Raw genomic sequence first — 115,343 nt, forward strand, 5'->3', positions numbered from 1 at the left:
GATTCGCGCGTGCCCTGCCGCCCCCCCCACGATACTCCCACACCCCCCCCAGCTTCGGCCCCCTATGCAACAACACCCGGCGCCGCCCCCCCCCGGGGGGGGGGGGGGCGCCCCACGCCTCAAGAGCGCACCTCAGCAGATCACTTCAGGCCGAACGCCCTGGTGATCTCCTGGTCGATGCCCAGCCCGTCGGCCGCCTCGGCGTGTGCCTTCAGCGAAACGAAGGAGGCGCCCGCCTTCGGCGTCTTGAACCGGGCGGCCCAGGAACCGGCCGCGTCCTTGCGCAGCTGGACCGCTTCCCAGGTCTTGCCGTCGTCGTAGCTGACCGACAGCGAGGCCTCGGTGGCCTTCACCGCACCGTCCAGCCACTCCTGCGTCCCGGAGGTGAGACCGATCTCGGTCCACCTGCCGGCCTGGACGTCACCGGCGAGGTCGGTGTCGACCGCGTAGTCCAGCTGCAGCATCGGGATGTCGGCCTGGGACGGGCCGTTCTCGTCCATGGCGCCCGAGACGAAGTTCCACTCGGTGTGCGTGCGGGTGGAGGTCTTCCACATGTCGGCGTCCCGGGTGGAGTCGAGCACGAAGCGGTACGGCAACCTCTCGGGCGAGACGTCCCAGGCGAATCCGGCCCGGCCCTTGACCTTCTTGATCAGGGTGTCGCCCTGGTAGAAGGCGGTGGTGGTGGTGTCGTACTCGTCCTCCGGCATGGAGCCCGAGTGCCCCGCACCCGAGTCCGTCCACGGGGTGAGGTTGAACTGGATGTCGTTGTAGACGGACCGGAACGGACCCCAGTAGCCGGTGCCCAGACGCGGACGGGTGATCGGCGCGAACCATTGGGCGGGGTAGGTGCGGCCCGCCGTGTAGTCCAGCTCACCGCTGCGCATCTCCTGCGTGCTGCCCGATCCGGTGGTGTCGAGGGTCGAGTGGTTCTCGTACCAGAAGGAGGCGCCCGGGAGCGGGGTGACCCACTCGTCGCGGGTGCCGGGGAACTTCTCGTACTCCTCGAAGCCGACCCCCGGGCCGTAGTCCGGGATGTCGTAGCGGTAACCCCCGCCGAGCATGTCCTTGTGACCGTAGAAGGTGTTCTCCACCTTCGCCAGCTGACGGACCGACGGGGCGAACTCCAGCGAGCGGTCCGGGACGGCACCGTCGTGGCGGTCGACCAGGTCGTACACATAGCGGGCGAACCTGTGCTGAGTGATCGTCAGTTTCCGGCCGGCCTGCACGGCCTTGATCAGGTTCTCGCCCGCCAGACGCTGGACCGAGGCGACCGGGATGGCGCCCGTGGTCCCGTACGGGGTGTAGCCCTCCATCAGGACGCCGTCGCCGTCGTTGACGACGAACAGTGCCTCGGCGCCCGCGGCCACGGCGTTGGCGAGCCGGTCGGCGGGGGCGACCGCGTCGCTGCGGCGGATCACGACGGCCTTGCCCTTGACGTCCAGCCCCTGGTAGTCGGCCTCGGCACCGTTGCCCGCGAAGACACCGGCCGGCTTCTTCTCGCTGCTCTCGGCGACGGGCGAACCGACCTGTACGGTGACCGGCACGTCCCGGCCGTCGGCCGTCAGGTCGATCTGCTTCTCGCCCTGCCGCCAGCGGGTCAGGAAGGAGAAGCTGCCCTGCGTGACCTTCTCGGTGGGGCTCGCCCACAACTGGTCGTAGATCAACGGGATCTGGTACGCGTCGCGCTGGACCGTGCCGTCCGGTGCGGTGCGTGCCATGTCATATCGCAGCTGCCGGGTCTCGGTCTCCTTCGGGGTCCGCACACTGACCTTGTGGGCCTTGGACGCGTCGAGGGTGACCGTGGTCGCCTTGTCGAGGATGGTCTCGGGGGCGGCGAGGAAGGCCACGGCCTTCGAGTCGGCGCGGTCGCCGGCGACTTCGGCGGACGTCCACGCGGTGTAGTTGCCCGGCGGCAGCCGCAGCGTGGTCTTCCCGGACACCTGGACGAGCCCCAGGTCCGGGTCGCCGAGCGCGGCGAGGACGACCAACCCGTCCATCGGCTTGCCCGCGCGGTCACGGAGCCGGAGTGTCAGGTCGTACAGCTCCTGCTCCTTGTACAGGGCGAATCCGGTGTGTGCGACGGTGGTGCCCGCCGTGTCCGTGGCGATGACCTGACCGGAGAAGCGGGTGTCGTTCGCGACCTTCGACGGGTCCAGCGAGAGCACGGCCTCGGCGGTGGAACCGGCCGGGACGGTCAGCCGCTTCGTCGACAGGGTGTAGGCCTCGGCGTCCGTGTCCATGACCAGGTCGAGCGTGACGTCCTTCGCCCCGGTGTTGCGGTAGGTGATGGTCCGCCGGGCGACCGGGTCGGAAGCGGAGTGCGGCCACTGGTAGGAGGCGACCTCGACGGATCCGGTGGCCTCGATCGTGGTGTCGACCGCCGCCTTCACGTCGAGCCGGCCGGTTCCCTGCTCGTACGGGGTGTAGGTGTCGAGCCTCTTCGACGAGCTCATCAGCGCGTCCTTGATCCGCTGGCCGGACCAGTCGGGGTGACGCTGCTTCAGAATGGCGGCGGCGCCCGCGACGTGCGGGGTCGCCATCGACGTACCGGACATCGACCGGTACATGCCGTTCACGCCCGGGACCGACTGCGAGGCCGCGGCGTTGATGTCCACACCCGGTGCGGACAGGTCGGGCTTCAGACCGTAGGACCTGACGAGCGGGCCCATCGAGGAGAAGTCCGCGCGCTTGTCCTTCTTGTCGACGGCGGCGACGGTCAGGGCCTTCTGCGCCGAGCCGGGCGAGCCGATGGTGCCCGCGCCGTAGGAGTTGCCCGCGGCGATCACGAAGAGCGGCCCGCCGTCGGCGGAGAGTGCGTCGACGGCCTGGGACATCGGGTCGGAGCCGTCGTCCGGGATGCTGGAACCGAGGCTCATGGAGACGACGTCGGCACCTTCGGCCTTCGCCCACTCCATGGCCTCGATGATGCCGGAGTCCTCACCGGATCCGGAGTCGCCGAGCACCTTGCCGATGATCAGCCCGGCGCCCGGCGCCACGCCCTTGTTGACCCCCTCCGACGCGGCGCCCGAGCCCGCGATCGTGGAGGCGACATGCGTGCCGTGGCCGTTCTTGTCGACGACCTCCTCGCCCGGCACGAAGCTCTTGGTTTCGAGGATGCGGTCCTTGACGTCCGGGTGGGTGGCGTCGATGCCGGTGTCCAGCACGGCGACCTTGGAGCCCTTGCCGTCGTAGCCCTCGGCCCATGCCTGGGGGGCGTTGATCTGGGGAACGGAGTCCTTGAGCGCCGCTTCCACCCGGCCGTCGAGCCAGAGCCTGTCGATGCCGTTGTCCAGCGAACGGGCCGTGGAAGTACGGGTGATGTCGTTCCAGAAGGCCCGGACGGTGCCCTTGCCGGCCTTCAGCGCGGCACCGTGAATGCTGTCCAGGGTGCGGACCTTCTTGGCGCCGCGCGGGGCGGCGGGCAGTGAACGGCCCCGGCTCGCCGGGTAGGTGGCGATCACCGGGATGCCACCCGACCTCTTGTCGTCGTACCCCATCCGGGCGAGGGCCGAGACATTGAACAGCCGGCGGTCCAGCTTCCCCGCCGCGAGCAGGGAGCCGGCCTCGTCGGGCAGGACGTAGAGATCGTCGCCGGCCTGCTGGACGTGTACGCCGCCGACCGCTCCGTCGGGGCGGTCCACGGTGACGGTGTCCTGCTTGCCGACGCCGTCCGTGTAGTGCACGACATCGCCCGTGAGCAGGGTGATGTCGTACTCCTTGGCGGGGTCCACGAGGGGGGCGGCGGCCTGGTGACCGGGAGACCCGGGCCGGTCCGCGGAGGAGGCGGGGACCGAGGCGGAGGCGGAGCCCGCCACGGGAAGCAGCGCGCCGCTCACCAGAGCGACCGAAGTCGCTATGAGCAGAGCGCGGCGACCCGCACGAGCGGGTCTCGCCCGACCGGAAGCGGAGGAGGGTGTGAATGTCATGCCGCTGATCTACCGGCAAAAACACGGCTACGGTTGAGTTCGCACCTGGCGTGAAGCCGCCGTGGCGGCTACCCGCCCCGATCGGTCGTGGTTCATGGCACAGTTCAGGCCACTGACGTGATCACTCCGTTCGGCGGCCGGCCGGCCTCGTGGTGGATCGGGGTGTGTGCGCCCTTGAGCGGAACGCCGCTGCCGCCGCGCCGGTCGGCGACGATCTCGGCGGCGATCGACAGCGCGGTCTCCTCGGGGGTACGGGCGCCGAGGTCGAGGCCGATCGGCGAGTGCAGCCTGGCCAGTTCCAGTTCCGTGACGCCGACGTCGCGCAGCCGGTCGTTGCGCTCGAGGTGGGTGCGGCGCGAACCCATCGCTCCGACGTACGCCACCGGCAGTCTCAACGCCAGCTCCAGCAGCGGGACATCGAACTTGGCGTCATGGGTGAGGACGCACAGGACGGTGCGCGTGTCGACGTCGGTGGCCGCGAGATAGCGGTGCGGCCAGTCGACGACCAGTTCGTCGGCCTCGGGGAAGCGGGCCTTCGTGGCGAAGACGGGGCGGGCGTCGCACAAGGTGACGTGGTACCCGAGGAACTTTCCCGCCCGGACCAGCGCCGAGGCGAAGTCGATGGCCCCGAAGACGATCAACCGGGGCGGTGGGACGCTCGATTCGACGAGCAGGGTGAGCGGTTGCCCGCAGCGCGAACCGTCGGCACCGATGGTGACGGATCCGGTACGGCCGGCGTCCAGCATCGCGCGGGCATCGGCCGCCGCGGTGCGGTCCAGCTCCGGGTGCCCGCCGAGCCCTCCCTCGTACGCCCCGTCGGGACGGACGAGCAGGGGGCGGCCGAGGAGCTCGGCGGGCCCCTCGGTGACCCTGGCCACCGCAGCCGTCTCCCCCCGGGCGGCGGCGCCCAGAGCGGCGGCGAACACGGCCCGTGCGGGGTCGTCCGCACGGATCGGTGTCACCAGGATGTCGATGACGCCGCCGCAGGTCAGGCCGACCGCGAAGGCGTCCTCGTCGCTGTAGCCGAACTGCTCCCGCACGGTTGCGCCGTCGTCGAGGGCCTGCTCGCACAGCTCGTACACCGCGCCCTCCACACACCCGCCGGAGACCGATCCGATCGCCGTGCCGTCGCGGTCGACGGCGAGGGCGGCTCCCGGCTGCCGGGGCGCGCTCCCGCCGACCGCCACGACGGTGGCCACGGCGAAGTCTCGTCCCTGCTCGACCCACCGGTTGAGCTCTGCGGCGATGTCCAGCATCTGTCGGTCTCCTCAGCGGTTGTGTGAAGGGCTGGTGCGGCGCGTCAGTGGACGCCCAGCCACCCCTCGATCGGATGCAGTGCGAAGTACACGACGAAGATCACCGTCAGGCCCCACATGAAGGCCCCGATCTCCCGGGCCCTGCCCTGGGCGATCTTGATGGCGACCCAGGAGATGACGCCCGCGGCGACACCGGTGGTGATGGTGTAGGTGAAGGGCATCAGGACCACGGTCAGGAAGACCGGGATCGCGGTGGCGCGGTCGGCCCAGTCGACGTGCCGGGCGTTCATCATCATCATCGCTCCGATGACGACGAGCGCGGCGGACGCGACCTCCTGCGGGACGATCGCGGTCACCGGCGTGAAGAACAGGCAGGCCGCGAAGAACAGGCCCGTCACGGCCGAGGCGAGGCCGGTACGGGCGCCCTCGCCGACGCCGGTGGCCGACTCGACGAACACGGTCTGACCGGAGCCGCCCGCGATGCCGCCGATGGCTCCGCCGGCGCCGTCGATGAACAGGGCCTTGGACAGACCCGGCATGCGGCCCTTGTCGTCGGCGAGCTCGGCCTCGGTGCCGACGCCGATGATGGTGGCCATCGCGTCGAAGAACCCGGCGAGGACGAGCGTGAAGACGATCATTCCGACCGTCATGGCGCCGACCGAACCCCAGCCGCCGAACTCGACGTGTCCGAAGAGCGAGAAGTCGGGCGTCGAGACCGCGCTGCCATGCAGTGCGGGGGCGCCGTTGGCCCACTGCTCGGGGGCGATCACGTCGAGCGCGTTCAGGGTCGTCGCGACGATCGTGCCGCCGATGATGCCGATCAGGATCGCGCCGGGGGTGTTGCGCGCCTGCAGCATGAAGATCAGGAGCAGGGTGCCCGCGAAGAGCAGGACCGGCCAGCCGGCGAGTTCACCGGTGGGGCCCAGGGCGAGCGGCGTGGCCTTGCCGGTGTGCACGAAGCCGGACTTGTAGAGGCCGATCAGGGCGATGAAGAGGCCGATGCCCATCGTGATGCCGTGCTTGAGGGCGAGCGGGATCGCGTTCATGATCATCTCACGGAGACCCGTGACGACCAGAAGCATGATCACTACGCCGTACATCACACACATGCCCATGGCCTGCGGCCATGTCATCGCCGGGGCGACCTGCGAGGAGATCACACCGGAGACCGACAGGCCCGCGGCGAGGGCCAGCGGCACCTTGCCCACGAAGCCCATCAGGAGCGTGGTGAGCGCGGCGGCGAACGCCGTGGCGGTGATCAGGGCCTTCTGGCCGAGCGTGTCGCCCGCGACGTCCTTGCCGGACAGGATCAGCGGGTTGAGCAGAAGGATGTACGCCATGGCCATGAAGGTCGTGACGCCGCCGCGCACTTCGCGCGCGACGGTGGATCCTCGTTCGGATATGTGAAAGTACCGGTCGAGCCAAGATCTTCCGGCGGGAACGCGCGAGCCGTGGCCCGCTTCCTCCGCGGTGGTCTCGGACTCCACTGACTGCTGGGTCATGTTGCCTGACTCCCAAGGTTCACAGGGGCACCCGCGATGAAGAATCGAAATGCGGGATTTGGGATGACTGCGCTGGCGGCACGACCCGGGGGACGGCCCGAGGCGAACTGTTCATGCAGAGTGGAATGTGCGGGTACTGCGGTACTGCCCGGTGGAGCAACGGCCGCGAGCGGTGCGGCACTTGGGTTCTCCGGGCGGTGCGGGCGACGGAAGTGTGACGTTCCTGGGAGGCACGCACCGCCCGGAGGGTTCGGGTGGAGCCGTGACTCAGGTGCCCGTGAGGTGCTCGGGTCGTACCGGTGTCCTGTCGAGCTCCAGGCCCGTCGCGTTCCGGATCGCCGCGAGGACGGCCGGGGTCGACGACAGGGTGGGCGCCTCACCGATGCCACGGAGCCCGTACGGGGCGTGGTCGTCGGCGAGTTCGAGCACATCGACCGGGATGGTCGGCGTGTCGAGGATGGTGGGGAGCAGGTAGTCCGTGAAGGAGGGGTTGCGCACCTTCGCGGTCTTCGGGTCGACGACGATCTCCTCCATGACGGCGATACCCATTCCCTGGATGGTGCCGCCCTGGATCTGACCCACGACCGACAGCGGGTTGAGTGCCTTGCCGACGTCCTGGGCGCAGGCCAGTTCGATGACCTTGACCAGACCGAGTTCGGTGTCGACCTCGACGACCGCGCGGTGGGCGGCGAAGGAGTACTGGACGTGGCCGTTGCCCTGTCCGGTACGGAGGTCGAACGCCTCGGTGGGCCGGTGGCGCCACTCCAGCTCGATGTCGACCGCCTCGTCCTCCAGTACGTCGACCAGGTCGGCCAGCACCTCGCCGCCGTCGGTGACGACCTTGCCGCCCTCCAGGAGCAGTTCGGCGGTGGCCCACGCGGGGTGGTACGTACCGAACTTGCGGCGGCCGATCTCCAGAACCTTCTCGCGCACGGCCTCGCAGGAGTGCTTCACCGCGCCGCCGGTGACATACGTCTGCCGGGAGGCGGAGGTGGAGCCGGCCGAGCCGACCTGCGTGTCGGCCGGGTGGATGGTGACCTGGGCGACGCCGAGTTCGGTCCGGGCGATCTGGGCGTGGACGGTGACGCCGCCCTGCCCGACCTCGGCCATGGCGGTGTGCACGGTCGCGACGGGTTCGCCGCCGATGACCTCCATGCGCACGCGGGCGGTGGAGTAGTCGTCGAAGCCCTCGGAGAACCCGACGTTCTTCAGACCGACCGCGTAGCCGACGCCGCGTACGACGCCCTCGCCGTGAGTGGTGTTGGACAGTCCGCCGGGCAGGGCCCGTACGTCGGCCTGCTCACCGGCCACCTCCCACTGGCGCTCGGGCGGAAGCGGCATGGCCTTCACCCGGCGCAGCAGCTCGGCGACCGGGGCGGGCGAGTCGACGACCTGGCCGGTCGGCAGGAGGGTGCCCTGCTCCATGGCGTTGAGCTGCCTGAACTCGACCGGGTCCATGGAGAGTTCGGCGGCCAGCTTGTCCATCTGGGCCTCGTAGGCGAAGCACGCCTGGACCGCGCCGAAGCCGCGCATGGCGCCGCACGGCGGGTTGTTGGTGTAGAGCGCGATCGCCTCGATGTCGACGTCGTCGATGACGTACGGGCCGACGCTGAGCGAGGAGGCGTTGCCGACGACGGCCGGCGAGGCGGAAGCATATGCCCCGCCGTCCAGCACGATGCGGCATTTCATATGGGTCAGCTTGCCGTCGCGGGTCGCGCCGTGCTCGTACCAGAGCTTGGCAGGGTGCCGGTGCACATGCCCGAAGAAGGACTCGAACCGGTTGTAGACGATCTTGACCGGTTTGCCGGTGCGCAGGGCCAGCAGGCAGGCGTGGATCTGCATCGACAGGTCCTCGCGGCCGCCGAAGGCGCCGCCGACCCCGGAGAGCGTCATGCGGACCTTGTCCTCGGGCAGACCGAGGACGGGAGCGATCTGGCGCAGGTCGGAGTGGAGCCACTGGGTGGCGACGTACAGGTCGACGCCGCCGTCCTCGGCGGGCACGGCCAGACCGGACTCGGGGCCGAGGAAGGCCTGGTCCTGCATGCCGAAGACGTATTCGCCGCTGACCACGACATCGGCACGGGCCGCCGCCGCGTCCGCGTCGCCGCGCACGATGGGCTGGCGGTGGACGATGTTGGGGTGCGGTACGTGCCCCGCGTGGTGGTCGTGGCGGCCCTCGTGGACGAGGGGTGCGTCGGGTGCGAGGGCGGAGGCCTCGTCGGTGACGACGGGCAGCTCGCGGTAGTCGATCCTGATCTTCGCCGCGGCACGGCGGGCCGTCTCCGGGTGGTCGGCGGCGACGAGCGCCACCGGTTCGCCGTGGTGGCGGACCTTGCCGTGGGCGAGGACCGGGGTGTCCTGGATCTCCAGCCCGTAGTTCTTCACCGAGGTCGGCAGGTCGTCGTAGGTGAGTACGGCGTAGACGCCGGACATGGCGAGCGCTTCCGAGGTGTCGATGGAGACGATCTCGGCGTGCGCGACCGTGGAGCGCAGCGTGTGGCCCCAGAGCATGTCCTCGTGCCACATGTCGGAGGAGTACGCGAACTCCCCGGTGACCTTGAGGATGCCGTCGGGGCGCAGCGTGGACTCGCCGATGCCGCCCTTGGTGCGGGTGCCCTGGTTGATGCTGGTGGGGTTGCCGGTAACGCCCATCGTCAGACCGTTTCTTCCGCGCGGGCGGCCGCGAGGCGGACCGCGTCGAGGATCTTCTCGTAGCCGGTGCAGCGGCAGAGGTTGCCGGAGAGCGCCTCGCGGATGTCCGCGTCGGACGGCTCCGGGTTGCGTTCCAGCAGCTCGTCGGCGGCGACCAGCAGGCCGGGGGTGCAGAAGCCGCACTGGACGGCTCCGGCGTCGATGAACGCCTGCTGGATCGGCGAGAGCTCACCGATGTCCCGGCCCTCCTCGCCGGTCGGCTCGGCCTTCCACCGCTTCGCCTGGTCGAGCGCCGTGCCGCACGCGCCGGAGGCGCAGCCGCTGCCGGGGTGTTCCTGGGAACGGTGGGCGGCGAAGTCGGCGAGGCCCTCCACGGTGACGACCTCGCGGCCCTCCACCTGCCCCGCGGCGACCAGACAGGAGCAGACCGGGACACCGTCCAGGCGGACCGTGCACGATCCGCACTCGCCCTGCTCACAGGCGTTCTTCGAGCCGGGCAGGCCCATCCGCTCGCGCAGCACGTAGAGGAGGGACTCGCCCTCCCAGACGTCGTCCGCCTCGTGCCTGCGGCCGTTGACCGTGAAATTGACGCGCATGATCAGGCAGCTCCTTCGGTGCTGCGGCCGTTGCCGCGGTACGACTCCCAGGTCCAGCCGAGGGTGCGGCGGGCCATGATCCCCACCGCGTGCCGGCGATAGCTCGCGGTGCCGCGCACATCGTCGATCGGGTTGCAGGCACCGGCGGCGAGCGCGGCGAACTGCGAGGCGATGGACGGGGTGATGATCGTGCGGCTGTCCCAGAACCCGCCCTCTTCGAGCGCGGCGTTCAGGAACTCCTCGGCCTCCTTCGCCCGTACGGGTGTGGGGGCGGCCGAGCCGATGCCGGTGCGCACCGTGCGGGTCTCGGGGTGCAGGGCCAGGCCGAAGGCGCAGACGGCGATGACCATCGCGTTGCGGGTACCGACCTTGGAGTACTGCTGCGGCCCGTCGGCCTTCTTGATGTGCACGGCCCGGATCAGTTCGTCCGGGGCGAGGGCGTTGCGCTTGACGCCGGTGTAGAAGGCGTCGATCGGGATCATCCTCGTCCCGCGCACGGATTCGGCCTCGACCTCGGCGCCGGCTGCGAGCAGCGCCGGATGGGCGTCACCGGCGGGCGACGCGGTCCCCAGGTTGCCGCCGACACCGCCGCGGTTGCGGATCTGCGGCGAGGCGACGGTGTGCGAGGCGAGCGCGAGTCCGGGCAGCTCGGCGCGCAGGTGCTCCATGATCCGGCTGTACGGTACGGAGGCGCCGAGCCGTACGCTCTCCTGGCCCACCTCCCATTCGGACAGTTCTCCGATGCGGTTCAGGTCCAGGAGGTACTCGGGCCGCCGGTGGTCGAAGTTGATCTCGACCATCACATCGGTGCCACCCGCAATGGGCACAGCCGTGGGGTGCTCGGCCTTGGCGGCGAGCGCCTCCTCCCAGCTGGCGGGGCGAAGGAAGTCCATGAGTGGCTCTCTTCTTCTCAATCGGTCGTTCGCTGGGGCTGGGGACGGCCGGCCCTCGACTGGTCGTTCATGTGTTGTTAACGCGGTGTGGGGCCAAGTACACAAGCCGTGCTCCACCCGGTGCAGTCACCGAAACCATGAAGGAGTTGGCTGGCCCCTCTCTCCGTCTTGTAGATTCGAACGAATGGCGGGGATCAGTAACCTCACCGCAATACCCAGTTTTCACCCGCACCAACGAAAGAGATCGGCGGCGACGAGATGCGGCTGCGCGCACTGCTGGAGACCGACGCGCTGGGCCTGCGGCTGCTCGGCGGCGAGGACGAGCTGGACCGCTCCGTCCGTGGCGTGATGACCACCGACCTGCGGGATCCCAGCCGCTATCTGTCAGGCGGCGAGCTGGTCCTGACGGGTCTGGCCTGGCGCCGGGACGCGGCGGACTCGGAGCCGTTCGTACGCATCCTGGCAGGCGCGGGGGTCGCCGGGCTCGCGGCCGGCGAGGCGGAACTCGGTGACGTCCCCGACGATCTGGTGGAGGCCTGCGGGCGACACCGGCTGCCGCTCTTCGCCGTCCATGAGACCGTCGCGTTCGCAACGATCACCGAGCATGTGGTGCGCCAGGTGTCGGGCGAGCGTGCGGGTGATCTCGCCGCCGTGGTGGACCGTCACCGCAGGCTCATGACCTCGGGCCCGGCGGGCGGCGGCCCCGAGGTGGTGCTGGATCTCCTGGGCTCCGATCTCGACCTGCACGCCTGGGTGCTCTCCCCCACCGGGCGACAGATCGCGGGCGCCGGGAACGCACCGCTGGCCGGGCCGGTCGGCGCGGCGCTCGCCGGCCACCATCTGGCCGCCACCCGCAGCGGCCGCCGGGCCCCGCACCGCACCACGATCGACGGCTTCACGTATTCGCTCTTCCCGATCCGGAACACCGGGCGGGGCGCAGTGCCGGCCTCGCGGGATGTGCGCGAGTCGGTGCTCTCCGACTGGCTGCTCGCGGTCGAGGCGGACGCGAGCGACTGGCCGCCCGCCCGGCTGGACCTGCTCCAGGGCGTCACCCAGCTCATCGCGGTCGAACGGGACCGGCGCGACGCCGCCCGTACGGTACGCCGCAGGCTGGCCCAGGAAGTCCTGGAGCTGGTCCAGACGGGCGCGCCGCCGGCCGAGATCGCGGCCAGGCTGCGGGTCGCCGCTCCGGTACTGCTCCCCGGGCTCGGGGCGGCGCCGCACTGGCAGGTCGTGGTGGCACGCGTCGAGTGGGGCGACGCGGCGGGCTCCACCGCCGCGGGCGGCCAGGCCGGCTCCGGTACCGCCGTCGCGGGCGGACCGGTGGCCCAGGCGCTGCTGGAGGAGATCCTGGTCGACCCCGCGGTCACCGGCCCCGACTCCGCTGACCGGATCGCGGTCGCCCACACCGGCGACGAGGCCGTGGCACTCGTACCGCTGCCCGCCGTCACCGCACCCGCACCGGGCGGCGAGCCCGGTGCGGCCGCGTCCGGGACACCCGCCGAGGCCGACCCCTCGCTGCACGCCGGTGTGCTGCTCGCCGCCGTTCGCGAACCGCTCTCCGCGGGCCTCGCCGACGACGGGCGGCTGACACTGGGTGTCAGCGCGGCCGTGCATTCGCCCGAAGGACTGCGCGGCGCCCTGGAGGAGGCCCGGCACGCCCGCCGGGTCGCGGCGGCCCGGCCCGGCCGGGTCTGCGCGGCCGGGCACCACGAGCTGGCCTCGCACGTGCTGCTGCTGCCGTTCGTCCCCGACGACGTGCGCCGCGCGTTCACCGCACGGCTGCTCGACCCACTGCGCGACTACGACCGGCGCCACCGCGCGGAGCTGATCCCGACGCTGGAGACGTTCCTGGACTGCGACGGTTCCTGGACGCGCTGCGCCGCCCGGCTCCATCTGCACGTCAACACACTGCGCTACCGGGTGGGGCGGATCGAGCAGTTGACGGGGCGTGACCTTTCGCGCCTGGAGGACAAGCTCGATTTCTTCCTCGCCCTGCGCATGAGCTGACTTCCGGGCGCCACCACCCCCGCAGGCGGGTCGGTTCGTTTGTGAAATCTTTCACCTGACATTGACCCGACCCCTTGGCCCGGCGTGCCATTCCGTGCTGAGATGCGGCCAGACTCAACAGCTCGATGGCGCGCTCGGGGAGGGCAATGTGGCGCATACCGCCATGTCTGGTTCCGGAACGACAGCCGATGACGATCCGCCGCTCCAGACAGCGGTATGGCGGCTGCGGTCACGCGCCTGCTGGACGGACGCCGCCGCGCTGCTCGAACACGACGCCGCCACCGATCCTGCGGCGGCACTCCAGCGGACCGCGCTGCTCACCGAACGGTGCCTGTACACCGGGCAGGGCTGGACCGACGCCGAGGACGCCCTGCGCACCGCAGAGGCACTGGCCCATGACGACGCCGAACGCGGCGCGGCGGCCTGCGAACGCGGCCATCTGGCGTACGCGTCGACACTTCTGGGCGTCCGGGACCGGGCGGACGAGGCCAGCGTCGCCCTGAGCCGCGCCGCCGCCCTGCTCGCCCCGTCCGCGCCGGGCCGCCCGCTGCTGGACTTCCGCCGAGGTCTGATCGCGCAGAACATCGCCGACTCGCCACAGGCCGCGCGGGCCGCCTACCGCAGGGCCCACGCCGGTGCCACCGCCCAGGGGGACGCGCTGCTGCTCTCCTCGACCTGGCGCCATCTCGCCCTGCTCGCCCTGCGCGAGGGAGAACTGGCGGAGGCGCGTCACGGCTTCGCCGAATGCCTGCGGATAAGGGAGGAGCTGGGCTATCTGATCGGGACGGCTCCGGCCCTCATCGCCCTCGCGGACTCCGAGCCCGAGCCCGAGGCGGCGACCCGGCTCCGCGCCGAGGCGGGCCGGCTCTTCCGGCTGCTCGGGGGCGTACCCACCTGGCTGGCTCCGCACCTGGACCCGCCGCCCCCGGAGACGGCCGAAGCGAACTGAACCGGCGGCACCGCCCGCAGGAGGGGCGGGAGCTTTCCCGGCTCCTCCCCCGCACATCAGGTGAGATCCACGACCGGATCACCGGGCTTCCAGCCGGCGTCGCTCCACTCCGGAGTCGGGGACGGGCGGTCCGGGGCGGGCGGCGGATGGGGACCCCGGTCGGGGTTCTGCGGTACGGCGGGAGGACGGTCCCGTGATCCGCCGCTGTCCCGCCGCGGAGGCGGAACCGGCGATTTGGGCGGCGCGGACTTCCGCGGCGGTGGTACCACCACGGCGACCGGGTGCGAGGCGTCCGGGGCCGGCTCGGACGGCCTCGCGACGGGCGTGCGTGCCGGTGTCGCGACAGGAGTGCCCGTGGGCGTCCGCGACGGCGTCACGGACGGCTGTGCGGACGTGGCCACCGGGCTCTCGCCCGCCGGGACGGTCGCACCCCGGCCGGCCGCCTGCGAACAGCCGGCCGCGCCCAGCGCCACCGCCGCGACCAGCAGCCCGGACACCGGTCCCGACGCCCGGCTTCCCGCCATTCCCGCCCCCAAGAACGATCATGTGATCAGACGCGTAGCGTAACCCGTTCCCACGGCGGGGCCGACGGAGCCCGCGGCACCGTCCGGTTCAGCCCTCGGCGCCGGTGAAGTGTTCGCGTACGAGCGACTGCACGACGGCCAGGTCCTGGGCGATGAGCGCGTCGAGCAGGGCGGTGTGCTCGGCGGCGTCGGCCAGCAGATCGGCGCGGCGGGTGGCGGGGTTGTCCCCCAGCGGCCACTGGGAGCGGCGGTGCAGGTCGTCGGCGACCATCACCAACTGCTCGTTGCCGCAGAGGGCGAGGACGGCGCCGTGGAAGGCGCGGTCGGACTCGGCGTAGCCGGCCCGGTCGCCGACGGCGGCGGCCGCCACGGTGGCGTCGGCCAGCGGACGCAGGGCGCACCAACGGGCCGACGGCACGGTGCGGGCCAGCTGCAGCATGACGGGGACCTCGATCAGGGCCCGCACCTCCGCCAGCTCGGCCAGCTCGCGCGGGCCCCGCCGGGAGACACGGAAACCGCGGTTCGGCACCACCTCGACGGCACCCTCGATGGCCAGCTGCTGCATCGCCTCGCGCACCGGCGTCGCGGAGACCCCGAAGCGGGCGCCCAGGGCCGGAGCGGAGTAGACCTGTCCCGGGACCAGTTGACCGTCCACCAGTGCGGCGCGCAGGGCGTCCAGGATCTGACCGCGCACGGAGTGCCGCTGCACCGCCGGACGCGGGGCGGACGGTGGTTCGCCGTGCGTGTGTTCGCCGTGCGTGTGTTCGCCGCGCGCCTGCTCGGGCACCCTCACATCGGGCACCCGCACGGGCGAAGAGGCCGTCGCGGACGCGGCGGACGCGTACGGCGGCCGCGCCTGTTCACGCGCTCTGCCCTGCTCCACTCGGACCTCCCCGGCCTGCCGTGGGCGCGGCTCGCGTGCGCCATGCCCCTTGTGCACCATAGGCGGAGCAGACCGCAGTTCACACATCGATCCGTTCGGATAAGGTAAGGCTTACCTGCAAACGATCGCGATTCGGTGGTCCCTGCATGACACTCCCCGCCCTTCTTCCCGGTACCACCGCGTCCGCCGTGACGGGCGCCTACGCGCGCCTGACCGAGGTGTTCCCCGGCCTGCGCGCAGAGGTGCTGACGGACGACGAGGCCGCTCCCCGCGGCGTCGGCTGGGTGGGTGCTCACGAGCTCGCGGCGGGCGGCGCCGCGCTGGACGCCTTCCTCGCCCGGGACCACGCGCAGGTGCTGCGGGACTACGGGCAGCAGCCCCGCCCCGACGTGGTCGCCGGCTTCGGACTGCACCGGTACGCCTGGCCCGCCTGCCTGCTGGTGACGGTTCCGTGGTTCCTGCACCGGCGGGTTCCCCGGATCCCCGTCGAGGATGTGGCGTTCCAGCGGGCGCTGGGCCACCTCACGGTGCGCCTGAGGGAGTTCGCCTGCCTTCCCGACGATCCGGCGGCCGGACTGCCGGGCGCCCGGGTCGTTCCCGACGAGGCCGCGCTGCGGGCCGAGGTGCTGGCTTCGGTGGCCGAGCACATCGGCCCGGTGCTGGACGGCTTCGGTCCGCGGATGCGTCGTGGCAGGAGGGCCCTGTGGGGGATGGCGACGGACGAGATCGTCGAGGGCCTGTGGTACATCGCCCATCTGCTCGGGGAGGAGCGACGGGCGATGACCGAGTTGGAGGAGCTCCTGCCCGGCACCACCAAGCCGTACGTCGGCTCGGCGGGCTTCCGTGAACTGACCGGTCCGAACGGTGAATCGCTGCCCACCCGCGACCGGACGAGCTGCTGCCTCTTCTACACGCTGCGCCCCGAGGACACCTGCGTCACCTGCCCCCGCACCTGCGATGCGGACCGGATAAGGAAACTGACGCCCGCTCACTGATCCACACCCCTCGGACGGGTAGTAGTATTCGAACGCAGATCACTGGCCGCGTACGGATCTTCGATCAGATCCCGGTTATCCGTATGCCCTGCCAACCCAATGGCGTTCTCTTGCCCCGAAACCCCCTGAGCGTGGCGGGGTTTCGGCAATCATGGCGCCCGAAATGCCCTACGCGACGCAAGGGACCGCGCATGAGACTGACCGACATATCGCTGAATTGGCTGCTTCCGGGCGCCGTGCTGCTCGTGGGGGTCCTGGCGGCGGTGGCGGTGGTCGCACGCGGCAAGCGTGCCGCTGAAAATTCCGCTGCCGACGACAGCTGGGAACGCAGCGAGGAGCGTCGCAGACGCAAGGAGGCGCTGTACGCCACCGCCTCCTACGTCCTGCTGTTCTGCTGCGCGGCGGTCGCCGCCGCGCTCTCCTTCCACGGGCTCGTCGGTTTCGGCGAGCAGAACCTGGGCCTCTCCGGTGGCTGGGAGTATCTCGTTCCGTTCGGCCTGGACGGGGCCGCCATGTTCTGTTCCGTGCTCGCGGTGCGCGAGGCCAGCCACGGTGACGCGGCGCTCGGTTCTCGGCTGCTGGTGTGGCTCTTCGCCGGTGCGGCCGCCTGGTTCAACTGGGTGCACGCGCCGCGCGGCATCGACCACGCCGGCGCGCCGCAGTTCTTCGCGGGGATGTCGCTCTCGGCGGCCGTGCTCTTCGACCGGGCACTGAAGCAGACCCGCCGCGCCGCGCTGCGCGAGCAGGGCCTCGTACCCCGTCCACTGCCGCAGATCCGGATCGTACGGTGGCTGCGCGCTCCCCGGGAGACCTTCGGCGCCTGGTCGCTGATGCTGCTGGAGGGCGTGCGCACTCTGGACGAGGCGGTCGAGGAGGTACGTGAGGACCGTCGGGAGAAGGAGCAGAACCGTCTGCGCAGGAAGGACCAGGTCAAGCTGGACCGGGCCCGCATCAAGGCACTGAACCGGCAGAACCGGGCCTGGCGCCGGGTCGGCCGGGGTGGAACCCAGGTGGACGTCCAGGCCATCGCCCCCGCGGCGGGCGCCACGCAGTCCGTCGTGGAGCCTGCCCTATCCGAGCCGGGACAACTGCCCCTGCGCGCCCGGCCGTCCCTGCAGGCCGTGACCGGCCCGAGCTCCGGCGTCTCGGACCGCAACCCGAGTGATCCGATCACCGTCGACCTCACCGCCGAGGACGACACCCAGGCACTGCCCCGCCTCGATTCGCTGGAGCGGAAACTGAAGGACCTGGAGCAGCAGTTCGGCTGATCCGTCCACCGCACAAGGCCCTGAAGGTCCGGTTCCCCCGGGCTCTCAGGGCCTTTCGCTGTCCAGTTCGAACCAGACGACCTTGCCCAACGCCTGCGCTCCGACCCCCCAGGCATCCGCGAGACTCCGCACCAGGACCAGCCCTCGGCCGTGCGTACCGTCGTCGGCGTTCGGCACGTACGACGAGGACAGCCCGGACACGAAGTCACGCACCTCCACCCTCAGTCTGGCGGGCGCCACACTCACCGTGACGACCGCGCCGTGCCGCGTATGGATCAGGGCATTGGTCACCAGCTCGCTGAGCAGCAGTTCCGCCACCTCGGCCGACTCCGGCCGCCATCGGTAGCGCAGGAACTCCCGCAACGCGCCACGCACTTCGCCCACACCCGCCAGATCGGTGTGGGCCAGTCTGCGGTGCAGCCGGACCGACTGCCGTCCCTGCTCCCCCGGCTCGCGCGCCGTCCCGTCCACCACGAATTCGGCCTCGCCCCGACGCTCCATCGTCTCCCCCGTACGCACAGTGAATCCCCCTGATCGACGTCTTGTGTTCCCGCGCCCTCGTCCTGTCCTGGTGCCGCGCCCTGTTCTCTCGTCCCGTACTCGCGCCCTGTTGTCGCGCCTCTCTGCCGTCTCGCGCCTCCTCGTTCCTCCTCACCGAACGGCTGCAATGAACACTTCCATGGGGATGCATGCCCCATGGACCGGCCGCCACGCTTGTCGACTCATCAATAAATGAACACCACACCCGAGGGGACGGCGAGCGGTCGGACACATCGGCGTCACATTTCCTCCTCTCCGGTTAACTCCCAAAAAATTCACTGTGGTTGGCGTTGACGGCACCATGTCTACGCGCGTCATCATGGTGGCTATGCGAATCCCCCCACGGATCACCACGCTCGGCGGCTCTGCCGCCCTTCTGTCCGTTCTCCTCGTCGGCGGCCCGGTCGCCTCCCCGGCCACGGCCGCCACCACCTCGGTCGGCAGCATCTGTTACTCGGCGCTGCCGTCCCAGGCGCACGACACCCTCGACCTGATAGACGTCGGCGGGCCCTTCCCGTACTCGCAGGACGGTGCCGTCTTCCAGAACCGTGAAGGCGTCCTGCCCGGTCAAAGCACCGGCTACTACCACGAGTACACGGTCGTCACCCCTGGCTCCCCGACCCGCGGCGCCCGTCGGATCGTCACCGGCAAGAAGGTGCGGGAGGACTACTACACCAGCGACCACTACGCGACGTTCGACCTGATCGACCAGAGCTGCTGAAGGCTCAACCCTCCGAGCCGATCCGCGCCGTAGCCCCCCACCTGCGGCGCGGATCACGGACCGGCCGAAGCAGACGGGCTTGTACTCTCCACCCATGACCGTGACCTATGTGATCGACGGCTCCCGGGTCACCGGCCTGGAGCAGTTCTGGGAAGTGATCGGCGAGGCGGTGAACGGCCCCGGCGGTTACTTCGGCCGCAACTTCGACGCCCTCGCCGACTGCCTCGGTGGCGGGATGGGCACTCCGGACGACGGCGACTTCGTCTTCGAATGGCGGGAGCACGCCCTCTCCGCACAGGCCCTGGCACACGAGGAGACAGTGCGCTATCTGCGAGACAGCCTGAGCAGAGTGCACCCCACCAACAGGCCCTCGGTCCAGAAGCGACTGGACGACGCCCTGGCCGGACGGGGGCCGACGCTGTTCGACCTGATCGTGGAGATCCTGACGGATGAAACGGCACCCGGCACGCTCCGACTGTCGTGAGCCCCGGGCCGGGGCCGGCGGACGCACCCCGGGACGGTACCGGCCGACCGAGCGGGAACATCACTCGGCCGGCCGGCACCGTGGGGGTCGCGGGGATCAGAACTCGGTGGTGACCTTGACGCCGTCGAACTTCTCGTTGCCGTAGAGGCTGATGAAGTGGTATCCCGGCGCCGGGTTGTTGACGGTCAGGGTGTGCTCGTTGCCCGCCCCGACGGACTTGTCGGTGTTGACCTGGGTGGTCGCCCAGCCCTCCGAGCTGTAGTAGAGGTCGGCGTCACCCGTTCCGCCGGACGCGGTGATCTTCAGCTGGGTGATGCCGGCCGGGATGACTACGGCCAGGTAGGCGTAGTCGCCCTTGACGGCCTTCAGCTCGCTGCGCATGCAGTTCCGGCCCAGCAGCCTGGTGTCGGCGTCCTTGCACTCAGTGATCTCACCCGGCGGGTTGGTGGACCCGCTGCCGCAGGCGCCGGCCGCGCAGGCGGTCAGCCAGGTGTTCCAGTCGGTGTCGTAACGGCTGCCGATGGTCGACGTGAGCAGGGTGCGGGCGCCGTCCCAGTCGCCCTTGCGGTAGAGACCGAGCAGGGTGTCGACGTCCGAGCGGTGGGATTCGAGCATGTAACGGACTGCCAGGTAGCCCCAGTTGTACACACGGGTCTGGTCGGCGTTGGCGTAGGTGGTGTCGAACAGGGTGCCCAGGGTGTAGGTGTGGTTCGCGGCCTGGGAGATGGCGGCCTCGTAGGCGAGCTTGCGGTACGAGTAGGAGACGAACTCCGCGAAGCCCTCGACCCACCAGACGGTCGGCGTGGTCATTCCGGCCTCGAAATCGCCGTACATGTTGAAGCGGCCGTCGAGGTAGTGCGTGTACTCGTGGTTGAGGTTCCAGATCTGGAAGTCGGGGCGGGCCCACTCGGCCTCGTAGGCGATGAACCGGGGCTGGTTGCCCTCGGCCTTGGGGTCGCCCTCCAGGTACATGCCGCCGTTGTTGGTGTCGATGCCGAAGATCACTCCGGCGTAGGTCTGGTAGTCGGTGCTGGAGTCGAAGACCACGACCTCGATGGTCTTGTTGTTATCGTCGGCGACCGGGCCGTTGTCCCGGGCCACCTCGTGGAAGTAGGCGTCCTGGTTGCGCAGGCTGGTGCAGCTGGTCTCGAGCTCCTGCGCGGCCATGTCCTGCGCCCGGATGGTGATGCTGTCGCTACAGGTGTGCTTCACCGGCAGGACGACCTTCTCGAGACGCTCCGCGAGGTTGCAGGCGCCGTACTCCGCGCAGTTGTCCTTGTCGTAGGCGTCGACCATCTTGGCCAGGTTGACCCAGAGCGGGGCGGTGGGGCCGTCGATGGAGCTCTTGCCCATCAGGTCGACCGCGAGCGGGCTCGCCTTGGCGCGCAGCGAGTCCTCCTTGAGGAAGCGGCCGAGCTCAAGTCCGGCGTTGGAGGCCAGGAACGACTGCTTGGTGCCCAGCAGGTCGAGATGGTTCGCGGCGAAGTCGTGCAGGGAGTTCAGCACACTGGAATCGGCCTCGACGGCGCTGATGAACTCGGGCACCTGGTGACCGCGGAACATGACCGTGTACACGCTGTTCACGGCGTTGAGCATGTACCAGGAGCTGTTGTACGACTCGTCGTAGTCGGCCAGCATCCGCTTGACGATGTTCAGGTAGCGTGCGTTCTCCTCGGCGCTGTCGACCAGGATGATCGCCTCGGACAGGCTCTCGCCGTTGGCGTCGGTGACGTCGAAGGCGTGCGAGGAGCCGAAGAAGCCGTCGAGCGCCCCCTGGATGGCCGTGCGTAGGCGCGGCCCGTACTCTCCGACGGTGTCGGGGTCGTAGTACTGCACGTAGTAGCCGGCCCGGAGGAAGAGGATCAGCTGAGGCATGCCGGTGGTGCCGTCACCGGGGTAGGAGGCCGACGCGTCGCGCATGGCGTCGGCGATGGTGACCATCTGGTCCTCGCGGAAGGCGTGGTAGCCGTCCTGGCCCTGGAGACGGAACAGCGTGTTGACGCAGTCGGTGGTCGCCGCCTTGACCTTCTCGACCAGGGCGCCTCCGGTGTTGTTGGTGAAGTCGGTGACATTGCACTCGGCCGCGGCCTTGCCGGACTTCTTGGCGCGAGCCTGCTTCTCGGCCTTCATCGAGGGTGCCAGGTGGCTCGGAAGCGCGGTGGCCGGGTCGTCGTAGTCCCGCTTGAGCGCGTCCTTGGACGCGGACTGCGGCGGCTGGTCGGCGGCCTTGAGCGGCTTGCGTTCGACGTGAGCGGCATCGTCGGCGGGTGCCGTCAGCGCCTCGGCGGTGGGGCCGCCAGGGTCCTCGGTCCGGGGTTCCGCCCGTTCCCGAGCGGCGTCCGAGGAGTGGGGGGTCGCGGCCGACGCGACGGGGCGTTGCTCGACGGCCCGGCTCGGTGCCGTGAACAGGCCCACGCTCAGGCATGCAGCCAGAACCGCAGTGGACAGTCCGGTTATTTTCTGTCGAACCCTCAGGTTCTTCACTTGCCGCCTCCCAGCGGAGTGGTGACCACGCAACATCGCGCGGCTGTGGGGGAATGCGCGGGGGCGGGTCCGGGTCGGGTCCTGGTACGCACGATGGCATGGACACGACCTCATCCCCTTTGCGCGCTGTACAATGGCACATGTCACATGTCCTTCGGAAGACCTCTCGCGCACATTCATCTCCGCGACAACTCACCGTCACGGCAATCGGGTTGAGACCCGACCCACGCGCACGACAGCCACCGCCGGTTCGCTGAGCACCCACCCGCTGTCCGGACCGGCACCGATGTCCCGAGCGGGAGCCCGCGCTCGCACCCGAGCCCGAACCACGAGCCCGACCCCCGACAGAGCCCTGAGGAGCAATGCCCGTGCCTCATTCGCCCTCCGCCCCCCGCGCCGGCAGCCACGACCTCCCGGTGTCGCCCGCACTGGACGCCTTCATGAGTAAGGGCTGGGCGGACACCCCGCTGTCGGCCGACATCCGCGTCCCGTCGTACGACGTCACACCCGCCCGCCGCGCCCGGCTCGCCGCCCGCTTCCCCGGCGAACGTCTGGTCGTCCCGGCGGGCACGCTCGCGGTCCGCTCCAACGACACCGACCACCGCTTCCGCCCACACACCGGCTACGCCTGGCTCACCGGCCTCACCGGCGAGGACCAGGCCGGCCATGTCCTCGTCCTGGAACCCGACGGCGACGAGCGCCACGAAGCGGTGCTGTATCTGCGGCCGAGGTCACCGCGCACCGGGCAGGAGTTCTACCGGGACCGCAGATACGGGGAGTTCTGGGTCGGCCGCAGACCCGACCTGACGGAGGCCGCCCGGATGACCGGCATCCGCTGCGCGCACCTGGACGCCTGGGAGAAACTGCTGACCGGCCCGCAGCCACCGGTACGGGTGCTGGGCGGGGTGGACCGGTCCGTCGACGAACTCCTGCGTTCCCGCGGTTCGTTCCCGGCGGGACGGGCGGCTCCGGCCGGGCTGGAGGCGGTGCTCAGCGAGCTCCGGCTCGTCAAGGATCCTTGGGAGATCGATCAGTTGCAGCAAGCAGTCGATGCGACGGTGACCGGCTTCGAGGACGTGGTGCGCAGCCTTCCGCAAGCGCTGCGACACCCGAGAGGAGAACGCTGGATCGAGGGCGTCTTCGATCTGCGGGCCCGGCTGGAGGGGAACGGTCCCGGTTACTCCACGATCGCCGCGGCCGGTGCGCACGCCTGCGTCCTGCACTGGATCCGCAATGACGGGCCGCTGGAGCGCGACCAATTGCTTCTCCTGGACGCCGGGGTGGAGACCGATTCGCTCTACACGGCCGACATCACCCGCACCCTGCCGTTGTCCGGCCGCTACTCCCCCGTACAGCGCGACGTCCACGAACTGGTGCTGGCCGCCCAGGAGGCCGGCATCGCCGCCCTGCGCCCCGGGGCACGATTCCGTGACTTCCATCTGGCCGCCATGCGGGTCATCGCCGAAGGGCTGCACGAATGGGGCGTACTGCCGATGTCCGCCGATGAGGCACTCGACAGCGGCAACGGCCTCTACCGCCGGTACACGCTCTGCAGCAGCGGCCACATGCTCGGTATGGACCTTCACGACTGCGCCCACGCACGGGCAGGCAGCTATCTGGACGGGCGCCTGGAAGCCGGCCAGGTACTGACCGTGGAACCCGGGCTCTATTTTCAGCCCGACGACGAGACCCTGCCCCCATCACTGCGCGGTATCGGTGTGCGGATCGAAGACGACCTCGTGATGACGGCCGACGGCGCCCGGCTCATGTCGTCCGCGCTGCCGCGCGCCGCCGACGGAATCGAGGAGTGGATGGGCTCCCTGCTCGACGGTTGAGCCGGGCGGCTCCCGCCTCGGCCGCCCCTGCGCATGGGGCGGCCGAGGAGGGCGGAGAGACCCGGGTGGCCCCTGAGCCGGTCGGACGGTTCAGACCTCGGCGACCGGCATCGACACCCTGCTGATCCGGATGCCGCCCTCGCCGGCATCCCCCTCCTCCTCGGCCCAGAGCGATCTGACATGTGACATGTGGGTCAGCATGCAGGTCTCGGCACGCTGGGCGTCACCCGCGATCATGAGGTCGAGCAGTTGGACGTGCTCCTCGGCCGATACGGTCAACTGCCCCGTCGCGGCCAGCCGGTTGAGCCCGAAGAGGCGCGATCGTTTGCGCAGGCTGCTGACCTCCTCCACCAGTCGGCGGTTGCCGGCCAGCCCGAGCAGTTCGAGATGGAAGCGACGGTCCGCCTCCAGGTAGCCGATGATGTCGTGGTCGGTGGCCGCGTCGACGATCGCCAGGGCGAGCGGCCGTAGCGCCTTCAGCTCCCTCGTCTTGCCCATTTTGGCGATGCGGCCGACGGTGGGTACCTCGATCATGGCGCGGAGTTCGGTGAAGTCGTCCAGGTCCTGTTCGGTCAACTCGGTGATCCGGAAGCCCTTGTTGCGGACGGCTTCGACCAGGCCCTCACGCGCCAGGTCGAGCATGGCCTCGCGCACCGGGGTGGCGGACACCCCGAACTCGGCGGCGAGGGCGGGAGCGGAGTAGATCATGCCCGGACGGAGGTCCCCGGCGATCAGGGCCGCCCTGAGGGCGTTCGCCACTCTGTCGCGCAAGTGCTCTTGCGCCGAGATGGCGTTGAGCGTCGTCAGGCGGGCCATATGTGTTCCTCCAGCGCCGTACGGGCCCCTCAGAATACAATGTCACGTTTCCGCTCGGGCCCGCCGTTCCCGGCCTGTGGACAACTCGGTCAGCGCGGCTGCCTCCCGTGCACAGCAGCGGCGACTGCGAGGTCTTCCCAGCCCATGCCGACGCTCTTGAAGAACCGGGGGCCCGCGAACCCGACCGGTCGTCGTCCGCCGAGGCCGCCTCCGGTCACCAGCTCGGCGAGGTTGGCGTCGATGTCCTCGGCGCCGAAGGCTCCTTCCGCCATCGGGATCAGCAGGTCCCCCGCCTCCGCCAGGGCTGCCGCCCTCGATTCGACGATCACGGCGGAGCGTGACACCAGAGCGGTGTCGACCTCCCTGGCATCCGGGGTGTGCGAGCCGACCGCGACGACCGTCGCCCCGTCCGGCACGAGAGTGCCGTCGAAGAGCGGGGCCGCGGACGTGGTGCAGCAGAGCACCAGATCGGCCGTGGGCACCTCCGCCGCCCCGTGCGCCCCGCCCGCCCGGGCGTCCACACCGAGTCGGCGGGCATGCTCGACCAGTGCGGCGACGCGTTGCGGGGCACGGCCGATCACGGAGACCCGTTCGACCTGCCGTTCGGCAAGCAACGCGGCAAGGTGACCGTACGCCTGGGGCCCGGTTCCGAAGAGCACCGCGTGACGCAGCACCGGCTCGGTGAGATGCCGGATCGCGAGTGCGGACACGGCCGGTGTGCGCAGCGTGGTGAGCGCGGCACCGTCGAGCAGGGCGATCGGCAGCAGGGTGGAACCGTCGAGCAGCAGATAGCTTCCGGTGATCCGGGGCAGGTCGCGCGCCGGGTTGCCGGGAGCGACTCCGGCGATCTTCACCCCGGTCAGCTGCCGCGTGCTGGCAGGCATGATCAGCAGTTCACCGCCGGGCACGGTGACATGGTGCCGGGCCGGGGACGTCTCCGGATCGAATCCCCCGCTCAGCGCCGCCTCCAGGGCGTTCACGGCTCCGGTCGCTCCCAGGGCCTCGATGTCGTCGGCGCCGAGCAGGGGCAGTTTCACAGCAGGAATCCTTCTGGGAACGGATCGGACGGGTTCAGGAAGAATTGTGCGGTACCGGTGATCCAGGCGCGGCCCGTGACCGTCGGCACGACCGCCGGCAGACCGCCCACGGTGGTCTCTTCGACCAGACGCCCGGTGAACGAGGTTCCGATGAACGACTCGTTCACAAAGTCGCGGTCCAGAGGAAGTTCACCGCGTGCGTGCAACTGCGCCATGCGTGCCGAGGTACCTGTTCCGCAGGGCGACCGGTCGAACCAGCCGGGGTGGATCGCCATCGCGTGCCGGGAGTGCCGTGCGTCCGAACCGGGTGCGATGAACTGCACGTGCTTGAGGCCGTGAATCCCGGGGTCCTCCGGATGGACGGGCCGATCAGCGGCGTTGACCGCGTCCATCAGGGCGAGTCCGGCCGACAGGATGTCGTCCTTGCGCGCCCGTTCGAAAGGAAGCCCGAGGTCGGAGAGCTGAACCATCGCGTAGAAGTTGCCGCCGTAGGCGAGGTCGTACCGCACCGTTCCGTGGCCGGGTACGTCGACCGTCAGGTCGAGACCGACGCTGAACGCGGGCACATTGGTCAGGGTGACGGCCGTCGCCGCGCCGTCCCGCACATGCACGTCGACGCTGACGAGTCCGGCCGGGGTGTCCAGCCGGACGGTCGTGACGGGTTCGGTGACCTCGACCATGCCGGTCTCCACCAGAACGGTCGCGACCCCGATGGTTCCGTGACCGCACATCGGCAGAAAGCCGGAGACCTCTATGTAGAGGACGCCGAAGTCCGCGTCGGGCCTGGTGGGCGGCTGAAGGATCGCGCCGCTCATGGCTGCGTGACCGCGCGGTTCGTACATGAGCAGGGTGCGCACGGCGTCCCGGTGCTCCTGGAAGTATCTGCGCCGTTCGGCCATCGTGGCGCCGGGAATGGTGCCGATGCCGCCGGTGATGACGCGGGTGGGCATGCCCTCGGTGTGTGAATCGACCGCATGGAAGATGTGACGTGTCTGCAAGGCTCCCCCTGGTTCGTCACGACGAAAACGATGAACGAGAAGTACGCGGAGTACGCGGAGTACGCGGAGTACGCGAAGTACGCGGAGAGAACGGGGCCGCGACGAGCCGTGGCCCGACCCGGGCACACGGAACGGGGCCGGGGCAGGTGGCGGCCCGACGTACGCGTACGGAACAGCGGTCAGGCGGTCACCCGAGGCCTGCGGCCAGTGCCTTCTCCGTCGCGGCACGTACGGCGGCCGCGTCGTGGTCGGGCAGGGGAAGGCGCGGCGGGCGGGTGCGCCCACCGTGTCGTCCGGCGACATCCATGGACTCCTTGATGGCCTGCACGAACTCCGGCTTCGAGTCCCATCGGAGCAGGGGGTGCAGTTCCCGGTACAGCGGCAGCGCTGTTGCCATGTCACCCGTCACAGCGGCGCGGTACAGCTCGACGCAGCAGGACGGCAGCATGTTCGGGCAGCCCGCGATCCAGCCGACGGCGCCGGCGAGTGCCAGTTCCAGCAGGACGTCGTCGGCACCCACGAGCAGATCGAGACCGGGCGCCTGTTCGGCGATCTCGTACGCTCGTCGGACGTCACCGCTGAACTCCTTGACCGCCACGACGCTGCCGTCCTGGTGGAGCGCGGCGAGCAGGCCGGGGGTCAGATCCACCTTGGTGTCGTAGGGGTTGTTGTACGCCACGACCGGAACCCCGACCCGGGCGACCTCCGTGTAGTGGGCGCGGACCGCCGCGTCCTCGCAGCGGTAGCCGTTGGGGGGCAGGAGCAGCACGGAACCGGCGCCCGCCTCCGCGGCCTGTTCCGCCCAGCGCCGTGACTCAGCGCTGCCGTAGGCGGAGACGCCCGGCATGACGCGGCTGCCGTCGCCCGCCGCCTCGACGGCTGTCCGGACCACCTGCTCGCGTTCGCCGTCGGTCAGGGTCTGGTACTCCCCCAGCGACCCGTTGGGCACCACACCGTCGCAACCCGCGGCGATGAGCTGTTGGACGTGCTCGGCATAGGCGTCGTAGTCGATCGTGCAGTCGTCGCGCAGGGTGAGCGGGGTGGCGACCATGACGCCGTGCCAGGGTCGGGTGCGCAGGTGTGCGTTCGTGTGCATCGTGTCTCCTTGAAAGGTGTGACATGTCACGGTGTGATGGATGAGCGGACAGCGGTCGGCGGCGCGCGATGCCGGGGAGCTGCAGGGTCGTGCCGGCGGTACCGGCACAGTCGAGGTGGCCGCGGGCCTACCCTGCGTCGGCCAGGTCGGCGAGTGCGGACAGCTTCACGGGACAGGCCAGGGGGCGCCGGTCGGGGCCATCCGGCTCTTCACCGGTGCCCCGTCCGGTGCCGTGCGCAGCGGCGAGTTCTCGGACGGCGAATCCGCAGGTCCGGCCCTGGCACCAGCCCATTCCGGCACGGGTGAGCAGTTTCACGGTCCTGGCGTCACCGGCCCCGAGCTCCTCGCAAGCGGTACGGATCCGGCCTGCCGTGACCTCTTCGCAACGGCAGACCTCCGTGTCGTCGGCCAGCCACTCGCTCCAGCCCTCGCCCGGCCGGTGCACGGCGCCCATCAGCGCGGCGAAGGCACGCAGGCGCCTGCGGGACCGGCGCAGGGCGATCGCCCTGCGCGCCGCTTCCCTCCGCACCCCGCCCCGTACCTCGCGAACGATCGACAGTGCTGCCAGCTCTCCTTCGCACAGGGCGAGTTCCACGCCTCCGGTGCCACCGGTCTCGCCGGCCGCCCAGACCCCCGGCACGGTGGTCCTGAGCTGTTCGTCGAGAGCGACCGCATGCGTACCGTCGGCGCAGACGCGCGTACTGCAGCCCAGTGTCACGGCGAGTTCCAGCTGAGGAACGAGCCCGTGTCCCACGGCGAGCACGTCGCAGGGGATCTCGCGTCCGGTCCCCGGAACGGGACTCCAACGGCGGTTCACCCGGCTGACGGTCACCGCCTCCACCCGTGTGTCGCCGTGCACTTCGGTGACCGCCCGGTGCGTCAGGACCCGGACTCCCGCGCGAGCCAGGGCCGTACCGTACCGGACTCCTTCCGCCGCCTTGCCGGGGTTGGCGGCCAGCACGAGGGGGGCACGCGCGTAGGCCCCGTAACCGGACGCCTCGATCAGTGCCGGAACGCGCGCACCGGCACGCGTCAGCGACAGTGCGACGGCCTGAAGAAGCGGTCCGCTCCCCGCGACCACGATCCGGCGGCCCGGCAGCGTCAGGCCGGACTTGAGCATGGCCTGGGCACCGGCCGCACCGACCACGCCCGGAAGTGTCCATCGGGAAAAGGGGAGTTGGCGTTCATGGGTGCCCGTCGCCAGCAGCAGCCGACGCCCCGTGACGGCATGGCGGCGCTCACCCTCGGCTCCGGTGACGGCATGCAGGATCCAGTCGCCGTCACGCGCTCGTTCGACCGACCACACCTGGTGGCCGGCGAGATGCCTGATCGCGCCTGCTCCGCGGTGCGCCGCGAGCCTCGCGGAGAGTCCGGCGAAGACGGACCAGCCGTGGTGGAGGGCTTCGGGTCGAGTGGCGCCGAGCCCGTCGGCCGGGCTGCGGTAATACTGTCCGCCGGGCGTGTCGGCCGCGTCCAGCAGAAGCACGTCGACGCCGTGGTCGGCCGCCGTGACGGCTGCGGCCAGGCCGGCCGGACCCGCACCCACCACAACGAGTTCGGCACGGTCCGCGTCCCGTGGCCGGCGTTCATCCGTCGATCGAGGCATGGCCGTCGCCCTCCTGCGTGGTGATGGCGTCGCCGGGACGGGCGGGAAGCAGGCATGCGCGCCGGTTGGGGCTGCCGTTGACGGTGGCCAGACAGTCGTAGCAGGCACCGATACCGCAGAAGGCCCCCCTCGGCCGACCGTGGACCCGGGTGGTGCGCCAGGTCAGGATGCCCGCCGACCACAGTGCGGCTGCGATGCTCTGGCCCGGCAGTCCCCGGATCGGGCGTCCGTCGAAGGTCAGCTGGAATTCCGGTTCGGGCTCGGCCCCGACGAGTTCGGCGGGGGTACGCGCTCGGGTGCGTCTCACAGGGTCCTCTCCTGGGGCAGAACGCTTTCTCTTCCTCGGGCACACGGGGTTTCCTCGGGCACACACTGGGCTTCCCCCTGCACCAGAAGCTCTCCTCCGCGCCGCGCGGGTGCTCGCGCAGGACGCGACGCCTCCTCCCGGAGCATCCGCGCCGTCCTTACCGTCATGTGACATGGCATGCGGTGTCGAACCGGTCGGGCGCGAACGGACCGAGATCGAGCACGGACCGACGACCGTGGATCGCGTCGGCGATCAGCCGACCGGTCGCGGGGGCCAGACCTATCCCGGCTCCTTCGTGGCCGCAGGCGTGGAAGAGGCCGGGCACCCTGGAATCCGGGCCGATCGCGGGCAGGTGATCGGGCAGATAGGGCCGGAACCCGTGGTAGGCGCGCAGGACCCGAACGTCCGCCAGTACCGGGAACAGGGCGGCGGCCTGCGCGGCCAGCCGGGCGACCACCGGCACGGACAAGGTCCGGTCGAAGCCGACCCGCTCGCGGCTGGCGCCGATCAGGACCGGCCCCGAGGGCGTCCCCTCCACCACGGGCGAGGTCTGCAGCGCAGCGGACCCGCTCGACACATCGGCCACGTACTCCGCCGCATAGACCTTGTGCCGGATCAGCCGGGGCAACGGCTCGGTGACGAGCACGAACCCCCTGCGCGGCAGGACCGGCAGGTCCACCCCGGCCAGCGCGGCGAGCTCACCGCCCCAGGTGCCCGCCGCGTTGACGACGACGGAGGCGATCAGTTCGCCGTGCGCGGTGCGCACCCCCCGCACCGCCCCGTCCCGGCCCCGGAGTATCCCGACGACCTCCTGCCCCGGGCAGAGGCGCGCCCCGGCCCGAACGGCCGCTCGCAGCAACTCGGCCGTGGCCAGAGCGGGTTGGACCTGGGCGTCCTGTGGATAGTGGCAGCCTCCGGCAAGGTTCGGTGCGAGGTGGGGCTCGACATCGCGGAGCCGGTCGGATGTGACGTGGTACGCCTCGACCCCCGCTCCCCGTTGTCCGTCCGCCGTCGCCGACAGAGTGGCCAGGGAGTCCTCGGACGCCGCCACGACCAGACCGCCCTTGAGTTCGTACTCGATCCGCGGCGGCAGGTCCTGTGCCAATCGGCCCCACAACGCCGCGGAGAGCAGGGCCAGTTCGAGTTCGGGTCCGGGCACTTTGTCGGAGACCAGGAGGTTGCCCTCCCCGGCTCCGGTGGTGCCTCCGGCGACCGGCCCGCGGTCGACGACGGCTACGGACAGTCCGGACCGGGAGGCGTAGTAGGCGCAGGCGGCGCCGACCACTCCGGCCCCGACGATGACGACATCCAGGGGCTGTCTCATGAGCACGGCAGTAATATGTCACATTGTTTGCGGGGCGCCAAGGGTGTGTGCGGGGGCAGTTGATCAGCCGTCACCCTGTCGGCGCGCTCGCACGGGTGCCGGCTCGGCCTCCGGGGAAGTGGAGCCATGGACACCCCGAGGCACCGATCCCGAGGAGCCGTGATGCACGACGACCGCGCCCAGGTGGAGGACCGGCTCGAGCGGGCCCTGCACCAGTTCATCCGCCCCGCCCAGTACCCGGACCGGACCCCGCTCGCGCTTTCCGTGCGGCACATTCCCGGTGAGCCCGTGCCGGTGGATCAGGCGCTGGCGGGAACGTTCGAACCGTTCAGCACCGGCACGGAGTGGGGGGAGCCGTGGTCCACCAGCTGGTTCCGGTTGGAGGGAAACGTGCCCCTGGAATGGGCGGGGCGCCGTGTGGAGGTCGTCGTCGACCCGGGCTTCTCCGGCCAAGGGCCCGGATTCCAGGCCGAGGGGATGCTGTACGACGCGGCCGGGGTCCCGCTCAAGGGTGTCCATCCGCGCAACCGGCATCTGACGGTCGCGTCCCCGGCGATGGGCGGGGAACCGGTCTCACTGCTGCTGGAGGCCGCGGCCAACCCGTCGGTGCTGGAGCACGGCTTCGTGCCGACGCCGCTCGGGGACGTGACGACGGCGGGCGACCGACCCCTGTACCGGTTCACCTCCGCGGACCTCGCCGTGCTCGACGAGGAGGTCTGGCATCTCGTGCTGGACATCGAGGTGCTCACCGAGCTGATGCGGGAGCTTCCCGTGGACCGTTCGAGGCGGCACGAGATCCTGCGGGCACTCGAACGCATGCTTGACGCAGTGGATCTGCACGACGTGACGGGCACGGCGCCGGCCGGCCGGGCGGAACTGGCCGGGACACTGTCCCGTCCGGCGGCAGCCGGCGCGCACCGGATCACGGCCGTCGGTCATGCGCACATCGACTCGGCCTGGCTGTGGCCGCTGCGCGAGACGGTGCGCAAGGCATCGCGCACCTTCGCCAATGTCACCGCCTTGACCCAGGACTATCCGGAGCTCGTCTTCGCCGCGTCGCAGGCCCAGCAGTACGCATGGGTGAAGGAGCATCAGCCGCACATCTGGGAGCGCGTCAAGCAGGCCGTGGCAGAAGGCCGGTGGATGCCCGTCGGATCGATGTGGGTGGAGTCCGACGCGAACATGCCGGGCGGCGAGGCGCTGGCCCGGCAGCTCGTGCACGGCAAGCGGTTCTTCGAGCAGGAGCTGGGGGTGGATACCGAGGAGATCTGGCTGCCGGACTCGTTCGGCTGCACCGGCGCGTTCCCTCAGCTGGCACGACTGGCGGGGGTGAAGTGGTTCCTGACCCAGAAACTGTCCTGGAACCAGAGCAATGAAATGCCACATCACACCTTCTGGTGGGAGGGCATCGACGGGACCAGGGTCTTCACCCACTTTCCGCCCGTGGACACCTACAACGCCCAGCTCCATGGCCGCGAACTCGCCCACGCCGAGAGGAATTTCGCGGAGAAGGGCCTCGCGACCCGCTCCCTCGTGCCGTTCGGCTGGGGCGACGGCGGGGGCGGACCCACGCGCGAGATGCTGGAGAAGGCGCGCAGGCTCAGGGATCTGGAGGGCTCGCCCCGGGTCGGGATCGAGAGCCCGTCGGCGTTCTTCGCGACGGCCGAGGCGGAGTACGGGGCTCACGCACCGGTCTGGTCGGGCGAGCTGTATCTGGAGCTGCACCGGGGCACGTACACCACTCAGGCCAAGACCAAGCAAGGCAACCGACGCAGCGAACACCTCCTGCGTGAGGCCGAGTTGTGGGCGACGGCGGCGACGCTGCGTTCACCCGGCCACCGCTACCCGTACGAGACGCTGGACCGGCTGTGGAAGACGGTGCTGCTCCATCAGTTCCATGACATCCTGCCCGGCTCGTCGATCGCCTGGGTGCACCGCGAGGCGCGTGAGACGTATGAAGCGGTACGGAGGGAACTGGCCGACGTGGTGGCGGACGCGGTGGGGGCACTGGGTGGGCCAAGGGGCCCGGTGGCGCTCAACACCTCTCCGTATCAGCGCAGCCAGGTGATGGAGCTGGACGCGGAGGCGAGTGCGTTGCTGCCGTCGGGCGCCTGCGCACAGCCGCTGGGCGATGGACGCACAGCGGTGCTGGCGCAGGCCCCCGGCCTGGGCGCGGGCCGGCTGGACGGCTCGGCGGTCCCCGAACACGCGGTCACGGCGACCCGGTACACGGGCGGGTCTGCGACCGAGCGAGCGGACGATCCCACGAGATCCGGACCCGGGAGCGGGCCGACGACCGAAACGGCACAGCAACCGACGAACGGGCCGGCGGACGAGCCGTTGGACCGTCCAGCCGATGGGGCGGCGGAGGAGCCGGAGCACGAACCGGCGGGCCGGGGCTTCGTGCTCGACAACGGACTGCTCCGTGTCGTCGTCGACGGCGACGGACTGATCGCCGGCGTGCGCGATCTCGGTGCGGGGCGGGACGTGCTCATCCCCGGCCATCGGGCGAACCTCCTCCAGCTGCACCCGGATCACCCCAGTCACTGGGACGCGTGGGACATCGACCGGCACTACCGCCGCACCCACACCGACCTCACCGAGGCCGACTCCGTCGAGCTCGTCGAGGAGGGGCCGTTGCGGGCCGCCGTCCGCGTGACGCGGTCGTTCGGGGCCTCGCACCTCGTGCAGGAGATCCGGCTGACCGCGGGCAGCCGTCGGATCGACATCGAGACGGAGGTGGACTGGCAGGAGTCCGAGAAGGTCCTCAAGGCGTCGTTCCCGCTCGATGTGCATGCCGAACGGTCCACGGCCGAGATCCAGTTCGGGCACATCCACCGGCCCACGCACGAAAACACCAGCTGGGACGCGGCCCGCTTCGAGATCTGCGCCCATCGCTGGCTCCGGGTCGCCGAGCCGGGATACGGCATCGCCCTGCTCAACGACTCGACGTACGGGCACGACGTGACCCGGACCCCGCACGTCGCGGGCCTCGGCACGACCGTACGGCTGACGCTGCTCCGGGCCCCGCACAGTCCCGACCCGGGGACCGACATCGCCAGGCACCGGTTCGGATACGCACTGGCCCCGGGCAGCGAGGTCACGGATGCGGTGCGGGAGGGTCTGGCCTTCAATCTGCCCTTGCGAGCCGCGGTGGCGCCGGTCCTGCCGTCACTGATCAGCACCGGGCATCCGGCGGTCACGGTGGAGTCGGTGAAGCTCGCCGAGGACCGCAGCGGCGACGTCGTCGTGCGGCTGTACGAGTCGGCGGGAGGGCGCGCCGGCACGACGATGCGGGTCGGGTTCCCCGTCGTTCGGGCCCGGATCACGGACCTGCTGGAACGGCCGCTGCACGAGGCCGACACCGATGAGCACGGTGTCGTACTGTCGCTGCGGCCGTTCCAGATCCTGACGGTGCGGCTGACCCCTGCGTGACATGTGACATCCCGGCCCTCGTATCCCCTCCCGACCTGCGGGGTCGTTCATCAGAGGCGGGGCACGTTCCGCAGGTTGGAGCGGGCCATCTGGACCATCCGGCCCACTCCCCCGTCCAGCACGATCTTGCTGGCGGAGAGTGCGAAGCCGGTCACCATCTCCGCACTGATCTTCGGCGGGATGGAGAGCGCGTTGGGATCCGTGACGACGTCGACGAGTGCCGGGCCCTTGTGCTTGAAGGCGTCCTTGAGGGCGCCTTCGAGCTGCTTGGGCTTCTCCACCCGCACGCCGTACGCCCCGGCGGCTCGGGCGATCGCCGCGAAGTCAGGGTTCTTGTTGGTCGTACCGAACGAGGGCAGGCCGGCGACCAGCATCTCCAACTCGACCATGCTCAGGGAGGAGTTGTTGAACAGCACGACTTTCACCGGAAGGTCGTACTGCACCAGGGTGAGGAAGTCCCCCATCAGCATGGTGAATCCACCGTCGCCGGACATCGACACCACCTGCCGGTTCCGGTCGATGAACTGGGCACCGATGGCCTGCGGCAGGGCGTTGGCCATCGAGCCATGACTGAACGAACCGATGACGCGGCGCTTGCCGTTGGGTGAGAGATAGCGCGCGGCCCACACGTTGCACATGCCGGTGTCGACGGTGAACACGGCGTCCTCGTCGGCCAGGTCGTCCAGCACCGAGGCGACGTACTCCGGATGGATCGGGATGTGCTTCTCGACCTTGCGGGTGTACGCCTTGACGACGCCCTCCAGCGCGTCGGCGTGCTTCTTCAGCATCCGGTCGAGGAATTTGCGGTCGGTCTTGGCCTGCACCCGCGGGGTGAGGCAGCGCAGGGTCTCGCGGACATCTCCCCAGACCGCCAGATCCAGCTTGGAGCGGCGGCCGAGGTGCTCGGGGCGCACATCGACCTGGACGATCTTCACATCGTTGGGGAGGAAGGCGTTGTAGGGGAAGTCGGTGCCGAGCAGGATGAGGAGATCGCACTCGTTCGTCGCCTCGTAGGCGGCGCCGTAGCCGAGCAGTCCGCTCATTCCGACGTCGTACGGGTTGTCGTACTGGATCCACTCCTTGCCGCGCAGTGCGTGCCCGACCGGAGCCTTCACCCGCTCGGCGAACTCCATCACCTCGGCGTGGGCGCCCGCGGTGCCGCTGCCGCAGAACAATGTCACACGCTTCGCCCCGTCGACCATCCGGCAGAGCTTCTCGATCTCCTCGTCCCCGGGCCGTACCGTCGGCCGCGAGGTGACCAGGGCGTGCTCGATCGACTTCTCCGGGGCAGGCTGCGATGCGATGTCACCCGGCATGGTGACGACGCTGACCCCGCCTCGTCCGATCGCGTGCTGAATGGCGGTCTGGAGCAGCCGGGGCATCTGCTGCGGGTTGGAGATCATCTCGTTGTAGTGGCTGCACTCCTGGAAGAGCAGCTCCGGATGGGTCTCCTGGAAGTAGCCGAGACCGATTTCGCTCGAAGGAATATGCGAGGCGAGGGCGAGGACCGGTGCCATGGAGCGGTGCGCGTCGTAGAGGCCGTTGATGAGGTGCAGATTTCCGGGGCCGCAGGATCCGGCACAGGCCGCCAGAGAGCCGGTGATCTGGGCCTCGGCCCCGGCGGCGAACGCGGCGGTCTCCTCGTGCCTGACCTGGATCCAGTCGATGGCCGAGTTGCGGCGGATGGCGTCGACGACCGGGTTGAGGCTGTCGCCGACGACGCCGTACATACGCTTGACGCCCGCCCGGACGAGGATGTCGACGAACTGCTCCGACACGTTCTGCTTGGCCATGGGTGCGTGCCCTTTCCGCGCTTCGGCTTCCGGATTCCGCATCCATCAACCCATGGCGCGGGCGGTTACGCCTCCCAGACGCCGACACTCGTACGGTCGTCGGAGTACCCCTTCACCCTGATCCGGGTGTCCGCGAGGTAGGTCACGAGCCCGGGCGCCAGGTCGTCGCTCCAGCGTTCGGCGAGCTCCCGGGCCAGCGCGGGCTCCCCTCGCAGCGGCTCGGCGAGTCCGGTGCTGCACAGCAACAGCGTGTCGCCCGGCCGGGCCACCGAGGCCCGGAACCGGAACGGTTCCACTGTCGACGGCAGCGGGCTCTGCGCGTACGAGGACGGGTGTGCGGTGGTCCCGGGATCCAGGGTGGGGACCTCACTGCCGGGATCACCGCCGCGGACACCCCCTGGGCCGCTCCCGGAACCGCTCCGTGGGCCGCTTGCAGAAGGAGCGGGGCCGAATCCGACCATGTCTTCAGTGGTGACGCCTCCGGCACCACCGGTGTCCGGAATCTCCGGTTCGAGGTCCTGCCAGACCCCGTCGCGCAGCCGGAAGAGCCCACCGGCGCCGACACCGAAGAAGATCCTGGTACGGCAGTCGGGATCGGCCGGGAGCAGGAGGCAGCGCAGATCCGCCGTGTACTCACGCGGTTCGAGCCCGAGCTCGGCCGCACGAGCGCGCAGTTTCCCGTATCCACGGTCGGTGAGACGGTGCAGGCCGGACTTGAGGGCGTCGCGGCGGCCCGCCCCTATGTCCTCGGAGAGCCTGGAATGACTACGGCCCACAGCACCGACGATCCAGCGGCAGGCATCGGCCGCCGCCAGATGTGCCCGCCCGGTGGCCCGGGCCCCGGTGGCGACGGCGATCAGGACGAGCGCGTTCCTCTCGGTGCCGAAGCGCACGGTGAGCAGTGCGTCGCGGCGGGGGTCGCCCCGGAACCGTGCGGAGTCCCCGCGCACGGAGGCGGCGCGCAAGGTGTACGTCCCGTAGCGGGCGCCGTCGAGCACGGTGTCGGCGGTGATCCCGTCCAGCTCCTGGGGGACGGTGGCGGGCAGTGTGGTGGGCTCGGCGTCATAGGTCGGCGGCCGGTCACCCACATGGCCGACCACGGGGCGCGGGGCGGGCGCCGGTTCGTGGTCGGCGGCGGTCGGGGCCGGGGGGCCGACGAGAGCGTGCGGCTCGGCGGACGTACGCGGCCGCGTCCGTGCGGCCGGGGGCGTCTGCGGCTCCTCGACCGCCGCGCCGATCCTTCCGTGCCCGCCCGAACCCACCGCGCCCGACGCCGAGTCGAAGCGGTCGTCGAGGCTGTCGCCCGCGTCGCTCGCCCCGGTGTCCCGTGCGGTCTCGTCGTACAGCCTGCGCCACCAGTCGTCCTCATGGGCGGCGGGTGTCTCCCCCTGCTGACTCATGCCCCTATTGTCGACCGCACGGCCCGTACGAAAACGGGACATCCGGAAAATGTGGCCATGCGAAAGGTCCGCCGGGCGGCCCCACCCCCCACGGGAAGGACGCCCGGCGGACCGCTCAGGGCGTGATCAACGCACGGCGTAGGCGTCGTTCACGGTCTGGACGACGGAGTTGCCGTTGGCGTCCGTCAGTTCGGTCTTCAGGGTGACCGGCTTGCCGGCAGCGCCCGCGTGGTTCACGGTCGCGGTCCAGTGGCCGTTGCGCTGCGCGGTGGTGGCCTCGGTCCAGGTCTTGCCGCCGTCGTACGAGTACGAGACCTTGGCCGCGACCAGCTCGCCGGGCGTGTAGCCGGCGTGCCCGGTGGCGCTCAGGCCGATCGTCTGACCGTCCTTCGCCGCAAGGGTCTTGATCCCGTCGGTCTCCAGGTCATAGCCCGGGAAGAGCATGGGAATGCCCTGGGAGTAGACGTTCTCGTCCCGCTTCGAGCGGAACTTCCAGGTGGTCTCGGTCTGGGTGGACCGCTTCCACACGGCAGCGGGCTGGCCGAACTTCGCGGTGGTCATGGTGAGTTCGTACGCCGCGTCCCCGGCCGGAACGGTGAACACCCCGGACGGCCATCCGGACTCGCCCAGCACTTCACCGCCGCTGGTCAGCCGCATGCTGCCGATGTCCCCGAAGGAGCCCTGGAGGCCCTCGTGCTCGGTGTCGCTCCAGAAGCCGGGGGCGACACCGATCAGGTTGTCCTGGCGTTCGCCGGCGAGCACGGCCTTGCCCTGGGCGTCGCGCGGAGCGGTCGGGGCCGGGATGCCCCGGTACCAGTTCTCCGTACGCGTGGAGCCTGCCGTGTACGTACGGGGCTGGTCGACCATGTACTCGCCCCAGGGGAAGCTGGAGGAGAGGTACCGCTGCCAGGCGGTGTCGCCGGCCGAGTAGTACTCGGTGCGCTTACCGGGGACGGCGACGGTGTCGAAGCCGCCGGAGTAGCTTCCGCCGTAGGGCCGGGTGAAGATCATCGTGTCGACGTAGTCGGCCGCGACGCCCATCGCCTCGTACTGGGCGGTGGACTTGCCGAGCTTGCTGTCACGGACCTTGTAGGTGCGGTCCGAGGTGACCGGGCCGCTCTCGGGGAAGGCGAGGTTGTAGACGAACGGGCTGGCGGCGGTGGCCTTCCAGCTCAGTTTCACCGTGCCCCGGGCCAGTGCGGCCTTCAGTGCGTCGGCCTCACCCGACTCGATGCCGAGCGTGGGCAGCGGCCCGGAGCCGTAGCCGACGGACGGCTGCCACGGGCCCGCGGACGGGCGGTGGGCGATGATCGCCTTTGCGCCGGCGGCCTTGGCGTTCCGTGCCGGGGTCAGCAGGGAGCCGTCGTCGGCGACCGCGACCAGGGCGATCTTGCCCTGGACATCGGCGGCCTTCAGCTCGTCGGGGGTGCCGGTGCCCGCGTCGACGAGTGCGGCCTCGCCCGTGCCGTCGAGACCGACGGAGCCGGTGTCGGCCACCACCGGGTGCAGTTCGGTGCCGCCGACGACCGACAACTTCTCGACCCGGGGGGCGTACGCGCGCCAGAAGCTGGCGAACTCGAAGTCGCCGTCGCTCGCCCTGCCCTGCACGTCGGCCAGGTAGTTCTTGACGACGGGTCCGCCGGTGACGGAGCCGGAGTGCAGCCAGACGCCGTCCCAGCTGCGGCCGAAGGAGAGCGTCGTGGAGCGGTTCTCGGACGCGCGGTCCTCCGTCCTCACCTGCAGGCGATGGGCCTTGCGGGCGTCCAGCACCAGGGTGGTGTCCTTGGTGACGTCCAGCTGCGGCCTGGCGAGGTAGCCCACGGACTCGGCCATCCTGCCGGTGGCGTCCTCGGTGTCCGGCGAGATGATGAAGCTGGAGACGAAGTACGCGCCGGGGCGCACCTGATAGACCTGATCGGTGGCGCCGTCGTTGAAGCGGCGCTCACCGCTGGCGGTGTCGGTGCCGATGATGTCCAGCGAGGAGGAGCCTGCGGCGGGCTTGCCGGTGCGGTCGATCAGCTTGACGCGCAGGGTGACCGTCTCGGCGCCGACGTACAGCGAGAACGGGGTGGAGACCTTGACGCCGTCGGCGCCCGTGGCCAGCACTCGCCCGGTGACATCACCGTACTGCGCGGCCTTCAGCTTCGCGGTCGGGTCGATCTGCAGCGGGACCGCGACGGTGGCTCCGGCCGGGACGGTGACGGTGCTCGCGTCGAGTTTCGCGACCGAGGAGCGGACGGCCGAGCCGTCGTTGCCGGTGACGCCCTGGACCTTCAGCGACAGTTTCACCGGCTTGGAGCCGGAGTTGGTGTACGGGACGTCGACCGTCGTGCGGTCGCTCTTGTCCTGCGGCCAGTCGAACGTACCGCCCTGGACGGCGGGGGCGCCGACGACGGTGGTGTCGATGGCGGCCTTCACGTCGAGGCGGCCGCCACCGGTCTCACGCACGTCGCCCGGGATGTCGCTCTTCGCGGACGACACGAGGGCCGCCTTGATCTGCTGGGCCGTCCAGTCGGGGTGACGCTGCTTCACGATGGCGGCGGCACCCGCGACATGCGGGGTGGCCATCGACGTACCGGACATCGTCCGGTAGGCGTAGACCCCGCGACCGCCCGCCGCGGCGGCCGAGATGGCGACGCCGGGGGCGGCGATCTCGGGCTTGAGGGTGTGCGCTCCGATCGCGGGTCCGCGGCTGGAGAACTGGGCCGTGGTGTCGTCGCGGTCGACGGCGCCGACCGTCAGCACGCTGGGGGCGCAGCCGGGCGAGGAGACGGTGTTCAGCGTCGGGCCGGAGTTTCCGGCCGCGATCACGAACAAGGTGTTCTTGCTCCGGGCGAGTTCTTCGGCGGCGACGCTCATCGGGTCGGTGCAGTCGGTCGGCGTCTGGCTGCCGAGACTCATGGAGACGACGTCGGCCTTCTGGTCGACGGCCCACTGCATGCCCGCGATGATCCAGGACTCGGCGCCGGAGCCGCTGTCGTTGAGGACCTTGCCCGCGAGCAGGTCGGCGCCGGGGGCGACGCCCTTCTTCCTGCCGTCGCTGGCCGCGCCGGAGCCGCCCACGGTGGAGATGGTGTGGGTGCCGTGGCCCTGGCGGTCGTCGGTGGTGTCGGAGTCGGTGAAGTTCTCCGAGGCGGCGATCCGGCCCTTGAGGTCGGGGTGTTCGGCGTCGACACCGGTGTCGAGGACGGCGACCTTGGTGCCCTTGCCGTCGTATCCGGCGGCCCAGGCGAGGTCGGCGCCGATCTGCTTGGTGGACCGGTCGAGGGTGGCCTGGACCTTGCGGTCGAGCCAGAGCTTCTTCAGCCCGGAGGCGGAGCGGGAACGGGTGTTGGTGACGTCCGACCAGAAGTCGGCGGCCTTCGCCTTGTCCGCCTTGAGCGCGACGCCGTCGATGGCGTCGAGCGCGAGTCCGCGCTTGGCGCCGCGCGGGGTGGCGGGCGCGGAGCGCGCCAGGTCCTTGCCGTAGACGGCGATCAGCGGCAGCGACTTCGTGCTCGCGTCGTCGTAGCCCTGCCGGATCAGTCCGGTGACGTTGAAGAGTTCCTCGTCGACCGTGCCCGCGGCCAGCGCGTCGACGGCCGTGTCGGGGTAGACGTAGAGGTCCTTGCCGCTCTGCCGGGTCTGTACGAGGGGGACGGTGCCGTCCTCGCGCGGCAGCGCGGTGACCGCCGCGGTCCCCGAACCGTCCCCGCGCACCAGGATCTTGTCGCCGGTGACGAGGGTGACGGTGACCGGCTCGCCCTCCTTGGCGGCGGCGGCCGCACTGCCGGTCAGTGGTCTCTTCGCGGTCGTGTCGTCCTGCGGCGCTGCCGCGGACGGTGCGATCGCGGTGACGGCCAGGACGGCGGCGGTGGCCGCTCCCAGTGCCGTACGCGATATCGGACGCATCGCTCTCCCCAAGTGAATCCGGAACCAAGTTGCGCAAACCGCAATCTTCCGGAGGTTGTTGGTACTGCGGTGGCGCCACATTGGCAGAGCGACGGGCGGTAAAGGGATGATGTACACGGCGGGTTTACGCCGTGGCCGCTTTCCGCCACGTCCGGGCACCCGACGACGTCGACACGGTGCGGAATCAACGCGTCCGGGAGGAGTTCGGAATGTTGGGAGCCATAGGTCTCGACGAGATGCAGGAGTCGGCGTACCGCGCGCTCGTGGCGGTGGGAGCCGCGGAGGTCTCCGATCTCGCGCACCGGCTGGCCCTTCCCGAATCGGACACCGAACGGGCGTTGCGCCGGCTGGAACAGCACGGGCTGGCCGCCCAGTCCTCGTCCCGCACGGGCCGTTGGGTGGCGGCTCCGCCGGGGGTCGCGCTGGGAGCTCTGCTCACCCAGCAGCGTCACGAGCTGGAGCAGGCGGAGCTGGCGGCGGCACTGCTCGCCGAGGAGTACCGGGCCGAGGCCACCGATTCGGCGGTGCACGATCTGGTCGAGGTGGTCACGGGCGCGAGCGCGGTGGCGCACCGCTTCCACCAGTTGCAGTTGGGTGCGACGAGCGAGGTCTGCGCCCTGGTCACCGGGAAGCCGATCGCGGTGAGCGGGATGGAGAACGAGTCCGAGGAGCAGGCCGCCACGCGCGGGGTGTCGTTCCGGGTGGTGGTCGAGCGCGAGGTCCTCTCGCTGCCGTCCGGGATCCTGGAGTTGTCCGCCGCGCTGAGCCGCGACGAGCAGTGCCGGGTCGTCGACCGGGTCCCGACCAAACTGGTGATCGCCGACACCGCCCTGGCGATGGTGCCGCTGACCGGGCGGGGCGCCGAGCCCGCAGCGCTGGTGGTGCACGCCTCCGGGTTGCTGGAGTCGCTGATGGGGCTCTTCGAGGCGGTGTGGCGCGAGGCCATGCCGCTCAGGCTCGGCGAGAGCGGACGGCTGGAGGAGGAGTCCAACGGGCCGGATCCGACGGACCTGGAGATCCTGTCGCTGCTGCTGGCCGGACTGACGGACGCGAGCGTGGCGAAGCAGCTGGAACTCGGACTGCGGACCGTACAGCGGCGGGTGAAGGGTCTGATGGAACTGACCGGGGTGTCGACACGGCTGCAACTGGGCTGGCACGCTTACGAAAGGGGCTGGGTGTCCCGGACGCCACGCGCCTGAGCGGCACCGCGCCGGATGCCCCGGCGCGGCGCCCCCTCGCACCGGCACGGAGCCGCGCCGATGCCTCCTGCCCGGAGCGCACGCTGACGGGCAGGACCGGCCCGACTCCGGCAGGCTGGTGAGATGGGTGTGTGGCAACTCCTCGCCGTCGGCCTGGTCATGTTCCTCGGCCTGGTCGGCGTGCTGGTGCCGGGGGTGCCGGGGCAGGCGATCGTCTGGGCCGCCGTGCTGTGGTGGGCACTGACCGATGTGACTCCGGTGGCCTGGGGCGTGCTGATCGGCGCCACCGCCCTGCTGCTGCTGAACCAGGCGCTGAAGCCCTTGCTGCCGCCGCGCCGCCCCCATGAGTCGGGGGCACCGCGCAGGACGCTGGTGCTCGGCGGGATCGGCGGGATCGTGGGCTTCTTCGTGGTGCCGGTGGTGGGCGGGATCGCCGGATACGTGGGTGTGATCTACGGGGCGGAGCGGATGCGGCTCGGCAGTCACGGGGCGGGATGGGCGTCGGTCCGCTCGGTGATGCGGGCGACCGGCTGGTCCGTGCTCGTCGAGCTCTTCGCGTGCCTGCTGGTGACGGGGGCGTGGCTGGGCGCGGTGGTCTGGGGCTGACCCGCTCCGTCCTCAGGGACATCCAGGTGGACACTGTCCAGATAGAGGGAAACACATCGGATCTCTCCTGTTCTATTGACGCATGGATGCCCCATGCCTACCTTCCCTGAAGGAATAGCTCGGATGAATTGATGTGCCTGCGTACGAGTCGCCAGGAGACGCCTTGCCCACAGCACCGGACCCTTCCCGCCCGTCCCGGAACGAAGCCCTCGCCCCTTCCCGAAGAAGTGTTCTCGCCACCGGCACCGCGATCGGCGGCGCGCTCGTGGTGGGCGGTGCGGCCGTCCCCGCCCAGGCCGCGCCGACCGTCACCGCCCCGGCCCCTGTCACCGTGCACTCCCCCGACGACGCCTGGCGCACGGTCCTGGACGATGCCGACCTGCTCTGGCAGAAGCTGCCGAAGACCTGGTACGAGGGCCCGTACCTGGGCAACGGCCGTCTCGGCTCCGGCATCTACGCCGAGCCCGGTGCCACCACCACGGCCATCCGCTTCAACGTCCAGCACTCCGAGGTCCAGGACCACCGCCCCGAGTTCGGCTCCCTCTTCGGCCTCGCCCGCCTCCCGATCGGCCACTTCACGCTGGAACCGGTCGGCACCATCACGGACATCGAGTGGTGGATGCGGCTGCGCACCGCCGAACTCGAAGGCACGATCACCACGACCGCGGGCACCCTGAAGCTCCGGGCCTTCGTCCACTCCACCAGCGATCTGCTCGCCGTGGAGGTGTACCCGAGCACGGGCGAGCAGGACTTCCGCTGGGTGTTCCACCCGGCCGACGCGATCAGCCCGCGCGCCGCCTTCAAGCCCCTCCCGGACGGTTACACCGGCAACCCGCCCGCGGCGACCGAGCAGCACGGCGCGATCACCGCGGCCGTCCAGCCGCTGCTCGCGGGCGGTCAGCACGTCACCGCGTGGCGGGAACGCACCCGGGGCACGAGCCGTACCCTCTACGCCACCGTCACGCACTCCCACCCGAGGACGACGGCCCGTGACCGCGCGCTGCGTACCGTCAAGACCGCCTCGGCACTCCCGTACGGTCGACTGGCCGCACCCCATCGCACCTGGTGGGACCGGTTCTACCGGAAGAGCTTCCTGTCCCTGCCCGATGCCCGGCTGCAGCGCTTCTACTGGATCCAGCTGTACAAGACGGCTTCGGCGGCCCGCAAGGACGCGCCCGTGATGGCGACCTCCGGCCCCTGGCTGGAGCCCACGCCCTGGCCGAACACCTGGTGGAACCTCAACGTCCAGCTGGAGTACTGGCTGATCCACGGCTCCAACCACCTGGAACTGGACGCCGTCACCCGCGCCCTCGGCGAGTTCCGGGACCAGCTCTCCCGTGAGGTCGCCGCCCCCTATCGGGCCGACTCGGCCGGCATCCCCCGGACCACCGACCCCCACCTGGTCAACGGCGCGTCGGTCACCGACGGCGGCTACGGCGTCGGCATCCCCGGCCAGGACCCGCCCACCCCCGAGGTCGGCAATCTGACCTGGGCGCTGCACAACGTGTGGCTCTCCTACCGCCACACCATGGACGAGTCGATCCTGCGCGACACGCTCTTCCCGCTGCTGCGCAAGGCCGTCAACTACTACCTGCACTTCCTGACGCCGGGACCTGACGGCAGACTGCATCTCCCGGCCACGTTCTCCCCCGAGTACGGGGTCAACGCCCCCGACTGCAACTACGACCTGATGCTGCTGCGCTGGGGCTGCCGCACCCTGCTCGACTCGGCGGAGCAACTGGGCGTCCGCGACCCGTTGACCGCCCGCTGGCAGGAGGTGCTGGCCAGGCTCGCGCCCTACCCTGTCGACGCCAACGGGTTCATGATCGGCGCAGGGGTTCCGTTCGCCCAGTCGCACCGCCACTACTCGCACATGCTCGCGGTGTACCCGCTGTACGAGCTGACGGGTGCGACGCCCGACGAACGCACGCTGATCGAGAAGTCCCTCGCCCACTGGGTGGGCTTCGAGGGCGCCCTGCAGGGCTACACGTTCACCGGGGCCGCGTCGATGTCCGCACTGCTCGGCAAGGGCGAGGACGCGCTGAAGTATCTCGGCCAGCTGATGAGCCGCTTCATCCAGGCGAACACCATGTACAAGGAGTCCGGCCCGGTCATCGAGACCCCGCTCTCGGCGGCCCAGTCGCTGCACGACATGGTCTGCCAGTCATGGGGCGGCACGATCAGGGTCTTCCCGGCCCTGCCCGCCGCCTGGCGGGAGATGACCGTCCATGACTTCCGTACCCAGGGCGCGTTCCTGCTCAGTGCGGTACGTGAAGAGGGCCGGACCCGCTGGATACGGCTGACCAGCGAGGCGGGCGCGCCCTGCGTCGTACGCCATGGCATCGAGGGCCCGATCGAGATCCGGGACCGGCACGGACGCCCGCTGCGCCACGAGGAGTCGGCCGACGCAACGGTGCGCATCCACCTCGGCAAGGGCGACACCGCGCTGATCACGGCCCGGGGCGATCGCCCGGACCTGACCATCCGCCCGGTCGCGGCGAACGAGCCCGCGCCACGCTGGGGCCTGCCGGGCTGAGCCCCGGCCCGGGAGCCCGGCACCTCCCCGGGCTCCCGGCCTCGCGAGCAGATCTCAGCGGCCCAGGTGGCGCACGGCGTACGAGCGCCAGGGCCGCCACCGCTCCGACTCCGGCCTCCCCTCCGGATCCACGTCGGGGTCACCGAGCGCCCGCATCCTGATGAGCGCTGCTGCGACCGGACCGATCCCCAGCCGCAGCAGCGCCTGCTCGGCCTCCTCGCGGTCCGCGCCCGCGTCGAGCCGTACGTCCCCGTCGGCGAGCGCGGCCACCAGTGCCCGCAGCACCGGCTCGTCCACCGCGCCGGCCAGCGCCCCGGGCTCGGGGAACACATGCGTGAGCCCGCCGCAGGGGATGTCGAGGACCTTCCCGTACATCTCGACCAGCCGCTCCGCCCCGGCCCTGCCCGCCAGCGTCCGTACGGCGAACTCCTCGGGGTCCGCGGCTCCCGGTGAGCGCAGCCCGGGGCGGGCGGCGACGCCCGGTGCGAGTGCCGGATCGGCGGCGAGCCGCTCGTCGACCGCGCAGGGGTCGGCGTCCAGGTCGAAGAGCCGCCGCAGCCGCTGCACGGCCGTCGTCAGATCACGCAGGTCCGTGAGGTGGATCCGGGCTTCCAGCCAGGACCCGGCGGACCGCTCGTCCACGGCCGCGATGCCGGTGCCGTAGGGCAGCCGCAGAGTGCGCCGGTAGGTTCGGACCCCGGGCTCCCCGCTGACCTCCTCGATCCGGGCGAGCGCCTCATCGGCCAGGAGATCGAAGACCTCGCGGGCGGCGTACGGCCGCCGGTGGGCGAGCCGCAGCGGGATCCCGGTGGTGCGGGCCTCCCGTACCCCGGTTCCCAGCCCCGTTCCGGCCTCGGTCCGCAGCGCGCTCGGCGTGCGGGCGTAGATCTGCCGGATCGTGTCGTTGAACTGCCGCACACTGGCGAAGCCGGACGCGAAGGCGATCTCGGTCACGGGCAGCCCGGTCGTCTGGAGCAGGACCCGCGCGGTGTGGGCCCGCTGGGCGCGGGCGAGCGCGACGGGTCCGGCACCCAGCTCCGCGTTGAGCTGCCGCTGCACCTGACGTGAGCTGTATCCGAGCCGGTGGGCGAGACCGGGCACCCCCTCCCGGTCGACCACGCCGTCGCCGATCATCCGCATGGCGCGGCCGACGACATCGGCCCGCACGTTCCAGTCGGCCGAACCGGGCACGGCATCCGGTCGGCAGCGCCTGCACGCCCGGAAGCCGTTGCCCTGGGCGGCGGCCGCGGTCGGGAAGAAGCGAACGTTCTTCCGCTTGGGGGTGACGGCTGGGCAGCTCGGCCGGCAGTAGATGCCGGTCGTTTCGACGGCGAAGAAGAACTCCCCGTCGAAACGGGCGTCGCGGCTGCTCACCGCCTCGTATCTGGTGCGTTCGTCCATCACACCGTCCAGTGTGCGGCACCCCCGGGTGGCGAACTGGCGGCTTTCGGACATCGACCGGGCGGTTGCGCCCTACCGGACCCGGCCCCGCTTCGCGTCCATGGCAGCACGGCCCTCGGCCCCCTTGCGCTTCCATTCACGCAGCATCTCGGATCGCACCCGGGCATCCGTCTTGGCGACGATGCGCTGGTTCTCGCGGAGCAGCTTGCGGAAGCTGTCGAGGCGCCGCTCGGGCAGCGAACCGTCCTCGATCGCGGCGAGCACCGCGCAGCCGGGCTCCGACCGGTGGCCGCAGTCGTGGAACCTGCACTGCTCGGCCAGCTCCTCGATCTCGGAGAAGACCTGGCCGACGCCGGTCTCCGCGTCCCAGAGGCCTACCCCGCGCAGGCCGGGGGTGTCGATCAGCACGCCTCCGGACGGCAGCACCAGCAGATTGCGGGTCGTGGTGGTGTGCCGGCCCTTGCCGTCGACATCACGGGCGGCCTGCACCTCCATCACGTCGCGGCCGAGCAGAGTGTTGGCGAGGGTCGACTTGCCCGCGCCGGACGCCCCGAGCAGCACGCTCGTACCACCCGAGACGATGGCGGCGAACACGTCGAGCCCCTCCCCCGAGGCGGAGCTGACGGGCAGCACCTGCACCCCGGGGGCGATGGCCTCGATGTCCTGGACGAGGTACGACAGCGTGGCCGTGTCCGGCACCAGATCGGCCTTGGTCAGCACCACGATCGGCTGGGCGGCGCCGTCGGCGGCGGACGTCCCGTCCCGCAGCAGCGCGTCGCCGCCGGCACTGGACATGGCGAGTGCGAGGAAGCGCTCCACCCGCCCGAGGTCCAGTTCCACGGCGAGCGAGACACAGATGGCGATGTGGTCGACGTTGGTGGCGAGCACCTGACCTTCGGAGCGCTGCGACGAGGTCGAGCGGACGAAGGCCGTACGCCGCGGCAGCAGCGTCCGCACGAACCGCGGATCACCGTCGGGATCGACGGCGACCCAGTCACCCGTGCACACGATCCGCATCGGATCGCGCGGAACGACGAACGCGGTGTCGGCACGGAGCGTGCCGTGCGCGGTGACGACATCGCACTGGCCGCGATCCACCCGCACCACGCGTCCGGGCAGCAGCCCCTGTTCGGCGTACGGGGCGAACACGGCGGCCCAGTCGTCGTCCCAGCCGTACGGGGACAGCGGATGCGACGCGGAGAGGCCCTGAAGAGAGGAGGAGAAGGACGGAGAGGACCAGGAGGTCGGGAAAGACAAGGGAAACCCTTCAATGGGTGGCCCCGGCAACGCGCATTCGAGCGCGCAAAGTTGAGTGAAGGTCAGCCGACGGCCACAGGGGTGGGAACGATGCTCTTCTGGTTGTGGGCAGCGCCCATCGCAACGACAGTCATCAATGTCCTCACCTCCTGGTTCACGCGCAGGTCGACACCGGTCGACAGCTCCTGTCCGTCGTCCGGAACGAGTCACACCTTAGCCCCCGGCCATCAGGCGACGTCAACACATTTGTTTCACGGCGCCCTCGGGCCGCAGCGAGGAGAGCGCCTCGGCCCAGCTCTCCGAGATATCCGTAGATCTCCCTCGATCAGGTGATACACATGCACAATGACCGGTACCAGGCCGTTAGGGTGCCGAGCATGACCTCACCCCAGACCGCCACCGGCACGTTCACACAAGCCCAGTTGGGCACGATCACACTGATCGGGTGGAGCGGCCGACACCCCGATGGCGGCCCCGACGTCGCCTTCCTGCTCGTCTACTCGCTGGGCGACGGGACGGACGGCCCGGCCGCCGGTGAGGCGGCCATGCGCGTGGCCCTGGACCGCAGCGGGCTGCCGGTCGGCGTCGGTCCGGTGTACGCGGCCGAGACCCCCGGTCTTCCCGTGAAGCTGCTCGTCCAGGCCGGCCAGGCGGTCCTGACACTGCCTCACTTCACCGCCCAGTACCCGGCGCCGCCCGAGTGGCTGGCCGCGGCCGAGGCACGGGGCGAGGTGAACGCGATGTTCGCCACCCGCCCCTGGCCGCAGGGCACGCCCGGCCGAGCGGTCGGTGAGGAACTGCTGCGGTCGTTCGCAGCCGACCAAGAGGTCATCACGACCTCCGCGCACTGCGTCCTTCCGGTACGCGGCCTGGGCTGAGCCGCCACCCGCACATGGCGATGCCCACCGCCCCCCGTGGAGCGGTGGGCATCGCCATGTGCGGGCCCCGGGCGCCGCGCCCCCGACACCACCCGGCCGTACCGCACGCCGGAGCGCGGTGATCACGGAGGCCGTCCGACCGCGATCACCGCACTCGACCGGATGTCAGTGGTTGCCGATTCCGTTGCCCGAGAGCACCGGGATGTCGTCGACGAGGTGCGACAGCGCCTCGTCGCCCTTGGCCTGGGTGGAGTTGTCGGCGCACTGCTGGTTCTGCGGCGAGTGCAGGACGTTGACGTCCTGGACCGCGACCGGCACGAGCAGACCGACCAGAGAACCGGCGTTGGCCTTGAGCGGAACGCCCACGCAGGCCTTGTTCAGCGTGCCCTGGACGAGCTGGACCTGCGGGCTGCCGGCGCCGCTGGTCACACTGTTGCCGAACGAGTCCACGACGTCGTTGCCATTGACCGACGTGGTGCCCTCGTCGTTGCCGACCGCCATGGCCGCGGGGGCCACGGCGGCGGACAGACCGACCAGGGACACGGCCACTGCCGCGCCGGCCATCATCTTCTTCATCACGCGTCACCTTTCGGAGCGTCCCGTTGTGGAACGTACTGATCAACCCGCCACCGGGGCGCGAGTTCCGCAGCACCACCCAAACGGGTTCGGTCCGGCGTGAGTTCGACACCCCCTTCTCACCCGTCGACGGCTTCTTCGGAGGTACGGGCGGCGGGGACACGGCTCCCCGCACAGGGGCGGCCCGGCCGTGCTGAAGGGCTCTGCTCCGGGCCGCCGTGGGCCGCCTGCCATTCGGCGAGCAGTCGGTCGTAGATGGGTGTGGCGTCCTGTGCGGGCCGTTGCCGGCCGCGGGGCCGCTGGCTGTCGTACTGGTCCATGCAGGGCCCCTACCCGGTGCGTCGGCATCGCCCGCCGTCACTACGGCAACCGGCCCAGTGCGCCCGCCCCTTCGAGGGGCCGACGGCATCCCGGACGCACGACGTGGGGCCGGCGCATCCGGGCCGCCGAAGAACGGCTGCCTCGTGTATGTGCCGACCCCACGTCGTATCACGCACTGCGGGCAGGCGGGCCGAATGCCGCGCGTCGCGCCGTCCTCGGCAGGTCCGAGCAGTCGACGCCGAGCGGCCGGAGCCGGACGGTCCTCAGTTGTTGCCGGTGCCGTTGCCGGACAGGACCGGAATGCCGCTCAGGATGTGCGACAGGGCCTCGTCACCCTTGGCCTGGGTGGAGTTTTCCGTGCACTGCTGGTTCTGCGGCGAGGCCAGCACGTTGATGTCCTGGACCGAGACCGGAACGGCACCGAGGACCGAACCGACGTTGGCCTTGGCCGGCAGGGCGACGCAGGGCTTGTTGAGCGAGCCCTGGATGAGCGCGAACTGCGGGCTCCAGTCACCGTGGGTGGCGGAGTTGCCGTACGACTGGACGGCTTCGTTGCCGTTGTACGACGTCGTACCACCGTCGTTGCCGACGGCCATGGCCTGCGGGGCGATCGCGGCGGAGACACCGACGATCGAAGCAGCGACGGCTGCCGAGGCCATAATCTTCTTGATCATGAAATAGCCCTTCTGGTTCTTCTTCTGCTCGCCTGTCCGGAGCGCGCTGATCAACTCACGGCGACAGGAATGGTTGTGCCAATTCACTCGAACGATTCTTCTACCGGCAGACGGTTTGCCGAATGTCCGGCGCCGGAGGAATTCCCATACTCCCCGGACGAGCCGGGAGCACCGTGGCGCGACGGATCAACCGCCGAGCGGCAGGCTGCCCATCAGCGGGGCCGCCCCCTCGGCCGCACCGGTGGCCTGACCGGCCAGTTCGGTGACGCCGCCCTTCTTCTGCATCGCGTCGGCGGCGCCGCCGACCGAGTCGACGACCGGGTCGACAGCCTGCGGCGCGCTTTCCACCACCTGGTTGATGCCGCCGTTGAGGCTGAAATCGGGGGCCGTGGCGGTGGTAACGGCGAAGGCGGGAGCAGCCGTTCCGAGCGCGACCACGGAACCGGCAACGAGCGCAGCGGACTTCGCGTACTTCACTTTCAGGATCCCTTCTGCAGCGGCATACGTTTCGGTCGCTATTCCGCGCCGCACCAGCCTTCTTTGGCTGTGACTTCTGCCGCTTCCACCTTGGGTAACGATGTGGTTGCGACACGGCAACTGGACGGGATCGCAATTTCTCGGCGGAAACTCGAACGATCGCAGAAAACGGGGAAGGCCCCGGATCGCATCGGATGCGTTCCGGGGCCTTCGGGGTCGAGCGTTCGGCGCGACCGGCCAGAGATCAGGTGTTGGCGCAGTTGCTGCCGAACGCGGGGTTCAGCAGGCCGATGACGGAGATCGTGTTGCCGCAGACGTTCAGCGGAATGTGGACCGGGACCTGGACATTGTTTCCGGACAGAACGCCCGGGGAGTTGGTGACGCTGCTCTCGGCGCCGGAGTCGGCGAACGCGGGCGCGGCGGCACCCATCGCCATCAGGGTTCCGGCGGCGATGGCGGCAACCTTGGTGTACTTCACTTTGATCCCTTTCTTTGACGGAGTCCGGAGCGGCCACGTCTTTCGTGCCGCACGAGCGCGGTCCTGATCGCTCGTAGCTCCGCCGCTGCAATTCGTAACGATTTAAAACCGTAGGCGAAACCCTCCGAGAAGAAAATTCTCGAAAAACCGCCCGAATGACGCAACATCGATCGCTCGCCGCCATGGACGAGATCACCGGAGAATCCGATACGTCCACAGCGGGAAACGACAGCAGCGGGCCCGGGCCGCGCGGAGGAGGAACGCCGACGGCCCGGGCCTGTCACTGCGGCTGGATCAGCTGTTGCCGGTACCGTTGCCGGAGAGCACCGGGATGTTGCTCAGAATGTGCGAGAGCGGCTCGTCACCCTTGGCCTGGGTGGAGTTCTCCGTGCACTGCTGGTTCTGCGGCGAGGCCAGCACGTTGACGTCCTGGACCGCGACCGGGACCAGGCCGACGAGCGAGCCGGCGTTGACCTTGGCCGGCAGGCCGATGCAGGGCTTGTTCAGGCTGCCCTGGACCAGGCCGAACTGCGGGCTGCCGTCACCGTGGGTCTCGGCGTTGCCGAAGGACTGCGAGGCTCCGTTGCCGTTGACCGAGGTCGTACCGCCGTCGTCGCCGATCGCCATGGCCTGCGTCGCGCCCAGGCCGAGGATGGAGGCGGCCACAGCACCCGTGGCCAGAACCTTCTTGATCACGATTAACCCTTCTCGTACTCGATGCCCCGTAGTACCGGAGCCCCCTGCCCAACTCGCGACCGGACGTTTGGTTCTCTCCTTTCACTCGAATGCCGAGATCGCGCGGACAACAGTGCGAAGTGGCGTCACGGCTGCCGCTCGAGCATGCGCGTGCCGAAGAATTGTGAGAGCGTCAACGACTCGCTCGTCATGCCGAGCCGGAGACCCGAAATGCGGAGCCCGGCAATCGGGTTGGACATATGTGCGTAGCCCGTCCGAGTGATCACAAGACTTCCACGAATTACGCGTTTCTTCGACAACATCTCCTCGTTATGGGTGTCACCGGGCGGGTGGCTCGGGCTCGGGGTGACGCCCCGGCACGAGCCCCATTGCCCGGTGAATGAACTGCGAGCGATCCGCTCGCGCGAGGTGTCCTAAGAAAGGGCAATCAATGCGAAAAGCCTTGAGTAAGAGCGTGCTGGTGATGGCCGCGGCGTCAGGCATCCTGACCACGGCCGGCGGATACGCGTTCGCGGACGCCTCCGCCGATGGCGCCGCCGTCGGTTCGCCAGGCGTCGGCTCGGGCAACGCCGTTCAGGTGCCGGTGCACGTTCCGGTCAACCTGTGCGGCAACACGGTGAATGTGATCGGGCTGCTCAATCCCGCGTTCGGCAACAAGTGCGAGAACCAGTCCGGCAGCGCGAACGGCGGTCGGGGCCAGGGGGCGAGCGCCGAGGGCACCGCGACCGACTCTCCCGGTGTGCTGTCCGGCAACCTCGTCCAGGTTCCCGTGGACGTGCCGGTCAACGCGTGCGGCAACTCCGTCGATGTCGTCGGAGCGCTGAACCCCGCCTTCGGCAACGGGTGCGAGAACGCGAGCGGGCCGGGCACCGAGCCGCCGGTGGTCACGCCTCCGGTCACCCCCCCGGTCACACCCCCGGTCGTGACGCCCCCGGTCACACCCCCCGTGGTCACGCCTCCGGTCACACCCCCGGTCGTGACGCCCCCGGTCACACCGCCGGTCGTCACACCGCCGGTCGTCACACCTCCGGTCACACCGCCGGTCGTCACCCCGCCGGTCACGCCCCCGGTGGTCACGCCGCCGGTCACGCCCGTCACCGATGAGACGCGGACCGGCAATGAGCCCACGCCCACCTCCGGGGGTACGGTCACCGCGCAGCTGGCGCACACGGGTGCCGACACCAACCTGGGTCTGGCAGGCGGGGCGAGCGCCGCGATGGTGCTCGGCGGAGCCCTGCTGCTCCGCCGCACCCGCGCCCGCGCCACGCAGAACTGAGGCACGCGCGCCCGGCGTGATCCGGCCGAGAGGCCCTGCGCAGCGGGCGGAAACAGACAGGTGCGTGGGTACAGCCGGGGCTGTACCCACGCACCCTTGTGCGTTCTTCGGAACCTTTCAGACCCGGGAGAGCCCCGCGCGGTCGAGGCAGGCGGCGATCGTGGCGGTCTCGGCGGCGTCCAGTGGGCGCATCGGCGGGCTCATCACGTGGGTGGCGATGATTCCGCGCAGCATGAGAGCCGTCTTGAACGCGCCGAGGCCCGCGGCGGTGGCCGAGGCCGTGCCGGGACGGGCGGCGCGGACGATGTCGAAGAGCGCGACGAGGCGGTCCTGCTCGGCCGCGGCAGCGGCCCAGTCACCCCGTGCCGAGGCCTCGTGGAGACGTACGTATCCGTGCGGGTCCACATTGCCGAGCCCGGGGACGGAGCCGTCGGCCCCGGCGAGCATCATCGCGTCCACGACCAGTTCGTGCCCGGTGAGCACGGAGAACTCCGGCAGCTCGCGGGCGCCGATGATCAGGCGCCGGAACGAGGCGTCGTCGCCGCTGGAGTCCTTCACACCGGCCAGCACACCGTCCGCGGCCAGTGGCAGCAGCAGTTCGGGGTCGAGTTTGCTGTGGACGCAGACCGGCACGTCGTACGCGAGGAGCGGCACGTCGAGCGAGGCGGCGACGTCCCGGAAGTGACGGTCGATCTCGGTGTGGTGCGTGCGTGTGTAGAAGGGGGCGGTGACGACGACGGCGTCGGCACCGAGCGCCTCGGCGGCGCGGGCCCGCTCGATCGCCCGGTCGGTGGTGGTCTCGATCGCCCCGACGAGGACCGGGACCCGGCCGGCGCAGGCGGCCGTGACGACCTCGATGACCTCGTCCTGCCGACCGGGAGTCAGATAGGCGGTCTCGCCGGAGCTGCCGAGGGCGAACAGACCGCTGACGCCTCCGTCGAGCAGATGCTCCACGACCCTCTCCAAGGAGGGCCGATCGATCTCGCCGTCCGCGGTGAGCGGGGTGACGACGGGCGGGATCACTCCGCAATAGCGGGGTGTGCGGACGGTCATGCGGTGCTCCTTGCGGATGGTGCGGGCGGCCGGTCCCCGGTGGGGTCGGCCTGGCTACGGGGGTGGACGCAGTGCCAGCGGTGTTCCCCCGGTCCGAAGGACTCCGTGGGGAAGACCGTGGCGCAGGCGTCGTCCGCCTTCCAGCAGCGGGTGCGGAACGGGCAGCCGGACGGCGGGTTGGTGGCCGAGGGGACCGGGCCGGTGAGCACGATCCGTTCGGTGGTCTCCAGCAGGCTGGGGGTGGCCGACAGCAACGCCTCGGTGTACGGGTGCACGGGGGCGCCCGCGACATCGGACGCCCGCCCCTCCTCGACGATCCGGCCGAGGTAGAGCACGGCGAGGCGGTCGGCGAGGTAGCGCACGGTCTGGATGTCGTGCGAGATGAACACCATGCCGAGGCCCAGGCGTTCGCGGAGGTCGACGAGGAGGTTGAGGACCTGGGCGCGGACGGAGACGTCCAGGGCGGACGTCGGTTCGTCGGCGACGATCAGTTCCGGTTCGAGGGCCAGGGCACGGGCGATGGCGACGCGCTGGCGCTGCCCGCCGGAGAGCTGTCCGGGCAGCGCGGCGAGCGTGTGGCCGGGCAGGCCGACCAGGTCGAGGAGTTCCTCGACGCGTGCCTCACGCGCGTCCCGGCTGCCCCGCCGGTGCACGTCGAGGGGGTCGCGCAGGATCTGGCGGACCGTGAGCCGGGGGTTGAGGGCGGTGGACGGGTCCTGGAAGACGACGCCGACGGCGGAGCCGAACTCGTCGCGGCGCTGTGCGGCGGACATCGCCCACAGGTCGCGGCCGTGAAAGCGGACCTCGCCCTCGGTGGGCTTCTGGAGACCGGTCAGCACCCGGGCGAGAGTGGACTTGCCGCAGCCGGACTCACCGACGAGGCCGACGATCTCGCCGCGCTCGACCTCCAGGGTGGCGTCGGTGAGGGCGTGCACCGCATCACGACGGAGGATTCCGCCGCTGCGTGCCTTGTGGCGTACGTGGACGCCGTCGAGCCTGATCACAGGGCGCTCCCTTCCAGCTGTGCGGCCTTCGCCGGGTGGTGGCAGGCGAAGCCGTGGTCCTTCGCGGCACCGCGTGCGGTGAGTTCGGGTGCGGTGGTGCGGCACGGTTCGGTGGCCGCGGCGCAGCGCGAGGCGAACCGGCAGCCGGTGCCGAAGCCCTGCGGTGCGGGGACGATGCCGCGGATCTGGTGCAGCCGGTCCGCGCCCGCCTCCAGGGAGACGACCGATCCCAGCAGACCCCGGCTGTAGTGGTGGGCGGGGTCGGTGAGCACGGAACGGGTGGCGCCGATCTCGGCGAGACGCCCCGCGTACATCACGGCGACACGGTGCGCGAGGTCGCCGACGAGCGCGAGATCGTGCGAGACGAGGACCATGGCGAAGCCGAGTTCGTCGCGCAGTTCGACGAGGAGTTCCACGACCTGGGCCTGGACGGTGACGTCGAGGGCGGTGGTCGGTTCGTCAGCTATGAGCAGGCGGGGGTTGCGGGAGAGCGCCATGGCGATCAGGACGCGCTGGCGCTGCCCGCCGGAGAGCTCATGGGGGTAGCTGCGCAAGGTGCGTTCGGGTGCCAGACCGACGAGTTCGAGGAGTTCGGCGGGGGACTTGGTACCGCCGCGCGAGGTGAGCTGCCGTAGCTGGGTACCGACGAGGACCGAGGGGTTGAGCGAGGAGAGCGCGTCCTGGTAGACCATCGCGATCTCCGGGCCCATCAGGGCACGGCGTTCCTTCGGGGAGAGCTTGAGCAGGTCCCGGCCCCGGTACAGGATCTCGCCGCTGACCTCGGCGTTGCGGGCGAGCAGGCCCATGACGGCGAGGCTGGTGATGGACTTGCCGCAGCCGGACTCGCCGACCAGGCCGAGGGTCTCGCCCTCGTGGACGGTGAAGTTCAGCGAGTCGACGACGGGGACCGGGCCGTAGCGGTCGGGGAAGCGGATCGCCAGGTCCCGTACGACGAGCAGCTCGGCGGCGTCCTTCCGTACCGGGTTGATGGACGGCTCGGTGGCGTTGACGCGGTCCGCGAGCTCGGTGAGGGCGGCGTCGATGTCCACGGCGGAGGTGGCCTCGACCGGGTCGGGTGCGGGGTTCGTGGCGGGGTCGACGGCCGCCTTGGCGCTCTTGGGCGCGGCGGAGGCATCGGTGAGGCCCTCGGAGAGGATGTTGAGCGCCAGTACGGTGATCAGCAGAGCGAGACCGGGGAAGAAGGTGGCCCACCAGCCGCCGGCCAGGAGGATCTGCCGACCGTAGGCGAGGACGCTGCCCCAGCTCGGGTCGGGGTCCTGCACCCCGGCGCCGATGAAGGAGAGGCTGGCCTCGAAGATGATCGCCTCGGCGACCATGACGGTCGCGAACACCATGACCGGGGCCATGCAGTTGACGGCGACGTGGCGGAGCACGATGTAGCCGCGTCGGGCACCGATGACCTTCTCGGCGGCGACGTAGTCCTCGCCGTACTGGGACAGCACGTTGGCGCGGACCACGCGCGCCAACGAGGGGGTGTAGACGAAGGCGATGGTGAAGATGATCACCGGGATGCTGGTTCCGAAGACCGCGACGAGGACGGCGGCCAATGCGATCGGCGGGAACGACATCACCACGTCGAGCGTGCGCATGACGGACTCGTCACCGAGCCTGCGCGAGGTGGCGGCGAGCGAGCCGAGCAGGGCGCCTGCGACGAGGGCGCAGGCGGTCGCGCCGAGGCCGATGATCAGCGAGTAGCGCGCGCCGTGCACGACCCGGGCGAAGACGTCCCGGCCGGCCCGGTCGGTGCCGAACCAGTGGGCCCCGCCGGGGGCCTGGACCGGGGTGCCGGTGGTCAGTGGGTTCTGGGTGAACCACGGGGCGAGGACGGCGCCGAGGACGACGACGATCAGTACGCCGAGGGCGATGCGGGAGGTGACCGGGAGGGCGCGGAACGCGATGCCCGGTCGGGACAGTTTGTTGGCCAGACGGCCGGTGGCGAACATGTCACACCGTCCTGATGCGCGGGTTGACCAGCAGATAGAGCAGGTCGACGATGACGTTGACCACCAGGAAGGCGATGGCGATGGTCAGTACGGTGCCCTGGACCAGGGCGACGTCGCCCCCGGTGACACCTTCGAGGATGAGTTTGCCCATGCCGGGCAGGTCGAAGATCGCTTCGATGACGACCGCGCCGCTGAGCATGTATCCGACCTTGATGCCGAGCACGGTCAGCGGAGTGACGAGCGCGTTGCGCAGCACCGAGCGGATCACCAGCAGCGGCGGCAGGCCGTTGCCGCGGGCCGTACGGACGTAGTCGCGGTCGAGTTCGGCGACCATCGAGGTCCGTACGAGTCGGGCGAGGGAGGCGGAGACCGGGAGCGCGAGCGAGATCGCGGGCAGCGCCATGGTGGTGAGCCAGCCGCCGACCGAGTCGGCGGGGTTGGTGTATCCACCGGTCGGGAAGATCCGGGTGTTCAGTGCGAACTGCTGGATGAGCAGCACGCCGAGCCAGAACGACGGGATGGCGACCCCGGCCATGGAGAGCACCCGGAACAGCTGGTCGGGCCAGCGGTCCCGGTACATGGCGCCGACCACACCGAACAGGACGGCCAGGACCACCGCGAGGACCAGCCCGAGGAGGGTCAGCTGGAGCGTGAGCGGAAAGGCGGCCGTGATCCGGTCGAGTACGGGCTGGCTCGGCGGGACGGTCGTCCCGAGGTCGAAGTGGAGCAGCTGACCGAGGAAGTGGAAGTAGCGGACCGGGAGCGGGTCGTCGAGACCGTTGGCCTCGGCGAACGCCGCACGGGCCTCAGGGGTGGCGCTCTCCCCGAGCGCGTTGAAGGCCGGGTCGACCGGCGAGAACTGCAGCACCACGAAGACGAGCAGCGCGATGCCGAGGATCATCACCGGCATCATCGCGACGCGGCGCAGCGCGAGCCGGAGAAAAGCAACCATCGTCGGGTTCCTTGCGGTTGGGCGGGCTGACGGTCCGGGACACCTGAGGCGAGGAGATGTCCCGGACCGGACGATCGGGCGCCGGGGCGGGGGCCGAAGCCGGGGCAGCAGCCGGTCAGGCGCGGCTGACGTCCAGGAAGGACAGGCCCGTGGTGGGCAGCGGCTTGAAACCGGGCAAGGCCTTCTCGTTCCAGGCCGTGGGCAGCTTGCGGTGGAGGACCGGGTAGAGCGCGGCCTCGTCGGCGACCAGGTCGGTGACCTCGCCCCACAGCTCCTTGCGCTTCGCCTCGTCGGCGGCCCGGGCGGCCTTGTCGAGGGTCTGCCTGACCTTCTTGTACGCCTCGGACTTGCCCCAGCCGTAACGGCTTTCGGGCCAGAAGCCGTAGTAGAACCAGCGCAGCAGGAGGTCGGCGTCGTTGCCGAAGACGGACGGGTCGCCGGGGGCGACCAGCACCTCGAAGGCGCCCTTGTCGATCTTGGCGTACTGGGCCGGGGACTGGGCGATGTCGAGGGTGACCTTGACGCCCGCCGCCTCCCAGCTCTCCTTCAGCAGCGGGGCGATGTCCTTGACCCATCCGGTGTCGGTGGTGAGGACGGTGAAGGAGAGGTTCTTGGCGCCCGCGTCGGCGAGCAGTTGCTTCGCCTTGGCCACGTCGTGCGTGTAGACCGTGGCGGCCTTGTGGTAGTCGGGATGGGTGGCGGGGACGTATCCGGTGGCCGGGGCGGCGTTGCCGACCATGGCGGTGGAGATGATCTTCTCGGTGTCCAGCGCGTAGTGCAGCGCCTGGCGCACGCGCTTGTCGGCGAACCGCTTGTCGGCGGTGTTGAACATCAGGAAGAGCAGGCCGAAGGACTGCACGGACTCGGTCTTCGAGGAGCCTGCGAGGCGCTTGACGTCGATGTAGGGGACGTCCTCGATGGCCTGGACCCGTCCGGACTCCATGGCACTGACCCGTGCCGACTGGTCCGACATCAGGCGCCAGATCATCTTCTTGGCCTTGGCCGGGTGGGCGCCGTTGTACTTGTCGTACGCCTCGAAGACGATCTTGTCCTCCCGGGTCGCCTCGACGAACCTGTACGGCCCCGAACCGACCGGCTTGGCGTCGAAGGCCTTGGGGTCGGGCTCGACGATCTTCTTCGGGACGATCCGGGCCACGGCTATGCGGGACGGGAAGAGCGCGAAGGGGTACTTGAGCTTGAACTCGACCGTGCCGGCGTCGACGGCCTTCACCGTGTCGATGAAGGGCACGAACTGCGCCATGAGCGAGGCGTTCTTCGGGTCCAGGATGCGCTCGAAGCTGAACACCACGTCGTCGGCGGTGACGGCCGACCCGTCGTGGAAGGTCGCGCCCTTGCGGAGCGTGGCCCGGTAGGTGGTGGCGTTGATCTTCTTCGGCATCTCGGTGGCGAGCGCGGGGCGGGCCACGAGCGTTGCGGGATCGAGATCCACGAGGCCTTCGAAGATGTGCATGTTGGCGGCGTACGGAGTCGCGCCCGAGGTGATCATCGGGTCGAAGCCGGTCGACAGGGGGTACGAGAGACCGGCCTCGATGAGGCCGTTGCCACTGCCCTTGCCCGCCGCGCCTTCGGCGGTCGATGACGGTCCGCCACAGGCGGAAAGGCTCGCCGTGATGGCGGCCGCCGCACCGACGGCGCTGGTGTAACGCAGGAAGGTGCGGCGCTCGACACCGGCTGGTCTCAGCTCGGGCACGGGTCCTCCAGGAACGTGGAACGTAGGGGTGGGAACAGGCGTGGGAACGCAGGGATCACGGGGATCAGGAAGCCAAAGCATCAGACGTCAGATGTCTGATGCCTTGATAGCGTGGGAACGTAGCTTGACAATCGAGAGGGGTCAAGAGGTGGGGAGTTCACATATGTCCGGTACGAGGCCCGGCCGGCAGCTGCTTCGGCAGGAAGTCGTCGAGGGCATCAAGCGCTACATCCTCGAGAAGCGACTCCGCCCCGGAGATCCGCTGCCCACCGAGCCGGCCCTGTGCGAGGCCCTCGGCGCCAGCCGCTCCAGCGTCCGCGAGGCGGTCAAGATCCTCAACGCGCTGGACATCGTGGAGGTGAGGCACGGACACGGCACGTACGTGGGCAGGCTGAGCCTGTCCGCACTGGTGGAGAGCCTGACCTTCCGCGGCCTGCTCTCCCCCGACGACGACTTCCAGGTGATGGCCGACCTCGTCGACGTGCGTGAGCTCTTCGAGCGCGGGATGGCCGACCGGATCGTCTCGCTGCTCAGCCCGGAGCAGCTCGACGCACTGGACGGACTGGTCGCCACCATGCGCGAGACCGGCGCGCAGGACGGGCACGGCTTCGTGGAGGCGGACCGGGCCTTCCACGCCCTGCTCGTCGCCCCGCTCGGCAATGACCTCATCGGCCAGCTCTCGATGGCGTTCTGGGACGTGTACACGATCGTCGCGCCCCACCTCGACGGATTCACGCACGCCGACGAGATGGCGACGATCGCGGCGCATCAGAACATCGTGGACGCCGCGCGGGCCGGGGACATCGGCGGCTTCCTCAAGGCACTCGGTGAGCACTACGCCCCGGTCAGACGCCGGATCTCGGAAGCCCGCGCCCGCGACAACACCTCCGACTGACCCGACCGCCGCTCCTCCCGGAGCGCCGCGACTCCAGGGCCCCACCGGGGCGGATCCGGGCGGGGTGGGGCCCTTGACGGTTGCCGCGAGGGCTGCCTAGGGTCCGTGTGCCGATAGGACATCTGACGTCTTCTGTCTCGATGTCCAGCGTTCAGCACCGCGGTTGCACCCCAGGAGGGCACCTCCATGCCGTTGACGGACCTCTCACTCGCCGACTGCCTCGGCTACCGGCCCGAACTGCCTGTTCCGGCGGGTTTCGACGCCTTCTGGTCGAGCACCCTGGGCGCGACACCCGCGGTCGACGGAACCGGTCCGGCGGGACAGCCGGTGTTCGCACCCGTCGATACCGGGCTCGCCCGGATCCGTACGTACGATGTGACACTGCCCGGCTTCGCCGGACGACCGGTCCATGGCTGGCTGCACCTGCCCGCCGGATCCACCGGCCCGCTCGGCTGCGTCGTCGAGTTCCTCGGCTACGGTCGCGGACGCGGCTTCGCCCACGAGAACCTGCTCTGGGTGTCCGCCGGATACGCGCATCTGATCATGGACACCCGCGGTCAGGGCTGGTCGGCCGCGTCCGGCTCCACCGCCGATACGGACGCCGGAGCGGCAGGCACCGTACCCGGCTTCGTCACCCGCGGCATCGAGAGCCCCGAAACGTACTACTACCGGCGGGTGTTCACCGACGCGGTGCGTTGCGTCGAGGCGATGCGCGCCCACCCCGAGGTCGATCCCGACCGGATCGTCGTCACCGGGGTCAGCCAGGGCGGCGGCATCGCCCTGGCCGTGTCGGGTCTTGTGCCGGGGCTGGCCGGGGTGATGCCGGATGTGCCGTTCCTCTGCAACTTCCGGCGGGCCGCGGAGATTTCGGGCCGGCCGCCGTACACCGAGATCGCCGAGTATCTGAAGCTCCACCGCGATCGCGCCGGGACGGTGTTCACCACCCTGGCGCACTTCGATGCCGCACTGCTCGCCACCCGTGCCACCGCTCCCGCACTGTTCTCGATCGCGATGATGGACGAGATCTGCCCGCCTTCCACCTGCTTCACCGCCTACAACCACTACGCGGGAGCGAAGGACGTCCGGGTCTACGAGTTCAACGGGCACGAGGGCGGCGCGGCACATCACCAGCGGGAGCAACTGGCTTGGGTGCAAGCCCTGTTCGCAGACCCGTCGTCGGGGCGGGTCCGTCACTCCTGACCGGAGGTTCTTCCGTGCGCAGACGATCCATGCTCCTCGCCGCCGGGGCGGCGGCCCTGGGCACCCAGCTCGGCAGCCGGGCCTTCGCCACCGCGCGCAGCGGCCCGCTCCTGGACCACGACACCCCGGTGGACCTGGACGGCAGCGAGTACGTCGACCTGTCGAACCGGATCGGTGCACTCGCCCCGCTCACCACGGGGACCATCGTCGTCACCTTCCGCACCACCAGCTACAACGAGGCGATGACGCTGATCAGCGCCTCGGACCCGACCGTCCCCTCCTCCAACATCACGCTCAACCTGTCGGGCGGCGCCCTGCAGTTCTCCGTGCGCGACCGGGGCGCCGTGCTCATCAATGTCATGACCAGGACACGGTACGACGACGGTCTGCGCCACACCGTCGCCGTCACCGTCGACGCCTCCGGCACCCGGCTCCACGCCGGCGGGCGGACGGTGTTCGAGACGGCCCAGCACTCCTTCTTCGGCCATGCCTCCGGGCTGAGCGCACTCGCCCTCGGACGCAATCTCGACAGCGACCACCCCGGTGGCGAGTGGTTCTGCACCGGCACGATCGAACGGGCCGCGGTCTGGGACCGGGTGCTCGACGAGTCCGAGCTGATCGCGCAGAGCCCCCGCCCCGACCTCGCCGACCTGGGCCGGATCTCCACGATCCTCAACAGCGACACGCCCGCCACCTGGGTCGTCACCGGCGACAGCATCACCCACGGCGCCCTGCACACCAACGGCCGGCGCAGCTATCCGGAGCACTGGACGGAGCGGGTCCGCTGGGAACTGGGCAAGCCGAAGAACCGGGACTTCGTGATCGACTCCGGCGTGAGCGGCGCCACCGGCGCCGAACTCGTCGCCCGGTTCGGCGAACGGGTCACCGCGTTCTCCCCGAAGGTCGTCTCGATCATGATCGGTACGAACGACGTCGCGACGGCCGGCCTCGGCCCGGAGGTCTACCGGGCGAACCTCGTCTCGCTGGTGCGCTCGGTGCGCGCGCTGCCCGGCGCACCCGTTCCGGTGCTCCAGTCGCCGAACCCCGTCGACCCCGCGAAGTGGCCCGGCAGAGTGGGTCTTTCGCGGTACGCGCAGGTCATGGGCGAGGTCGCGGCGCAGGAGAGCGTCGTGTTCGTCGACCACCACACCGACTGGCTCGGCGGCAACGGCGGTCAGGTCCCGCTCTCCCTGCTCAATGACGGACTCCACCCGAACGAGCGGGGCCACCACCGCCTCGCCCTGAAAATGATCAAAGATCTGCGGGTCTTCGACATCGGCAGCCGGGTCTGCTCGCTGCGCGTCCCGTAGCGCGACACCGGCTGTTCCCCGCGCCCCGCCCGGCGGGCCCTTCCCCGCTCCGCGGGGTGTTCCACCGAGTCCCCGCCCTTCCGAGAAGCACCACTCCTTCCGAGAAGAGAGATCGTCCATGCAGCGAAAAGTCTCCGTCGCCCTGCTCAGCGCCGCCCTGCTGGTGGCCACCGCGGCCGGCACCGCCCACGGCGCGGCGCCCGCCCCCGGTGAACTGACCTTCCAGGACCTGACCGTCGACGGGGTGGGCTCGCCCCACTACCGCATCCCGGCGCTCACCACCTCGACGAAGGGCACGGTCCTCGCGGCCTACGACGCCCGCCCCACCCTCGGCGACCTGCCGAGCAACATCTCCGTCGTGCTGCGCCGCAGCACCGACGGCGGTGCGACCTGGCAGCCGCAGCAGGTGGTCCGCAAGGATGCCGCGCCCCAGGGCTACGGCGACCCCAGCCTGCTCGTCGACCGCATCACCGGCCGGATCTTCCTCTTCTACGCCGCCTCGGTGAACCAGGGCTTCTTCGGCTCCGGCACCGGCAACGACGAGAACGACCCGAACATCATCCAGGCCGACTACAGCTACTCCGACGACGACGGGCTGACGTGGACCCATCGCCGTATCACCAAGCAGATCAAGAACCCTGCCTGGGCGGGCATGTTCGCGGCCTCCGGCGAGGGCATCCAGGTGCGGCAGGGCGCGTACAGGGGCCGGCTCATCCAGCAGTACGCCGTCCGTGTCGACGGCGCCAACTACGCGGCCAGCGCGTACAGCGACGACCACGGCGAGACCTGGAAGATGGGCAACCCGGTCGGTCCCGGGGGCGACGAGAACAAGACCGTCGAACTGTCCGACGGCAGGATCATGCTCAACAACCGTTCCAAGCCGTACCGGACGATCGCCTACTCCACCGACGGCGGCGTCAACTACACCCCCTTCACCCAGGACACCCGGCTGACCGACCCGGCCAACAACGCGTCGGTGATCCGGTACAACGCCGATGCCCCCGCGTCGAACCCGCAGTCGTCGTGGCTGCTGTTCAGCAACACGGAGGACGCCTCGGCACGGCGCAACCTCACGGTGAAGATGTCCTGCGACAACGGCAGGACCTGGCCGATCAGGAAGGTCGTCGACCCGGGCTCAGCGGCCTACTCGACGCTCACCCGGCTCCCCGACGGTCGCCTCGGCCTGCTCTACGAGCGCGCCGACTACACGCACATCACGTACGCCTCGTTCGATCTGAAGTGGCTGGGCGGCACCTGTGCGGACATCACGATCACCCCGCCCACGCCCCTGAAGGCGGGCACGGACACGACGGTGACGGTCCGTGTCGTCAACCGGATGGACGTGCGGCGCGGGGCGGGCACCGTCGATCTGACCGTGCCGTCCGGCTGGACGACGAAGCAGACGACCGTACCCGCCCTGAACCCGGGCCAGGGCGCGAACATCAAGGTTCCGGTCACTGTGGCGGCCGGAGCCGCCGGCAGCGCCGCCCTCACCGCGACCTATCGCACGGGCGGGCTCCAGGCGTCGGGCGGCGCGACGGCGACCGTGACCCCGTAAGGCCCGAATCGCCCTCGGGCGTTCAGCGGGCGGACCGCGTGGACGCCGCCGCGGCGGCGGTCAGCTCGGCCATGTCCACGACCCGGTCGGCGGCGTCCGCCACGGCCGGGTCGTGCGTGGCCACGACCGTGACGCAGTGGTCCTGCCGGGTGCGCTCGGCGAGCAGTTCGGCCAGCTCGCCGGCCTGCGAGCGGTCGACGGCCGCCGTCGGTTCGTCGACCAGCAGCAGTTTCGGGGAGAGGAAGAGCGCACGGGCCAGTGCGACGCGCTGGCGTTCGCCACCGGAGAGCTGTTCGGGACGGTGGCGCAGTCGGTGGCCGAGGCCCACCCCGGTCAACGCCTCCTCGGCGCGGGAGCGGTGTGCGCGGGGGCGTTCGCCACTGATGTAGGCGGCGGCCAGGAGCTGTTCGACGGCCGCCAGACCGGAGAGCAGATTGCCGCTCTGGAACATGTAGCCGATGCGTTCCCGGCGCACCTTGGCACGCTGGGCGTCGGAGAGCACGGCGAGGTCCTCACCATCCAGCAGGACCTGCCCGGCGGTGGGCCGCAGCAGTGCGCCCGCGACGGCGAGCAGGGTGGACTTGCCGGAGCCCGACGGGCCGACGAGGGCGGTCATCCGCCCCGGTTCGAAGGTGACATCGAGGCCGTCGAAGACGGTCGTACGGGCATCCGCACGGCCGAACGCGACGGTGACGCCGTTCAGTTCGAGGCTCATCGGTTGGCTCCCAGCATGGTCAGCGGGTCGGCTCGGGTGACCCGGCGCAGAGTCAGGGCGGTGCCCGCGAGGCCGACGGCCGCGACGGTGCACATGGTGGCGGCGAGGGTGGCGGCGGGCAGGCTGAACGGCACCTGCTCACCGACCAGCAACCCGACCGCGCCGGCCAGGACGGCGCCCGCGGCGGTGCCGAGGACGACGACGAGGGCCGCCTGGAGCACGGTGTGGGCGAGCAGCCGACGGCGTGAGGCACCCAGCGCACGCAGCAGGGCGAGTTCGGGCTGGCGCTGCACGGTCCACACGGCGAAGAAGGCGCCGACCACCAGAGGTGCGATCAGGTAGAGGAACACCTGGATCGAGTTCATGGTGACGCGTTCGCCGGTGTAGCCGGGCGCGGCCTCGTACGCCTTCTCCTTCGTGAGGGTCGTGGTGGAGTGCCGCGCGTCGAGTTCGGCGGTCGAGACCCTGGCCGGGGTACGCAGGGCCAGGGCGCTGAACTGGTCGGGGATGGCGGCGGCGGACGAGGCCGGCGCGCCCGGAGTGCTGAAGCGGATGCGCTGCCACGTCTTCAACGGCACGTAGGCGGCGGCCACATGGCCGTAGCTGGAGCGTTCGGTCGCTCCGACGACGTGCAGCCTGATGCCGAGCCGGTCGATGACCAGTACGTCTCCGACGCGTACGCCCTCGTCGGCGAGCTTGGCCGACATCACGAGGCTGTCCGCCGCCGCGTGTGCGAGGCCGTGGCCCCGGGTGACGGCGGGGCTGAGGAAGGAGTCGGGCTCGACGCCGAAGGCGGCGAGATCGACCTCGGTGCCCCGGTTCGTCGTACCGCGGGTGATGGAGACGCCCAGCGGGGTCGCGTCGGTGTTCGCGTCCTTGCGCCAGGCGGCGGCCGTCCTTTCGTCGAGGAGACTGCGGGCGAACTGGTCGGACCGGGCGTCGGACGAGAACACCAGCTGCGAGGCCGGAAGCCGGCGCAGCGCGGAGACGGTGTCGTCGCCGAGGCCGGTGGTGAAGCCGGAGACGATGCCCACGAGTGCGGCGACCAGCACCACGACGGATCCCATGAGCAGGAAGCGCCCTCGGGCGGCGCGCAGCTCCAGCAGAGCGAGGAACACAGCGGTTCCCTTCGATGGATGTTAGGGACGATGTGTCGCCAACATAGATGATGGGGACGCGGCGTCGCCAAGTGGGGGTCGAAAGAGCGCCGGGGCTTCTAGACTGGGCCCGTGCCCAGGATCAGAGCCGCCACGGTCGTCGAGCACCACGCCCAGCAGCGGCTGGCCCTGGTGCGGGCGGCGCGCGAACTGCTGGAGGGCGGGGACGCCGAGGACGTGACCTTCACGGCGGTCGCCAGGGCCACCGGCCTGGCCCGCAACAGCCTGTACAAGTACTTTCCCGGCCGTCCCGAACTGCTCGCCGCCGTCGTCGAGGACGCGATGCCGCGCTGGACGGACGCCATCCGGGCCGGAATGTCCGCAGCCGGTACGCCCGAGGAGAAGATCGCCGCGTATGTGTCGTCCCAGCTGGAGCTGGTGCGCAGCGGTGAGCACCGGATCGCCCAGGCGCTGGCCGGGGTCCGGGACGCGACGGTGGTGCGGGAGAGCGCGGTACGGGCCCACCGGGAGCTGCTCACCCCACTGATCGACGCGCTCACCGACCTGGGCGAGGAGGATCCACGGCGCACGGCGCTGCTGCTGCAGGGGATCGTCAACGCCGCCACGACGGCGATCGAGTCGGGCGACGACCATGCGGCGGTGGCGGAGCGGGCGGTGCGGATGGCGGTCACCGCGATCACGGGGACCGCCGCGGGGCGGTGAGGGGGCGACCTCGGATCACACTCCCCCGGCCACCCGGCGACGTACGGCCCCGGCCCGACGCCGGCCTCAGGAGGACGGGGCCCGACGACCGGCGGTCCGGGGCGGGACGACGTACGGCCAACGGACTTCCACAGGTCCCGGGCGACCGGCGACCGGTCCCCGGTCACCCGTCCCGGCCGCCCGTCACCGGCCGGCCGCCGGCTCCAGGCGAGCGCGGATGCCGTCGAAGTGGGTACGCATGGCACGCACCGCACGTTCCCCGTCGGCCGCCGCGACCGCCGCGACGATCTCCCGGTGCTGGGCGCAGGTGGCGGCAGGGTCCTGATGGCCGTCGTCGAGGTCTTCGCGGACCCGGTCCATGGCCGCCCAGAAGGCGTCCAGCACCTCACTGAGCAGATGGTTGTCGAGCGAGGCGTAGAGCGCGAGATGAAAGGCGCGGTCGGTGTCGCGCGCCACCCGGCCGCCGCCACGGGCCTCCTCCTCCATCCGCGCGACCAGGCCACGCAGCACTTCGAGGTCCTCGTCGGGGACACCGGCCGAGACGGACCCGACCAGGCCGGCCTCCAGGGCCTCCCGCACCTTCATCAGCTCGTAGAGGCCCGGTTCGCCCTGCCGGTGACGAACGGCGGCACGGAAGGCGAGCCCCTCGGCGAAGGGTGACAGCGAGAGCGAGCCGACGAAGGTGCCGGAGCCTCGGCGGATCTCCACGACGTTGACGGCCTGGAGCGCCTTGAGGGCTTCGCGCACCGACACCCGCCCGACGCCGAAGAGCTCCATCAGCTCCGCCTCGGTGGGCAGGGCGTCGCCGGGGGCGAGTCTGCGCTCCAGGATCAGCTCCTTGAGCCGGCGCTCTATGTCCTGAGCCATGGTGGGGCGGACCACAACGTCCTCCTGAGGTGCGATTGCCCCTTGACCGGTCGCAGGAGCATCTGTTTAAGGTGAGGCCAGACATAGGACATCTTACGTCTCATGTCTCGATCCGTGTCGCCGCCCCCGGCCACGGATCGGCGTCTCGACCATGCTGGAGAGCCCTCACATGTCTCTGACCGCACCGCTGCACGGCGTCGTCCCGCCGGTCTGCACCCCGCTCGACTCGCAGGGGGAGGTGGACACCTCGTCCCTCGCCCGGCTCGTCGAGCATCTCGTCGCCGGCGGGGTGCACGGGCTGTTCGCGCTCGGCTCCACCAGCGAGGTCGCCTACCTCACCGACGAGCAGCGCTCCACAGCGCTGGAGACCGTGGTCAACGTGGCCGACGGCAGGGTTCCGGTGCTCGCCGGTGTCATCGACACCACCACCCCGCGCGTCGTCGAGCACGCCAGGTCCGCCGCGGAACTGGGCGCGGACGCCCTGGTCGCGACCGCACCCTTCTACACCCGCACCCACGGCAAGGAGATCGCCCAGCACTTCCGGCGGCTGCGCGCGGCGGTCGATCTGCCGCTGTTCGCGTACGACATCCCGGTCGCCGTGCACAGCAAGCTCTCCGCCGCGCTCGTGCGCGAGCTCGCCGAGGACGGCACGCTGGCCGGCCTCAAGGACAGCAGCGGCGACGAGGGCGGACTGCGCCGGCTGCTCGTCGAACTGGGCGGACGGGACGGGCGCAAGGAGGGCCCGGCACCGCGATTCAGCGTGCTCACCGGCTCCGAGCTCACCGTGGACGCCGCCCTGCTGGCCGGCGTCGACGGTGTCGTACCGGGCATCGGCAACGTCGATCCGGCCGGCTATGTGCGGCTCTACGACGCCGCGCGGGCCGGGAACTGGGCACTCGCCGCGAAGGAGCAGGAGCGGCTCGTCGAGCTGTTCGGGATGGTCGACGTCGGGCCGGAGGCGGACATGGGCCGCAGTTCCTCGGCGCTCGGCTCGTTCAAGGCGGCGCTCCACCTGCTCGGCATCATCGAGTGCGGCGACACCGCCTTCCCCCAGATCCGGCTGAACGCCGAGTCGGTCGGTCTGGTCGCCCAGCGCCTGCGCGCCGCCGGTCTGCCGCCGGTCCGATGAGTTCCGCCACCTCGTCCGGCGGCACCGGCGCCCCCGTGATCGGCCTCGACCTGGGCGGCACGAAGATCGCCGCCGCGCTCTTCGGCGCGGACGGCGCGGTGCTGGCCCGGCACACCCGGCCCACCCCGGCCCTGGAGGGCGCGACCGCCGTACTGGACGCGCTCGCCGCGGCCGCCGCCGCCGTCGATCCGGGACGGCTGGCAACGGCGCTCGGGATCGCGGCGGCCGGGGTCGTCGATCCCCGTACCGGCATGGTCACCAGTGCCACCGATTCCATCCGCGGCTGGGCAGGCACCGCGCTGGGCGCGGGCCTCGCGGACCGTACCGGGCTCCTGGTGGCCTGCGACAACGACGTACGCGCCACCGCCGGACCCGAACTCGCGGCGCTGCGGGCGCACCGGACGGGGCACGGGTCGTCGGGCACGACCGGACCGGACGGGCCGGATCGCCCGGAGCCCCGCGCGGACGGAGCGGACCGCACGGGGACTGCCGCGCCCGGAGCGGGCCGCAGGTCTCCCGGTACGGACGGGCCGGACCGCGTCGCATCGGGCCCGGGCGATCCGGGCCACGGGTCGCTGCTCTTCGTGGCGGTCGGTACGGGAGTGGGCGGTGCGATCGCCGTCGACGGACGCATGCTGCACGGTGCCGCCGGGATCGCCGGGCACCTGGGCCATCTGCCCAGCCCCGAGGCGGCCGGACTGCCCTGCACCTGCGGCGCCACCGGGCATCTGGAGGTCATCGCCTCCGGGCCCGGCATCGTCGCCCACTACGAGCGGCTGGCCGGTGCTCCGGCGGACCGGCTCGAAACCGTCGCCGCCCGTGCCGTGCGGGGAGACGCCGCCGCCATCCGCGCCATCACCGTCGGCGCGGCCGCCACCGGCCATGTGCTCGGCGGACTCGCCAACGCGCTGGGGCCCGACCGGGTCGTCGTCGGCGGCGGTGTGCCGCGGATCGGCCCGCTGTACGGGGACGCCCTGACCGCCGCCTTCGCCGCGGAGCTGATGCCGCCGCTGCGCGGGCTGACACCCGAGGCGCCGCTGTTCGGCGCCGACGCGGCCGTGCTCGGCGCCGCCGCCCTGACCACCACTCTTCCCCTCCACCACCCAGGAGCCGCTCGATGACAGCACAGGAACTGGCCGCTTCCCTCCAGGGCAGGCTGATCGTTTCCTGCCAGGCGCCCCCCGGCGACCCGATGCGGGAGACCGGCACCCTCGTCCGACTCGCCCGGTCGGCCGTCGCGGGTGGCGGTGCGGCGATCCGCGCCAACGAACCGGCCGTCGTCGCCGCGATCGTCGAGGCCGTCGACCTGCCGGTCATCGGTCTGTGGAAGGACGGTGACGTGGGCGTCTACATCACCCCGACCGTCCGGCACGCCCTGGCGATCGTCGAGGCGGGTGCGGCCGTCGTCGCCGCGGACGCCACCGACCGACCGCGCCCCGACGGCTCGTCCTTCGCCGAGCTGGTCACGGCCGTCCACGAGGCCGGCGCCCTGGTCATGGCCGATGTCTCCACGCTCGCCGAGGGCATCGCGGCAGCCGGGCAGGGCGCGGACTTCGTCTCCACCACGCTCTCCGGCTACGTCCCCGGCACACCACAACAGACCGGTCCCGACCTCGAACTGGTCGCCGCGCTCAGCGCCGCGATCGACGTCCCCGTCGTCGCCGAAGGCCGTATCAACACGCCCGACGAAGCCGCCGCAGCCCTGGCACGCGGCGCCCACAGCGTCGTCGTCGGCACCGCCATCACCGCCCCCACCGCCCTGACCGCCCGCTTCGTCGCGGGCATCGCCCGGCGCTGACCTGTCCCCACCACGCGGGCCGGCCGCTCAACGGCGAGCGCCGTCCCGCATCCTGGAGTCACCGTGCAGACCACATCACCTCCGACGCTCCCCTGGTACCGCGAAGTGAGCGGCGCCCAGTGGAAGTCGTTCTTCGCCGCCTGGATCGGCTACGTCCTCGACGGCTTCGACTTCGTGCTGATCACGCTCGTGCTCACCGAGATCAGTGACGACTTCGGCCTGAGCACGGTGCAGGCCGCAAGCCTGATCTCCGGCGCGTTCATCACCCGCTGGCTGGGCGGTGCGCTGCTCGGCGCAGTGGGCGACCGGTACGGCCGCAAGCTCTCCATGATCCTGAGCATCCTGCTGTACTCGCTCGGCACCTTCGCCTGCGGATTCGCCTGGAACTACCAGAGTCTGTTCGCGGCCCGGCTCGCCATCGGCATGGGCATGGCCGGCGAGTACAGTGCCAGCGCCACGTACGTGATGGAGAGCTGGCCCGCGCGGCTCCGCAGCCGGGCCAGCGGATTCCTGATCTCCGGTTTCTCGGTCGGCTCGGTGCTCGCCGCACAGGTCTACAAGTGGGTCGTCCCGTCGCTCGGCTGGCGGTGGATGTTCTATCTGGGCCTGATACCGATCGCCATCGCGCTGTGGATGCGGCGCGCGCTGCCGGAGGCCGAGGAGTGGACCCAGACCGTGGCGGAGAAGGGGGCCAAGCCCAATCCGTTCCGGCCGCTGTTCGTGACCCGTGTCCGGGCCACGGTCAACACGGTGCTGATCGTCGTCGCCACCGTCTCGCTCTTTCTGGTCTTCACCCCCGGCGGTGCCGGCATGGTTCCGGTGCTCTCGGTGGTCGCCGGACTCGCGCTCGCCGCGTTCGCCGTACAGCTCGGCGGCAAACGGGGCTGGGTGCTGTATCTGTCGATGATCGTGACGCTGTTCTTCGCGTTCCTGTACTCGTGGCCGATCCAGGCGCTGCTGCCCACGTATCTGAAGACCGAACTCGGCTACTCCACCGGCCAGGTCACCGATGTGCTGTACTTCGCGGGCTTCGGCACCATGGTCGGCTGCTGGACCGCGGGCTTCCTCGGCGACCGGATCGGTGCGAAGAAGGCGTACGCGCTGACGCTGCTGGCCTCGCTGGCCTTCGTCTATCCGGTCTTCGCCGTGCACGACAACCTGCTGCTGCTCGGCATCCTGCTCTTCCTGCTCCAGGCGACCAGTTTCGGCATCTCCGGGCTGCTGCCCCGGTACATCGGCGGGCACTTCCCGACCGCGAGCCGGGGTGCTGCGCTCGGCTTCACGTACAACGTGGGAGCACTGGGTGGCGCCGTGGCCCCGGTCCTGGGTGCGCATCTGGCGTCCGGGATGGACCTGGGACAGGCGCTGGCCGTGCTCACGTTCGCCGGCACGGTGATCGTGGTGCTGCTGGTCGGGTTCGATGTGCCGGCCCGGCTCAACCGGCTGACCGACCCGGAGGCGGAGCGGGACCACCTCGCGGTACCGCCGGAGGCGGAGCGGGGCGCGAGCGCGCGGACCGACGTCGGCTGAGGCACGCCGCGCCCCTCGCCGCCGGTGCCGGACGCACCCCCCGCCTCGGGCCTCAGGAACGGAAGTGCGTCAACGTCTGCGCCACGCACACCGGCCGCGCGGACCCTGCATCGCGTCGGCAGGGGGACGCCCTGCGTCCCCCTGCCGACGGCACACCTCAGGCGACGATGCGTTCGAAGATCGCGGCAAGGCCCTGCCCGCCGCCGATGCACATGGTCTCCAGTCCGTACCGGGCCTCGCGGCGATGCAGTTCACGGGTGAGCGTGGCAAGGATGCGGGCGCCGGTGGCACCGACCGGATGGCCGAGGGAGACGCCGGAGCCGTTGACGTTGATGCGCTGCTCGTGGTCGATGTCACCGAGACCCAACTCGCGCGTACAGGCGATCACTTGGGCGGCGAATGCCTCGTTGAGCTCGATCAGGTCGAGGTCGGCGAGGGTGAGTCCGGCGCGGTCGAGGGCGGCCCGGGTGGCCGGGACGGGACCCATGCCCATGGTCGCCGCGGGTACCCCGGCGCGGGCGAAGGAGACCAGTCGGACCAGCGGGTGGAGGCCGAGCCGCTCGGCGGTGGCCGCGCTGGTCACCAGGCAGGCGGCGGCCGCGTCGTTCTGCCCGCTGGCGTTGCCGGCGGTGACGGTCGCCCCGGGATCCGACTTCGCCATGATCGGGCGCAGCGCGGCGAGTTGCTCGGCGGTGGTGTCGGGGCGCGGGTGCTCGTCCGCGGTCACGACGGTCTCGCCCTTGCGGGTCCGTACGGTGACGGGGACGATCTCCGCGTCGTACCGCCCCTCGGCGGCGGCCCGGCCGGCGCGCTGCTGCGAGCGCAGTGCGAGCGCGTCCTGGTCGGCGCGGCCGATGCCGTGGGCACGGCGTACGTTCTCGGCGGTCTCGATCATCCCGCCGGGCACGGGGTGGTTGACGCCGCCCGCGGTCACCCGGCCCCTTGCCAGCGCGTCGTGGAGCTGGAGGCCGGGACCCTTGATGCCCCAGCGTCCTTCGTGCGTGTAGTACGGGGCCGCGCTCATCACGTCGACGCCGCCCGCGATGACGACATCGCTGAAGCCCGCCCGGATCTGCATCGCGGCGTCGAGGACGGCCTGGAGGCCGGAGCCGCAACGGCGGTCGATCTGGGAGCCGGTGACGGTCTCGGGCAACCCTGCGTCGAGGGCCGCGACCCGGCCGATGGCCGGGGCCTCGGCGGACGGGTAGGAGTGCCCGAGGACGACCTCGTCGACCGCGGCCGGGTCGATCCCGGTGCGGGCGACCACCTCGGCGATGACGCGAGCCGCGAGCGCGGCCGGGGTCTGCTGGGCGAACACTCCGCCGAAGCGGCCGATGGGGGTGCGCAGCGGTTCACAGATGACGACATCGAGCTGCTGGTCGGGCACGGCGTGACCTTTCGGTGGTGAGGGGCGTGTCTTCGCCCTTTCCGTGACGCGGGGGGGGTGTGCCGCCGACCCTCGCACCCGGCGACCGAGTCGGTCCCGTATCCGGTTCGCCCCGGTTCGAGAGGCGGCGCGTCTCCGTGGCGGCTCGCGGCGGATCGGCGGTCCGACGCGTCCACCGGACCCGTCGGCGTGGGGGCCTCCCACTGCCCGGTCCGCCGGCTCGACGACGGCTGGGGGGCCGTCTGCGGCCGTTCGGCGGCCCGCCCGAGGTGCAGCTCCTCCGCCACGGCGACGAAGGCGGACAGATGACGCAATTCCATGTCCGCCCCTTCGGTCACCGGTCCCATCGTCCGGATTCATCAATGAGACGTCCGGATCGGACCCTAATTCGATGTCGGACAGCAATCAATGGCCGCCGGCCGGGTGGGGGCGACGCGCGTACCTCGGAACGGGCACCGCCGACGTCACCCGGGTCGTCACCGAACCGGGCATCCCGGCCCGTGCGGGCATCGGCCGGCGGCTGAGGCAGGTCGCCGTCCACCCGGGCGTCACCGTCGAACAGGTGCAGGCGGCCACCGGCCGGGACCTGGAAGCGGCCGACGCCGTCGGGACCGTACCGCCGCCGACCGCGGCCGAACTGCGGCCGCTGCGCGAGGACGTGGACCCGGACCGCGTCTATCTTCGCTGGGACGGATCACATGTCACACCCGAGAGGACCGCAACCGCCATGCGTATCAGGATCGTCGGCGCCGGGGCCATGGGCCGCGGCATCGCCCAGTGGGCGGCGACCGCCGGACACACCGTCGAGCTGTGCGACGTACGGACAAAGGCGGTGACGGCCGCCGTGGACTTCGTACGGTCCATGCTCGACCGGGCCGTGCAGAAGGGCCGGATGTCCGCCGAGGACTCCGCAGCCGCCCTGGAGCGGCTGATCCCGCTGGACGACCCGTGGGCGGCGGGCCCGGACGTGGAACTGGTCGTCGAGGCCGTGCGGGAGGACCTCGACACCAAGACGGAGGTCTTCGGCCGGCTGGAACGGGCCCTGCCCGCCACGGCCGTCTTCGCGACCAACACCTCCTCCCTGTCGGTCACCCGGATCGCCGCGACGTTGAAGGACCCGACGCGCCTGGCCGGACTGCACTTCTTCAATCCGGTGCCGCTGATGAGGATCGTCGAGGTGGTGCCCGGCGCGGCCACCCGTCCGGAGATCCCGCCGGTCCTCACCGCCCTCGTCGAGAGCTGTGGCCACCGAGCGGTCACGGTCGCCGACACCCCCGGCTTCCTGGTCAACCACGCGGGCCGCGGCCTGGTGACCGAGGCCCTCGCACTCCTGGAGGAGACGGTCTGCGACCCGGCGGACATCGACCGGATCGCCCGCGAGGTGCTCGGGCTGCGGATGGGCCCGTTCGAACTGATGGACCTCACGGGTCTGGACGTGACCGCCACGGTGATCGATTCGATCTGGACGGGGTTCCGGTACGCGGACCGGCTCCGCCCCTCCTACCTCACCCCGAACCGGGTGGCCGCCGGGCTGCACGGCCGCAAGACCGGGCGCGGCTGGTACGAGCACGGCCCCGAGGCACCCGGCCCGGCCCCGGAGCCGCCCGTCACGGGCAACGCGGACCGGCCGGTGTTCGTCCACGGCGCCGCACCGCAGGACCAGGACGCGACCGCGCTGCGCGCGGCGCTGACCGCGGCGGGCGCCGTCATCGAAACCGGCGCGGAGCCGTCCGCCGACGCCCTCGTACTCGTTCCGGTCTGGGGCGCCACGGTGGCCTCCGCGGTCGCCGCGCACCGGCTGCCCGCGGGGCGCACCTTCGGCGTGGACCCGCTGCCCGCGGCCGGCCGGCGCCGGGTGCTGGCCGTGACCCCGGCAGCGGACCCGTCCGCCGCGCGTGACGCCCGCGCCGTGCTGGCCCGCGCCACGGACGGCGAGGCCGCGTACGCGGTCTCGGTGGTGCGGGACACGGCGGGCTCGGTCGCTCAGCGGCTCCTCGCCTCGATCGTGTCGGTCGCGGCATCGATCGCGGAGCGCTCCATCGCCACCCCTGCCGACATCGACCTGGCCGTGACGGCCGGGCTCGGCTACCCCGTCGGCCCGCTGGCCTGGGGCGACCGGATCGGCGGCGAACGGATGCTGGAGCTGCACCGGGCACTGCACCGCACGACGGGCGACCCACGTCACCGCCCGAGCCGCTGGGTGACCGAACGCGCCCAGCTCGGTCTGGCGCTGACCGACCCTGGCGCATCGCCCGCCGACTGCACGGCGAGCACCCCCTCGCAGTGACGGCGGGGCGGTGCCGCCCGCCACGACGCGGGTCGGTTCCGCCCCGCCACTGCGGCGGGCGGGCCCGTCGGGGATCACGGTCCCGGCGGGCCCGCCCGCGCACCGCCCACGCCGGCGAAGGCCCCCGGCTCCCGCACCCCCGGACGTCCTGCGGCCGCGCGGTCCACCGCCCGTGTCCGTTTCCTACAAGACTCGTGACGGTGGCCGTCCTACGGTCGGAGCATGACTCCACGTATGGACGCGATCGCCATCGTCACCGCGGATCTGGCCGCATCGCTCACCTTCTACCGACGGCTCGGACTCGACATCCCCGCCGACGCGGAATCCGCGCCTCATGTCGAAGTGACGCTCCCGGGCGGACAGCGTCTGCTGTGGGACACCGAGGAGGTCATCCGCTCGTTCGATCCCCGGTGGTCCCCGTCGCACGGCGGGGAACGCCTCTCGCTCGCCTTCCTCTGCGACAGCCCGGCGGAGGTGGACGCGGTGTACGACGACCTGACCGGCGCCGGGTACCGAGGACATCTGAAGCCGTGGGACGCGGTGTGGGGGCAGCGCTACGCGACGGTCCTCGACCCGGACGGCTGCGCGGTGTCGCTGTTCGCCGCGAACGGCTGAGCCCGGCGCCCGTCCGGCCGCCTCACGAGGACGCCAGGTGGGCGGACAGGGTGGTCCCGGCCAGGTCGCGCATCTCCCGTGCGAGATGGGCCTGGTCGGTGCAGCCCGCCGCGACCGCGGCCTCGGCGTAGGGCGTTCCGGACCGGGCGAGGGCGAGCGCACGCTGCAGCCGCAGGATCCGGCCGAGCGTCTTGGGCCCGTAGCCGAAGGCCGTGAGTGACCGACGGTGCAGCTGACGGGCGCCGAGGCCCACCGTCCGCGCGATGTCGGCGACGGACCGGCCGTCGCCGAGCTGCGTGGCCACGAACCGCATCAGCGGGTCCGGCGGAGCCGTGTCGACCGCTCGTCGCAGGGCGATGGCCTCCAGCCCGGCGGTGGGGTCGGGGTCTTCCGCGAGGCGTTCGGTGAGCTCCCGGACGGATGCGCCCGGCCACAGGTCCGCGAGATCGACCCGGCGGTCGCGCAGTTCGTGCGCCGGCACACCGAGCAGCGCGGGGGCCGTACCGGGGGCGAAACGGATTCCGGTGTACCGCCCGCCGGTCCCGACGGCCGCCGTCGCGGCACGGGTGTCGGGTCCCGCGACGAGCAGCCGCCCGTCGATCCAGAGCAGGTCCATGCAGCCGTCCGGCAGCACCGCATGGGCCGATCCGTCCGGCACGCTCAGTGTCCACAGGGTCGCGCCGTCGAACCTCGACGCCCGTTCCTCGTACCTGTCGCCCATGCCTCACACGCTAATCCCGTCGGCGGACGGCATCGGCGTCCCGGGGGCATGAGGGCACCGATGCGGTTCACCGCCGACAGCGGCCCGACGGTCACGGTCGAGGTCGACGGCCATGCGCCGGGCGCGCATCCGGTCGCCCCGGGCTACGAGAACACCCCGGCCGGAGCCCGGCGTACGTTCGACAGCGCACGCACCGGGATCCGTTCGGCGGCCGAATCCGTCCTGGTCCCCCGGCGCGACGACGGCACCGACCGCTCCCGCGACTCCGGCGTTCCCCGCCGTGCCCACGCCCGCACCCCCGGGGATCGCGCCGCCCACGATCCCGGCTGCGGCACCCTCACCGACCGCACCACTCGCGTCCGCCGACCGGTCGGCGGACGTCCTCACCCGCCGGACGGGCCGTCCGGCCGGTCCGGCCGGTCCGGCTCCTTGTCGCGGCTCGGCTGCAGCCTGGACTTCACGTCGTCCGGCGGCAGGAATCTCGACCAGCGTTCCGGGAACTCGGACGGCATGTAGGGGCTGCCGCCGTCGTCGTCCTCCCCGTCGTCCAGGTCGCCGTCCTGGTTCTCCGCCTGCGTCCGGGCCACGAACTCCGCGGCCTGGGCCGCCCGCACCCGGTCGTTGGCCGCGCGCGCGGCGGCCGTCGCGAGTGAGGGCCACACCCGGTCGATGGCGGCATTGACCGCCGCTCCCACCAGCACCGCGAACGCGGAGATACCGATCCACAGCAGGACGGCGATCGGCGCGGCCAACGAGCCGTAGATCGTGGGCCCCTCGACCGTACTGGTGAGGTAGATCCGCAGCAGGAAACTGCCGAGCACCCACATCGCGAGCGCCACCAGCGCCCCCGGCACGTCCTCGATCCACGGCGAACGGACCGGCACGGACACGTGGTAGAGCGTCGTCAGGAACGCGATCGACAGCAATATCACCAGCGGCCAGTACAGCACGCTTATGAGCTCGGTGCCCCAGGGGATGAACTCCACGACCCTGTCCGGGCCGACCACGAGCAGCGGCAGCACGACGGCGCCGAGCAGCAGCGCGACGACGTACAGCAGGAAGGAGAGCAGCCGCGTCTTGACGATGCCGCGCTGGCCGTCGAGGCCGTACATCACCGTGATCGTGTCGATGAAGACGTTGACGGCGCGGGAGCCGGACCAGAGCGCGATCGCGAAGCCGATCGAGATGACATCGGGCCGCGCACCGGTGGTGACGTCCGCGAGGAGCGGTTTGGCGAAGTCGTTCACGCCCCGCTCGCTGAGCACCGTCTGCGCGGCGTTGAGGATGTTGCGCTCGATGGAGGCGACCGTGGTGGTGTTGGTCCACTCGTCGACGTAACCGAGCAGCCCGATCAGACCGAGCAGCAGCGGCGGCAGGGACAGCAGGGTGAAGAACGCCGCCTCGGCGGCGAGTCCCAGAATGCGGTACTCCATGCACGAGTTGATGGTGTCCTTGAGCAACTGCCAGACCATCTGCCGCTTGGATACGTTGCGGTAGAGGACTCGGGCGCGGTGGAGCCGCCCCGGTGGCCGCTCGGGTGTTTCATTTGCTGCCTGCACGTCCTTACCGTATCGGCATGGCAGCCACCACCCACACAGTGTCCAACCAGGTACCGCCGCTGAACGGCTACGACGTCTTCTCCGCCGACCTCGCGCTCACCGAGGCCGTGCAACGTCACATGCCACCCGAACTTCTGGCCACGGCGCGGGTCGAGCTCGGCGAGCTGGGCAGGGCCGCCGGCTCCGCGCAGGCGCAGGAGTGGGGGGCGCAGGCGAACGGGAATCCGCCCGTGCTGCGCTCCCACGACCGGTACGGCAACCGCATCGACGAGGTGGAGTTCCATCCGGCCTGGCACCGGCTCCTGGGTCATGCGGTCTCCGCGGGTCTGACCGACGCCTGGGGCAGGCGGGCCGGTCATGTGCGGCGGGCGGCCGGCTTCCTGGTGTGGACGCAGGCGGAGGCGGGACACGGCTGTCCGTTGTCGATGACGCACGCGGCGGTGCCCGCGCTGCGGACCGATCCGGCACTGGCCGCCGAGTGGGAACCGCTGCTGACCTCGACGGTGTACGAGCAGGAGCTGCGGCCCGCCGCGCAGAAGGCCGGTGTGCTCTTCGGGATGGGCATGACGGAGAAGCAGGGCGGCACGGACGTGCGGTCCAACACGACGCGGGCCGAACCGCTGGCGGCCCCGGGCGAGTACCTGCTCACCGGCCACAAGTGGTTCTGTTCGGCCCCGATGTCCGACGGCTTCCTGGTCCTCGCGCAGGCGCCGGAGGGTCTGACGTGCTTCCTGCTGCCCCGGGTGCTGCCCGACGGCACCCGCAACACGTTCGCGATCCAGCGGCTGAAGGACAAGCTGGGCAACCGGTCCAATGCGTCGAGCGAGGTCGAGTTCGACGGGACGTGGGCGCGCCGGGTCGGCGACGAGGGGCGGGGGGTGCACACCATCATCGAGATGGTGGCGGCGACACGGCTGGACTGCGTGGTCGGTTCGGCGGCGCTGATGCGACAGGCGGTGGCACAGGCGATCCACCACTGCACCTACCGCAGCGCCTTCGGCGGGGTGCTGATCGACAAGCCGCTGATGCGCAATGTGCTGGCCGATCTGGCGCTGGAGTCGGAGGCCGCGACAGTGCTGGCACTGCGGCTGGCGGCCGCGTACGACGACGGTTCGGAGAGCGAGCGGGCCTTCCTGCGGATCGCGGTGCCCGCCGCCAAGTACTGGGTGACGAAGCGGTGCACACCGATGGTGGCCGAGGCGCTGGAGTGTCTCGGCGGCAATGGTTACGTCGAGGAGTCCGGAATGCCCCGGCTGCTGCGCGAGGCACCGCTCAACTCGATCTGGGAGGGCTCGGGGAACGTACAGGCCCTGGATGTGCTGCGGGCACTGCAGCGCGAGCCGTCGGCGCTGAACGCGTTCCTCCAGGAGGTCGGCAGGGCGCGAGGTGCCGATCACCGGCTGGACGGGGCGATCAAGGACATGCTGACGGAACTGGCGGATCTCAGCGGGATCGAGGCGCGGGCCCGTCGGCTGGTCGAGCGGATGGCTCTCGTGCTGCAGGGCTCGCTGCTGGTGCGCTGGGCGCCGCCGGAGGTGGCCGACGCGTTCTGCGCGTCACGGCTGGGCGGGGACCGGGGCGCGGCGTTCGGGACGTTGCCGCACAGTCTCGATCTGGCCTCGGTCGTCGAACGGGCCCGGCCCGTCGAGCGATAGCCCCTTCCGCCCGGCTCGGGCCGGTCCCGGGGAGCGGGGCGCGCCCGGTGCGAGTCGAACGAGCGTCCCTGAGGCGGACGTGCAGCAACGGAGGGTGGTGCTGCGCCGACACGGCACCACCCTCCATGCTGTGCACACCGCAGAGGGAGCACAGGCCCCGCCGCACGGTGTTCCGCCACTCTCGTACGGACCCGCACCCGCTCGCCAGAGTTGCAAAGGGTTGCAACCATTGTGCGGAGTGCGCAGTATCGGTCCCCTCACAGCGGGCAGGATGGGCCCGCGGGCCGTCGAGCCGGCCCTGGCATCTGGGGGGAATGAGCGTGGAGACAAGCCCTGCCGTGGTGGCGCGGTCGGCCGTGCCCCAGTCCGTCGAGGCCCTGCGCGTGATCCACCGGGCCAGGGAGGCCAGGCTCTCCGGCGGGCGTACTCCGGCCGCTCCGCGGGCGGAGATCGGCGCCTCCTGGGACCGGGTGCTGCGCAGCGGTGTCGATCCGGACCAGTCCACCGACAGCGTGCTGCTGGAGATGGACGAGATCGAGCGCCGGCGCCGGGCGTCGGCGCTCGGCGAGGTGATGCCGCTGCTGAACGAGAGCCTGGTCTCCCTCGCGGACGCCGCCCAGCAGATCGTGGTGGTCACCGATGTGGAGGGCCGGGTGCTGTGGCGCCAGGGCAATACCGGGGTGCTGCGCCGGGCGGACGACATCTGTCTGGCGGAGGGCGCGGCCTGGGCCGAGGCGAGCATGGGGACGAACGCGATCGGTACGGCGCTCGTCTCGCGCACACCGGTCCAGGTCCATTCGTCGGAGCACTTCGTGCGGAGTCTGCACAGCTGGACGTGTGCGGCGTCCCCGGTACGTGATCCGCGGGACAACCGGCTGATCGGCGTCGTCGACCTCAGCGGTGCGGCGTCCACCTTCCATCCGGCCTCGCTCGCCCTGGTCGGTTCGGTCGCCCGGCTCGCCGAGAGCGAGATCAGGAACCGTCATCTGCAGGCGATCGACCGGCTGCGATCGGTGGCGGCGCCGTTGCTGTGCAGGCTGGGCGGCCGGGCCCTGGCGGTGGACACCCACGGCTGGCTCGCCGGGGTCACCGGGATGCCGCCGGTCGACCGCCTGCCGCTGCCCAAGTCGTTGCAGCCGGGCCGGGTGTGGCTGCCGTCGCTCGGCATGTGCCGGGTCGAGCCGTTGTCCGGCGGCTGGCTGGTGCAGGTCACGGACGAGCCCTCGGACGGGCCCACGGACGAGTCGCGGCGCCGGGTGGTGCTGGATCTGAGTCGGCCGCGCGGTCTCACGGTCAATGTGGCAAGTGCGGTCAGCACCTGGACCCAGCGGCTCTCGCCGCGCCACGCGGAGCTGCTGTACGCCCTGGCGCTGCACCGCGAGGGGCGAACGGCGTCGGAACTGGCGCAGGACATCTTCGGTGACGCGACCCGGACGGTGACGGTGCGGGCGGAGATCTCACGGATCAGGCGTCATCTGGCGGAGGTGCTGGCGCACCGCCCGTACCGCTTCGGCGAGGGCGTCGAGGTGGAGGTGATCCACCCGGAGCACCCGGCCGATCTGCTGCCGCGCTCGACCGCCCCGGTGGTGGTCCGGGCGCGCAGGGCCGGATAGGCCCGGTGCCGAAGACGCCCTGCCGTCCCGAGCGGCGGGACCGGCTTGGGCCGGGGCCGTGCGGCATGGTTCCCTGGCAGCCATGAGCAACCCCGCGCGCACCGCTGCCACCACCACCGAGGTGACCGTCTGGTCCCTGGAACAGACCTCCCCCGACGATCTGCGCCCCGCCGCGGTCCCGGAGGGCGACGTGCGGATCGTGCGCTCGGAGGTTCCGCTCCCCGAGTTCAGCCGGTTCCTCTACACGGCTGTCGGCGGCGACATCCAGTGGACGGACCGGCTCTCGATGACGTACGCGCAGTGGCAGGAGGTCCTGGACCGGCCCGGCGCGGAGACCTGGGTGGCGTACGTCGACGGCACCCCGGCCGGATACATCGAGCTGGACCCGCAGGACGAGGGCGTGGTCGAGATCATGTACTTCGGACTGATACCGGCCTTCCGGGGGCGCCGGATCGGCGGCCATCTGCTCTCGTGCGGGGTCGCCCGCGCCTGGGACCTGGCCGAGCGCCGGCCGGAGCGGACGCCGACCAAGCGGGTCTGGCTGCACACCTGTTCCAAGGACGGCCCGCACGCCATGGACAACTACCTGCGGCGCGGCTTCCGGCTCTTCGACACGAAGGTGGAGCTGGAGCCCGAGGTGGCGACACCCGGACCGTGGCCGGGGTCGGGGCGGCAGTGACGGGAGAGCGGCTCCGGCACCGACCGGGGTGATTGCGGCCATTACGGGCGGCCCGACCCGGACGGATGGCGTGACGGGCGCCACATGTCTCACATGACGGGACACTCTCGTCCACATCATGGATAGTGGTGGACTGCTCCGAGATGCGCGTGACACGCTTCCGTCATGCCTGGAACTGGAATTGCCTTGGTGAGTCGACGCCACGTCGACCTCGGCCGCGTGTCCAGCGCCATCTGTCCGGCGAGCTGAGAGTCCCAGCACCGCCGCGTTCCCCCTTTTCTCCGCAAGCCCTGCGCACCGCCGCGCCTCAGCGCGAGTGTGCAGTTCAGAGCCGCCCTCCTGCAGTCCCGAAGGACGTATCGTCATGGCCGCTACCCCGGAACAGCCTGCGACCACCACGCCACGCCGCAAGGCCGGACGCCACCGTGGCGAAGGCCAGTGGGCCGTGGGGCACCACACTCCGCTCAACGGCAACGAGCAGTTCAAGAAGGACGACGACGGTCTCAATGTGCGGACACGCATTGAGACGATCTACTCCAAGCGGGGATTCGACTCGATCGACCCCAACGACCTCCGCGGGCGCATGCGCTGGTGGGGTCTGTACACCCAGCGCAAGCCCGGGATCGACGGTGGCAAGACCGCGATCCTGGAGCCGGAGGAGCTGGACGACACGTACTTCATGCTGCGGGTACGGATCGACGGCGGTCGGCTGACCACCGCGCAGCTGCGGGTCATCGGCGAGATCTCGCAGGAGTACGCGCGCGGCACCGCGGACATCACCGACCGGCAGAACATCCAGCTGCACTGGATCCGCATCGAGGACGTCCCGGCCATCTGGGAGAAGCTGGAGGCCGTCGGTCTCTCCACCACCGAGGCGTGCGGCGACTGCCCCCGCGTGATCATCGGCTCCCCCGTGGCGGGTATCGCCGCCGACGAGATCATCGACGGCACGCCCGCCGTCGACGAGATCCACGACCGCTACATCGGCAACAAGGAATTCTCCAACCTGCCGCGCAAGTTCAAGACCGCGATCTCCGGTTCGCCCGTGCAGGACGTGGTGCACGAGATCAACGACATCGCGTTCGTCGGTGTGGTCCACCCCGAACACGGTCCGGGCTTCGACGTCTGGGTCGGTGGCGGGCTCTCCACCAACCCGAGGCTGGCCGAGCGGCTGGGCGCCTGGGTGCCGCTCGACGAGGTTCCGGACGTCTGGGCCGGAGTCGTCGGCATCTTCCGCGACTACGGATACCGACGGCTGCGCACCCGTGCCCGTCTGAAGTTCCTGATGGCCGACTGGGGCCCGGCGAAGTTCCGTCGGGTGCTGGAGGAGGAGTATCTGAAGCGTCCGCTGATCGACGGACCCGCGCCCGAGCAGCCCAGCAGCCGCTGGCGCGACCACGTCGGTGTGCACCAGCAGCAGGACGGCCGCTTCTACGTCGGTTTCGCGCCCAGGGTCGGCCGCGTGGACGGATCCACCCTCGCCAAGATCGCCGATCTCGCCGCGGCGCACGGCTCGGATCGGCTGCGGACCACCGTCGAGCAGAAGATGCTCATCCTCGACGTGGCGCAGGACCGGGTGGACTCCCTGGTCGCCGGACTGGAGGCGCTCGACTTCCAGGTGAAGCCCTCCCCGTTCCGGCGCGGCACGATGGCCTGCACCGGCATCGAGTTCTGCAAGCTGGCGATCGTCGAGACGAAGGCGCGCGGCGCCTCGCTGATCGACGAACTGGAGCGGCGCATGCCGGACTTCGACGAACCGCTCACCATCAACATCAACGGCTGCCCCAACGCCTGCGCCCGCATCCAGACCGCCGACATCGGCCTCAAGGGCCAGCTCGTCCTGGACGCCGACGGCAATCAGGTCGAGGGCTATCAGGTGCACCTGGGCGGCGCCCTGGGCCTGGAGGCCGGCTTCGGCCGCAAGGTCCGCGGCCTGAAGGTCACTTCGGCCGAGCTGCCCGACTACGTCGAGCGGGTCCTGGGCCGCTTCCAGGAGGAACGCGAGGACGGCGAGCGGTTCGCCACCTGGGCGGCGCGGGCCGGTGCGGAGTCGTTGTCATGAGCGAACGTGCCGCGCCTTTTCACTGCCCCTACTGCGGAGACGAGGACCTGCGCCCGCACGAGACCGGGCACGGAGCCTGGGAATGTGCCTCCTGCAACCGTGCGTTCCAGCTGAAGTTCCTGGGTCTGCTGGCCCGCGGGCTTCGGCACAACGAGGGCGAAAGGGACGGGATATGACGGATATTCAGACCCAGGACCGCACCGCCGAGGAGCTCAAGGAGCTGGCCGGACGGGCGGGCCGGGAGCTGGAGCACGCCTCCGCGCCAAAGATCCTGCAGTGGGCCGCCGACACCTTCGGCAAGCGGTTCTGCGTCACGTCCTCCATGGAGGACGCGGTCGTCGCACACCTCGCCTCGCGCGTCCTCCCGGGCGTCGATGTGGTCTTCCTCGACACCGGCTATCACTTCCCCGAGACGATCGGCACCCGCGACGCGGTGGAGGCGGTGATGGACGTCAATGTCATCACGCTGACCCCGCGGCAGTCCGTGGCCGAGCAGGACGCCGAACACGGACCGAGGCTGCACGACCGCGACCCCGACCTGTGCTGCAGGCTGCGGAAGGTCGAACCCCTTGAGGAAGGCCTGAGTTCGTACACGGCATGGGCGACCGGGCTGCGCCGCGACGAGTCCCCCACCCGCGCGAACACGCCGGTCGTCGGCTGGGACGAGAAGCGGCAGAAGGTCAAGATCTCACCGATCGCCCGCTGGACGCAGGACGACGTCGACGCCTACGTGGCGGAGCACGGTGTCCTCACCAACCCGCTGCTGATGGACGGCTACGCCTCGGTGGGCTGCGAGCCCTGCACCCGCCGGGTACTGGAGGGCGAGGACGCCCGTGCCGGGCGCTGGGCCGGCCGCGGCAAGACCGAGTGCGGGCTGCACGAGTGATGACGACTGATCAGGAGACTTCGATGAGCGTGACGGAGACGGGAGCCACCATCTGGCTGACCGGTCTGCCGAGCGCGGGCAAGACCACCATCGCGTACGAACTCGCCGGGCGGCTGCGCGGCGAGGGCCACCGCGTGGAGGTGCTCGACGGTGACGAGATCCGGGAGTTCCTCTCCGCGGGTCTCGGCTTCTCCCGGGAGGACCGCCACACCAACGTCCAGCGGATCGGCTTCGTCGCCGAACTGCTGGCGGCCAACGGCGTGAAGGTGCTGGTCCCGGTCATCGCCCCGTACGCGGACAGCCGGGACGCGGTCCGCAAGCGGCACCAGGCCGAGGGGACCGCGTACCTGGAGGTCCATGTCGCGACCCCGGTCGAGGTGTGCTCCGTACGTGATGTGAAGGGCCTCTACGCCAAGCAGGCGGCGGGCGAGATCAGCGGGCTCACCGGGGTCGACGACCCCTACGAGGCGCCCGAGTCGCCCGATCTGCGGATCGAGTCGCACCGTCAGACCGTGCAGGAGTCCGCGGCGGAGCTGTACGCGCTGCTGAGCGAGAGGGGGGCGGCGTGACGACCGTCGCGACCGTGTCGGAAGGCACCGACCATCCGTACGCACTCAGCCATCTGGACTCCCTGGAGTCCGAGGCCGTGCACATCTTCCGCGAGGTGGCGGGCGAGTTCGAGCGGCCGGTGATCCTCTTCTCCGGCGGCAAGGACTCCATCGTGATGCTGCATCTGGCGCTCAAGGCCTTCGCGCCCGCGCCCGTGCCGTTCGCGCTGCTGCACGTCGACACCGGGCACAACTTCCCGGAGGTGCTGGAGTACCGCGACCGCACGGTGGCGCGCCACGCGCTGCGGCTGCACGTCGCCTCCGTGCAGGAGTACATCGACGCCGGCAAGCTCCGCGAGCGCCCGGACGGCACCCGCAACCCGTTGCAGACCGTGCCGCTGACCGAGGCCATCCAGCAGCACCGCTTCGACGCCGTGTTCGGCGGCGGACGCCGTGACGAGGAGAAGGCACGCGCCAAGGAGCGCGTCTTCTCGCTGCGCGACGAGTTCTCCCAGTGGGATCCGCGCCGCCAGCGCCCCGAGCTGTGGCAGCTCTACAACGGCCGGCACGCGCCGGGCGAGCACGTCCGGGTCTTCCCGATCTCCAACTGGACCGAGCTGGACGTCTGGCAGTACATCGCGCGCGAGGGCATCGAGCTCCCGGAGATCTACTTCGCCCATGAGCGCGAGGTCTTCAGCCGCTCCGGCATGTGGCTGACCGCGGGCGACTGGGGCGGCCCCAAGGAGGGCGAGCGGGTCGAGACCCGGCAGGTCCGCTACCGCACGGTCGGCGACATGTCGTGCACCGGCGCCGTCGACTCGGACGCGACGACGCTGGACGCCGTGATCGACGAGATCGCCGCCTCCCGGCTCACCGAGCGGGGCGCGACACGTGCCGACGACAAGATGTCCGAGGCCGCGATGGAAGACCGTAAGCGCGAGGGGTACTTCTAGATGACCACACTCGACCGGAAGACGGAGCAGCTGTCGGCCACCACCCTGCTGCGGTTCGCCACCGCGGGGTCCGTCGACGACGGCAAGTCCACCCTCGTGGGACGTCTGCTGCACGACTCCAAGTCGGTCCTCGCCGACCAGCTGGAGGCCGTCGAACACGCCTCACGCAACCGTGGGCAGGAGGCACCGGACCTGGCGCTGCTCACCGACGGGCTGCGGGCCGAGCGCGAGCAGGGCATCACCATCGATGTCGCGTACCGCTACTTCGCGACCCCGCGCCGCCGGTTCATCCTGGCCGACACCCCGGGACATGTGCAGTACACCCGGAACATGGTGACAGGGGCATCGACCGCCGAGCTGGCGGTCGTCCTGGTCGACGCCCGCAACGGGGTCGTCGAGCAGACCCGCCGCCATGCCGCGGTCGCCGCGCTGCTGCGGGTGCCGCATGTGGTGCTGGCCGTGAACAAGATGGACCTGGTCGACTACGCGGAGCCCGTCTTCGCCGCCATCGCCGAGGAGTTCACCACGTACGCCGCGTCCCTGGGCGTCCCCGAGATCACCGCGATCCCGATCTCCGCACTGGCCGGCGACAACGTCGTGGAGCCGTCCGCCGCCATGGACTGGTACGGCGGCCCGACCGTCCTGGAACATCTGGAGACGGTGCCGGTCAGCCATGACCTCACCGCCTGCCACGCCCGCTTCCCGGTCCAGTACGTCATCCGCCCGCAGACCGCCGAGCACCCCGACTACCGGGGCTACGCGGGACAGATCGCGGCCGGTGCGTTCCGTGTCGGCGAGGCCGTCACCGTGCTGCCCTCGGGCCGTACGACGAAGGTCGCCGCGATCGACGCGCTCGGCGAGAGCGTCGACATCGCCTGGGCGCCCCAGTCGGTGACGATCCGCCTGGCCGACGACATCGACATCTCGCGCGGTGACCTGATCGCGCCGGCCGGCGACGCGCCGGCGGTCACGCAGGATGTCGAGGCGACCGTCTGCCATGTCGCCGACCAGCCGCTCACCGTCGGCCAGCGGGTGCTGCTCAAGCACACCACCCGCACCGTCAAGGCGATCGTCAAGGACATCCCCTCGCGCCTCACGCTGGACGACCTCTCCCAGCACCCGGCGCCCGGCCGGCTCGTCGCCAACGACATCGGCCGCATCGTCGTCCGCACCGCGGAGCCGCTGGCCCTCGACGCCTACGCGGACTCCCGGCGCACCGGTTCCTTCCTGCTGATCGATCCGGCGGACGGCACCACGCTGACGGCCGGCATGGCCGGCGCCTCGTTCACCGCCGCGGCCGATCCCGAGTCCGCAGCCGCGGCGGCCGACGACGCCGAATGGGACTTCTGATGAACATCGACATCTACTCCACGTTCGCCAAGGAGGGCGGTCGCGTCGGCAGCGGCGCCCTCGGCAGCGGCCAGGGCGGGGTCGCGCGATGTGCGTGATGACGTACGCGCACTGCCTGCGCGCCCACTCGCACCGACCGCACCACCAGCACAGCCAGTTCAGACGAAGACCTGCCGACTTCCCGGCCGCGTCCCCGTAGATCCCGAGGGATGTGAGCACCGGGCCAACGAGAGGAAAGCCTCCCGTGCCTGCCCCCCGTACCACGCTGCGCCGCGGTTTCTCCGCTGCCGCCGTCCTGCCGCTGCTCGCCGTCGCGCTCACCGCCTGCGGCTACGGCTCCGAGGCGAAGAACGACGACTCCAGGAAGTCGGACGTCGCCGCCGACGCGAAGAAGCTCTCCGCGGACACCGTGCGGATCGGCTACTTCCCCAACCTGACGCACGCCACCGCGCTGGTCGGTGACCAGGAGGGGATCTTCCAGAAGGAACTCGGCGGCACCCTGCTCAAGACCTCCCAGTTCAACGCCGGCCCTTCCGAGATCGAGGCGCTCAACGCCAAGTCGATCGACATCGGCTTCATCGGCCCGTCGCCCTCGATCAACGGATTCACCAAGTCCCAGGGCAAGAACCTGCGGATCATCGGCGGTTCCGCCTCGGGCGGGGTGAAGCTGGTCGTCGACCCGAAGAAGATCAAGACCCTGGACGACCTCAAGGGCAAGAAGATCGCCACCCCGCAGCTCGGCAACACGCAGGACGTGGCCTTCCTCAACTGGATCTCCGAGAAGGGCTGGAAGGTCGACGCCCAGAGCGGCAAGGGTGACGTCTCCGTCGTCCGTACGGACAACAAGGTGACCCCGGACGCCTACAGGTCCGGTTCCATCGACGGTGCCTGGGTCCCCGAGCCCACCGCGTCCAAGCTGGTCGCCGAGGGCGCCGAGGAACTGCTCGACGAATCGACCCTGTGGCCCGACAACAAGTTCGTGATCACGAACATCATCGTGTCGCAGCAGTTCCTGAGCGAGCACCCCGATGTGGTCGAGGCGGTGCTGCGCGGTTCGGTGAAGACCAACGCGTGGATCAACGCCAACCCGGACGAGGCGAAGGCCTCCGCCAACGCCGCGCTCAAGGAGCTGACCGGCAAGGCGCTGCCCCCCGAGGTCCTGGACCCGGCGTGGAAGTCGATCCAGATCACCGATGACCCGCTGGCCGCCACTCTGGACGCGGAGGCCGCACACGCGGTGAAGGCCGGACTGCTGGAGAAGCCGGATCTCGACGGCATCTACGACCTGAAGCCGCTGAACAAGGTCCTGAAGGCCGCGGGCAGGCCCGAGGTCGCCGACGCCGGTCTCGGCGTCAAGTAAGCCACCCGAACCCAGGATTCCCAGGAGGTGACGACCATGGCGACCACCCTCACCGAGGCCGAGGACCGTACGGCGGTCGGGCACGCCGCCCGTATCACGCACGTCTCCAAGTCCTTCGGCGGGCCGAAGGGGCAGCAGCCCGTCCTCGACGACATCACGCTCGATGTCGCACCGGGCGAGTTCGTCACCCTCCTGGGGGCCTCCGGGTGCGGAAAGTCGACGCTGCTCAATCTGGTGGCCGGACTCGACCGCCCGACCGCGGGGTCCATCGAGACCCCCGGCGGGCGGCCGGCCCTGATGTTCCAGGAGCACGCCCTGTTCCCGTGGCTGACCGCGGGCAAGAACATCGAACTCGCGCTGCGGCTGCGCGGCGTGGCCAAGTCGGAGCGCCGTACGGAGGCGGAGCGGCTGCTCGAACTCGTACGGCTGGGCGGGGCGTACGGGAAGCGTGTGCACGAGCTTTCGGGCGGGATGCGGCAGCGGGTGGCCATGGCACGGGCCCTCGCCCAGGACAGCCAACTGCTGCTGATGGACGAGCCGTTCGCGGCGCTCGACGCCATCACCCGGGATGTGCTGCACGACGAGCTGACCCGGATCTGGCGCGAGACGAAGCTCTCGGTCCTCTTCGTCACACACAATGTGCGCGAGGCGGTGCGGCTCGCCGAGCGGGTCGTCCTGCTGTCGTCCCGCCCCGGCAGGATCGCCCGTGAATGGACGGTCGACATCGAGCAGCCGCGCCGTATCGAGGACAACGCCGTCGCTGAACTGTCCGTCGAGATCACCGAACAACTGCGTGGGGAGATCCGCCGTCATGGCCGGCACTGACACGAAGCCCGACGACCTGGCCGGTCTGGAGGCCGGACTCGACGCGCTGGACGCCGTGCAGGTGCGCCGTACCCCGGTGCGCGAGATGCTGCTGCGCAAGGTGCTTCCGCCGGTGCTCGCGGTGGCGCTGGTGGTCGTCGTCTGGCAACTGCTGGTCGAGGCACAGGTCACCGACGACTACAAGCTGCCCTCACCGTCCGCGGTGTGGCACAGCGCGTCCGACATGTGGCTCCGGGGGACGCTCCTGGAGGTCGTCTGGACCAGCATCTCGCGTGGTCTGCTCGGCTTCCTGCTGGCCGTGGCCATCGGCACGCCGCTGGGTCTGCTGGTCGCCCGGGTGAGGTTCGTACGGGCCGCGATCGGCCCGATCCTGTCCGGGCTGCAGTCCCTGCCGTCGGTCGCCTGGGTGGCACCGGCCGTGATCTGGCTCGGGCTGAACGACAGGATGATGTACGCGGTGATCCTGCTGGGCGCCGTCCCGTCGGTCGCCAACGGCCTGGTCTCCGGCGTCGACCAGGTGCCCCCGCTGTTCCTCAGGGCGGGCCGCACGCTCGGCGCCACCGGGCTGCGCGGGACCTGGCACATCGTGCTGCCGGCCGCGCTGCCCGGTTATCTGGCGGGGCTCAAGCAGGGCTGGGCGTTCTCCTGGCGTTCGCTGATGGCCGCCGAGATCATCGCGTCCTCCCCCGACCTCGGGCTGGGGCTCGGTCAGCTGCTGGAGAACGGCCGCAACAACGCGGACATGCCCGGCATCTTCCTCGCCATCGTCCTGATCCTGTTCGTCGGTATCGCGATCGATCTGCTGATCTTCAGTCCGCTGGAGCGGTGGGTGCTGCGCAGCCGCGGTCTCCTCGTCAAGAACTGAGCCGCACCATGCCCGCCCCGGTACTCCTCGTCATCGCCCACGGCAGCCGCGACCCGCGGCATGCCGCGACCGTGCACGCGCTCACCGCGCGGGTGCGGTCGCTGCGGCCGGGACTGCGCGTGGAGACCGGCTTCCTGGACTTCAACGCGCCGTCGGTGCCCAGGGTGCTGGAGCGGCTGGCCGCGCAGGGAGCGGGGGACGTCATCGCGCTTCCCCTGCTCCTCACGCGGGCCTTCCACGCCAAGTCCGACATCCCGACGGTGCTGCACGAGGCCCGGACCCGCCTGCGCCGGCTGCGCATCGTGCAGGCCGAGGTGCTCGGCCCGTCGCCGTTGCTGAACGCGGCACTGGAGCGGCGGCTGTTCGAAGCCGGGATCCGCCCCGGTGATCGGCGCTCGACCGGGCTCGTCCTGGCGTCGGCGGGCTCCACAGACCCGGAGGCGATCGCAGTGATCGCTGAAATCGCGCGGGAGCTGCGGCACACCGGTTGGTGTTCCGTGCGGCCTGCGTTCGCCTCCGCATCCCTTCCGCGGACCGAGGACGCGGTACGCGCCCTGCGGGCCGAAGGTGTACGACGGGTGGCGGTCGCCCCGTACGTCATCGCACCCGGCCGGCTCCCGGACCGTATCGCCGCGGGAGCCGCCGGCGCGGACGTGCTGGCCGATGTGCTAGGCGCATCGGCGGAGTTGGCGCGACTGCTGCTGACCCGGTACGACGAGGCCCGCGTCCCGCTCGCTCCGCCCGCCTCGCTCAGCGCATAGGGCCGTTCGTTCGGATCACGCCGGACCCGCACGCTCCGGTGCCGTGCCTCAGCCCACGTCGAGGCTGCCGGTGCGGGTGCGCTTGAGCTCGAAGAGATCCGGATTCCCGGCGAGCTCCCGGAAGCTGTCGAAGAGGCGTGCGGCCTTCTCGCCGCGCGGCACGGCTCGCAGGACGGGCCCGAACCAGACCGAGCCGTCGACATGGATCGTGGGCGTACCGACGTAAGCGTCCGCCTCCGGATCCTTGCCGGCGTCGTGGCTGAGCCGCAGCGCCTCGTCGTACGTCTCCGAGTGCGCCGCGGCTGCCAGCGCGGCGGGCAGGCCGAGCTGTGCGAGGGATTGCGCGACCACCTCGTCGAAGTCCTCGTTCTTCTGCTGGTGGATGCGGCTGCCCATGGCGGTGTAGAGATCGCGGAGCACCGCGTCGCCGTGCTCCGCCGCCGCCGCGACGGCGACCCGTACCGGGCCGATCGACCTGTCGACCAGTTCCCGGTACCAGTCGGGGAGTTCATTGCCGATGTTGTGCAGGTGGAGACTCATGACATGGAAGCGGAGCTCGATGTCCCGCTGCTGCTCCACCTCCAGCATCCAGCGGGAGGTGATCCAGGCGAACGGGCAGGCCGGGTCGAAGTAGAAGTCGACGACGGTCCTGCCCGTGTCCGGGGTGCGGTGAGTGGTCATGCGTCGAGCCTAGCCAGGTATTGGCTCTCCCCTCCGGGCCATTCACCGACCGATCCGTTGGGCCATTTTCAGACCCGGCTCCAGTGCGGGTCGCGTCCGCTGCGGGCCAGTGCCCGATCGAGCACCGAAGCCGATCCGGGCACCGTCACCTCGTCGGCGAAGCCGTCGTACTGCCGGTAGAGCTCGGCGGACCCGTCGACGACTTCGAGGAGGTGGGCCGCCGCCGCGTCGGACAGCCGGAACTCCTGCCCGGTGGCCCGTGCCACGTCCCAGGTGTGCAGGGCCGTCTCCTCGAAGAGCATCGCGGCGATCTCGGAGGCCGGGGACGTCGAACCCCCCAGGTCGATCTCGCCCTCCCAGACCGCCGGGTCCGACCAGGCGGCGACGGCGCGGTCCAGCTGAGCCGCGTACGTCTGCGCCCAGTCGGCGTCGGCGGTGAAGTCACGGTTGACGAGTTCGTCCGGGAGGTCCTTGCGCAGGGCGCGGTGCTCCAGACCGTACGAGGTGTAGAGCACCCAGTGGTTGATGAGTCCGCGCAGGTCCCACTCGCCGCAGGGGGTGGTGGGCAGGTCGAGCTGTTCGGCACTGACGGAGCGGGCGATCCGCGCCGCCTCGGCAGCGCATTCGGTCATGTGAGCGTGCTCGTTCTTCATGCGTCCCAGGCTAGAACCGGCCGCTGACAACGGTCTTGAAGAAAGGCGACGCCGATCTCGGACCGCGGATTCGAAAGGCGGCGTCGACGAGAGCGACGAGCTCGGTCACGGGCATCGAACCGGGTTTCGACGGCCTCGGGGCGGTCGAGGACGGGCGGCGGTCGTGACCGTCCTCGGACAGCCGTCCTCCGACGGTGCCGCCGACGGCTCCCGCTCCGACGATGACGCAGCGCATCCCGGCTCCCGTTCCGCGTCCGCACAGGCCGGAACGCCGACCCCGGGGTCGGCAGCACCTCGGCACAGGGCGGGAGGTCGTGGCATCGACCGCGCTCAGTACTACTGTTCCCGTCATGTCTTCCCTGTCACAGCCTCTCGACGATGTGTTCCTGCTCGGCGGCGAACTGCCCGTACGTCGTCTCGGTTACGGCACCGCCCAGCTGACCGGCCCCGGGTACTGGGGGCCGCGCGGTGACCGGCGGGACGCCGTGGCCGTGCTGCGGGCGGCCGTCGAGCAGGGCGTCACGCTCATCGACACGGCCGACAACTACGGACCCGCGCTGGCCGAGGAACTGGTCGCCGAAGCCCTCCACCCGTACCCCCGGGAACTGGTGATCGCGACCAAGGGCGGGGTGGTGCGCACCAGCGACAGCGCCTGGCACGTCGCGGGCCGTCCGGAGCAGCTGCGGGCGATGTGCGAGGCCAGTCTGCGACGGCTGCGGACGGACCGGATCGACCTCTACCAGTTGCACCGGCTGGACCCGGACGTGCCGATGGCCGACCAGTTGGGCGCCCTCGACGCATTGCGGCAGGAGGGTAAGATCCGGTACATCGGTCTGGACACCCTCACCGCCGACCAGCTGGAGCAGGCACTCTCCCTGACCGGGATCGCCTCGGTGCAGAACCGCTTCAACCTGCTCGACCGTTCGTCGGACGCGGTACTGAAGGTGTGCGAGACCCACGGCCTCGCCTTTCTGCCCTGGTTCCCGCTGGCCAACGGCGCTCTGACCGGCGAGGCGGCCACAGCACTCGCCGACATCGCCGATCGGCACGATGCCACCCGCGGGCAGATCGCCCTCGCCTGGCTGCTGCGCCGCTCCCCCGTGCTGTGCCCGACCCCGGGCACCGGTTCGCCCGCCCATCTGACGGAGAACCTGGGAGCCCGTGAGGTCGGTCTGTCGGCCGAGGACATGAGCCGCCTGGAGGCGCTCGCACCCGCATGAAGGAGTTCCGCCGCGTGAGCACACACACCACGGCCGCTGTCCCCGGCCCCGCCGGTGTCCCCGATTCCCCCGCCGCCGTCCCGGTGATCCGGGCCGACGACGTCTCGCTCGTGCGGGACGGCGCCGTCCTGCTCGACTCGGTCTCCCTGATCGTGCGCAGCGGCGAGCACTGGGCCCTGCTGGGGGCGAACGGGGCGGGCAAGAGCACGCTGCTGGGGCTGCTCGGCGCGGTCAACCACCCCACCAGGGGCTCGGTCGAGGTGTTGGGGCGCACGCTGGGGCGGGTCGATCTGCGGGAGCTGCGGTCGATGCTCGGGCATGTGAATCCGCGCCATCCGCTGCGTTCTCCGCTGTCGGTGCACGAGGTGGTGCTGACCGGCCTGACCAACTCGGTCGAGCCGGTCCCGCGCTGGTCCGCGAGCACGGAACAGCGGGCCCGGGCGGAGCGGCTGCTGAAGATGCTCGGCATGGGCGGCAGGACCGGATCGCGCTGGCCCGCGCTCTCGCAGGGTGAGCGGGGACGTACGCTCATCGCCCGCGCGCTGATGCCACGGCCTCGGCTGCTGCTGCTCGACGAGCCGGCAACAGGTCTTGATCTCGCCGCCCGTGAGCAGTTGCTCGACAGTCTGGACGCACTGCGCGAGGAGCATCCGGAGCTGGCGACGGTCCTGGTCACGCACCATCTGGAGGAGCTGCCCGCCTCCACCACGCACGCGATGCTGCTGCGGGGCGGACGGTGTGTGGCGTCGGGCCCGGCCGACGACGTGCTGACCACCGATCAGGTCAGCGACTGCTTCGGACACCCGGTGCGGATCTCCCGTACGGACGGCCGGTGGGCGGCGCGGGCGCAGCGCGTCACCCGTCGCTGAGCGGGCTCAGTCGTCCGTGTCGTCGGCGGCGTTCGCGGCTGCGGCGAACGGCGTGGCCTGGTGGAAGTAGAGCACCCAGCCCGCGTCGGTCAGCCGCCACAGCGAACTGCGGTGGGCGAGGTGCCCCTTCGTCTCGGTGTCGTAGGTGAGGTGGACCAGTTCCGCGTCCAGCTGGAGGCCACGCATCCGGGACGCGGTGAGCGGCCCGGGACGTGGAGCGTCCTCGGCGGTGAGCGAGGCGATCAGCGCGTCGCGGTCCCAGACCCGGCCGGCGGAGTCGATCTCGCGGTACTCGGGGTGCAGCACCTGGGTGAGGAGTTCGGCGGAGGCGCGGACCGCCGGGTCCAGGAGGCGGAGCTCGCCCTCCACGGCCGCGGCCACGCCCGGGGACGGTTCGGTCATGCGCGTGCTCCGTCGTGTGCGGTCCCGGTGGCCGCGGTCATCTCCACCAGCTTGACCACGGTGTTCCAGTTGCGCGAGGTGGCGATGACGCCCTTGTTGAGGGCGGGGCGGGAAAGGGCTTCGGCGAGTTTGGAACGGCCCAGTCCGTCGGGGGCGTAGAGGTAGAGCGCACGGTCGCCGAGGCGGAACTCCTCGGGGAGGAAGGCCGCCGCGTCGATCCCGGCGAAGCGTTCGGCGTCGACCGGCTGCCCGTAGTAGGTGATGTGCAGTTGCCTGCCTTCGAGTTCGCCGGCCGGGAACGGGCAGGCCGCGGCAACTGCCGCGAGGTAGCCGCCGTCCCGGACCAGACAGGGGACCGGGAAACCGAATCGCTTCTCGATGGCCTGCTCCAGTTCGGCGGCGAGTGCGTTCTCGTCGTCCGACGCGCTGCTGAAGACGGCGTTGCCGCTCTGCAGATGGGTACGGACGGATCCGTGGCCGAGTTCGGTGAGCAGTGTGCGCAGTTCGGCCATCGGAACCTTCTTGTGGCCGCCCACATTGATCCCGCGCAACAGCGCCGCGTACATCGTCATGGGCACACCATAGGACGATCCGTCCACGTCGCGCGGCCGCCGCGCCCCGTGGGGGAGGGCGCGGCGGCCGCCGATTCCGTTGCGCCGGGCGTGCGCCGCCCGGTCGCGACTGCGGGGGTCGGGTCGGTTACTCGACGATCTTCAGCAGCTTGTTCGGCGTGCCCTCGGTCGCGTCGGAGATCGCGTCGGGGGTGGCTCCGTCCGTCAGCGCCGTGGCGACCTCCGCCGGGGTGGCGTCCGGGTGTCCGGAGAGGTAGACGGCGGCGGCACCGACGACGTGCGGGGTCGCCATGGAGGTACCGGAGATGGTGTTGGAGCCGTCGTCGCTGTCGTTCCAGGACGAGGTGATGCCCGATCCGGGGGCATAGATGTCCACGATCGAGCCGTAGTTGGAGAACGACGACTGCTCGTCGTCCACCGTGGACGAGGCGACGGTGATGGCCTCCGGGACACGGGCCGGGGAGGTCTCGCTCGCGTCGGAGGATTCGTTTCCGGCGGCCACCGCGAACGTGACTCCGGAGGCGATGGCCTTCTGTACCGCCGCGTCGAGCGCCTCGTCCGCGCCGCCGCCGAGGCTCATATTGGCGACGGAGGGGCCCTCGTGGTGGGCGGTGACCCAGTCGATGCCCGCGACGACCTGCTCGGTGGTGCCCGAGCCGGAGTCGTCGAGGACCCGCACGGCGACGATCTTCGCCTTCTTGGCCACGCCGTACGTCGCACCGGCGATGGTGCCTGCCACATGGGTGCCGTGGCCGTTGCCGTCATCCGCGCTGTCGTCGTCGTCCACCGCGTCGTAGCCCGAGCTGGCCCGGCCCTCGAACTCGTTGTGCGTGGTGCGGACACCGGTGTCGATGACATACGCCGTGACTCCCTCGCCCGCACTGTCCGGGTAGGTGTACGCGTTGTCGCCGGCCGTCTCGGTCTGGTCGATCCGGTCCAGCCCCCAGGACGGCGGGTCGGCCTGGGTGGCGTCGATGTGGAACTTCTTGTTCTGAACCACCTTGGAGACGGCCGGGTCGGCCGCCAGGCGCTTGGCCTCGGTCAGTGACAGACCGCTGGCGGAGAAGCCGTTGATGGCGGAGCTGTAGTTCCGCTTGAGCTTGCCGCCGTACTGCTCGGCGAGCTTCGCCTTGTCGGCCTTGTGATCCAGCATCACGATGTAGCTGCCCGAGACGGCGGTGGCCGCGTCCGCACCATAGACGGTGCCCATCGCGGGGGCGGGTGCGGCTCCGGCGACGGGGCTGCCCAGCAGGGTGACTCCGGCCGCCGCAGCCACGGCGGTCATGGCGGCGGTCAGCTTGATCCGACGTGCGCGCTTGTGAATTGCCATGAAGAGGGGTCTCCTCGTCATTCTTTGTGGGGGGATTGACCCCCGGCCGGAAGATCTCCGGGGGTTGGCTCGAAACCCTCACCCATTGACGCGCTCAGATCAAGGCCTTCATCCGGCTGTGACTTACACAACAAGGCTTCGTAATAAGAAACCGGCCAGCCGTGCTCAAGTCGGGCACCGCCTCCACGACCTCCGTCGCGCGGGCGGAGCCGGCCGCTCCCGCAACGACGACCGGCGTTCTTCGCAAGAGGGAAGGCGGACCACGTCCGGGCACCCGGACGGACGAGGAGTCGACCTGATTCCGCCCCCGCCCTCCGGTCGGCAGATTTGTGGAGGATCGGTCATGTCTCGCCGTCCGGACGTCTCGGTTCCTTTCGTCCGGGCCGGACCGGATCGCCGAGGGGCACGCACCCGGCCCGGCCCGAACGGGAGGCCGGCTGTACCCGACCCGTCAGCGCTGGTAGCGGGCCAGCACCCGGTTTCCGTCGTCCACCAGACGTTTCCTCAGCTCCTCGGCGCCGATCGCCCCGCTGTAGTACTCCTGGAGGGCCGGTGTGGCGACCTTGTCCTTCCACTCCGGGTAGCCGCGGACCGACTGCGCGGGGGCCGGGCGGAGCGCCTTCGCGACCGCGACACCGGTCGCCCAGCCGTCCTTGTCGGTGTGCAGGGCCGGGTCCGCGAGTGCCTCGGTGCCGGTCGGGAGCATCCAGTCCCCCTCGGCCAGTCGCACCATGTTCCGCGGCCGCAGCAGGAAGTCGATGAACCGCGCGGCTTCCTTCTTGTGCGGGCTGGCCTGCGAGACGGAGAGGGTCTGCGGGCTCACCCCCTGGGCGAGCCCGCCGCTGCCCGCGGGCGCGGGCAGCACCGTCCACTCGAAGCCCTCGGGGGCCTGTTCGACGACCTGTTGACGGTACGAGAAGCCGAGCGGAACCATCGCGTACTTGCCGCCGAAGAACCCGGGCAGCGTGTCGGAGCCGCCCATGCCGAGCGCGGTGCGGGCGGCACTGCGATCGGTCTCGACCTGGTCGCGAATGGTGTCGGGGACGATCTGGTCACCCTTCTCCGAACGGATGGTGACCTTGCCGTCGGCTCCGCGGTGGAAGAGCCGGCCGCCGGCGGAGAGCCCGAGGTTGAGGGTGACGGAGACCGGCTCCTTGAGCGGCCAGGCCACGCCGTACCTCCCCTTGCCCGTCAGTTCCTTGGTGACCTGGCGGAACTCGGCCCAGCTCCAGGGGCTGTCGGGGGTCGGGGTGCGTACGCCCGACTCCTTGAGGATCCGGGTGTTGGCGATCAGGACGCGGGGCTCCTGGAGGAACGGCACTCCGTAGACGCCGTCGCCGAAGGTGGTGGTCCGCCAGCTCTCCTGCGGGATGTCGGCGGTCAGCCGGTCCGGGAGGAGCGTGCGCAGATCGGCGAGGTAGCCGCCGTACGCGAAGTCGGCGAGGTCGTCGGAGGCGTCATGGATGACGTCCGGCGCCTCGTCGCCCTCGAAGGAGGTGAGCAGCTGGTCGTGGACGGTGTCCCAGCTGCCCTGGACGTAGGTGACATGGATGTCGGGGTGGGTTTCGTTCCACTCCTTCACCAGTTGCTTGTTGGCGTCGACGGACTCCTTCTGCCAGGCAAGCGACTGGAAGCTGAGCTCGGTCCGTCCGCTGCCGTCCCCGTCGCCACCCGTGCCCGCGCAGCCCGTGAGCAGCAGGGCCAGCGCGGTGAACACGGCGGCGGCCGCCGTCCTTGCCGGAGCGGGCATCAGCTCTTCACCGCCCCGGCCAGCAGGGAGCCCGTGATCCGCCGCTGGATGATCGCGAAGACGACCAGCGAGGGCAGGGTCGCGAGGAACGCGGCGGCGGCGAGCGGCCCGAGATCGGCCGCTCCCTCCGCGCCGATGAAGTGGGTCAGCACGACCGGCAAGGTCTGTTTCTCCGGTGTCTTGAGCAGGACGAGCGCGAAGAAGAACTCGTTCCATGCGGTGATGAACGCGAAGAGCGCGGTGGCGACGATGCCGGGGGCCAGCAGCGGTGCGGTGACCGAGACCAGTGTCCGCAGCCGGCCCGCGCCGTCGACCGAGGCGGCCTCTTCGAGTTCCGTGGGCACGGCCCGCACGTAGCCGGTCAGCATCCACAGCGCGAAGGGCAGCGCCCAGACGACGTACACCATGACCAGACCCCACAGGGAGTTGATCAGATGGAGACGCTTCAGGACCAGGAAGAGCGGAATGATCAGCAGCACGAACGGGAACGCCTGGCTGATCACGACCCAGCCGGTGGTGGCCGTCGAGAGCCTGGAGCGACGGCGGGCCGTCACATAGGCCATGGGCGTGGCGATGACGACCGCGACGAGGGCGGCGCAGAGCGCGGCGGTCAACGAGTTGCCGGCGGCCTGGAGCAGTGGCTGTTCGTCGAACGCCTTGCGGAAGTTGTCCAGCGTCGGGTGCTCGGGAATCCAGGTCGGGTGCAGGGAACCCAGTTCCCTCGCCGGTTTGAAGGCGGTGGAGACCAGCCACAGGAACGGGAACGCGAGAAAGACGAGGTAGCCGAGCAGCGCGACGTACTGTCCGGCCCGCACGGATCCGCCGGCACGTACGCTCACCGGTCCTCGCCTCCCCCGAGCCGGCCGACGAGACGCACCGCGAGGATCACGGAGATCACCGCGACCATCACACAGCCCATCGCGGCGGCGTAGCCGAACTGTCCGTAGCGGAAGGCCTCTTCGTACGCGAAGAGCATCGGCAGCCGGGTTCGGCCACCGGGTCCGCCGTTGGTCAGCACGTAGACCAGGGCGAAGGCGTTGAAGTTCCAGATGAAATTGAGCGCGGTGATCGAGAGCGCGACAGGTCTGAGCACGGGCCAGGTGACGGTGCGGAAGCGGCGCCAGGCGCCGGCCCCGTCCAGTGCGGCCGCCTCGTGAAGTTCGTGCGGGGTGTTCTGCAGCCCGGCCAGCAGGGCGACGGTGGTCTGCGGCATGCCGGCCCAGACGCCCACCACGATCACGGCGGGCAGCGCGGTGGCGAGCCCGGTGAGCCAGTCCCGGCCGTCGCCGATGCCGAGATCGCGCATGGTCTCGTTGAGGACGCCCGCGTCCGGATGGTAGACGAGCCGCCACATGATGCCGACGACCACCTCGGGCATCGCCCACGGAATGATCGCCAGCGCCCGCGCCAGCCAGCGCAGCCGCAGATTCTGGTCGAGCAGCAGGGCGAGGCCGAGCGCCAGCACGAACTGCGGGACGGTGACACCGACCGCCCACAGCAGGCCGATACGGAACGACTCCCAGAAGAGGGCGTCGTGCAGCAGGTCCTGGAAGTTCAGCCCGCCCACCCACTGGGTGGAGACCGTGCGGCCGGACTGGGCGTCGGTGAAGGCCAGCGCGATGCCGTAGAGGAGCGGGCCGACGCTGAGGATCAGGATCGGGATCAGCGCGGGCAGCACCAGGAACCAGGACCCCGCGCTCCGGCCGTTCGTCCGGAGCGTCCTGCCGGGCGGGCCACCGGTCGGGCCGCGCCTCCCGGTTCGTACGGTTGCAGTCGCCAATGTCATGAATTCGCCCCCTTGCGTCATTCGATCGGTTACATACCGTTCTGGCCGCTCAGGTGGCCCCCGTCATCGTGCTGACGGTCCATCGGTTCGTCAAGCGGGCCTGCACGGATGCGAAAATCGGAGGCATGAACGAGATGCGTGCGCGCGAGGTGCTGAGCGCTGCCGGGCTGCCCGGCGGTGCGGAGCTGCTCGCGCTGGGTGAGAACGCGGTGTTCGCCGTGGACGACCTGGTCGTCAAGGTCGGCCGGGACGCCGTGCGGAACCCGGAGCTTCGGGACCGGGCCGAGCGCGAGGTGGCTGTCGCGCAGTGGCTGGCCGCCTCCGGGGTGCCCGCCGTACGGGCCGCGGAGCCCTCGGCACGGCTGGTGGAGGGTCACCCGGTGACCCTCTGGCACCGGCTGCCCGACGCCGTACGCCCGGCCGAGCCGCAGGATCTGGCGCCCCTGCTCACCTTGGTCCACGCGCTGCCCGCCCCGGACGGTTTCACCCTTCCGCGCCGTGAGCTGCTGGGCGGGGTCGAGCGCTGGCTGCGGCTCGCGGGCGATGCGATCGACCCGGCCGACGCCGACTATCTGCGTGACCGCCGCGACGGCTTCGCCGCGGCCGCGGCCGCGCTGGTCCCCCATCTTCCGCCCGGCCCGATCCACGGCGACGCGCTTGCCCGGAATGTCCACGTCGGCCCGGACGGGCCGGTGCTGGTCGATCTGGAGACCTTCTCCGCGGATCTGCGCGAGCACGATCTGGTGGTGCTCGCGCTGTCCCGGGACCGGTACGGGCTGGCGGCCGAGGCGTACGACGCCTTCACCGCCGCCTACGGCTGGGACGTCCGCGCATGGGACGGCTGCGCGGTGCTGCGCGGGGCACGGGAGACGGCCAGCTGCGCCTGGGTGTCCCAGCACGCGCCGACCAACCCGAAGGCCCTCGCGGAGTTCCGCCGCCGGGTGGCGTCGCTGCGCGACGGCGACACCGCGGTGCGATGGTATCCGTTCTGACGCCGTGACCACGACCGCCCGGCGGCCGTCGCACCCCCGGCCACCGGACGGGCTCGCAGGAGGCCCCGGGCCGGACGGGCCCGGAGCCTCAGCCCGTCACCCGGGCCGGCTCCCGCAGCGGCCAGTGGCCGTCCACCACCGCGTCCGCCGTGCCCTTGCGGCGCAGGAACTGCTGGAAGTCGGCCGCCCATTGCGCGTACCACTCCACCTGGCGTTCATGCAGCTCGGCGGCGGTCAGCCCGGCCACCGACGCGTGCCGCTCGGCTATCGCGTACGCCACCCGGACCGCGGCCAGCGCGTCCGCCCCCGCGTCATGGGCACCGCCGTGCACCACGCCGTACTCGACGCAGACCGCTTCGAGGGTGCGCTTGCCCTTGCGGTAGCGGTCGACGGCCCGGTCGATGGTGTACGGGTCGACGACGGGTCCGATCCCCGCCCCGTCGAGCCGGTCGCTCAGCGACGGCAGCCCGTGCCGCCGGAGCTCCGCCGTCAGCAGCGTCAGGTCGAAGGCCGCGTTGTACGCGACGACCGGGACACCCTGGCGCCAGTAACCGGTGAGCGTCTCGGCGATCTCGTCGGCCACCTCGCGCACCGGCCGGCCCTCCGCCGCCGCGCGCTCGCTGCTGATGCCATGGATCGCCGAGGCCTGTGCGGGAATCCGGACGCCCGGATCCGCCAGCCAGCTGCGCTGCCGCACCGGCTCCCCGTCCCGGCCCGCGACGCCGACGACCGCGGCCGTCACGATCCGGGCCTCCAGCGGTTCCGTACCCGTCGTCTCCAGGTCGAAGCCGACCAGCGCCTCCCGGTGCCAGCTCATTCCGTACCTCCTTCGTGATGCTCTCCCCCAGGTGACGACCACCCTCGCACGCACCACTGACAACGGAGCGGGAGCCCCTCAGGAGACGGGCCGGGAGTCCGTCCACACGGACTCGAATTCCTCTCGGTACGTCTCGAACAGCCCGTGCTCGTTGTCCTGACCCGCCCGGACCACCGCGCGCCCGCCGCCCCGCAGCACCAGCACGGGTGCCTCCATGCCGCGTGCGCGCCGCAGATACGGCTGGACGACCCCGACCGCGTCCGTTCCGTCGCCGTCGACCAGATAGGCCGTGAAGCGCGGTGTCTCGTCGAAGACATGGATCTCGAAGGCGCCCGGGTCACGGAGCTTGGAGCGGACCCGGCGCATGTGAAGGATGTTCATCTCCACCGACCGGCTCAGCTCGCCCTTCTTGAGACCCAGTTCCCGTTCCCGGCGCTTGACCGCGCTGCTCGCCGGGTTGATGAAGAGCAGCCGGACCCGGCAGCCCGACTCGGCGAGCCGGATCAGCCTGCGGCCGGAGAAGTTCTGCACGAGCAGGTTGAGTCCTATGCCGATCGCGTCGAGACGGCGCGAACCGCCGAAGAGATCCTCGGCCGGCAGCTGGCGCTGCAGGCGCACCCGGTCGGAGTGGACGGAGACCACGTCCGCGTAGCGGTCGCCGACCAGTTCCTCGACTGCGTCGACCGGCAGCCGGTCGGACGACGGGACCGCGGCGCCACTGCCCAGGATCTCCAGGAGACGGGCGGAGGCGCGCTCGGCCTGGGCGAGAACCGCTTCGTTCAGGGCGCGGTTGCGGGAGACCACATTGCGGGCGACCTCCAGTTCGTCGAGCGCCAGCTCGACCTCGCGCCGGTCGTCGAAGTACGGCTCGAAGCACGGCCAGTGCTGAACCATCAGCTCGCGCAGCTGCGGCAGCGTGAGGAAGCTGAGCACGTTGTCGTCGGCCGGGTCCAGCAGATAGCCCTTGCGGCGCGAGACCTCGCGCACGGCCACGGCGCGCTGCACCCACTCCTGTCCGGCCGGCCCGGCGGCGGCCACCACCCAGTCCTCGCCATGGACCGGCTCGTAGATGGGCCGGAGCACCGCGGCGACCACGGCGCGCAGCCGCTGCTCCACGAGATTGAGCCAGATGTAGGCACGTCCGGCCCGTTGGGCACGCGTGCGCACCTCGCTCCAGGCGTCCGCTCCCCAGTCCAGTTCCGCGCCGATCTCCATGGGCTGCGCAAGTGAGACCGCCCCTGGCGGGGCATCGGTGGATTCCCCCTCGTGACCTGCGTCACCTGGGGGCAGCTCGAACCCTCCCGAGCTCAACCGCGCACCGCCTTCCACTCCCCCACCAACGATCAAGGAAGGGTACTCCGCGAGCGGGAGCCGGTGCAGCCGGATGCACAGGCTGCTTGCTCAACTCCCCTACGACGTACGCATGTTCCTGGAGGCAAGATCTGCCGTAGTGAGCGGATTCATAGTGATTGAGCACCCCGTCCGGGGCCCGGCACGGGGCCTGCGGCCGAATCGGGGCTCCGGATTCCGGTTTTGGGCGACACGGAGGGGCCCGATGTTGACCGGACCGCGCGACGTCCTAGGTAGCCGCACCTCTTTCGGGGAAGATCTGGCTCAAGCAGCCCGCAAGGCCCCAGGCACCCGGATCAGAAGTGGAAGAGAACCTATGCAGGTCTGGCCGGGACAGGCGTATCCGCTCGGCGCCACGTACGACGGCGCCGGGACCAACTTCGCGGTCTTCTCGGAGGCCGCCGGCCGAATCGAGTTGTGCCTGCTGCACGACGACGGTTCCGAGACCGCGGTGGAGCTCAGGGAGACCGATGCCTTCGTCCGCCATGCCTATCTTCCCGGGGTGATGCCCGGTCAGCGGTACGGGTTCAGGGTCCACGGGCCCTACGAACCGGAGCGCGGTGCCCGCTGCAATTCGGCGAAACTGCTGCTCGACCCGTACGCCAGGGCGGTCGCCGGGCAGATCCGGTGGGGCGAGGCGGTGTACGGCTACCCCTTCGGCCGCCCCGACGCGCGCAACGATCTCGACTCGGCGCCGCACACCATGACCTCGGTCGTGGTCAACCCCTACTTCGACTGGGGCGACGACCGGCGCCCCCGTACCGACTACCACCGCACGGTGATCTACGAGGCCCATGTGAAGGGCCTGACGATGCTCCATCCGGGGCTGCCGAAGGAACTGCGCGGCACCTACGCGGGACTGGCCCATCCCGAGGTGATCGCCCATCTGACGGAACTGGGGGTCACCGCGATCGAGCTGATGCCGGTGCACCAGTTCGTCCAGGACCACCGGTTGGCGGACGCGGGGCTGGCCAATTACTGGGGCTACAACACCATCGGGTTCTTCGCCCCGCACAACGCGTACGCCTCCTGGGGCGACCGCGGCGAGCAGGTGCTGGAGTTCAAGCAGGCCGTGAGGGCGCTGCACCAGGCCGGCATCGAGGTGATCCTCGACGTCGTCTACAACCACACCGCGGAGGGCAACCACCTGGGTCCGACGCTCTCCTTCCGGGGCCTGGACAACGCCTCGTACTACCGCCTCGCGGACGACCAGCGGTACTACATGGACACCACGGGGACCGGGAACTCCCTGCTGATGCGGTCGCCCCACGTACTCCAGCTGATCATGGACTCCCTGCGGTACTGGGTCACGGAGATGCACGTGGACGGCTTCCGCTTCGACCTGGCGGCCACCTTGGCCCGCCAGTTCCACGAGGTGGACCGGCTGTCCTCGTTCTTCGATCTGGTGCAGCAGGACCCGGTGGTCAGCCAGGTGAAGCTGATCGCCGAGCCGTGGGACGTGGGCGAGGGCGGCTACCAGGTGGGAAACTTCCCGCCGCTGTGGACCGAGTGGAACGGCAAGTACCGGGACACCGTGCGGGACCTGTGGCGGGGCGAGCCGAGGACCCTCGCCGAGTTCGCCGGACGGCTGACGGGCTCGTCGGACCTGTACCAGGACGACGGACGGCGGCCGCTCGCCTCGATCAACTTCACCACCTGCCACGACGGATTCACGCTGCACGACCTGGTCTCGTACAACGAGAAGCACAACGAGGCGAACGGCGAGGGGAACCGGGACGGCGAGAGCCACAACCGGTCCTGGAACTGCGGTGCGGAGGGCGAGACGGACCAGCCGGAGGTGCTGGATCTGCGGATGCGGCAGATGCGGAACTTCATCGCCACGCTGATGGTGTCGCAGGGCGTGCCGATGCTGAGCCACGGCGACGAGTTCGCGCGCACGCAGTGGGGCAACAACAACGCGTACTGCCAGGACAGCGAGTTGTCGTGGGTGCGCTGGCCCGAGCCGGACGAGGCCCCGGGGAGCGACGCGGACGAGGACGCAATGGACGAGGGGGACGGCCTCGGGAGCAGCCTGCTGGAGTTCACCCGGGCGATGGTCTGGCTCCGCCGCGACCATCCGGTCTTCCGGCGCCGCCGGTTCTTCCACGGGCGCCCGGTCGAGGGCACGCACGACGAGCTCTCGGACATCGCCTGGTTCACGCCCGAGGGCGGCGAGATGACGCAGCGGGACTGGCAGGCCGCGCACGCCAAGGCACTGACGGTCTTCCTCAACGGTCACGCGATCTCGGAACCGGGGCCGCGCGGCGAACGGATCTCCGACGACTCGTTCCTGCTGATGTTCAACGCGAGCGCCGACACGCTGGATTTCTCGGTTCCGGTGAATCACGGCCGGCAGTGGACGGTGGTGGTCGACACGGCACGTCCGGCCGGGGTGCTCCCCCGCTCGGGGCCGAAGGTGTCGGCGGGCGAACGGGTGACGCTGGTCGGGCGGAGCATGGCGGTGCTGCAGCGCCCCGCGTAGGGCCGGGTCCGACGGCCCTCGGTCGGCCGGGGACCGGTGACCCGCGCGGGTGCCGGTCCGGGGCCGACGGCCCGTCCGGCGACCGGCCGCACCGCCGGTCGAGCCCTTTGCGGCGCTGCGTGACACAGAAGGCCGCGGGCTGGGTACGTAACGGCGCATGACGCCCACCGCCACCTACCGGCTCCAGCTCCAGCCGGACTTCCCGTTCTCGGCCGCCGCTCGCGCCGTACCGTATCTCGCCGCGCTCGGCGTCTCCCATCTGCATCTCTCCCCCGTGCTCGAGGCCGTGCCCGGCTCCAGACACGGATACGACGTCGTCGACCACTCCCGGGTGCGCGGCGAACTCGGCGGTGAGGAAGGGCTGCGGGAGCTGGCCCGTACGGCGCGTGCGCACGGTCTCGGGCTGGTGGTGGACATCGTGCCGAACCACATGGCGGCCGTCCCGCGCCACAACCACGCCCTGTGGGAGGTGCTGCGCGAAGGCCCCGGATCCCCGTACGCCCGCTGGTTCGACATCGACTGGGCCGCGGGGGACGGCAAGGTGCTGCTGCCGGTGCTCGCCGGACGGATCGGCGACGAGCTCGACGGGCTCCGGGTCGACGGCGAGGTGCTGCGCCACGGCGAGCAGGAGTTCCCGCTCCGGGCCGGTACCGCCCGCCTGCCGCTGCCCGAGCTGCTGGATGCCCAGCACTACCGGCTCGGCTGGTGGCGGCTGGCCCGTACCGAGCTGAACTACCGGCGGTTCTTCACCATCTCCGACCTCATCGGCGTGCGGGTGGAGGACCCGGAGGTCTTCGCGGCCACCCACGGCAAGATCCTCGAACTGATGCGGGACGGGGTCGTCGACGGGCTGCGCATCGACCACCCGGACGGACTCGCCGAGCCGGCGGCCTATCTGGAGCGGCTCTCGGCGGCGACCGGCGGACGGTGGACGGTGGTGGAGAAGATCCTCACCGGCTGCGAACCGCTGCCCACCGACTGGGCGGTCGCGGGAACCACCGGGTACGACGCGCTGCACCGTGTCGACGGAGTCTTCGTCGACCCGATGGGCGCCGCGGAGCTGGTCGGCCACTACCGCGCGTACGCGCGCCCCGCCGAGGGGCGCGGCGGTGACTGGGCGGCGACGGTCCGCCGGGCCGCGTACCGGGTGGTGACGCACGAACTGGCCGCCGAGACCGCGCTGCTGACCCGGCTCGCCGTACGCGTCTGCGCCGAGGACCCGCTCCTGCGCGACCACGCCCCGTGGACGCTGCACACCGCCGTGCGCGAACTGCTCGTACGGGTGCCCGTCTACCGCCCGTACGCCACGGCTGGGGGACCTCGCACGGAGTCTGCGCAGGCGGCGCTCCCGGATTCGGCCGTACGGGACGCCAAGGCGGTGTTCTCCGTCCCGGAGGAGGCGTCGGCCGTCGACGTCGTGCGGGATCTGGCGCTGGGGCGGCTGGGTGAGGGGGCCGACCGGTCCGCGTTCTGTGCCCGGTTCGCCCAGACCGCGTCCGCGTTGCACGCCAAGTCGGTCGAGGACATGGCGTTCTACCGGTACGTACCGCTGATCTCGGCGAACGAGGTGGGCGGCGACCCCGGGCGGCCGGCGGTGGCGCCGGAGGAGTTCCACGCGTTCTGCGCCGGGCGGGCGCGCGGCCTGTCGGCCACGGGCACGGCTCTGACCACCCACGACACCAAGCGGAGCGCCGACGTACGGGCCCGGATCGCGGTGCTGACCCAGTGTCCGGAGCAGTGGGCCGAACTGCTGGTGGAGCTGGGACGGCTGACTCCCGCGACCGCGCCCGACGCGCAGCTCGCCTGGCAGGCCTGGCAGACCGCCTTCGGATGCGCGACGGTGCCGGCCCGGGAGATCGCGGGCCGGCTGGAGCCCGGCCTGCTCAAGGCGGTCCGCGAGGCGGGGCTCTTCACCAGCTGGACGGAGCCGGATCCGGTGTACGAGAGGGCGGTGACGGACTTCGTCGCGGCGGGACCGGCCGCCGACACCGGTCCGGCGCGCGAGGCGCTGGAGCGGTTCGCGGACACGCTCGATCCGCACGTCCGGGCCAATGTGCTGGGCGCGGCGCTGGTCCAGCTGACGATGCCGGGGGTACCGGACCTGTACCAGGGCACGGAGCGGGAGTACGTGGCGCTGGTCGACCCGGACAACCGGCGGCCGTTCACCCATCCGTCCGAGGAGAGGCCCCTCGGTGAGAAGGGCGACCTCACCGCGGCGGCGTTGCGGCTGCGGCGCGAACGGCCCGGGGTGTTCGGCGAGTCGGGTACGTACGCCCCGCTGGACGCCCGTGGGCCGGCGGCCGCGCACTGTCTGGCCTTCTGCCGCTCGGGCGACGTGGTCACCGCGGTGACCAGGCTCTCGTTGCGGCTGGCGGAGTCGGGCGGCTGGCGCGGGACGGAACTGACGCTGCCGGACGCCGGGCCGTGGGCCGATCTGCTGGCACCCGGCCGGGAGTTCACCGGTCCCACGCTCGCGGCGGCCGAGCTCTTCGCCGACCGTCCGGTGGCGCTGCTCAGCCGGGCCGGACGAGAAGGGCCCGCGGCCCGCGCGTGAGCAGTCCGGTGCCGGCCGGGCGGAAGCCCTCCGCCCAGCGGAGCCGGGGCATCGCGTCGAGCAGGGCGCGCAGGCCCTGCCGCGCCTCCAGCCGGCCGAGCACAACGGCCGGGCAGCCGGCGGGTCCGGTGAGCGAACTGCCCTGGTCGTGACGGAAGGGGTCGTAGAGGTCGGGGGCGAAGAACCGTTCCGGATCGCGGCCCGCCGAGCCGATCAGACAGGCGACGGGAGCCCCGGCGGGCAGCGTGCCGCCGCTGAGGGTGACCTCGGTGACGGTGCGGCGCAGCACGATCTGCACGGGCGGGTCGCGGCGCAGCGACTCGGTCCAGGCCCGGTCGGCCAGGGCCGGTTCGGCGCGCAGTGCGGCCAGGAGATCGGGTGCGTCCAGGAGATTGGCCAGGAAGGAGGCGAGCGCCGTCTCGCGGAGGCCGGTGTGGCGGATGCAAGGGCTGACGGTACTCCCGATGCCGGTGCGCAGCCGGGTGACGTACGTGCGGGTGGGCGCTTCGGCGGTGGAACCGGCGGGCAGCCAGCGGCAGAACTCCTCGACGAGGTCGGCCTGCGGGCGGCCCGCGATGCGGCGCGCCAGTACGTAGGCGGTGCGCTCGATCCGCTCTGCCGTGTGACGTGTCACCGGTCCGGGTCCGGGTCCGGCCGTGTGCCGTGGCACCGGCCCCGGGGCCGTACCGGCACGTTGCGCCGCCCGTGGGTCCCCCATGTGACATGGCACCGGTCCGGGATCCGTCGTGCCACGTGGCCCCGGTCCGGTCGCGGTCCCGCCCTGTCCGTGCGGCGTGCACAGGTGACTGCCGTGGCAGAGCCCGAGGGGTGCGGGGCCGCCGCGCGGCGCACCGTCGTGCGGGAATCCGGTGAACCGGGGGTCGCCGAGGGCCGTGGTCACATCCGCGTAGCGGCTGACCAGCCAGGCGCCCAGGGGCGCGTCGTAGCTGAGCGGGTACTTCTCGCGCAGGACGCGATAGAGCCGGTACGGGTCGTGCGCGGCGCCGGGGGCGAGCAGGCTGGGGCCGGCGCCGGGGCGGGATCCGCGCGCCGTACGGCCGGACCGGCGGCCGGGTGCCGGTATGCCTTCGGGCGCGTCGGCCTGCATCCGTACCCCCGGTGCGTCAGGGCGCCGGTCTGCGGCGCGGTTCCTCACCAGGGGATCACCGACGAAGGCGTCACGCAGTCGGCGTACGGCCGTCCGGGTGACGGCGACGCCGAACCGGCCGATGTGGCCCGCCATGTCCACGCCCACCCGACGCGCTCTCCGAGGCGGTCGGCGAAGCGTTCCTCACCCTCGCCGGACGTGGTCCGCACCGGCAGTCCTGATCCGGCAGCCGCCGGGGTCCCGGAGGTTCGGACCGACCGGCGAACGGCAGGCGGCGTCGCGGGGCCATGTGCCGGTGGGTCTCAGGCGGGGGGTCCGAGGACGGGTGCGGAGAGCCGGAAGCTCATCCGGCCGAAGCTCACCTGGTCCCCCTCGCGGACCGGGACCGTACCGATGACCCGCTGCCCGTTGACACAGGTGCCGTTGGTCGAACCGAGGTCGCGCAGCAGCCAGTGTCCGCCCTGCGCGGTGAGTTCGGCGTGGAGCCGGGAGACGGTCTCGTGGTTGAGCCGCAGCCCGTTGCCCGGATCGCGGCCTATCAGCAGCGGGTACGGGCTGGGTGCGGGGAGCAGGAGCTTCGGGAGCCGTTCGGTCTGCCAGACCCGGCGCACCCGGCCGGGGAAGCCGGACACCCCGCTCACGACCCGGAGCATCCGCCGCGACCAGCGGCCCCTGCTCCTCAGGTCGGCGGTGAGCGCCTCCAGTTCCTCCGGGTGCCGGGCGACGAGCGCCAGTTCCATGCGTCGCATGAAGGTGTCGTGGGACAGCATGCCCTGGGCCGCGCCGTCTCTGAGTACGCCGAGAACACGGTCGCGCTGGGCGTCGGACAGCCGCGCGGGATACGTGTGGGACTCGAAGGAGGACGTCACCCGACCAATTGTCGGGTCGACCGCCCCGGAGTGTCCAGAACGGACCCGCTTTCCGTGCTCCTGATCTGCGGGGAGCGCCTGGCCCGCAATCCCGGGGGCGGCAGGGAATGGACGTTGCTACTGTCCCCCACCGGTGGTCCGGCCCGCACGGAGCACCCTGTCACGCACTTCGAGGAGACCGCATGTCCCCCGCATCACGGGAACTGACCGTCCGTCCGCTCCACGGCCCCCAGGAGCTGGGGCTCTTCAGCCGGTTGTCGTACGTCCTCGACGACGAGCTCGCCGAGGACCTGGAGAGCGGACGCCGCCGTCCCGAGTGGATGTGGGTGGCGTTGCGCGGCGAGCGCGTGGTGGCGCGGATCGCCTGGTGGAGCCGGGACGGCTCGGTGCCCCTGCTGCTGGACTTCTTCGATCTCGACGACACCCTGCCCGAGCCCGAACGCGGTGAGGCCGGACTGCGGCTGCTGGAGGAGGCGACGGCGGCGGTCGTGCCCGTCGGTGCCCCGCGGCCCGAGTACGGACGGTTCGTGCCGCCCGACTGGCGCGAGGACCCTGTCGCCCGCGACGTCGTGGAGGCCCGGATCCGGGTGATGGAGCGCTCCGGCGCGCGGATGCTGGTCGAGCGGCTGCGCCTGGAGTGGCGCGCCGGTACGCCGGTCCCCGCGGACAGCGGGCGGCTGCGGTTCCGTCCGGTCGACGGACGGGACGATCTCCTCGCCCTGATGACCCCGGTGATGGAGGGCACCCTCGACGCCCACGGCCGGGCGGACCTGGCCTCCGGGCTGAGCGCCCGCGAGGCGGCCGAGAAGCACTACGACGAGGAGCTGGCGGGGTACTCGACACCGCGGGAATGGTGGCGCGTCGCGGAACTTCCCGGTGGTGAGCCGGTCGGGTTCGTGATCCCGGCACGCAACAGCTACAACCCGATCATCGCCTACATCGGCGTACTGCCCGACCGGCGCGGCCGGGGCTACATCGACGACCTCCTCGCCGAGGGCACCCGGGTACTGGCCGCGCAGGACGGTGTGGAACGGATCCGGGCCGCCACCGACCTCGGCAACGTCCCGATGGCGAAGTCCTTCGAACGTCTCGGGTATGTGAACTTCGAGCGCGCCTTCGACATGGTCTGGGACTGAATCGGATGGACGGCCGGCCGGACCGCCGTATACGGTGACGGGGATCCGCCCGAGAACCGAGGAAGGAGGCGAGAACAGTGCGTACCCGTACCACTTCATTCCCGCGCTCCCGTCCCGTTCGCCGGGCGGTTCCCGTTACGGTCTGACCGGGAGCGCATCGCTTCTTCCGGAGGACATTTCCATGACCGATCTGGTCGTCCGCGCGCTCACCGAGAGCGACGCACATCTTTTCCACACCCTGCGCTGCAGCGATCTCGTCGGCCGCGCCGCCTTCGGGCATCGTTACGCCACCTCGCTCAACGGCGGCGACTACCGGCCCGAGTGGACCTGGATCGCCGTGCGCGACGGTGTCGTGGTGGCTCGGGCCGCCTGGTGGGCCGGGCCCGACGACACCGAGCCGGTGCTGCTCAACTGGTTCGATTTCGCCGACGGCGAGGACGAGGCGGGCACCGAACTGCTGCGCCGCGCACCGCTGTACGCCGAGTACGAGCTGATCCTGCCGGCCGACTGGCGGGAGCGGCCCGACGTCCGTGGCGCCGCGAAGGCCCGGATCGCCGCCGCCCGTGCGGCCGGGATGAAGCCGCTGGTCGAGCGGTACCGCTACGAGTGGACACCGGAGTGCGGCCTGCCCGCGCGGCCCGGGCGGCTGGTCTTCCGCCCGGAGCCGGACGACGCGGTGATCCTCGACGTGCTGCGCCGGGTCCACTCCGTCACACTGGACGCGCATGCCCGGCGGGCCGTCGAGGGCCCCGGCGGTCTGGAGCAGGCGGCGCAGGAGGAACTCGACTTCTTCCGCTGGTGCCCGTCACCCCGTTCCTGGTGGCAGCTGGCGTACACCCCCGACGGCGAGCTGGCCGGCATCCATGTGCCCGCCCACAACCCGTCCGGCCCGTGCATCGGCTTCATCGGGGTCGTACCCGAGCAGCGCGGGCACGGCTACGGGTACGACCTGCTCGTCGAGTGCACGCGCTTCCTGGCGGCCGAGGGCGCCACGCTCATCGCGGGCGCCACCGACCGGGGCAACGCGCCGATGGCCGCCGCGTTCGCGCGGGCAGGCCATCGCATCAACCAGGAACGTGTCCACATGGTGTGAGTTCCGGGGTGAGTTCCGCCAGCCAGTCCAGGCGGAGCTGCTGCTCGGCGGGGATCGTCGCGTCCTCGCCGCGCGGCCCCACATTGAGCAGCAGGTTGCCGCCCGCGGCCGCCGTCCCCCGCACCAGCGCGTCCAGCGCGTCCCGCCCGAGATACGCCTCGGGCGGGGAGTTGCGGTTGTAGCCGAAGCTGTGGTCGATGCCGCGGGTGATCTCGTACGGGTCGGGTCCGGTGTAGCGGGCGAATTCGGGGGTGCGGAAGTCGTAGTAGGGGGGTTTGCGCGGGACGAAACCCTCTCCCTGGGCGATGGTGCGGCGCTCCCAGCGGTCGTACAGGGCCTTGGCGCCCGGGAGTTGCAGTGCGCGCCACATCGGTGCGTAGGGGAACAGCCGGTCGTTGACGACTCCGTGCGGGACGGTGAAGCGGTAGTACGCGACGAGCCGTTGCACCTC

The 115,343-nt window shown here is 70.9% G+C and carries 97 protein-coding genes (1 of these 97 only partly in view); 46 read left to right on the forward strand and 51 right to left on the reverse strand.

From position 1 onward, the window contains the following. Positions 1-140: 140 nt before the first annotated feature. The 6 genes from ACIRP2_RS13945 to ACIRP2_RS13970 all read right to left on the reverse strand — a co-directional run bounded on the left by ACIRP2_RS13945 (position 141) and on the right by ACIRP2_RS13970 (position 10,825). Complete coding sequence (locus tag ACIRP2_RS13945) at positions 141-3,926, reverse strand: S8 family peptidase (protein WP_404249820.1); 3,786 nt, start codon at positions 3,924-3,926, stop codon at positions 141-143. Between the two features lie 104 nt (positions 3,927-4,030). Next, positions 4,031-5,182, reverse strand: a complete 1,152-nt coding sequence (locus tag ACIRP2_RS13950; protein WP_404249822.1) for an XdhC family protein — start codon at positions 5,180-5,182, stop codon at positions 4,031-4,033. Positions 5,183-5,226: 44 nt separating this feature from the next. Continuing rightward, positions 5,227-6,684, reverse strand: a complete 1,458-nt coding sequence (locus tag ACIRP2_RS13955; protein ID WP_404249824.1) for an NCS2 family permease — start codon at positions 6,682-6,684, stop codon at positions 5,227-5,229. Positions 6,685-6,951: 267 nt separating this feature from the next. Continuing rightward, positions 6,952-9,336, reverse strand: coding sequence for a xanthine dehydrogenase family protein molybdopterin-binding subunit (locus ACIRP2_RS13960; protein WP_404249826.1), 2,385 nt, complete (start codon positions 9,334-9,336; stop codon positions 6,952-6,954). A 2-nt stretch (positions 9,337-9,338) separates the two neighbouring features. Continuing rightward, the gene (locus tag ACIRP2_RS13965; protein WP_404249828.1) at positions 9,339-9,932 is read right to left on the reverse strand and encodes a (2Fe-2S)-binding protein; all 594 of its coding nucleotides are present in this window, start codon (positions 9,930-9,932) and stop codon (positions 9,339-9,341) included. A 2-nt stretch (positions 9,933-9,934) separates the two neighbouring features. Further along, entirely contained in the window at positions 9,935-10,825 is an 891-nt protein-coding gene (locus ACIRP2_RS13970) for an FAD binding domain-containing protein (protein ID WP_376271739.1), read from the reverse strand. Positions 10,826-11,083: 258 nt separating this feature from the next. Between ACIRP2_RS13970 and ACIRP2_RS13975 the strand changes: the two genes are divergently transcribed. The 3 genes from ACIRP2_RS13975 to ACIRP2_RS13985 all read left to right on the forward strand — a co-directional run bounded on the left by ACIRP2_RS13975 (position 11,084) and on the right by ACIRP2_RS13985 (position 14,351). Further along, positions 11,084-12,835, forward strand: coding sequence for a PucR family transcriptional regulator (locus ACIRP2_RS13975; protein ID WP_404249830.1), 1,752 nt, complete (start codon positions 11,084-11,086; stop codon positions 12,833-12,835). A gap of 163 nt (positions 12,836-12,998) precedes the next feature. After that, entirely contained in the window at positions 12,999-13,784 is a 786-nt protein-coding gene (locus ACIRP2_RS13980) for a hypothetical protein (RefSeq protein WP_361455078.1), read from the forward strand. Between the two features lie 354 nt (positions 13,785-14,138). Beyond that, positions 14,139-14,351 carry a hypothetical protein gene (locus ACIRP2_RS13985; protein WP_404249833.1) on the forward strand — a complete coding sequence of 71 codons (213 nt, stop codon included), beginning with the start codon at positions 14,139-14,141 and terminating at the stop codon, positions 14,349-14,351. Positions 14,352-14,396: 45 nt separating this feature from the next. On the opposite strand, the gene ACIRP2_RS13990 is transcribed toward ACIRP2_RS13985, so the two are convergent. Next, the gene (locus tag ACIRP2_RS13990; protein ID WP_404249835.1) at positions 14,397-15,191 is read right to left on the reverse strand and encodes a GntR family transcriptional regulator; all 795 of its coding nucleotides are present in this window, start codon (positions 15,189-15,191) and stop codon (positions 14,397-14,399) included. A 146-nt stretch (positions 15,192-15,337) separates the two neighbouring features. Here ACIRP2_RS13990 and ACIRP2_RS13995 point away from each other — a divergent pair, with 146 nt between their 5' ends. Both ACIRP2_RS13995 and ACIRP2_RS14000 read left to right on the forward strand, forming a co-directional pair. Next, positions 15,338-16,186 (forward strand): (2Fe-2S)-binding protein, encoded by an 849-nt coding sequence (locus ACIRP2_RS13995; RefSeq protein WP_404249837.1) that lies wholly within the window; start codon positions 15,338-15,340, stop codon positions 16,184-16,186. A gap of 191 nt (positions 16,187-16,377) precedes the next feature. Further along, positions 16,378-17,454, forward strand: a complete 1,077-nt coding sequence (locus ACIRP2_RS14000; protein ID WP_404249839.1) for a DUF2637 domain-containing protein — start codon at positions 16,378-16,380, stop codon at positions 17,452-17,454. A 45-nt stretch (positions 17,455-17,499) separates the two neighbouring features. Here ACIRP2_RS14000 and ACIRP2_RS14005 read toward each other — a convergent pair whose 3' ends face one another. Continuing rightward, positions 17,500-17,862 carry an ATP-binding protein gene (locus ACIRP2_RS14005; RefSeq protein WP_404250823.1) on the reverse strand — a complete coding sequence of 121 codons (363 nt, stop codon included), beginning with the start codon at positions 17,860-17,862 and terminating at the stop codon, positions 17,500-17,502. Between the two features lie 460 nt (positions 17,863-18,322). On the opposite strand from ACIRP2_RS14005, the gene ACIRP2_RS14010 reads away from it, so the two are divergent. Beyond that, positions 18,323-18,715, forward strand: a complete 393-nt coding sequence (locus ACIRP2_RS14010; RefSeq protein WP_404249841.1) for a ribonuclease domain-containing protein — start codon at positions 18,323-18,325, stop codon at positions 18,713-18,715. A gap of 94 nt (positions 18,716-18,809) precedes the next feature. Further along, positions 18,810-19,199: a barstar family protein gene (locus ACIRP2_RS14015; RefSeq protein WP_404249843.1), complete on the forward strand. Its 390-nt coding sequence runs from the start codon at positions 18,810-18,812 to the stop codon at positions 19,197-19,199. A 96-nt stretch (positions 19,200-19,295) separates the two neighbouring features. Here the strand turns inward: ACIRP2_RS14015 and ACIRP2_RS14020 are convergent, their stop codons facing one another. Continuing rightward, positions 19,296-21,683: a collagenase gene (locus tag ACIRP2_RS14020; protein ID WP_404249845.1), complete on the reverse strand. Its 2,388-nt coding sequence runs from the start codon at positions 21,681-21,683 to the stop codon at positions 19,296-19,298. 440 nt (positions 21,684-22,123) lie between these two features. On the opposite strand from ACIRP2_RS14020, the gene ACIRP2_RS14025 reads away from it, so the two are divergent. Further along, on the forward strand, positions 22,124-23,518 hold the full coding sequence (locus tag ACIRP2_RS14025) for an aminopeptidase P family protein (RefSeq protein WP_404250825.1): 1,395 nt from the start codon (positions 22,124-22,126) through the stop codon (positions 23,516-23,518). Positions 23,519-23,608: 90 nt separating this feature from the next. Here ACIRP2_RS14025 and ACIRP2_RS14030 read toward each other — a convergent pair whose 3' ends face one another. The 7 genes from ACIRP2_RS14030 to ACIRP2_RS14060 all read right to left on the reverse strand — a co-directional run bounded on the left by ACIRP2_RS14030 (position 23,609) and on the right by ACIRP2_RS14060 (position 30,708). Further along, complete coding sequence (locus ACIRP2_RS14030) at positions 23,609-24,334, reverse strand: GntR family transcriptional regulator (RefSeq protein WP_404249847.1); 726 nt, start codon at positions 24,332-24,334, stop codon at positions 23,609-23,611. 89 nt (positions 24,335-24,423) lie between these two features. After that, positions 24,424-25,371, reverse strand: coding sequence for an ornithine cyclodeaminase family protein (locus ACIRP2_RS14035; protein WP_404249849.1), 948 nt, complete (start codon positions 25,369-25,371; stop codon positions 24,424-24,426). After that, positions 25,368-26,369: a proline racemase family protein gene (locus tag ACIRP2_RS14040; protein WP_404249851.1), complete on the reverse strand. Its 1,002-nt coding sequence runs from the start codon at positions 26,367-26,369 to the stop codon at positions 25,368-25,370. Before ACIRP2_RS14040 ends, ACIRP2_RS14035 begins: the two co-directional genes overlap by 4 nt. Positions 26,370-26,556: 187 nt before the next feature. After that, complete coding sequence (locus ACIRP2_RS14045) at positions 26,557-27,465, reverse strand: dihydrodipicolinate synthase family protein (RefSeq protein ID WP_404249853.1); 909 nt, start codon at positions 27,463-27,465, stop codon at positions 26,557-26,559. A gap of 127 nt (positions 27,466-27,592) precedes the next feature. Next, positions 27,593-29,071, reverse strand: coding sequence for an NAD(P)/FAD-dependent oxidoreductase (locus ACIRP2_RS14050; RefSeq protein WP_404249855.1), 1,479 nt, complete (start codon positions 29,069-29,071; stop codon positions 27,593-27,595). Next, positions 29,052-29,378 carry a (2Fe-2S)-binding protein gene (locus ACIRP2_RS14055; RefSeq protein ID WP_404249857.1) on the reverse strand — a complete coding sequence of 109 codons (327 nt, stop codon included), beginning with the start codon at positions 29,376-29,378 and terminating at the stop codon, positions 29,052-29,054. The genes ACIRP2_RS14050 and ACIRP2_RS14055 overlap by 20 nt, the downstream gene beginning before the upstream one ends. Positions 29,379-29,541: 163 nt before the next feature. Beyond that, positions 29,542-30,708, reverse strand: a complete 1,167-nt coding sequence (locus tag ACIRP2_RS14060) for an NAD(P)/FAD-dependent oxidoreductase (RefSeq protein ID WP_404249859.1) — start codon at positions 30,706-30,708, stop codon at positions 29,542-29,544. 156 nt (positions 30,709-30,864) lie between these two features. On the opposite strand from ACIRP2_RS14060, the gene ACIRP2_RS14065 reads away from it, so the two are divergent. Then, complete coding sequence (locus tag ACIRP2_RS14065; RefSeq protein WP_404249861.1) at positions 30,865-34,137, forward strand: glycoside hydrolase family 38 C-terminal domain-containing protein; 3,273 nt, start codon at positions 30,865-30,867, stop codon at positions 34,135-34,137. 50 nt (positions 34,138-34,187) lie between these two features. Here the strand turns inward: ACIRP2_RS14065 and ACIRP2_RS14070 are convergent, their stop codons facing one another. The 3 genes from ACIRP2_RS14070 to ACIRP2_RS14080 form a co-directional block, all read right to left on the reverse strand. Beyond that, positions 34,188-35,930: a pyruvate dehydrogenase gene (locus ACIRP2_RS14070; RefSeq protein WP_404249863.1), complete on the reverse strand. Its 1,743-nt coding sequence runs from the start codon at positions 35,928-35,930 to the stop codon at positions 34,188-34,190. Between the two features lie 65 nt (positions 35,931-35,995). Beyond that, the gene (locus ACIRP2_RS14075; RefSeq protein ID WP_404249865.1) at positions 35,996-37,330 is read right to left on the reverse strand and encodes a protein phosphatase 2C domain-containing protein; all 1,335 of its coding nucleotides are present in this window, start codon (positions 37,328-37,330) and stop codon (positions 35,996-35,998) included. A 126-nt stretch (positions 37,331-37,456) separates the two neighbouring features. After that, entirely contained in the window at positions 37,457-41,221 is a 3,765-nt protein-coding gene (locus ACIRP2_RS14080; protein WP_404249867.1) for a S8 family peptidase, read from the reverse strand. Between the two features lie 209 nt (positions 41,222-41,430). On the opposite strand from ACIRP2_RS14080, the gene ACIRP2_RS14085 reads away from it, so the two are divergent. The 3 genes from ACIRP2_RS14085 to ACIRP2_RS14095 all read left to right on the forward strand — a co-directional run bounded on the left by ACIRP2_RS14085 (position 41,431) and on the right by ACIRP2_RS14095 (position 45,562). Continuing rightward, positions 41,431-42,420, forward strand: a complete 990-nt coding sequence (locus tag ACIRP2_RS14085) for a helix-turn-helix domain-containing protein (RefSeq protein ID WP_404249869.1) — start codon at positions 41,431-41,433, stop codon at positions 42,418-42,420. Between the two features lie 123 nt (positions 42,421-42,543). Then, the gene (locus tag ACIRP2_RS14090; protein WP_404249871.1) at positions 42,544-43,026 is read left to right on the forward strand and encodes a DUF456 domain-containing protein; all 483 of its coding nucleotides are present in this window, start codon (positions 42,544-42,546) and stop codon (positions 43,024-43,026) included. A gap of 163 nt (positions 43,027-43,189) precedes the next feature. Beyond that, positions 43,190-45,562 (forward strand): glycosyl hydrolase family 95 catalytic domain-containing protein, encoded by a 2,373-nt coding sequence (locus ACIRP2_RS14095; RefSeq protein ID WP_404249873.1) that lies wholly within the window; start codon positions 43,190-43,192, stop codon positions 45,560-45,562. A 54-nt stretch (positions 45,563-45,616) separates the two neighbouring features. On the opposite strand, the gene ACIRP2_RS14100 is transcribed toward ACIRP2_RS14095, so the two are convergent. After that, the gene (locus ACIRP2_RS14100) at positions 45,617-46,963 is read right to left on the reverse strand and encodes a DNA-3-methyladenine glycosylase 2 family protein (protein ID WP_404250827.1); all 1,347 of its coding nucleotides are present in this window, start codon (positions 46,961-46,963) and stop codon (positions 45,617-45,619) included. 72 nt (positions 46,964-47,035) lie between these two features. Then, positions 47,036-48,220 carry a ribosome small subunit-dependent GTPase A gene (gene rsgA, locus ACIRP2_RS14105; RefSeq protein WP_404249875.1) on the reverse strand — a complete coding sequence of 395 codons (1,185 nt, stop codon included), beginning with the start codon at positions 48,218-48,220 and terminating at the stop codon, positions 47,036-47,038. 377 nt (positions 48,221-48,597) lie between these two features. Between rsgA and ACIRP2_RS14110 the strand changes: the two genes are divergently transcribed. Further along, positions 48,598-49,098: a DUF5949 family protein gene (locus ACIRP2_RS14110; protein ID WP_404249877.1), complete on the forward strand. Its 501-nt coding sequence runs from the start codon at positions 48,598-48,600 to the stop codon at positions 49,096-49,098. A gap of 165 nt (positions 49,099-49,263) precedes the next feature. Here the strand turns inward: ACIRP2_RS14110 and ACIRP2_RS14115 are convergent, their stop codons facing one another. From ACIRP2_RS14115 to ACIRP2_RS14140, 6 genes are all read right to left on the reverse strand, one after another. After that, positions 49,264-49,674 carry a rodlin gene (locus tag ACIRP2_RS14115; protein ID WP_404249879.1) on the reverse strand — a complete coding sequence of 137 codons (411 nt, stop codon included), beginning with the start codon at positions 49,672-49,674 and terminating at the stop codon, positions 49,264-49,266. 119 nt (positions 49,675-49,793) lie between these two features. After that, a complete protein-coding gene (locus ACIRP2_RS14120; RefSeq protein ID WP_404249881.1) occupies positions 49,794-49,994 on the reverse strand; it encodes a hypothetical protein in 201 nt (66 codons plus the stop codon). A 264-nt stretch (positions 49,995-50,258) separates the two neighbouring features. Then, the gene (locus ACIRP2_RS14125; RefSeq protein ID WP_404249883.1) at positions 50,259-50,669 is read right to left on the reverse strand and encodes a rodlin; all 411 of its coding nucleotides are present in this window, start codon (positions 50,667-50,669) and stop codon (positions 50,259-50,261) included. A gap of 186 nt (positions 50,670-50,855) precedes the next feature. Beyond that, entirely contained in the window at positions 50,856-51,146 is a 291-nt protein-coding gene (locus tag ACIRP2_RS14130) for a hypothetical protein (protein WP_404249885.1), read from the reverse strand. A 244-nt stretch (positions 51,147-51,390) separates the two neighbouring features. Then, a complete protein-coding gene (locus tag ACIRP2_RS14135) occupies positions 51,391-51,624 on the reverse strand; it encodes a chaplin (protein ID WP_404249887.1) in 234 nt (77 codons plus the stop codon). Between the two features lie 294 nt (positions 51,625-51,918). Beyond that, positions 51,919-52,320, reverse strand: a complete 402-nt coding sequence (locus tag ACIRP2_RS14140) for a rodlin (protein ID WP_404249889.1) — start codon at positions 52,318-52,320, stop codon at positions 51,919-51,921. A 430-nt stretch (positions 52,321-52,750) separates the two neighbouring features. On the opposite strand from ACIRP2_RS14140, the gene ACIRP2_RS14145 reads away from it, so the two are divergent. Continuing rightward, the gene (locus ACIRP2_RS14145; RefSeq protein ID WP_404249891.1) at positions 52,751-53,596 is read left to right on the forward strand and encodes a chaplin; all 846 of its coding nucleotides are present in this window, start codon (positions 52,751-52,753) and stop codon (positions 53,594-53,596) included. 117 nt (positions 53,597-53,713) lie between these two features. Here the strand turns inward: ACIRP2_RS14145 and ACIRP2_RS14150 are convergent, their stop codons facing one another. The 5 genes from ACIRP2_RS14150 to ACIRP2_RS14170 all read right to left on the reverse strand — a co-directional run bounded on the left by ACIRP2_RS14150 (position 53,714) and on the right by ACIRP2_RS14170 (position 60,280). Continuing rightward, entirely contained in the window at positions 53,714-54,649 is a 936-nt protein-coding gene (locus tag ACIRP2_RS14150; RefSeq protein ID WP_404249893.1) for a dihydrodipicolinate synthase family protein, read from the reverse strand. Beyond that, a complete protein-coding gene (locus tag ACIRP2_RS14155) occupies positions 54,646-55,653 on the reverse strand; it encodes an oligopeptide/dipeptide ABC transporter ATP-binding protein (protein ID WP_404249895.1) in 1,008 nt (335 codons plus the stop codon). The genes ACIRP2_RS14150 and ACIRP2_RS14155 overlap by 4 nt, the downstream gene beginning before the upstream one ends. Continuing rightward, the gene (locus ACIRP2_RS14160) at positions 55,650-57,617 is read right to left on the reverse strand and encodes a dipeptide/oligopeptide/nickel ABC transporter permease/ATP-binding protein (RefSeq protein ID WP_404249897.1); all 1,968 of its coding nucleotides are present in this window, start codon (positions 57,615-57,617) and stop codon (positions 55,650-55,652) included. Before ACIRP2_RS14160 ends, ACIRP2_RS14155 begins: the two co-directional genes overlap by 4 nt. 1 nt (position 57,618) lies before the next feature. Further along, the gene (locus tag ACIRP2_RS14165; RefSeq protein ID WP_404249899.1) at positions 57,619-58,569 is read right to left on the reverse strand and encodes an ABC transporter permease; all 951 of its coding nucleotides are present in this window, start codon (positions 58,567-58,569) and stop codon (positions 57,619-57,621) included. A 115-nt stretch (positions 58,570-58,684) separates the two neighbouring features. Beyond that, positions 58,685-60,280, reverse strand: a complete 1,596-nt coding sequence (locus ACIRP2_RS14170) for an ABC transporter substrate-binding protein (protein WP_404249901.1) — start codon at positions 60,278-60,280, stop codon at positions 58,685-58,687. A 163-nt stretch (positions 60,281-60,443) separates the two neighbouring features. Between ACIRP2_RS14170 and ACIRP2_RS14175 the strand changes: the two genes are divergently transcribed. The 4 genes from ACIRP2_RS14175 (at position 60,444) to ACIRP2_RS14190 (ending at position 65,243) form a co-directional block, all read left to right on the forward strand. Then, on the forward strand, positions 60,444-61,175 hold the full coding sequence (locus ACIRP2_RS14175) for a FadR/GntR family transcriptional regulator (protein ID WP_404249903.1): 732 nt from the start codon (positions 60,444-60,446) through the stop codon (positions 61,173-61,175). Between the two features lie 186 nt (positions 61,176-61,361). After that, entirely contained in the window at positions 61,362-62,375 is a 1,014-nt protein-coding gene (locus tag ACIRP2_RS14180) for an acetylxylan esterase (RefSeq protein WP_404249905.1), read from the forward strand. Positions 62,376-62,389: 14 nt separating this feature from the next. Continuing rightward, the gene (locus ACIRP2_RS14185; RefSeq protein ID WP_404249907.1) at positions 62,390-63,685 is read left to right on the forward strand and encodes a GDSL-type esterase/lipase family protein; all 1,296 of its coding nucleotides are present in this window, start codon (positions 62,390-62,392) and stop codon (positions 63,683-63,685) included. Positions 63,686-63,803: 118 nt separating this feature from the next. Beyond that, a complete protein-coding gene (locus ACIRP2_RS14190) occupies positions 63,804-65,243 on the forward strand; it encodes an exo-alpha-sialidase (protein WP_404249909.1) in 1,440 nt (479 codons plus the stop codon). A gap of 22 nt (positions 65,244-65,265) precedes the next feature. Here the strand turns inward: ACIRP2_RS14190 and ACIRP2_RS14195 are convergent, their stop codons facing one another. Then, positions 65,266-65,958, reverse strand: coding sequence for an ABC transporter ATP-binding protein (locus tag ACIRP2_RS14195; RefSeq protein ID WP_404249911.1), 693 nt, complete (start codon positions 65,956-65,958; stop codon positions 65,266-65,268). Then, complete coding sequence (locus ACIRP2_RS14200) at positions 65,955-67,076, reverse strand: ABC transporter permease (protein WP_404249913.1); 1,122 nt, start codon at positions 67,074-67,076, stop codon at positions 65,955-65,957. Before ACIRP2_RS14200 ends, ACIRP2_RS14195 begins: the two co-directional genes overlap by 4 nt. Before the next feature lie 111 nt (positions 67,077-67,187). On the opposite strand from ACIRP2_RS14200, the gene ACIRP2_RS14205 reads away from it, so the two are divergent. After that, on the forward strand, positions 67,188-67,778 hold the full coding sequence (locus ACIRP2_RS14205) for a TetR/AcrR family transcriptional regulator (protein WP_404249915.1): 591 nt from the start codon (positions 67,188-67,190) through the stop codon (positions 67,776-67,778). 183 nt (positions 67,779-67,961) lie between these two features. Here ACIRP2_RS14205 and ACIRP2_RS14210 read toward each other — a convergent pair whose 3' ends face one another. Continuing rightward, entirely contained in the window at positions 67,962-68,660 is a 699-nt protein-coding gene (locus ACIRP2_RS14210; protein WP_404249917.1) for a FadR/GntR family transcriptional regulator, read from the reverse strand. A gap of 154 nt (positions 68,661-68,814) precedes the next feature. On the opposite strand from ACIRP2_RS14210, the gene ACIRP2_RS14215 reads away from it, so the two are divergent. The 4 genes from ACIRP2_RS14215 to ACIRP2_RS14230 all read left to right on the forward strand — a co-directional run bounded on the left by ACIRP2_RS14215 (position 68,815) and on the right by ACIRP2_RS14230 (position 73,102). After that, positions 68,815-69,774 (forward strand): dihydrodipicolinate synthase family protein, encoded by a 960-nt coding sequence (locus ACIRP2_RS14215; RefSeq protein ID WP_404249919.1) that lies wholly within the window; start codon positions 68,815-68,817, stop codon positions 69,772-69,774. Further along, positions 69,771-70,895 (forward strand): ROK family protein, encoded by a 1,125-nt coding sequence (locus tag ACIRP2_RS14220; RefSeq protein ID WP_404249921.1) that lies wholly within the window; start codon positions 69,771-69,773, stop codon positions 70,893-70,895. The genes ACIRP2_RS14215 and ACIRP2_RS14220 overlap by 4 nt, the downstream gene beginning before the upstream one ends. Continuing rightward, positions 70,892-71,572 (forward strand): N-acetylmannosamine-6-phosphate 2-epimerase, encoded by a 681-nt coding sequence (locus ACIRP2_RS14225; protein WP_404249923.1) that lies wholly within the window; start codon positions 70,892-70,894, stop codon positions 71,570-71,572. Before ACIRP2_RS14220 ends, ACIRP2_RS14225 begins: the two co-directional genes overlap by 4 nt. 63 nt (positions 71,573-71,635) lie before the next feature. After that, positions 71,636-73,102, forward strand: coding sequence for a sialate:H+ symport family MFS transporter (locus tag ACIRP2_RS14230; protein ID WP_404249925.1), 1,467 nt, complete (start codon positions 71,636-71,638; stop codon positions 73,100-73,102). Positions 73,103-73,259: 157 nt separating this feature from the next. On the opposite strand, the gene ACIRP2_RS14235 is transcribed toward ACIRP2_RS14230, so the two are convergent. Then, entirely contained in the window at positions 73,260-74,489 is a 1,230-nt protein-coding gene (locus ACIRP2_RS14235; RefSeq protein ID WP_404249927.1) for an acetyl-CoA C-acetyltransferase, read from the reverse strand. A 727-nt stretch (positions 74,490-75,216) separates the two neighbouring features. Between ACIRP2_RS14235 and ACIRP2_RS14240 the strand changes: the two genes are divergently transcribed. Next, complete coding sequence (locus tag ACIRP2_RS14240) at positions 75,217-76,776, forward strand: 3-hydroxyacyl-CoA dehydrogenase (RefSeq protein WP_404250829.1); 1,560 nt, start codon at positions 75,217-75,219, stop codon at positions 76,774-76,776. A 222-nt stretch (positions 76,777-76,998) separates the two neighbouring features. Continuing rightward, entirely contained in the window at positions 76,999-77,391 is a 393-nt protein-coding gene (locus ACIRP2_RS14245; RefSeq protein ID WP_404249929.1) for a VOC family protein, read from the forward strand. 22 nt (positions 77,392-77,413) lie between these two features. Here the strand turns inward: ACIRP2_RS14245 and ACIRP2_RS14250 are convergent, their stop codons facing one another. Both ACIRP2_RS14250 and ACIRP2_RS14255 read right to left on the reverse strand, forming a co-directional pair. Next, positions 77,414-78,112, reverse strand: a complete 699-nt coding sequence (locus ACIRP2_RS14250; RefSeq protein WP_404249931.1) for a DUF6597 domain-containing transcriptional factor — start codon at positions 78,110-78,112, stop codon at positions 77,414-77,416. Positions 78,113-78,495: 383 nt separating this feature from the next. Then, positions 78,496-79,584, reverse strand: a complete 1,089-nt coding sequence (locus ACIRP2_RS14255; RefSeq protein ID WP_404250831.1) for a YihY/virulence factor BrkB family protein — start codon at positions 79,582-79,584, stop codon at positions 78,496-78,498. A 104-nt stretch (positions 79,585-79,688) separates the two neighbouring features. On the opposite strand from ACIRP2_RS14255, the gene ACIRP2_RS14260 reads away from it, so the two are divergent. The 14 genes from ACIRP2_RS14260 (at position 79,689) to ACIRP2_RS14325 (ending at position 93,228) form a co-directional block, all read left to right on the forward strand. After that, entirely contained in the window at positions 79,689-81,326 is a 1,638-nt protein-coding gene (locus ACIRP2_RS14260) for an acyl-CoA dehydrogenase family protein (RefSeq protein WP_404249933.1), read from the forward strand. 314 nt (positions 81,327-81,640) lie between these two features. Next, on the forward strand, positions 81,641-82,939 hold the full coding sequence (locus tag ACIRP2_RS14265) for a GAF domain-containing protein (RefSeq protein WP_404249935.1): 1,299 nt from the start codon (positions 81,641-81,643) through the stop codon (positions 82,937-82,939). A gap of 82 nt (positions 82,940-83,021) precedes the next feature. Continuing rightward, a complete protein-coding gene (locus ACIRP2_RS14270) occupies positions 83,022-83,618 on the forward strand; it encodes a GNAT family N-acetyltransferase (protein ID WP_404249937.1) in 597 nt (198 codons plus the stop codon). A 165-nt stretch (positions 83,619-83,783) separates the two neighbouring features. Further along, positions 83,784-83,867 (forward strand): putative leader peptide, encoded by an 84-nt coding sequence (locus tag ACIRP2_RS14275; protein ID WP_317864749.1) that lies wholly within the window; start codon positions 83,784-83,786, stop codon positions 83,865-83,867. A 115-nt stretch (positions 83,868-83,982) separates the two neighbouring features. After that, positions 83,983-85,680, forward strand: coding sequence for a nitrite/sulfite reductase (locus ACIRP2_RS14280; protein WP_404249939.1), 1,698 nt, complete (start codon positions 83,983-83,985; stop codon positions 85,678-85,680). Continuing rightward, positions 85,677-85,856, forward strand: a complete 180-nt coding sequence (locus ACIRP2_RS14285) for a hypothetical protein (protein WP_404249941.1) — start codon at positions 85,677-85,679, stop codon at positions 85,854-85,856. The genes ACIRP2_RS14280 and ACIRP2_RS14285 overlap by 4 nt, the downstream gene beginning before the upstream one ends. Continuing rightward, a complete protein-coding gene (locus ACIRP2_RS14290; protein ID WP_404249943.1) occupies positions 85,853-86,566 on the forward strand; it encodes a phosphoadenylyl-sulfate reductase in 714 nt (237 codons plus the stop codon). The genes ACIRP2_RS14285 and ACIRP2_RS14290 overlap by 4 nt, the downstream gene beginning before the upstream one ends. Before the next feature lie 23 nt (positions 86,567-86,589). Then, positions 86,590-87,135 (forward strand): adenylyl-sulfate kinase, encoded by a 546-nt coding sequence (gene cysC, locus ACIRP2_RS14295; protein WP_229845811.1) that lies wholly within the window; start codon positions 86,590-86,592, stop codon positions 87,133-87,135. Beyond that, positions 87,132-88,067: a sulfate adenylyltransferase subunit CysD gene (gene cysD, locus ACIRP2_RS14300; RefSeq protein WP_404249945.1), complete on the forward strand. Its 936-nt coding sequence runs from the start codon at positions 87,132-87,134 to the stop codon at positions 88,065-88,067. The genes cysC and cysD overlap by 4 nt, the downstream gene beginning before the upstream one ends. Then, on the forward strand, positions 88,068-89,417 hold the full coding sequence (locus ACIRP2_RS14305) for a sulfate adenylyltransferase subunit 1 (protein ID WP_404249947.1): 1,350 nt from the start codon (positions 88,068-88,070) through the stop codon (positions 89,415-89,417). A gap of 244 nt (positions 89,418-89,661) precedes the next feature. Further along, entirely contained in the window at positions 89,662-90,777 is a 1,116-nt protein-coding gene (locus ACIRP2_RS14310; protein WP_404249949.1) for an aliphatic sulfonate ABC transporter substrate-binding protein, read from the forward strand. 36 nt (positions 90,778-90,813) lie between these two features. Next, entirely contained in the window at positions 90,814-91,602 is a 789-nt protein-coding gene (locus ACIRP2_RS14315) for an ABC transporter ATP-binding protein (protein WP_404249951.1), read from the forward strand. Then, positions 91,589-92,467 (forward strand): ABC transporter permease, encoded by an 879-nt coding sequence (locus ACIRP2_RS14320; protein ID WP_404249953.1) that lies wholly within the window; start codon positions 91,589-91,591, stop codon positions 92,465-92,467. Before ACIRP2_RS14315 ends, ACIRP2_RS14320 begins: the two co-directional genes overlap by 14 nt. Before the next feature lie 8 nt (positions 92,468-92,475). Next, positions 92,476-93,228 (forward strand): sirohydrochlorin chelatase, encoded by a 753-nt coding sequence (locus tag ACIRP2_RS14325; RefSeq protein ID WP_404249955.1) that lies wholly within the window; start codon positions 92,476-92,478, stop codon positions 93,226-93,228. Between the two features lie 48 nt (positions 93,229-93,276). Here ACIRP2_RS14325 and ACIRP2_RS14330 read toward each other — a convergent pair whose 3' ends face one another. Together ACIRP2_RS14330 and ACIRP2_RS14335 are read right to left on the reverse strand one after the other, a co-directional pair. Continuing rightward, positions 93,277-93,909: a DsbA family protein gene (locus ACIRP2_RS14330; protein WP_404249957.1), complete on the reverse strand. Its 633-nt coding sequence runs from the start codon at positions 93,907-93,909 to the stop codon at positions 93,277-93,279. Positions 93,910-93,977: 68 nt separating this feature from the next. Then, positions 93,978-94,562 (reverse strand): TIGR03086 family metal-binding protein, encoded by a 585-nt coding sequence (locus ACIRP2_RS14335; protein WP_404249959.1) that lies wholly within the window; start codon positions 94,560-94,562, stop codon positions 93,978-93,980. 350 nt (positions 94,563-94,912) lie between these two features. Between ACIRP2_RS14335 and ACIRP2_RS14340 the strand changes: the two genes are divergently transcribed. Both ACIRP2_RS14340 and ACIRP2_RS14345 read left to right on the forward strand, forming a co-directional pair. Continuing rightward, positions 94,913-95,782: an aldo/keto reductase gene (locus ACIRP2_RS14340; protein ID WP_404249961.1), complete on the forward strand. Its 870-nt coding sequence runs from the start codon at positions 94,913-94,915 to the stop codon at positions 95,780-95,782. A gap of 83 nt (positions 95,783-95,865) precedes the next feature. Beyond that, positions 95,866-96,651, forward strand: coding sequence for an ABC transporter ATP-binding protein (locus ACIRP2_RS14345; protein ID WP_404250833.1), 786 nt, complete (start codon positions 95,866-95,868; stop codon positions 96,649-96,651). A 6-nt stretch (positions 96,652-96,657) separates the two neighbouring features. Here ACIRP2_RS14345 and ACIRP2_RS14350 read toward each other — a convergent pair whose 3' ends face one another. The 6 genes from ACIRP2_RS14350 to ACIRP2_RS14375 all read right to left on the reverse strand — a co-directional run bounded on the left by ACIRP2_RS14350 (position 96,658) and on the right by ACIRP2_RS14375 (position 102,491). Next, the gene (locus ACIRP2_RS14350) at positions 96,658-97,053 is read right to left on the reverse strand and encodes a DUF4440 domain-containing protein (RefSeq protein ID WP_404249963.1); all 396 of its coding nucleotides are present in this window, start codon (positions 97,051-97,053) and stop codon (positions 96,658-96,660) included. After that, positions 97,050-97,625 carry a DUF1697 domain-containing protein gene (locus tag ACIRP2_RS14355; RefSeq protein ID WP_404249965.1) on the reverse strand — a complete coding sequence of 192 codons (576 nt, stop codon included), beginning with the start codon at positions 97,623-97,625 and terminating at the stop codon, positions 97,050-97,052. The genes ACIRP2_RS14350 and ACIRP2_RS14355 overlap by 4 nt, the downstream gene beginning before the upstream one ends. 127 nt (positions 97,626-97,752) lie before the next feature. Continuing rightward, positions 97,753-98,955 (reverse strand): S8 family serine peptidase, encoded by a 1,203-nt coding sequence (locus ACIRP2_RS14360; RefSeq protein WP_404249967.1) that lies wholly within the window; start codon positions 98,953-98,955, stop codon positions 97,753-97,755. A gap of 451 nt (positions 98,956-99,406) precedes the next feature. After that, positions 99,407-100,705, reverse strand: coding sequence for an ABC transporter substrate-binding protein (locus tag ACIRP2_RS14365; protein ID WP_404249969.1), 1,299 nt, complete (start codon positions 100,703-100,705; stop codon positions 99,407-99,409). Continuing rightward, positions 100,705-101,544: a carbohydrate ABC transporter permease gene (locus ACIRP2_RS14370; RefSeq protein WP_404249971.1), complete on the reverse strand. Its 840-nt coding sequence runs from the start codon at positions 101,542-101,544 to the stop codon at positions 100,705-100,707. The genes ACIRP2_RS14365 and ACIRP2_RS14370 overlap by 1 nt, the downstream gene beginning before the upstream one ends. Beyond that, entirely contained in the window at positions 101,541-102,491 is a 951-nt protein-coding gene (locus tag ACIRP2_RS14375) for a carbohydrate ABC transporter permease (RefSeq protein ID WP_404249973.1), read from the reverse strand. Before ACIRP2_RS14375 ends, ACIRP2_RS14370 begins: the two co-directional genes overlap by 4 nt. 125 nt (positions 102,492-102,616) lie before the next feature. Between ACIRP2_RS14375 and ACIRP2_RS14380 the strand changes: the two genes are divergently transcribed. Beyond that, positions 102,617-103,483 (forward strand): phosphotransferase enzyme family protein, encoded by an 867-nt coding sequence (locus tag ACIRP2_RS14380; RefSeq protein WP_404249975.1) that lies wholly within the window; start codon positions 102,617-102,619, stop codon positions 103,481-103,483. Between the two features lie 88 nt (positions 103,484-103,571). Here the strand turns inward: ACIRP2_RS14380 and ACIRP2_RS14385 are convergent, their stop codons facing one another. Together ACIRP2_RS14385 and ACIRP2_RS14390 are read right to left on the reverse strand one after the other, a co-directional pair. Further along, complete coding sequence (locus ACIRP2_RS14385) at positions 103,572-104,300, reverse strand: 3'-5' exonuclease (RefSeq protein ID WP_404249977.1); 729 nt, start codon at positions 104,298-104,300, stop codon at positions 103,572-103,574. 78 nt (positions 104,301-104,378) lie between these two features. Continuing rightward, positions 104,379-105,611 (reverse strand): SAV2148 family HEPN domain-containing protein, encoded by a 1,233-nt coding sequence (locus tag ACIRP2_RS14390; protein WP_351073844.1) that lies wholly within the window; start codon positions 105,609-105,611, stop codon positions 104,379-104,381. A 355-nt stretch (positions 105,612-105,966) separates the two neighbouring features. Here ACIRP2_RS14390 and glgX point away from each other — a divergent pair, with 355 nt between their 5' ends. Together glgX and treY are read left to right on the forward strand one after the other, a co-directional pair. Continuing rightward, a complete protein-coding gene (glgX, locus tag ACIRP2_RS14395; RefSeq protein ID WP_404249979.1) occupies positions 105,967-108,132 on the forward strand; it encodes a glycogen debranching protein GlgX in 2,166 nt (721 codons plus the stop codon). Between the two features lie 157 nt (positions 108,133-108,289). After that, positions 108,290-110,686, forward strand: a complete 2,397-nt coding sequence (treY, locus tag ACIRP2_RS14400) for a malto-oligosyltrehalose synthase (protein ID WP_404249981.1) — start codon at positions 108,290-108,292, stop codon at positions 110,684-110,686. Here treY and ACIRP2_RS14405 read toward each other — a convergent pair. Together ACIRP2_RS14405 and ACIRP2_RS14410 are read right to left on the reverse strand one after the other, a co-directional pair. Continuing rightward, a complete protein-coding gene (locus tag ACIRP2_RS14405) occupies positions 110,646-111,794 on the reverse strand; it encodes a cytochrome P450 (protein WP_404249983.1) in 1,149 nt (382 codons plus the stop codon). The genes treY and ACIRP2_RS14405 overlap by 41 nt on opposite strands. Positions 111,795-112,096: 302 nt before the next feature. Continuing rightward, on the reverse strand, positions 112,097-112,663 hold the full coding sequence (locus tag ACIRP2_RS14410) for an FHA domain-containing protein (protein WP_404249985.1): 567 nt from the start codon (positions 112,661-112,663) through the stop codon (positions 112,097-112,099). Between the two features lie 182 nt (positions 112,664-112,845). Between ACIRP2_RS14410 and ACIRP2_RS14415 the strand changes: the two genes are divergently transcribed. Together ACIRP2_RS14415 and ACIRP2_RS14420 are read left to right on the forward strand one after the other, a co-directional pair. Further along, positions 112,846-113,799 carry a GNAT family N-acetyltransferase gene (locus tag ACIRP2_RS14415; RefSeq protein WP_404249987.1) on the forward strand — a complete coding sequence of 318 codons (954 nt, stop codon included), beginning with the start codon at positions 112,846-112,848 and terminating at the stop codon, positions 113,797-113,799. A 181-nt stretch (positions 113,800-113,980) separates the two neighbouring features. After that, complete coding sequence (locus tag ACIRP2_RS14420) at positions 113,981-114,892, forward strand: GNAT family N-acetyltransferase (protein ID WP_404249989.1); 912 nt, start codon at positions 113,981-113,983, stop codon at positions 114,890-114,892. Here ACIRP2_RS14420 and ACIRP2_RS14425 read toward each other — a convergent pair. Next, positions 114,864-115,343, reverse strand: the 3' portion of a protein-coding gene (locus ACIRP2_RS14425; protein WP_404249991.1) for an alpha-L-fucosidase. The gene runs 651 nt beyond the window's last position; only the last 480 of its 1,131 coding nucleotides appear in the window; its start codon lies beyond the right edge, outside the window — the gene reads right to left on this strand; its stop codon occupies positions 114,864-114,866. The genes ACIRP2_RS14420 and ACIRP2_RS14425 overlap by 29 nt on opposite strands.

This window comes from Streptomyces sp. NPDC101194 (genome assembly GCF_044767885.1).
In the GTDB taxonomy this organism is placed as follows: Bacteria; Actinomycetota; Actinomycetes; order Streptomycetales; family Streptomycetaceae; genus Streptomyces.

Coding starts and splice junctions, on each gene's coding strand:
- ACIRP2_RS14255 (WP_404250831.1), bottom strand. CDS start 79,584: ATGGTCTGGCAGTTGCTCAAGGACACCATCAACTCGTGCATGGAGTAC.
- ACIRP2_RS14350 (WP_404249963.1), bottom strand. CDS start 97,053: ATGACCGAACCGTCCCCGGGCGTGGCCGCGGCCGTGGAGGGCGAGCTC.
- ACIRP2_RS14180 (WP_404249905.1), top strand. CDS start 61,362: ATGCCGTTGACGGACCTCTCACTCGCCGACTGCCTCGGCTACCGGCCC.
- ACIRP2_RS14175 (WP_404249903.1), top strand. CDS start 60,444: ATGTCCGGTACGAGGCCCGGCCGGCAGCTGCTTCGGCAGGAAGTCGTC.
- ACIRP2_RS13955 (WP_404249824.1), bottom strand. CDS start 6,684: ATGACCCAGCAGTCAGTGGAGTCCGAGACCACCGCGGAGGAAGCGGGC.
- ACIRP2_RS14065 (WP_404249861.1), top strand. CDS start 30,865: ATGCACGACGACCGCGCCCAGGTGGAGGACCGGCTCGAGCGGGCCCTG.
- ACIRP2_RS14260 (WP_404249933.1), top strand. CDS start 79,689: ATGGCAGCCACCACCCACACAGTGTCCAACCAGGTACCGCCGCTGAAC.
- ACIRP2_RS14190 (WP_404249909.1), top strand. CDS start 63,804: ATGCAGCGAAAAGTCTCCGTCGCCCTGCTCAGCGCCGCCCTGCTGGTG.
- ACIRP2_RS14340 (WP_404249961.1), top strand. CDS start 94,913: ATGTCTTCCCTGTCACAGCCTCTCGACGATGTGTTCCTGCTCGGCGGC.
- ACIRP2_RS14290 (WP_404249943.1), top strand. CDS start 85,853: ATGACGGATATTCAGACCCAGGACCGCACCGCCGAGGAGCTCAAGGAG.
- ACIRP2_RS14360 (WP_404249967.1), bottom strand. CDS start 98,955: ATGGCAATTCACAAGCGCGCACGTCGGATCAAGCTGACCGCCGCCATG.
- ACIRP2_RS14240 (WP_404250829.1), top strand. CDS start 75,217: ATGCGTATCAGGATCGTCGGCGCCGGGGCCATGGGCCGCGGCATCGCC.
- ACIRP2_RS14420 (WP_404249989.1), top strand. CDS start 113,981: ATGACCGATCTGGTCGTCCGCGCGCTCACCGAGAGCGACGCACATCTT.
- ACIRP2_RS14220 (WP_404249921.1), top strand. CDS start 69,771: ATGAGTTCCGCCACCTCGTCCGGCGGCACCGGCGCCCCCGTGATCGGC.
- ACIRP2_RS14385 (WP_404249977.1), bottom strand. CDS start 104,300: ATGAGCTGGCACCGGGAGGCGCTGGTCGGCTTCGACCTGGAGACGACG.
- ACIRP2_RS14050 (WP_404249855.1), bottom strand. CDS start 29,071: ATGCCTCGATCGACGGATGAACGCCGGCCACGGGACGCGGACCGTGCC.
- ACIRP2_RS14325 (WP_404249955.1), top strand. CDS start 92,476: ATGCCCGCCCCGGTACTCCTCGTCATCGCCCACGGCAGCCGCGACCCG.
- ACIRP2_RS14045 (WP_404249853.1), bottom strand. CDS start 27,465: ATGCACACGAACGCACACCTGCGCACCCGACCCTGGCACGGCGTCATG.
- ACIRP2_RS14275 (WP_317864749.1), top strand. CDS start 83,784: ATGCCTGGAACTGGAATTGCCTTGGTGAGTCGACGCCACGTCGACCTC.
- ACIRP2_RS14110 (WP_404249877.1), top strand. CDS start 48,598: ATGACCTCACCCCAGACCGCCACCGGCACGTTCACACAAGCCCAGTTG.
- ACIRP2_RS13950 (WP_404249822.1), bottom strand. CDS start 5,182: ATGCTGGACATCGCCGCAGAGCTCAACCGGTGGGTCGAGCAGGGACGA.
- ACIRP2_RS14030 (WP_404249847.1), bottom strand. CDS start 24,334: ATGGCCCGCCTGACGACGCTCAACGCCATCTCGGCGCAAGAGCACTTG.
- ACIRP2_RS14000 (WP_404249839.1), top strand. CDS start 16,378: ATGAGACTGACCGACATATCGCTGAATTGGCTGCTTCCGGGCGCCGTG.
- ACIRP2_RS14415 (WP_404249987.1), top strand. CDS start 112,846: ATGTCCCCCGCATCACGGGAACTGACCGTCCGTCCGCTCCACGGCCCC.
- ACIRP2_RS14090 (WP_404249871.1), top strand. CDS start 42,544: ATGGGTGTGTGGCAACTCCTCGCCGTCGGCCTGGTCATGTTCCTCGGC.
- ACIRP2_RS14270 (WP_404249937.1), top strand. CDS start 83,022: ATGAGCAACCCCGCGCGCACCGCTGCCACCACCACCGAGGTGACCGTC.
- ACIRP2_RS14365 (WP_404249969.1), bottom strand. CDS start 100,705: ATGCCCGCTCCGGCAAGGACGGCGGCCGCCGCCGTGTTCACCGCGCTG.
- ACIRP2_RS13995 (WP_404249837.1), top strand. CDS start 15,338: ATGACACTCCCCGCCCTTCTTCCCGGTACCACCGCGTCCGCCGTGACG.
- ACIRP2_RS14355 (WP_404249965.1), bottom strand. CDS start 97,625: ATGACGATGTACGCGGCGCTGTTGCGCGGGATCAATGTGGGCGGCCAC.
- ACIRP2_RS14285 (WP_404249941.1), top strand. CDS start 85,677: ATGAGCGAACGTGCCGCGCCTTTTCACTGCCCCTACTGCGGAGACGAG.
- ACIRP2_RS14335 (WP_404249959.1), bottom strand. CDS start 94,562: ATGAAGAACGAGCACGCTCACATGACCGAATGCGCTGCCGAGGCGGCG.
- ACIRP2_RS14375 (WP_404249973.1), bottom strand. CDS start 102,491: ATGACATTGGCGACTGCAACCGTACGAACCGGGAGGCGCGGCCCGACC.
- ACIRP2_RS14320 (WP_404249953.1), top strand. CDS start 91,589: ATGGCCGGCACTGACACGAAGCCCGACGACCTGGCCGGTCTGGAGGCC.
- ACIRP2_RS14265 (WP_404249935.1), top strand. CDS start 81,641: ATGAGCGTGGAGACAAGCCCTGCCGTGGTGGCGCGGTCGGCCGTGCCC.
- ACIRP2_RS14125 (WP_404249883.1), bottom strand. CDS start 50,669: ATGATCAAGAAGATTATGGCCTCGGCAGCCGTCGCTGCTTCGATCGTC.
- ACIRP2_RS14075 (WP_404249865.1), bottom strand. CDS start 37,330: ATGAGTCAGCAGGGGGAGACACCCGCCGCCCATGAGGACGACTGGTGG.
- ACIRP2_RS14330 (WP_404249957.1), bottom strand. CDS start 93,909: ATGACCACTCACCGCACCCCGGACACGGGCAGGACCGTCGTCGACTTC.
- ACIRP2_RS14280 (WP_404249939.1), top strand. CDS start 83,983: ATGGCCGCTACCCCGGAACAGCCTGCGACCACCACGCCACGCCGCAAG.
- ACIRP2_RS14025 (WP_404250825.1), top strand. CDS start 22,124: ATGAGTAAGGGCTGGGCGGACACCCCGCTGTCGGCCGACATCCGCGTC.
- ACIRP2_RS14145 (WP_404249891.1), top strand. CDS start 52,751: ATGCGAAAAGCCTTGAGTAAGAGCGTGCTGGTGATGGCCGCGGCGTCA.
- ACIRP2_RS14250 (WP_404249931.1), bottom strand. CDS start 78,112: ATGGGCGACAGGTACGAGGAACGGGCGTCGAGGTTCGACGGCGCGACC.
- glgX (WP_404249979.1), top strand. CDS start 105,967: ATGCAGGTCTGGCCGGGACAGGCGTATCCGCTCGGCGCCACGTACGAC.
- ACIRP2_RS14225 (WP_404249923.1), top strand. CDS start 70,892: ATGACAGCACAGGAACTGGCCGCTTCCCTCCAGGGCAGGCTGATCGTT.
- ACIRP2_RS13945 (WP_404249820.1), bottom strand. CDS start 3,926: ATGACATTCACACCCTCCTCCGCTTCCGGTCGGGCGAGACCCGCTCGT.
- ACIRP2_RS13960 (WP_404249826.1), bottom strand. CDS start 9,336: ATGGGCGTTACCGGCAACCCCACCAGCATCAACCAGGGCACCCGCACC.
- ACIRP2_RS14070 (WP_404249863.1), bottom strand. CDS start 35,930: ATGGCCAAGCAGAACGTGTCGGAGCAGTTCGTCGACATCCTCGTCCGG.
- ACIRP2_RS14405 (WP_404249983.1), bottom strand. CDS start 111,794: ATGCAGGCCGACGCGCCCGAAGGCATACCGGCACCCGGCCGCCGGTCC.
- ACIRP2_RS13975 (WP_404249830.1), top strand. CDS start 11,084: ATGCGGCTGCGCGCACTGCTGGAGACCGACGCGCTGGGCCTGCGGCTG.
- ACIRP2_RS14015 (WP_404249843.1), top strand. CDS start 18,810: ATGACCGTGACCTATGTGATCGACGGCTCCCGGGTCACCGGCCTGGAG.
- ACIRP2_RS14115 (WP_404249879.1), bottom strand. CDS start 49,674: ATGAAGAAGATGATGGCCGGCGCGGCAGTGGCCGTGTCCCTGGTCGGT.
- ACIRP2_RS14380 (WP_404249975.1), top strand. CDS start 102,617: ATGAACGAGATGCGTGCGCGCGAGGTGCTGAGCGCTGCCGGGCTGCCC.
- ACIRP2_RS14245 (WP_404249929.1), top strand. CDS start 76,999: ATGACTCCACGTATGGACGCGATCGCCATCGTCACCGCGGATCTGGCC.
- ACIRP2_RS14085 (WP_404249869.1), top strand. CDS start 41,431: ATGTTGGGAGCCATAGGTCTCGACGAGATGCAGGAGTCGGCGTACCGC.
- ACIRP2_RS14315 (WP_404249951.1), top strand. CDS start 90,814: ATGGCGACCACCCTCACCGAGGCCGAGGACCGTACGGCGGTCGGGCAC.
- ACIRP2_RS14150 (WP_404249893.1), bottom strand. CDS start 54,649: ATGACCGTCCGCACACCCCGCTATTGCGGAGTGATCCCGCCCGTCGTC.
- ACIRP2_RS14080 (WP_404249867.1), bottom strand. CDS start 41,221: ATGCGTCCGATATCGCGTACGGCACTGGGAGCGGCCACCGCCGCCGTC.
- ACIRP2_RS13980 (WP_361455078.1), top strand. CDS start 12,999: ATGTCTGGTTCCGGAACGACAGCCGATGACGATCCGCCGCTCCAGACA.
- ACIRP2_RS13970 (WP_376271739.1), bottom strand. CDS start 10,825: ATGGACTTCCTTCGCCCCGCCAGCTGGGAGGAGGCGCTCGCCGCCAAG.
- ACIRP2_RS14215 (WP_404249919.1), top strand. CDS start 68,815: ATGTCTCTGACCGCACCGCTGCACGGCGTCGTCCCGCCGGTCTGCACC.
- ACIRP2_RS14195 (WP_404249911.1), bottom strand. CDS start 65,958: ATGAGCCTCGAACTGAACGGCGTCACCGTCGCGTTCGGCCGTGCGGAT.
- ACIRP2_RS14165 (WP_404249899.1), bottom strand. CDS start 58,569: ATGGTTGCTTTTCTCCGGCTCGCGCTGCGCCGCGTCGCGATGATGCCG.
- ACIRP2_RS14010 (WP_404249841.1), top strand. CDS start 18,323: ATGCGAATCCCCCCACGGATCACCACGCTCGGCGGCTCTGCCGCCCTT.
- treY (WP_404249981.1), top strand. CDS start 108,290: ATGACGCCCACCGCCACCTACCGGCTCCAGCTCCAGCCGGACTTCCCG.
- ACIRP2_RS13965 (WP_404249828.1), bottom strand. CDS start 9,932: ATGCGCGTCAATTTCACGGTCAACGGCCGCAGGCACGAGGCGGACGAC.
- ACIRP2_RS14120 (WP_404249881.1), bottom strand. CDS start 49,994: ATGGACCAGTACGACAGCCAGCGGCCCCGCGGCCGGCAACGGCCCGCA.
- cysC (WP_229845811.1), top strand. CDS start 86,590: ATGAGCGTGACGGAGACGGGAGCCACCATCTGGCTGACCGGTCTGCCG.
- ACIRP2_RS14305 (WP_404249947.1), top strand. CDS start 88,068: ATGACCACACTCGACCGGAAGACGGAGCAGCTGTCGGCCACCACCCTG.
- ACIRP2_RS14160 (WP_404249897.1), bottom strand. CDS start 57,617: ATGTTCGCCACCGGCCGTCTGGCCAACAAACTGTCCCGACCGGGCATC.
- ACIRP2_RS14100 (WP_404250827.1), bottom strand. CDS start 46,963: ATGGACGAACGCACCAGATACGAGGCGGTGAGCAGCCGCGACGCCCGT.